The organism is Micromonospora sp. CMU55-4, assembly GCF_011602315.1.
Taxonomy (GTDB): domain Bacteria; phylum Actinomycetota; class Actinomycetes; order Mycobacteriales; family Micromonosporaceae; genus Micromonospora; species Micromonospora chalcea.
In genome coordinates this window covers 1-115343 of the sequence record NZ_JAAOLH010000011.1, presented here as the reverse complement: position 1 = coordinate 115343, position 115343 = coordinate 1, and the positions used below count along the sequence as shown (strand labels likewise).

The 115343-nt window shown below is 72.7% G+C and carries 100 protein-coding genes and 1 pseudogene (1 of these 101 running past the window's edge); 47 read left to right on the top strand and 54 right to left on the bottom strand.

Annotated features, from left to right (window positions below; translation table 11 throughout):
• Nucleotides 1-16 carry the final stretch of a C40 family peptidase gene (locus tag HA073_RS19905; protein ID WP_043328816.1) on the top strand. It extends 950 nt beyond the left edge of the window, so the window shows 16 of its 966 coding nt (coding positions 951-966); the start codon falls outside the window, past its left edge; its stop codon occupies nt 14-16.
• A gap of 72 nt (nt 17-88) precedes the next feature.
• Here the strand turns inward: HA073_RS19905 and HA073_RS19900 are convergent, their stop codons facing one another.
• The 3 genes from HA073_RS19900 to HA073_RS19890 form a co-directional block, all read right to left on the bottom strand.
• Nucleotides 89-1078, bottom strand: a complete 990-nt coding sequence (locus tag HA073_RS19900; protein ID WP_205797988.1) for an RNA polymerase sigma factor RpoD/SigA — start codon at nt 1076-1078, stop codon at nt 89-91.
• 471 nt (nt 1079-1549) lie between these two features.
• Nucleotides 1550-2497: an N-acetylmuramic acid 6-phosphate etherase gene (locus tag HA073_RS19895; RefSeq protein ID WP_051611378.1), complete on the bottom strand. Its 948-nt coding sequence runs from the start codon at nt 2495-2497 to the stop codon at nt 1550-1552.
• Entirely contained in the window at nt 2494-3408 is a 915-nt protein-coding gene (locus HA073_RS19890; RefSeq protein ID WP_051611377.1) for a MurR/RpiR family transcriptional regulator, read from the bottom strand. Before HA073_RS19890 ends, HA073_RS19895 begins: the two co-directional genes overlap by 4 nt.
• A 268-nt stretch (nt 3409-3676) precedes the next feature.
• Here HA073_RS19890 and HA073_RS19885 point away from each other — a divergent pair, with 268 nt between their 5' ends.
• Nucleotides 3677-4354 carry an SDR family NAD(P)-dependent oxidoreductase gene (locus HA073_RS19885; protein ID WP_043328814.1) on the top strand — a complete coding sequence of 226 codons (678 nt, stop codon included), beginning with the start codon at nt 3677-3679 and terminating at the stop codon, nt 4352-4354.
• On the opposite strand, the gene HA073_RS19880 is transcribed toward HA073_RS19885, so the two are convergent.
• On the bottom strand, nt 4339-5070 hold the full coding sequence (locus HA073_RS19880; protein WP_166457033.1) for a dTMP kinase: 732 nt from the start codon (nt 5068-5070) through the stop codon (nt 4339-4341). The two genes, HA073_RS19885 and HA073_RS19880, sit on opposite strands and share 16 nt — an antisense overlap.
• A 148-nt stretch (nt 5071-5218) precedes the next feature.
• On the opposite strand from HA073_RS19880, the gene HA073_RS19875 reads away from it, so the two are divergent.
• The 5 genes and pseudogenes from HA073_RS19875 to HA073_RS19855 all read left to right on the top strand — a co-directional run bounded on the left by HA073_RS19875 (nt 5219) and on the right by HA073_RS19855 (nt 7631).
• Entirely contained in the window at nt 5219-5800 is a 582-nt protein-coding gene (locus HA073_RS19875) for a nucleotidyltransferase (RefSeq protein ID WP_043328811.1), read from the top strand.
• 56 nt (nt 5801-5856) lie between these two features.
• The gene (locus tag HA073_RS19870; RefSeq protein WP_225319459.1) at nt 5857-6066 is read left to right on the top strand and encodes a hypothetical protein; all 210 of its coding nucleotides are present in this window, start codon (nt 5857-5859) and stop codon (nt 6064-6066) included.
• Between the two features lie 10 nt (nt 6067-6076).
• A pseudogene (locus HA073_RS19865) lies at nt 6077-6857 on the top strand (metallophosphoesterase).
• Complete coding sequence (locus HA073_RS19860; RefSeq protein ID WP_013288160.1) at nt 6848-6994, top strand: GPGG-motif small membrane protein; 147 nt, start codon at nt 6848-6850, stop codon at nt 6992-6994. The pseudogene HA073_RS19865 and the gene HA073_RS19860 overlap by 10 nt, the downstream one beginning before the upstream one ends.
• A gap of 139 nt (nt 6995-7133) precedes the next feature.
• Nucleotides 7134-7631 (top strand): TspO/MBR family protein, encoded by a 498-nt coding sequence (locus HA073_RS19855; RefSeq protein ID WP_043328806.1) that lies wholly within the window; start codon nt 7134-7136, stop codon nt 7629-7631.
• Nucleotides 7632-7674: 43 nt separating this feature from the next.
• On the opposite strand, the gene HA073_RS19850 is transcribed toward HA073_RS19855, so the two are convergent.
• Entirely contained in the window at nt 7675-8451 is a 777-nt protein-coding gene (locus tag HA073_RS19850; RefSeq protein WP_043328805.1) for a M23 family metallopeptidase, read from the bottom strand.
• 236 nt (nt 8452-8687) lie between these two features.
• Between HA073_RS19850 and HA073_RS19845 the strand changes: the two genes are divergently transcribed.
• The 5 genes from HA073_RS19845 to HA073_RS19825 all read left to right on the top strand — a co-directional run bounded on the left by HA073_RS19845 (nt 8688) and on the right by HA073_RS19825 (nt 14937).
• On the top strand, nt 8688-10028 hold the full coding sequence (locus HA073_RS19845) for an ABC transporter substrate-binding protein (protein ID WP_064447780.1): 1341 nt from the start codon (nt 8688-8690) through the stop codon (nt 10026-10028).
• A gap of 72 nt (nt 10029-10100) precedes the next feature.
• Nucleotides 10101-11147 (top strand): carbohydrate ABC transporter permease, encoded by a 1047-nt coding sequence (locus tag HA073_RS19840; RefSeq protein WP_030502266.1) that lies wholly within the window; start codon nt 10101-10103, stop codon nt 11145-11147.
• Between the two features lies 1 nt (nt 11148).
• Nucleotides 11149-12108 (top strand): carbohydrate ABC transporter permease, encoded by a 960-nt coding sequence (locus HA073_RS19835; protein ID WP_043328804.1) that lies wholly within the window; start codon nt 11149-11151, stop codon nt 12106-12108.
• 62 nt (nt 12109-12170) lie between these two features.
• Nucleotides 12171-13247, top strand: a complete 1077-nt coding sequence (locus HA073_RS19830; RefSeq protein WP_166457032.1) for a LacI family DNA-binding transcriptional regulator — start codon at nt 12171-12173, stop codon at nt 13245-13247.
• A 43-nt stretch (nt 13248-13290) separates the two neighbouring features.
• Complete coding sequence (locus tag HA073_RS19825) at nt 13291-14937, top strand: alpha-amylase family glycosyl hydrolase (RefSeq protein ID WP_043328802.1); 1647 nt, start codon at nt 13291-13293, stop codon at nt 14935-14937.
• A 58-nt stretch (nt 14938-14995) separates the two neighbouring features.
• Here HA073_RS19825 and HA073_RS19820 read toward each other — a convergent pair whose 3' ends face one another.
• The 3 genes from HA073_RS19820 to xylA all read right to left on the bottom strand — a co-directional run bounded on the left by HA073_RS19820 (nt 14996) and on the right by xylA (nt 19128).
• Nucleotides 14996-16426 (bottom strand): MFS transporter, encoded by a 1431-nt coding sequence (locus HA073_RS19820; RefSeq protein WP_166457031.1) that lies wholly within the window; start codon nt 16424-16426, stop codon nt 14996-14998.
• Between the two features lie 78 nt (nt 16427-16504).
• Entirely contained in the window at nt 16505-17929 is a 1425-nt protein-coding gene (gene xylB, locus HA073_RS19815; protein ID WP_166457030.1) for a xylulokinase, read from the bottom strand.
• 11 nt (nt 17930-17940) lie between these two features.
• Entirely contained in the window at nt 17941-19128 is a 1188-nt protein-coding gene (xylA, locus tag HA073_RS19810; RefSeq protein WP_043328799.1) for a xylose isomerase, read from the bottom strand.
• Nucleotides 19129-19180: 52 nt separating this feature from the next.
• Here xylA and HA073_RS19805 point away from each other — a divergent pair, with 52 nt between their 5' ends.
• The 3 genes from HA073_RS19805 (at nt 19181) to HA073_RS19795 (ending at nt 23217) form a co-directional block, all read left to right on the top strand.
• The gene (locus HA073_RS19805) at nt 19181-20440 is read left to right on the top strand and encodes an ROK family protein (protein WP_140946172.1); all 1260 of its coding nucleotides are present in this window, start codon (nt 19181-19183) and stop codon (nt 20438-20440) included.
• Between the two features lie 210 nt (nt 20441-20650).
• Entirely contained in the window at nt 20651-22240 is a 1590-nt protein-coding gene (locus HA073_RS19800) for a PP2C family protein-serine/threonine phosphatase (RefSeq protein WP_309228044.1), read from the top strand.
• On the top strand, nt 22237-23217 hold the full coding sequence (locus tag HA073_RS19795; protein ID WP_166457029.1) for a B12-binding domain-containing protein: 981 nt from the start codon (nt 22237-22239) through the stop codon (nt 23215-23217). Before HA073_RS19800 ends, HA073_RS19795 begins: the two co-directional genes overlap by 4 nt.
• A 2-nt stretch (nt 23218-23219) precedes the next feature.
• Here HA073_RS19795 and HA073_RS19790 read toward each other — a convergent pair whose 3' ends face one another.
• Nucleotides 23220-23735, bottom strand: a complete 516-nt coding sequence (locus HA073_RS19790; RefSeq protein ID WP_064447786.1) for a MarR family winged helix-turn-helix transcriptional regulator — start codon at nt 23733-23735, stop codon at nt 23220-23222.
• A 95-nt stretch (nt 23736-23830) separates the two neighbouring features.
• Between HA073_RS19790 and HA073_RS19785 the strand changes: the two genes are divergently transcribed.
• On the top strand, nt 23831-24961 hold the full coding sequence (locus HA073_RS19785; protein WP_043328796.1) for a PP2C family protein-serine/threonine phosphatase: 1131 nt from the start codon (nt 23831-23833) through the stop codon (nt 24959-24961).
• A gap of 10 nt (nt 24962-24971) precedes the next feature.
• Here HA073_RS19785 and HA073_RS19780 read toward each other — a convergent pair whose 3' ends face one another.
• The 7 genes from HA073_RS19780 to HA073_RS19750 all read right to left on the bottom strand — a co-directional run bounded on the left by HA073_RS19780 (nt 24972) and on the right by HA073_RS19750 (nt 33479).
• Nucleotides 24972-26453, bottom strand: coding sequence for a sugar transferase (locus tag HA073_RS19780; RefSeq protein ID WP_104112946.1), 1482 nt, complete (start codon nt 26451-26453; stop codon nt 24972-24974).
• Between the two features lie 213 nt (nt 26454-26666).
• On the bottom strand, nt 26667-28421 hold the full coding sequence (locus HA073_RS19775) for a substrate-binding domain-containing protein (protein WP_051611375.1): 1755 nt from the start codon (nt 28419-28421) through the stop codon (nt 26667-26669).
• A 178-nt stretch (nt 28422-28599) separates the two neighbouring features.
• Nucleotides 28600-29634: a lactonase family protein gene (locus HA073_RS19770; protein WP_281605578.1), complete on the bottom strand. Its 1035-nt coding sequence runs from the start codon at nt 29632-29634 to the stop codon at nt 28600-28602.
• Between the two features lie 106 nt (nt 29635-29740).
• Nucleotides 29741-30343, bottom strand: coding sequence for an ATP/GTP-binding protein (locus HA073_RS19765; RefSeq protein ID WP_043328792.1), 603 nt, complete (start codon nt 30341-30343; stop codon nt 29741-29743).
• Entirely contained in the window at nt 30324-30713 is a 390-nt protein-coding gene (locus HA073_RS19760; protein WP_166457027.1) for a DUF742 domain-containing protein, read from the bottom strand. The genes HA073_RS19765 and HA073_RS19760 overlap by 20 nt, the downstream gene beginning before the upstream one ends.
• Nucleotides 30703-31125 (bottom strand): roadblock/LC7 domain-containing protein, encoded by a 423-nt coding sequence (locus tag HA073_RS19755; protein ID WP_043328791.1) that lies wholly within the window; start codon nt 31123-31125, stop codon nt 30703-30705. Before HA073_RS19755 ends, HA073_RS19760 begins: the two co-directional genes overlap by 11 nt.
• The gene (locus HA073_RS19750; RefSeq protein ID WP_064447789.1) at nt 31125-33479 is read right to left on the bottom strand and encodes a nitrate- and nitrite sensing domain-containing protein; all 2355 of its coding nucleotides are present in this window, start codon (nt 33477-33479) and stop codon (nt 31125-31127) included. The genes HA073_RS19755 and HA073_RS19750 overlap by 1 nt, the downstream gene beginning before the upstream one ends.
• 305 nt (nt 33480-33784) lie before the next feature.
• Between HA073_RS19750 and HA073_RS19745 the strand changes: the two genes are divergently transcribed.
• From HA073_RS19745 to HA073_RS19725, 5 genes are all read left to right on the top strand, one after another.
• Nucleotides 33785-34402 (top strand): hypothetical protein, encoded by a 618-nt coding sequence (locus HA073_RS19745; RefSeq protein WP_064447790.1) that lies wholly within the window; start codon nt 33785-33787, stop codon nt 34400-34402.
• Nucleotides 34403-34415: 13 nt separating this feature from the next.
• On the top strand, nt 34416-35444 hold the full coding sequence (locus tag HA073_RS31270; protein WP_166457026.1) for a hypothetical protein: 1029 nt from the start codon (nt 34416-34418) through the stop codon (nt 35442-35444).
• Between the two features lie 135 nt (nt 35445-35579).
• The gene (locus HA073_RS19735; protein WP_064447792.1) at nt 35580-37238 is read left to right on the top strand and encodes a sodium:solute symporter family protein; all 1659 of its coding nucleotides are present in this window, start codon (nt 35580-35582) and stop codon (nt 37236-37238) included.
• A 17-nt stretch (nt 37239-37255) separates the two neighbouring features.
• The gene (locus tag HA073_RS19730) at nt 37256-37579 is read left to right on the top strand and encodes a hypothetical protein (RefSeq protein ID WP_043328786.1); all 324 of its coding nucleotides are present in this window, start codon (nt 37256-37258) and stop codon (nt 37577-37579) included.
• A gap of 69 nt (nt 37580-37648) precedes the next feature.
• Nucleotides 37649-38032: a hypothetical protein gene (locus HA073_RS19725; RefSeq protein ID WP_043328785.1), complete on the top strand. Its 384-nt coding sequence runs from the start codon at nt 37649-37651 to the stop codon at nt 38030-38032.
• 106 nt (nt 38033-38138) lie between these two features.
• On the opposite strand, the gene HA073_RS19720 is transcribed toward HA073_RS19725, so the two are convergent.
• Nucleotides 38139-39947 carry a glycoside hydrolase family 6 protein gene (locus HA073_RS19720; protein ID WP_043330970.1) on the bottom strand — a complete coding sequence of 603 codons (1809 nt, stop codon included), beginning with the start codon at nt 39945-39947 and terminating at the stop codon, nt 38139-38141.
• Nucleotides 39948-40655: 708 nt separating this feature from the next.
• On the opposite strand from HA073_RS19720, the gene HA073_RS19715 reads away from it, so the two are divergent.
• Together HA073_RS19715 and HA073_RS19710 are read left to right on the top strand one after the other, a co-directional pair.
• The gene (locus HA073_RS19715; protein ID WP_166457025.1) at nt 40656-41930 is read left to right on the top strand and encodes a hypothetical protein; all 1275 of its coding nucleotides are present in this window, start codon (nt 40656-40658) and stop codon (nt 41928-41930) included.
• 79 nt (nt 41931-42009) lie between these two features.
• On the top strand, nt 42010-42837 hold the full coding sequence (locus HA073_RS19710) for a class F sortase (RefSeq protein WP_069087314.1): 828 nt from the start codon (nt 42010-42012) through the stop codon (nt 42835-42837).
• Nucleotides 42838-42900: 63 nt separating this feature from the next.
• On the opposite strand, the gene HA073_RS19705 is transcribed toward HA073_RS19710, so the two are convergent.
• Nucleotides 42901-47967, bottom strand: a complete 5067-nt coding sequence (locus HA073_RS19705) for an NAD-glutamate dehydrogenase (protein WP_166457024.1) — start codon at nt 47965-47967, stop codon at nt 42901-42903.
• 288 nt (nt 47968-48255) lie between these two features.
• On the opposite strand from HA073_RS19705, the gene HA073_RS19700 reads away from it, so the two are divergent.
• Nucleotides 48256-50223 (top strand): penicillin-binding transpeptidase domain-containing protein, encoded by a 1968-nt coding sequence (locus HA073_RS19700; protein WP_166457023.1) that lies wholly within the window; start codon nt 48256-48258, stop codon nt 50221-50223.
• 42 nt (nt 50224-50265) lie between these two features.
• On the opposite strand, the gene HA073_RS19695 is transcribed toward HA073_RS19700, so the two are convergent.
• The 3 genes from HA073_RS19695 to HA073_RS19685 form a co-directional block, all read right to left on the bottom strand.
• Nucleotides 50266-51444: an arginase family protein gene (locus HA073_RS19695; protein ID WP_113974636.1), complete on the bottom strand. Its 1179-nt coding sequence runs from the start codon at nt 51442-51444 to the stop codon at nt 50266-50268.
• Between the two features lie 58 nt (nt 51445-51502).
• On the bottom strand, nt 51503-52420 hold the full coding sequence (locus HA073_RS19690; RefSeq protein WP_043328779.1) for a tetratricopeptide repeat protein: 918 nt from the start codon (nt 52418-52420) through the stop codon (nt 51503-51505).
• A gap of 179 nt (nt 52421-52599) precedes the next feature.
• On the bottom strand, nt 52600-54288 hold the full coding sequence (locus tag HA073_RS19685) for a methylmalonyl-CoA mutase (protein ID WP_064447797.1): 1689 nt from the start codon (nt 54286-54288) through the stop codon (nt 52600-52602).
• A gap of 319 nt (nt 54289-54607) precedes the next feature.
• On the opposite strand from HA073_RS19685, the gene HA073_RS19680 reads away from it, so the two are divergent.
• On the top strand, nt 54608-54976 hold the full coding sequence (locus HA073_RS19680; RefSeq protein ID WP_240925855.1) for a hypothetical protein: 369 nt from the start codon (nt 54608-54610) through the stop codon (nt 54974-54976).
• Nucleotides 54977-54979: 3 nt separating this feature from the next.
• Here HA073_RS19680 and HA073_RS19675 read toward each other — a convergent pair whose 3' ends face one another.
• Nucleotides 54980-56623: a PucR family transcriptional regulator gene (locus HA073_RS19675; protein WP_166457022.1), complete on the bottom strand. Its 1644-nt coding sequence runs from the start codon at nt 56621-56623 to the stop codon at nt 54980-54982.
• 106 nt (nt 56624-56729) lie between these two features.
• Between HA073_RS19675 and HA073_RS19670 the strand changes: the two genes are divergently transcribed.
• The 5 genes from HA073_RS19670 to HA073_RS19650 all read left to right on the top strand — a co-directional run bounded on the left by HA073_RS19670 (nt 56730) and on the right by HA073_RS19650 (nt 63134).
• Entirely contained in the window at nt 56730-58262 is a 1533-nt protein-coding gene (locus HA073_RS19670; RefSeq protein WP_166457021.1) for a CoA-acylating methylmalonate-semialdehyde dehydrogenase, read from the top strand.
• A 20-nt stretch (nt 58263-58282) separates the two neighbouring features.
• Nucleotides 58283-59614 carry an aspartate aminotransferase family protein gene (locus tag HA073_RS19665; protein WP_069087255.1) on the top strand — a complete coding sequence of 444 codons (1332 nt, stop codon included), beginning with the start codon at nt 58283-58285 and terminating at the stop codon, nt 59612-59614.
• Between the two features lie 116 nt (nt 59615-59730).
• Nucleotides 59731-60861, top strand: coding sequence for a thiamine pyrophosphate-dependent dehydrogenase E1 component subunit alpha (locus HA073_RS19660; protein WP_166457020.1), 1131 nt, complete (start codon nt 59731-59733; stop codon nt 60859-60861).
• A 27-nt stretch (nt 60862-60888) separates the two neighbouring features.
• Complete coding sequence (locus tag HA073_RS19655) at nt 60889-61863, top strand: alpha-ketoacid dehydrogenase subunit beta (RefSeq protein WP_166457019.1); 975 nt, start codon at nt 60889-60891, stop codon at nt 61861-61863.
• Between the two features lie 14 nt (nt 61864-61877).
• The gene (locus HA073_RS19650; protein WP_166457018.1) at nt 61878-63134 is read left to right on the top strand and encodes a dihydrolipoamide acetyltransferase family protein; all 1257 of its coding nucleotides are present in this window, start codon (nt 61878-61880) and stop codon (nt 63132-63134) included.
• Nucleotides 63135-63209: 75 nt separating this feature from the next.
• On the opposite strand, the gene HA073_RS19645 is transcribed toward HA073_RS19650, so the two are convergent.
• Genes HA073_RS19645 through HA073_RS19605 form a run of 9 tightly spaced genes read right to left on the bottom strand, consistent with a single transcriptional unit; the run spans nt 63210 to nt 74144 of the window.
• On the bottom strand, nt 63210-65510 hold the full coding sequence (locus HA073_RS19645; RefSeq protein WP_166457017.1) for an arylsulfatase: 2301 nt from the start codon (nt 65508-65510) through the stop codon (nt 63210-63212).
• Between the two features lie 8 nt (nt 65511-65518).
• On the bottom strand, nt 65519-66274 hold the full coding sequence (locus tag HA073_RS19640; protein WP_113974631.1) for an SDR family NAD(P)-dependent oxidoreductase: 756 nt from the start codon (nt 66272-66274) through the stop codon (nt 65519-65521).
• A complete protein-coding gene (locus tag HA073_RS19635; protein ID WP_030503861.1) occupies nt 66271-67095 on the bottom strand; it encodes an ATP-binding cassette domain-containing protein in 825 nt (274 codons plus the stop codon). The genes HA073_RS19640 and HA073_RS19635 overlap by 4 nt, the downstream gene beginning before the upstream one ends.
• Complete coding sequence (locus HA073_RS19630; protein ID WP_231915594.1) at nt 67092-68078, bottom strand: ABC transporter ATP-binding protein; 987 nt, start codon at nt 68076-68078, stop codon at nt 67092-67094. The genes HA073_RS19635 and HA073_RS19630 overlap by 4 nt, the downstream gene beginning before the upstream one ends.
• A gap of 5 nt (nt 68079-68083) precedes the next feature.
• Nucleotides 68084-68968 carry an ABC transporter permease gene (locus HA073_RS19625; protein ID WP_043328759.1) on the bottom strand — a complete coding sequence of 295 codons (885 nt, stop codon included), beginning with the start codon at nt 68966-68968 and terminating at the stop codon, nt 68084-68086.
• Complete coding sequence (locus HA073_RS19620) at nt 68965-69909, bottom strand: ABC transporter permease (protein WP_030503863.1); 945 nt, start codon at nt 69907-69909, stop codon at nt 68965-68967. The genes HA073_RS19625 and HA073_RS19620 overlap by 4 nt, the downstream gene beginning before the upstream one ends.
• Before the next feature lie 22 nt (nt 69910-69931).
• Nucleotides 69932-71374, bottom strand: coding sequence for an aldehyde dehydrogenase family protein (locus HA073_RS19615; RefSeq protein ID WP_166457016.1), 1443 nt, complete (start codon nt 71372-71374; stop codon nt 69932-69934).
• Nucleotides 71371-72606, bottom strand: coding sequence for a M20 family metallopeptidase (locus tag HA073_RS19610; protein ID WP_166457015.1), 1236 nt, complete (start codon nt 72604-72606; stop codon nt 71371-71373). Before HA073_RS19610 ends, HA073_RS19615 begins: the two co-directional genes overlap by 4 nt.
• An 11-nt stretch (nt 72607-72617) precedes the next feature.
• Nucleotides 72618-74144, bottom strand: coding sequence for a PLP-dependent aminotransferase family protein (locus tag HA073_RS19605; protein WP_030503866.1), 1527 nt, complete (start codon nt 74142-74144; stop codon nt 72618-72620).
• Between the two features lie 185 nt (nt 74145-74329).
• On the opposite strand from HA073_RS19605, the gene HA073_RS19600 reads away from it, so the two are divergent.
• The 3 genes from HA073_RS19600 (at nt 74330) to HA073_RS19590 (ending at nt 78027) form a co-directional block, all read left to right on the top strand.
• Nucleotides 74330-75418, top strand: a complete 1089-nt coding sequence (locus tag HA073_RS19600) for a 3-isopropylmalate dehydrogenase (protein ID WP_064447810.1) — start codon at nt 74330-74332, stop codon at nt 75416-75418.
• A 7-nt stretch (nt 75419-75425) separates the two neighbouring features.
• Nucleotides 75426-76382, top strand: coding sequence for a formylglycine-generating enzyme family protein (locus HA073_RS19595; RefSeq protein ID WP_166457014.1), 957 nt, complete (start codon nt 75426-75428; stop codon nt 76380-76382).
• Nucleotides 76383-76506: 124 nt separating this feature from the next.
• The gene (locus tag HA073_RS19590) at nt 76507-78027 is read left to right on the top strand and encodes an ABC transporter substrate-binding protein (protein WP_064447812.1); all 1521 of its coding nucleotides are present in this window, start codon (nt 76507-76509) and stop codon (nt 78025-78027) included.
• A 319-nt stretch (nt 78028-78346) separates the two neighbouring features.
• Here HA073_RS19590 and HA073_RS19585 read toward each other — a convergent pair whose 3' ends face one another.
• The 5 genes from HA073_RS19585 to HA073_RS19565 all read right to left on the bottom strand — a co-directional run bounded on the left by HA073_RS19585 (nt 78347) and on the right by HA073_RS19565 (nt 81904).
• Entirely contained in the window at nt 78347-78547 is a 201-nt protein-coding gene (locus tag HA073_RS19585; protein WP_166457013.1) for a hypothetical protein, read from the bottom strand.
• A 264-nt stretch (nt 78548-78811) separates the two neighbouring features.
• The gene (locus HA073_RS19580; protein ID WP_043328746.1) at nt 78812-80263 is read right to left on the bottom strand and encodes a P1 family peptidase; all 1452 of its coding nucleotides are present in this window, start codon (nt 80261-80263) and stop codon (nt 78812-78814) included.
• A 191-nt stretch (nt 80264-80454) separates the two neighbouring features.
• Nucleotides 80455-81171 (bottom strand): FadR/GntR family transcriptional regulator, encoded by a 717-nt coding sequence (locus HA073_RS19575; protein WP_233607819.1) that lies wholly within the window; start codon nt 81169-81171, stop codon nt 80455-80457.
• Nucleotides 81172-81323: 152 nt separating this feature from the next.
• Nucleotides 81324-81581 carry a hypothetical protein gene (locus HA073_RS19570; protein ID WP_043328742.1) on the bottom strand — a complete coding sequence of 86 codons (258 nt, stop codon included), beginning with the start codon at nt 81579-81581 and terminating at the stop codon, nt 81324-81326.
• On the bottom strand, nt 81578-81904 hold the full coding sequence (locus HA073_RS19565) for a DivIVA domain-containing protein (RefSeq protein WP_369799366.1): 327 nt from the start codon (nt 81902-81904) through the stop codon (nt 81578-81580). The genes HA073_RS19570 and HA073_RS19565 overlap by 4 nt, the downstream gene beginning before the upstream one ends.
• Nucleotides 81905-82169: 265 nt before the next feature.
• Between HA073_RS19565 and HA073_RS19560 the strand changes: the two genes are divergently transcribed.
• The gene (locus HA073_RS19560) at nt 82170-82586 is read left to right on the top strand and encodes a winged helix-turn-helix domain-containing protein (RefSeq protein WP_030503874.1); all 417 of its coding nucleotides are present in this window, start codon (nt 82170-82172) and stop codon (nt 82584-82586) included.
• A 15-nt stretch (nt 82587-82601) separates the two neighbouring features.
• On the opposite strand, the gene HA073_RS19555 is transcribed toward HA073_RS19560, so the two are convergent.
• The 3 genes from HA073_RS19555 to HA073_RS19545 form a co-directional block, all read right to left on the bottom strand.
• A complete protein-coding gene (locus HA073_RS19555; RefSeq protein WP_030503875.1) occupies nt 82602-83006 on the bottom strand; it encodes an Asp23/Gls24 family envelope stress response protein in 405 nt (134 codons plus the stop codon).
• 278 nt (nt 83007-83284) lie between these two features.
• On the bottom strand, nt 83285-84220 hold the full coding sequence (meaB, locus tag HA073_RS19550; RefSeq protein WP_240925857.1) for a methylmalonyl Co-A mutase-associated GTPase MeaB: 936 nt from the start codon (nt 84218-84220) through the stop codon (nt 83285-83287).
• A gap of 78 nt (nt 84221-84298) precedes the next feature.
• A complete protein-coding gene (locus tag HA073_RS19545) occupies nt 84299-85492 on the bottom strand; it encodes an acetyl-CoA C-acetyltransferase (protein ID WP_069087246.1) in 1194 nt (397 codons plus the stop codon).
• Nucleotides 85493-85554: 62 nt separating this feature from the next.
• Here HA073_RS19545 and mce point away from each other — a divergent pair, with 62 nt between their 5' ends.
• The 5 genes from mce (at nt 85555) to HA073_RS19520 (ending at nt 92829) form a co-directional block, all read left to right on the top strand.
• On the top strand, nt 85555-86019 hold the full coding sequence (gene mce, locus HA073_RS19540) for a methylmalonyl-CoA epimerase (RefSeq protein ID WP_064447814.1): 465 nt from the start codon (nt 85555-85557) through the stop codon (nt 86017-86019).
• 300 nt (nt 86020-86319) lie between these two features.
• Nucleotides 86320-87675, top strand: coding sequence for a crotonyl-CoA carboxylase/reductase (gene ccrA / locus HA073_RS19535; protein WP_043328733.1), 1356 nt, complete (start codon nt 86320-86322; stop codon nt 87673-87675).
• 263 nt (nt 87676-87938) lie between these two features.
• Nucleotides 87939-89189 carry a DivIVA domain-containing protein gene (locus tag HA073_RS19530; protein WP_043328731.1) on the top strand — a complete coding sequence of 417 codons (1251 nt, stop codon included), beginning with the start codon at nt 87939-87941 and terminating at the stop codon, nt 89187-89189.
• A 172-nt stretch (nt 89190-89361) separates the two neighbouring features.
• Nucleotides 89362-91458 carry a hypothetical protein gene (locus HA073_RS19525; protein WP_043328730.1) on the top strand — a complete coding sequence of 699 codons (2097 nt, stop codon included), beginning with the start codon at nt 89362-89364 and terminating at the stop codon, nt 91456-91458.
• Between the two features lie 153 nt (nt 91459-91611).
• Complete coding sequence (locus HA073_RS19520; protein ID WP_069087244.1) at nt 91612-92829, top strand: AI-2E family transporter; 1218 nt, start codon at nt 91612-91614, stop codon at nt 92827-92829.
• Nucleotides 92830-92833: 4 nt separating this feature from the next.
• Here the strand turns inward: HA073_RS19520 and HA073_RS19515 are convergent, their stop codons facing one another.
• From HA073_RS19515 to HA073_RS19485, 7 genes are all read right to left on the bottom strand, one after another.
• Nucleotides 92834-93643, bottom strand: a complete 810-nt coding sequence (locus HA073_RS19515; protein ID WP_166457012.1) for an alpha/beta hydrolase — start codon at nt 93641-93643, stop codon at nt 92834-92836.
• A gap of 67 nt (nt 93644-93710) precedes the next feature.
• Nucleotides 93711-94043 carry a hypothetical protein gene (locus HA073_RS19510; RefSeq protein ID WP_069087243.1) on the bottom strand — a complete coding sequence of 111 codons (333 nt, stop codon included), beginning with the start codon at nt 94041-94043 and terminating at the stop codon, nt 93711-93713.
• Nucleotides 94044-94140: 97 nt separating this feature from the next.
• Entirely contained in the window at nt 94141-95220 is a 1080-nt protein-coding gene (locus HA073_RS19505) for a hypothetical protein (protein WP_166457011.1), read from the bottom strand.
• Nucleotides 95217-95711 carry a SigE family RNA polymerase sigma factor gene (locus HA073_RS19500; RefSeq protein ID WP_064447820.1) on the bottom strand — a complete coding sequence of 165 codons (495 nt, stop codon included), beginning with the start codon at nt 95709-95711 and terminating at the stop codon, nt 95217-95219. Before HA073_RS19500 ends, HA073_RS19505 begins: the two co-directional genes overlap by 4 nt.
• Before the next feature lie 41 nt (nt 95712-95752).
• Complete coding sequence (locus tag HA073_RS19495; RefSeq protein ID WP_064447821.1) at nt 95753-97543, bottom strand: 3-hydroxyacyl-CoA dehydrogenase family protein; 1791 nt, start codon at nt 97541-97543, stop codon at nt 95753-95755.
• A gap of 123 nt (nt 97544-97666) precedes the next feature.
• Nucleotides 97667-98731 (bottom strand): alpha/beta fold hydrolase, encoded by a 1065-nt coding sequence (locus tag HA073_RS19490; RefSeq protein ID WP_166457010.1) that lies wholly within the window; start codon nt 98729-98731, stop codon nt 97667-97669.
• Nucleotides 98732-99218: 487 nt separating this feature from the next.
• Nucleotides 99219-99665 carry an FHA domain-containing protein gene (locus tag HA073_RS19485; protein WP_043328712.1) on the bottom strand — a complete coding sequence of 149 codons (447 nt, stop codon included), beginning with the start codon at nt 99663-99665 and terminating at the stop codon, nt 99219-99221.
• Between the two features lie 218 nt (nt 99666-99883).
• Between HA073_RS19485 and HA073_RS19480 the strand changes: the two genes are divergently transcribed.
• Entirely contained in the window at nt 99884-101386 is a 1503-nt protein-coding gene (locus tag HA073_RS19480; protein ID WP_166457009.1) for an aldehyde dehydrogenase family protein, read from the top strand.
• A 9-nt stretch (nt 101387-101395) separates the two neighbouring features.
• On the opposite strand, the gene nucS is transcribed toward HA073_RS19480, so the two are convergent.
• On the bottom strand, nt 101396-102055 hold the full coding sequence (gene nucS, locus HA073_RS19475) for an endonuclease NucS (protein ID WP_030503891.1): 660 nt from the start codon (nt 102053-102055) through the stop codon (nt 101396-101398).
• Nucleotides 102056-102126: 71 nt separating this feature from the next.
• On the opposite strand from nucS, the gene HA073_RS19470 reads away from it, so the two are divergent.
• Nucleotides 102127-102744, top strand: coding sequence for a DUF4126 domain-containing protein (locus tag HA073_RS19470; RefSeq protein WP_043328707.1), 618 nt, complete (start codon nt 102127-102129; stop codon nt 102742-102744).
• 59 nt (nt 102745-102803) lie between these two features.
• The gene (locus tag HA073_RS19465) at nt 102804-103100 is read left to right on the top strand and encodes a DUF1540 domain-containing protein (protein ID WP_166457008.1); all 297 of its coding nucleotides are present in this window, start codon (nt 102804-102806) and stop codon (nt 103098-103100) included.
• 105 nt (nt 103101-103205) lie between these two features.
• On the opposite strand, the gene HA073_RS19460 is transcribed toward HA073_RS19465, so the two are convergent.
• The 4 genes from HA073_RS19460 to HA073_RS19445 all read right to left on the bottom strand — a co-directional run bounded on the left by HA073_RS19460 (nt 103206) and on the right by HA073_RS19445 (nt 108664).
• Nucleotides 103206-105209, bottom strand: coding sequence for a protein meaA (locus tag HA073_RS19460; RefSeq protein WP_166457007.1), 2004 nt, complete (start codon nt 105207-105209; stop codon nt 103206-103208).
• A gap of 103 nt (nt 105210-105312) precedes the next feature.
• On the bottom strand, nt 105313-107466 hold the full coding sequence (locus HA073_RS19455; protein ID WP_166457006.1) for an FtsX-like permease family protein: 2154 nt from the start codon (nt 107464-107466) through the stop codon (nt 105313-105315).
• Entirely contained in the window at nt 107463-108143 is a 681-nt protein-coding gene (locus HA073_RS19450) for an ABC transporter ATP-binding protein (protein ID WP_166457005.1), read from the bottom strand. The genes HA073_RS19455 and HA073_RS19450 overlap by 4 nt, the downstream gene beginning before the upstream one ends.
• On the bottom strand, nt 108140-108664 hold the full coding sequence (locus HA073_RS19445; protein WP_069087235.1) for a PadR family transcriptional regulator: 525 nt from the start codon (nt 108662-108664) through the stop codon (nt 108140-108142). Before HA073_RS19445 ends, HA073_RS19450 begins: the two co-directional genes overlap by 4 nt.
• A gap of 86 nt (nt 108665-108750) precedes the next feature.
• Here HA073_RS19445 and HA073_RS19440 point away from each other — a divergent pair, with 86 nt between their 5' ends.
• From HA073_RS19440 to HA073_RS19430, 3 genes are all read left to right on the top strand, one after another.
• Nucleotides 108751-109599, top strand: coding sequence for an ABC transporter ATP-binding protein (locus HA073_RS19440; protein ID WP_043328681.1), 849 nt, complete (start codon nt 108751-108753; stop codon nt 109597-109599).
• Nucleotides 109596-110441 carry an ABC transporter permease gene (locus tag HA073_RS19435; RefSeq protein WP_166457004.1) on the top strand — a complete coding sequence of 282 codons (846 nt, stop codon included), beginning with the start codon at nt 109596-109598 and terminating at the stop codon, nt 110439-110441. Before HA073_RS19440 ends, HA073_RS19435 begins: the two co-directional genes overlap by 4 nt.
• An 86-nt stretch (nt 110442-110527) precedes the next feature.
• Nucleotides 110528-111337 carry an alpha/beta hydrolase family protein gene (locus HA073_RS19430; protein WP_064447827.1) on the top strand — a complete coding sequence of 270 codons (810 nt, stop codon included), beginning with the start codon at nt 110528-110530 and terminating at the stop codon, nt 111335-111337.
• A gap of 40 nt (nt 111338-111377) precedes the next feature.
• Here HA073_RS19430 and HA073_RS19425 read toward each other — a convergent pair whose 3' ends face one another.
• Both HA073_RS19425 and murA read right to left on the bottom strand, forming a co-directional pair.
• A complete protein-coding gene (locus HA073_RS19425) occupies nt 111378-112226 on the bottom strand; it encodes a 3-hydroxyacyl-CoA dehydrogenase family protein (protein WP_069087232.1) in 849 nt (282 codons plus the stop codon).
• A gap of 69 nt (nt 112227-112295) precedes the next feature.
• The gene (murA, locus tag HA073_RS19420; RefSeq protein WP_064447829.1) at nt 112296-113717 is read right to left on the bottom strand and encodes a UDP-N-acetylglucosamine 1-carboxyvinyltransferase; all 1422 of its coding nucleotides are present in this window, start codon (nt 113715-113717) and stop codon (nt 112296-112298) included.
• Between murA and HA073_RS19415 the strand changes: the two genes are divergently transcribed.
• Together HA073_RS19415 and HA073_RS19410 are read left to right on the top strand one after the other, a co-directional pair.
• Nucleotides 113716-114288 (top strand): cob(I)yrinic acid a,c-diamide adenosyltransferase, encoded by a 573-nt coding sequence (locus HA073_RS19415; RefSeq protein ID WP_043328669.1) that lies wholly within the window; start codon nt 113716-113718, stop codon nt 114286-114288. The two genes, murA and HA073_RS19415, sit on opposite strands and share 2 nt — an antisense overlap.
• On the top strand, nt 114264-114680 hold the full coding sequence (locus HA073_RS19410; protein WP_043328666.1) for a VOC family protein: 417 nt from the start codon (nt 114264-114266) through the stop codon (nt 114678-114680). The genes HA073_RS19415 and HA073_RS19410 overlap by 25 nt, the downstream gene beginning before the upstream one ends.
• A 57-nt stretch (nt 114681-114737) precedes the next feature.
• On the opposite strand, the gene HA073_RS19405 is transcribed toward HA073_RS19410, so the two are convergent.
• Nucleotides 114738-115313 (bottom strand): hypothetical protein, encoded by a 576-nt coding sequence (locus HA073_RS19405; RefSeq protein WP_166457003.1) that lies wholly within the window; start codon nt 115311-115313, stop codon nt 114738-114740.
• Between the last annotated feature and the right edge of the window lie 30 nt (nt 115314-115343).

Genomic DNA, 115343 nt, shown 5'->3' with positions numbered 1-115343 from the left:
CTACGGCCGGGTCTGATCGACGCGGACGGCGAACGGCCGGCGTCCCCCTGTCGGACGCCGGCCGTTCGTTGTCTCAATTACTACCAGGTCAGGCCGCCTGCAGCCCCTCCGCGCGAGCCAGCTCACGCAGCCGGCCGAGGGCCTGGATCTCCAGCTGGCGGATCCGCTCCCGGGAGAGCGAGAACCGCGACGCGACCTCGGTCAGCGAGTGCTCGCGACCGTCCTCCAGGCCGTACCGGGCCCGCATGATGCCGGCGGACCGGTCGTCGAGGTGGTTGAGCAGACCCTCGATCCGCTGCCGCTCCAGGCCGGTGAGCACGATCTCCTCGGGCGACGGCGCGTCGCTGTCGGCGACCAGGTCACCGAGGTTGGTGTCGCCGTCGTCGCCCACCGGGGTGTCCAGCGAGACGGTGTCCTGCGACCAGCGGACCAGCTCGTTGACCCGCTCGACGGTCACGCCGAGGGCGGTCGCGATCTGCTCCGGCTCCGGGTCGCTGCCCAGCTCACGGGTGAGCTGCCGGGCCACGTTGCGCATCCGGTTGACGTCCTCCACCAGGTGCACGGGCAGCCGTACGGTCCGCTCCTGCTGGGCGATCGCCCGGCTGATGGCCTGGCGGATCCACCAGGTCGCGTAGGTGGAGAACTTGAAACCCCGCTCGTAGTCGAACTTCTCGACCGCCCGGACCAGGCCGGTGTTGCCCTCCTGGATCAGGTCCAGCATGGGCATCCCGGAGCGCACGTAGCGCCGGGCGATGGACACGACCAGTCGCAGGTTCGCGCGGATGAACAGGTCCTTCGCGCGCTCACCCTCGACGACCACCCGCTCCAGGTCCTCCCGGTCGACGCCCTCGGGGATCCGGTCTTCGTCGAGCAGGTGCTCGGCGTAGAGGCCCGCCTCGATCGCCTTGGAGAGGTCGACCTCCCGGGCGGCGTCGAGCAGCGGCGTCCGGGAGATCTCGTGCAGGTAGACGCCGACCAGGTCCCGCTCCTCGGCGACCTCGTCGGTACGCATGCCGATGTTCTTGTCCACGATTGCCACGGTCCCCTCGCTCGCGCCGGTTGCCCGGTTCCTTGCCATCCCCACGTTCATCAGCCCTCCCCGTAACCTCCGCTGTGCCCGTAGGTGCTGACACCTACACAACAGATGTGACGCTTCGGGGATTCCATGTCGTGAGTCGAAACTGTCACGAATGCCTGAGTACTAGCTGAGAGCCCGGTCCATGTTTCCTGTTACCGGCCCGGTTCGGACGGCTTCCGGACACGGCTTTTGGGGCCCGCCGGAGCTGCTGAATCGCTATTCGCCCATGGAATGGCACCATTGCCTGTTCCATGAACACAGCGAGCCGCGTCACCGGGTCGTTGCGATCCTGGTCACTGCGAGATACGCGCTCGTGGACCGGTCGGTTCAGCCACGCTCAGGATTACCCTCCGCCTCGTTGAACAATCCGTACGGGCGGGAACGTCCCCCTCCCGCACGTGATACGTGTCGCACCCGCCGGACGGATGCGCCGGGCGGGTGGATCGCCGGGAGAAGGGAGAGCGGGGGCGGTCAGGAGGCGAGCAGGGCGAGCGCGCCGCGTACCTGGTGGGCGGAGCGGGCCAGCGCGGCCCGGGCGGCCGGCACCTCCGCGCCGGAGACCAGCGCGACGAGCGCGGTCTTGAGGTCGCCGTCGGCCTCCCGCAGCGCGACCCGGCAGACCTCCTCGGCGCAACCGGTGGCCTCCACGAGGATCGAGATCATGCGACCGCGCAGTTTGGCGTTGGTGGCCACCATGTCGATCATCAGGTTCGAGTAGACACGGCCCAGACGCACCATGACGGCCGTGGAGAACGTGTTGAGCACCAGCTTCTGCGCGGTGCCGGCCTTCATCCGGGTCGACCCGGTGACCACCTCCGGCCCGGTGTCCACGCCGATGAAGACGTCCACCGACGCGGCGGCCGGGGCCTCCGGATTCGCGCAGAGCAGCACCGTAGCGGCCCCCCGCTCCCGGGACGCGGCGAGCGCCCCGAGGACGTACGGGGTGCGTCCGCTGGCCGCCAGGCCGACCACCAGGTCGCCCGGGCGCACGCACTCGGCGGCCTCGGCGGCGCCGCCGCGCTCGTCGTCCTCGGCGTCCTCGACCGCCCGCCACATGGCGTCCGGGCCACCGGCGAGGTGCGAGCAGAACCAGTGCCGGGGCGAGTTGAACGTGGGGGCCAGCTCGGCCGCGTCCAGCACGCCCAGGCGGCCGGAGGTGCCGGCGCCGAAGTAGTGCACGCGGTGTCCGTCGCGCAGCGCGGCCACCGCGAGGTCGACGGTCTCGGCGATCTCGTCCAGCACCGCGGCGACGGCGGCCGGCACCCGCCGGTCCGCCTCGTTGATCACGGTGAGCACGTCCCGGGTGGACATCAGGTCGAGGTCGAAGCTGTGCGGGTTGCGCCGCTCGGTCGGCGCGCCGACACGCACCACCGGCCGGATCGCCGCCACGCCGTCGCGCTCCGCCCGGCCCGCCGTCATCCCCGCCTCCGCCCGGGACCGACCCGGTGCGACTGGACCGCCTCGGCCGTGGCTTCGAGCGCCTTCTTGGTCCGGGCCCGGCTGCGCGCGGCCACCCCGACGAAGAGGCAGTCGACGACGGTGAGCTGGGCCAGCCGGCTGGCCGTCGCGCCGGAGCGGTAGGTCGTCTCCCGGGCGGCTGTGGTGAGCACGTGGTCGGCGACCTCGGTGATCGGCGAGCGCGGGAAGTTGGTGAGCGCCACGGTGGTGGCTCCCCGGGCCCGCGCCTGCTCCAGCACCTCGATGACGTCGGACGTGGTGCCGGTGTGCGAGATGCCGACCGCGACGTCGCCGCGCCCGAGCAGGGCGGCGGAGGTGAGCGCGGTGTGCACGTCCGGGAAGTAGAACGCGATGCGGCCGATGCGGTGCAGCTTCTGCTGGAAGTCGGAGGCGACGAAGCCGCTGGCGCCCGCGCCGTAGACATCGATCCGGCCGGCCGCGCCGATCGCCTCGACCACCTGCTCGCAGACGGCCGGGTCGAGCTGCTCGGCGGTCTCCTCGACGGCTCGGGCGTCGTTGAAGGCGATGGTGGCGATGATCTGGGCCAGGTCCGCGCCCGGCGGGATGTCGCCACCGACCACCCGCGCGTCCGGCGGCTCGACCCGGCGGGCGGCCTCGGCGGCGAGGCGGATGCGCAACTGGGGGTAGCCGTCCATGCCGACCGAGCGGCAGAAGCGGATCACTGTCGCCTCGGACGTCTCGGCGGCGGTGGCGAGGTCGGTGATCGTGCGCCGGGCCGCGTCCGCCGGATCGGCGACGACCAGCCGGGCCACCCGCTGTTCGGCCGGGGACAGCGAGGGCAGCAGGCCGCTGATGTGGACGATCAGTCCACCGGGCTCGTGACTCGCAGAAATCTTCGGACTCTTCGCCACGGATGAAACTTACTTTCAGAGCGCGTGAGCGTCAACCATGACACCGCGTATCGGGAAATTTACCGTCTTCCGTGCCCGCCCCCGGGCCAAGGATCCCATTGTCGCAGCCCCACCGCCTCAACCGGTCCGGTCGAGTCACTCCTGCCGCCCGACGTGCCGGTCCGCCGTCGCGCGGCAGGGCCTGCCTGGTCGGCCTCGGCCGGACGGTCCGGACGGCCCGTGCGGGTCACCGGTCGGTCGGCACGACGGTTGACTAGCGTGTGTGTCCATGACGGAACGCACGGTGCTGGTCACCGGAGGCACGGGTGGGCTGGGCGGCGCGGTCACCGCCGCCTTCCTCGACGCAGGCTGGCGGGTGGTCGTACCCCAGCGGGAGGCCGGGACGGACGACGGCCCGGTCCGGGTCGTGGCCGACCTGCTGACCCCCGAGGGGGCCGCGCGGGCGGTCGAGGTCGCGACCGCCGAGCCGGCCGCGCCACTGCGCGCGGTGGTCAACCTGGTCGGCGGGTACGCCGCGGGCGGCCTGGTGCACGAGACCCCGGTCGAGGAGTTCGAGCGGATGCTGCGGCTCAACCTGCGCCCGACCTACCTGGTGACCCGGGCGGCACTGCCGCACCTCGTGGCAACCGGTGACGGCGCCGTGGTCTGCGTCTCCGCGCGGGCGGCGGTGTCGCCGTTCCCGGGCGCCTCGGGCTACGTCACCGCCAAGGCCGCGGTGCGGGCGTTCGCCGACGCGGTCGCGGTCGAGTACCGCCAGCGCGGGGTGCGGTGCAACACGGTGCTGCCGAGCGTCATCGACACCCCGGCCAACCGGGCCGCCCAGCCCGACGCCGACCACCGGCGCTGGGTGCCTCCGGCGCAGATCGCCGGCGTGATCCGGTTCCTGGCCTCCCCCGAGTCGGCGCCCACGAGCGGCGCCGGCATCCCGGTCTACGGCCGGGCCTGAACCGGCACCGGGCCGTCGCGGCCCGCCCCGCCGGCCGGACGTGGAGGGCCGCCCGGAGCCGGGCCGGGACCGGCGGACGGATCGTCGGGCAGCCACTCGCTCAGGTGCGCCCGGATCCGGCGGGCCACCTCCTCCGGTGGGCCGTTGCCGTCCACCACCACGAAGCCGCCGTACTCCGGCAGCCTCCGGTAGGCGGCGTCCGCGTCGGTCAGCCAGGTCATGCTCTCGTGGTCGGTGCCGCGCCGCTCGATCCGGCGGTACGCCTCGGCCGGGTCGACGGTGAGCAGGAACGTGACAGCGGGCGCCGGGAAGACCCGGTAGCCGGCCCGGACCAGCCGCTCCCACCGCTGCCCGCCGTGCGCCCGGATGCTCGCGTACTGGCAGTACGACCAGCGGTCCATCACCGCGGTGCGGCCAGTGACCAGGCAGCTCAGCAGCGCGAGCGCGATGGCCAGCCAGCGCAGCGCCGACTCGACCACGAGCAGGCCGTCCCGCCCGACGAGCCGCTGCGCGTCCGGACGGCCGATCCGTTGGGCGACGCGGCCGAGCCAGCGGCGGCCACCGGCGTTGCGGTGGTACGTCGCGGGGTGGCCGGCGGCGGTGAGGGCCTGGGCGAGCCGGTGCGCCTGGGTGGTCTTGCCTGAGCCGTCGATGCCGATCAGGGCGACGGCACGCAGTCGGGCCCTGCCCCGCCGCGTCCGCAGTGAGCTGGCCACCCTCCCGAGGTTATCCGACCGACGCCCACACCGGCCTGTATGTCGCTTTCCTGCCCTGGCGGGCCGATCGCGCCGCAACAGGTGTGACCGGAGCGTCCGCCGGGTACGCAACGTGATCCCACCGCCCATGACGACGAGGGAGCCGCAGATGGCCGAGCGCGGGGACGAGACCCTGGTGCACACGCTGAAGAAGGTCGCCGCCGTGCTCAAACAGTCCGAGATCCCGTTCGCGCTGGGTGGCAGCTTCGCGGTGTACGCGCACGGCGGCCACTCCAGCGACCACGACGTGGACTTCCTGCTCCGCGAGGCGGACGTCGACCGGGCGCTGGAGGCGCTCGTCGAGGCCGGCTTCACCGCCGAGCGCCCGCCGGAGGACTGGCTGGTCAAGGTCTACGACGAGGACCGGATGGTGGACCTGATCCACCGGCCGGTGGAGACGCCGGTGACCGAGGAGACGTTCGCCGACACGATCGTGCGCCCGGTCGACGCCATCCACATGCCGGTGCTCTCGGCCAGCCAGCTCATGGTGCACAAGCTGTTGAGCTTCTCGCAGCACTACTGCGACTTCGCCCGCGCCCTGCCGCTGGCCCGCTCGCTGCGGGAACAGATCGACTGGGAACGGGTACGGAAGGAGACGCAGCACTCGCCGTACGCGGAGGCGTTCCTGGTGCTGCTCGACCGGCTGGACGTGCTGCCCGGCGGCGCGCCCGGCGGAAGGGAGACCCTGTGACCGGACTGTCCGGCGACGTTCCCCCCGACGAGTACGTCGAGGCGGAGATCCAGAGCATGCTGGCCGAGGACCCGACGGTGGCCGAGCAGGGCATCACCGTGGTGCGGCGGGAGAACGGGCTGGTGCTCTACGGCGAGGTGGAGAGCCCGCACCGGCGGGAGGAGATCCTGCGCCGGGTGGCCGAGCGCTTCCCGGACACCCACGTGACGAGCGACATCGGGGTGATCCGCACGCAGGCGCCCACCCAGGTCGAGGAGCTGCCGTGAGGGAGGTTCGATGGTGATCCGGATCGCCGCCGTCGGCGACGTGCATCTGGACGAGGACGTGGTGGGCCGGTTCCGTCCGGCGCTGGAGGAGCTGCCCGGCTCCGCCGACGCGCTGCTGCTCGCCGGTGACCTGACCCGGCACGGCACCGAGGCCGAGGCGCGCTGCGTGGCCCGGGAGTTCGGCGATCTCGGCGTACCGGTGATCACCGTGCTCGGCAACCACGACCACCAGTGCGACCAGGTGCCGCAGGTGGTGAAGGTGCTGGAGGACGCCGGGATCACGGTGCTGGAGGGCACCGGCGTCGTGGTGGACACGCCGGGCGGGCGGCTCGGGGTGGCCGGCGTCAAGGGGTTCGGCGGCGGGTTCGCCGGGCGCTGCGCCAGCGACTTCGGCGAGCCGGAGATGAAGGCGTTCGTACGGACCACCCGGGAGAGCGCCGACGCACTCGCCGACGCGCTGCTCTCGCTGGACTGCGACGCGCTCGTCGCGCTCACCCACTACTCCCCCGTGCCGGACACGCTCGCCGGCGAGCCGCTGGAGATCTACCCGTTCCTCGGCTGCTACCAGCTCGGGCAGGCGATCGACGCCGCGCCCACCGCGCTGGCGCTGCACGGGCACGCCCACCACGGCACCGAGCGCGGCACCACGCCGGGCGGGGTGCGGGTCCGCAACGTGGCGCACCCGGTGATCAAGCAGGCGTACAGCGTCTTCCACCTGGGCGGTGACCAGCTCGACTGACCGGGAGGTTTCCGGGATCGGGCGCACGGGTATTCAGCCGACATGGAGCTGATTCTCTGGATTCTCGCAGTCGTACTGGTGGTCGCCGGAATTCTCGCCCTGTTCCGCCGGCAGATCCTCTGGGGCATCGTCCTCATCGTCGTCGGCCTCCTGGTCGGCCCGGGTGGCGTCAGCATCTTCAACACGTAACAGCGGTTCTCGTACCCGCCGGGGTCGCCGGGCCCGGGTGTTCCGTCCTGCCGGACCGGAACACCCGGGCCGGGTGACTCCGGCTTTTCCGCGTCCGGGCCGGCGTTTGCCGGGCCGGTCGAGCGGAAACATCTCGACCATGGAGACGTCGCAGAGTGTCACCCGGCGCACCACCGGCGCCCGGAAGTGGTGGGCGCTGCTCGGTTTCGGCGCCGCCACCTTCGCCGCGGCCGCGATCGGCGGGCTGGGTGTGCAGGGCACCTCCGCCGAGTACCAGAGCCTGGAGCAACCCGCGTGGGCGCCGCCGTCGTGGCTGTTCGGCCCGGTCTGGACGGTCCTCTACGCGCTGATCGCGATCGCCGGCTGGCTGGTCTGGCGCCGGGCCGGGTTCGGCCCCGCGCTCTGGGCCTGGGTGGTGCAGCTCGTGCTGAACGCGATCTGGACCCCGCTGTTCTTCGGCGCCGGGGCGTACGGGCTGGCGTTCGCCGAGATCGTGCTGATGTGGCTGGCGATCGGCGTGACCGTGGTCCTGTTCCGGCGCGTCTCCCGGCCGGCCACGCTGCTGATGCTGCCGTACTGGGCGTGGGTGACGTTCGCGTCCGCGCTGAACTTCGCGGTGTGGCGGCTGAACTCCTGACCGGTGCGGGCGCGAGGGCCGGTCGCCCCCGCGCCCGCCGGGCTCAGCAGCGGGGTACGCCGGGGATGTAGCCGTCGTAGCCGGTGTAGACGTAGGCGTCGGAGATGAACCGGCCGGAGCCGATCCGGTCCCAGATCGAGCTGGTGCCGTAGGTGCCGCTGACGCTGGTGCCGCTGGTCTGGCACTGGATGGTCACCTTCGCCCCGTCGGCGACCGTGCCGACCGAGCTGTAGCCGGTGCCGGGGCCGGAGCGGACCGTCAGCGGGGAGCCGGCCGTGTTCACGGTGCCCTGGCCGGTGTTCGTCCCGCCGCAGCCGTTGTCGCTGGTGTAGGTCTTGGTGCCCCAGTAGAGCGCCTGGACGCCGTTGAACTTGATCTTCACCGAGCTGCCGTCGATGCGCTGCTCGTAGTGCAGGTGCGGGCCGGTGGAGCCGCCGGTCGTGCCGACGTACCCGATCACCCGGCCGTAGCCGACGGTCTGCCCGACGGAGACGTTGAAGGCGCTCAGGTGGGCGTAGTAGGTGGTGTGGCCGCCGCCGTGGTTGATCCGGACGTACTTGCCGTAGCTGGTGTCGCCGAGGTTGGTGACCACGTCGACGGTGCCGGGCGCGCTGGCGACGACCGGGTCGCCGGCGTCGTCGGTGCGGTTGAAGTCGATGGCGTTCGCCGGGCTGTGGTTGGTCCGGGTCTGACCGGACCAGGACTGGTTGCAGGGGAACGGGACCTTGAACGTCGGCGCGGCCATCGCCGGCGCGGCCGGCACGAGGGTCGCCGCCAGGACCGTCGCGCTCGCCCCGAGGGCGAGCCATCGCTTACGCATCCACTGCCTCCAATGTTGAAAGTCTTCAATGTGATGCGGACATCCTGACAGAAAGTTCCGTTCCCGGGAAGATTCGTGGGAGCGCACCCAAGCCCCTGGCCAGGGTTTCGGGATTGTTACCGGGCCGTGTCCGGCCAGGGGTGGACCCGACACGATGCAAGCGCTTACATGTGAGGACGACCATCGGACCGGCGCGGGTTCGATCCCCCCACGCGCCGGCAAGGAAGGAGATCGGCATGGCGTTTGCCAGATCGCGCCAGACGCTCGCGGTCGCCGGCGTCCTGGGGCTGGCGCTCGGTGTCGCCGCCTGCGGCACCGGCGATGACAAGAAGAGCGACAAGGCCGGATCGGCCGAATGCGCCGCATACGAGAAGTACGAAGGTCACGACGGCAAGAAGGTAACCATCTACTCCTCCATCCGGGAGATCGAGGCCGACCGCCTCAACGAGTCCTGGAAGCAGTTCGAGGACTGCACCGGCATCGAGATCGACCACGAGGGCAACGCCGAGTTCGAGGCGCAGCTCCCGGTCCGGGTCGACGGCGGCAACGCCCCCGACCTCGCCTTCATCCCGCAGCCGGGCCTGCTGAAGCGCTTCGTCGACTCGGGCAAGCTCAAGCCGGTCGGCGCCGACACCAAGGCGATGGCCGAGCAGAACTACTCCCCCGACTGGCTGAAGTACAGCACCGTCAACGGCCAGCTCTACGGCGCCCCGCTCGGCTCGAACGTGAAGTCCTTCGTGTGGTACTCGCCGAAGACCTTCAAGGAGAAGGGCTGGACCGTCCCCACCACGTGGGACGACCTGATCAAGCTCTCCGACCAGATCGCGGCCAGCGGCACCAAGCCGTGGTGCGCCGGCATCGAGTCCGGTGACGCCACCGGCTGGCCGGCCACCGACTGGATCGAGGACGTGCTGCTGCGTACCGGTGGCCCGGAGGTCTACGACAAGTGGACCACCCACCAGATCCCGTTCAACGACCCGCAGGTGGCTGACGCGCTCAACCGGGCCGGCACCATCCTGAAGAACGAGAAGTACATGAACGGCGGCTTCGGCGGCGTCAAGAGCATCTCCACCACCGCCTTCCAGGAGGGCGGCACGCCGATCACCACCGGCAAGTGCGCGATGCATCGCCAGGCGTCCTTCTACGCCAACCAGTGGCCCGAGGGCACCAAGGTGGCCGAGGACGGCGACGTCTTCGCGTTCTACTTCCCGGCCATCGACCCGGCCAAGGGCAAGCCGGTGCTGGGTGGCGGCGAGTTCGTCGGCGCGTTCGCCGACCGTCCCGAGGTCCAGGCGGTGCAGACCTACCTGGCCTCCGGCGAGTACGCCAACAGCCGCGCCAAGATCGGTGACTGGGTGTCCGCGAACAAGAAGCTGGACATCAACAACGTGCCGAACCCGGTGGACAAGCTCTCCGTGGGCATCCTCCAGGACGAGAAGACGGTCTTCCGCTTCGACGGCTCGGACCTGATGCCGGCCGCGGTCGGCGCCGGCACCTTCTGGAAGGGCATGGTGGCCTGGATCAACGGCAAGGACACCAACTCCGTCCTGAACGACATCGAGGGCAGCTGGAAGTGATCTAGCAGGTGGCCCGGTCCGGTTCCCCCGGACCGGGCCACCTCTGCTAGCCGAACCCTTGAAGGAGGGTCGATGGAGTTCGACTTCGCGGCGGAGCAGCCGAAGTTCCTCATGCTGATGTACGGGCTGATCGCCTTCGTCGCGGTGGTGGGCGGGCTGCTCCTGCTCCTCGACGTGGTGCCGTCGTACTTCGCCCGGCGCCGGGAGGCGCAACTGGTCGCCGCCTCGGTGAGCGGCACGCCGCTGCCCCGCCGGCCCAAGCAGCGCGAGGGCGCGTTCGCGTTCTTCTTCCTGTTGCCGACGCTGCTGCTGCTCGCCGTCGGACTGGTGGTGCCGGCCATCCGCACCACGCTGCTCTCCTTCATGGACTCCAGCAGCAGCAACTGGGTGGGACTGGACAACTACCGCTGGATGTTCGCCGAGGACTCGATCGTCCGGGTCCTGGTCAACACGCTGATCTGGGTGCTGCTGGTGCCGCTGGTGGCCACCGCGTTCGGCCTGATCTACGCGGTCCTGGTGGACAAGGCACGGTTCGAGGCGGTCGCCAAGTCCCTGATCTTCCTGCCGATGGCGATCTCGTTCGTCGGCGCCTCCATCATCTGGCGCTTCGTCTACGCCTACCGGGGCGAGGGCGACCAGATCGGCCTGCTCAACCAGATCGTGGTGAGCCTCGGCGGAGAACCGAAGCAGTGGCTGCTGGACTCGCCGCTGAACACGTTCCTGCTCATCGTGATCATGGTGTGGATCCAGGCCGGTTTCGCCATGGTGGTGCTCTCCGCCGCGATCAAGGCCATCCCGGCCGACATCGTCGAGGCGGCCCGGCTCGACGGCACCACCGCCTGGCAGATGTTCTGGCGGATCACCATTCCCAGCATCCGGCCGGCGCTGATCGTCGTGGTGGTGACGATCTCCATCGCCACGCTCAAGGTCTTCGACATCGTCCGCACCGCCACCAACGGCAACTACGACACGAACGTGATCGCGACCGAGATGTACAACCAGGCGTTCCGCTACCAGGAGAACGGGCAGGGCTCGGCGCTGGCGGTGTTCCTGTTCGTCCTGGTGATCCCGATCGTGATCTACCAGATCCGCAACCTGCGCAAGCAGCGGGAGGGCTGAGATGACCACCACCACGCCCACCGTCGGAGTCGGCGCCCAGGCCACCGAACCGGCCACCCGGGGCGCCCGGGTGCGCAAGCGTCTGAACAGCCGTACCGCCACGCTCGTGTCGGTCGTCATCGCGATGCTCTGGACGATCCCGACCTTCGGCCTGTTCATCTCCTCGCTCCGGCCGGAGAACGAGATCAAGACCACCGGGTGGTGGACGTTCTTCAGCGACCCGCAGATCACGCTGGAGAACTACCAGGAGGTGCTGTTCAGCTCCGGCTCGTCCGGGCAGCTGGCCAGCTACTTCATCAACTCGCTGGCGATCACCATCCCCTCGGTGCTCTTCCCGCTCGCGTTCGCGTCGCTCGCGGCGTACGCGCTGGCGTGGATGAACTTCAAGGGGCGGGACTGGGTCTACATCGGCATCTTCGCGCTGCAGATCGTGCCGTTGCAGATGGCCCTGGTGCCGCTGCTGCGGTTCTTCTCCACCGGCGTCACGATCGCCGGCGTGCAGATCCTGCCCGCGTGGGACCTGGTCGACGAGCAGAAGTTCGCCCAGGTGTGGTTCGCGCACACCTGTTTCGCGCTTCCGTTCGCCGTGTTCCTGCTGCACAACTTCATCTCGCAGCTTCCCGGCGACCTGATGGAGGCGGCCCGGGTCGACGGGGCCACCCACCCGAAGATCTTCCGCACCATCGTGCTGCCGCTGATCATGCCCGCGCTGGCGGCGTTCGGCATCTTCCAGTTCCTCTGGGTCTGGAACGACCTGCTGGTCGCGCTGATCTTCGCCGGTGGCGGCGACGAGACCGCCCCGCTGACGGTCCGGCTCGCGGAACTGGCCGGCACCCGGGGCAACGAGTGGCAGCGGCTGACGGCCGGCGCGTTCGTGTCGATCGTCGTACCGCTGATCGTGTTCCTGTCCCTCCAGCGCTTCTTCGTGCGAGGCCTGCTCGCCGGCAGCGTCAAGGGTTGATCCGCGCCCCGCCGCCGGCACGGCCGGCGGCGGGGCCCGGGTCACGGCGGGGAGCCCACACGATGACCAGAATTGACGACGTCGCCCGGCTGGCCGGGGTCTCCACGGCCACCGTCTCCCGGGCGCTGCGGGGCCTGCCGACGGTCTCGGCCGCGACCCGGCGGCGGGTGCTCGCCGCCGCCGAGCAGCTCCAGTACGCGGTGTCCCCGAGCGCCAGCCGGCTGGCCGGCGGCCGGACCGGCACGGTCGCGGTGGTGGTGCCCCGGATCACCAGGTGGTTCTTCGGCACGGTGGTCGAGGCGGTCGAGGAGTTCCTCCAGGACAGCGGCTACGACCTGCTGCTCTACAACCTCGGCGGCCGGGAGCAGACCCGCCAGCGGGTGCTGCGCACGGCGAGCCTGCACAAGCGCGTGGACGCGATCATCCTGGTCGCCACCCCGCTGCGCGCGGCGGACGTGCACGCGCTGACGAACCTGGACCTGCCCGGCGTGACGATCAGCTCCGGCAGCGAGGTGCCCGGGTGGCCCTGCGTCCGGATCGACGACGTGGCCGCCGCCCGGACCGCCACCCGCCACCTGCTCGACCTCGGCCACACCCGGATCGCGCACATCTCCGGCGACCCGGACGACGAACTGGCCTTCACCACCCACCTGGACCGGCGGCGCGGCTACCAGGAGGCGTTGCGGGCCGCCGGGCTGCGGCCCGACCCGAGCCTCGACGTCGAGTCGCGGTTCACCATCGACGGGGGTACCCGGGCCACCGCCGAGCTGCTGGCCCGGGGCGAGCCGCCGACGGCCATCTTCGCCGCCTGCGACGAGATGGCGATGGGCGCGGTCACCGCGCTGCGCGACGCCGGGCTACGGGTGCCGCAGGACGTGAGCGTGATCGGCATCGACGACCACGACCTCGCCGGTGTGCTCGGGCTCTCCACGATCGCCCAGCCCGCCGCCGACCAGGGACTGCTCGCCGCCCGCATCCTGCTCGACCCGCTCGGCGTACGGGCCACCGAGCCGTACCCCGGCCTGGTGCCCGCGCCGCGCGGCGCCGGCACCGGCACCGACGACGGGACGCCACCCCCGGTGATCCTCCCCACTCGCCTGGTGGTGCGCGAATCGACAGCGCCGCCGCGGGCACACTGAACCAACTTGCTCGTCCCCGCACCACCCAGACAGGAGTAAGGCGCTGAACACCGACGCGACGCAGCAGGCCCCGGGCACCGGCTGGTGGACCGAGGCGGTGATCTACCAGGTCTACCCGCGCTCGTTCGCCGACTCCGACGGCGACGGCATCGGCGACCTGCCGGGCATCACCTCCCGGCTCGACCACCTCGCCGAGCTGGGAGTCGACGCGCTCTGGCTGTCCCCGTTCTATCCGTCCCCGCAGGCCGACGCCGGGTACGACGTGGCCGACTACCGCGACGTCGACCCGCTGTTCGGCACGCTCGCCGACGCCGACAAGCTGATCGCCGAGGCGAAGGCGCGCGGGCTACGGGTGATCGTCGACCTGGTGCCCAACCACACCTCGTCCGCGCACCGCTGGTTCACCGAGGCGGTGGCGGCCGCCCCGGGCAGCCCGGAGCGGCAGCGTTACGTCTTCCGCGACGGCAAGGGCCCGGACGGCGCCGAGCCGCCGAACGACTGGGTGAGCGTCTTCGGCGGCCCCGCCTGGACGCGGCTGCCGGACGGACAGTGGTACCTGCACCTGTTCGACTCCGGCCAGCCCGACCTCAACTGGGACAACCCGGAGGTGCGCGCGGAGTTCCTCGACGTGCTGCGTTTCTGGCTGGACCGGGGCGTGGACGGCTTCCGGGTGGACGTGGCGCACGGCCTGATCAAGCAGGCCGACCTGGCCGACTGGCAGGAGCCGCAGGAGATCCTCTCCGGCAGCGAGGTGGACAAGCCGCGCCCGCCGATGTGGGACCAGGACGGCGTGCACGAGATCTACCGGGAGTGGCGGCGGGTCCTCGACTCGTACCCCGGTGAGCGGATCCTGGTCGCCGAGGCGTGGGTGGAGCCGGCCGAGCGGCTGGCCCGGTACGTGCGCCCGGACGAGATGCACCAGGCGTTCAACTTCGAGTACCTGCTGGCCGCCTGGACCGCGCCGGCCCAGTACGCGGTGATCACCCGCTCGCTGGAGGCCACCGACTCCGTCGGCGCGCCCACCACCTGGGTCCTGTCCAACCACGACGTGGTCCGGCACGCCTCCCGGCTGGGGCTGGGCACCGCCGGTGGCCGGGCCAACGGCGTCGGCGTGGACGACCCGCAGCCGGACGCCGCGCTGGGTCTGCGCCGGGCCCGGGCAGCCAGCCTGCTGATGCTCGCGCTGCCCGGCTCCGCCTACCTCTACCAGGGCGAGGAACTGGGGCTGCCGGAGCACACCACGCTGCCCGACGAGGCCCGCCAGGACCCGACCTGGGCGCGCAGCGGGCACACCGAGCGCGGCCGGGACGGCTGCCGGGTGCCGATCCCGTGGGAGGCCGACGCCCCGTCGTACGGCTTCGGGCCGACCGACGCGAGCTGGCTGCCCCAGCCGTCGACCTGGGCCGAGTACGCGCTGGACCGGCAGCGCGGCGTGCCCGGGTCGACGTACGAGCTGTACCGGACCGCGCTGCGGCTGCGCCGCGAGCACGCGCTGGCCCGGGGCCCGCTGCGGTTCCTGTCCTCCGGCGACGAGGTGCTCACGTTCACCAACGGCGACCTCACCGTGCTGACGAACTTCGGGGCCGACCCGGCGCCGCTGCCGGCCGGCGCGCAGGTGCTGGTGTCGAGCGCGCCGCTGGACGACGCCACGGTCCCCACGGACGTCACCGTCTGGTTCCGGGTGGTGTAAGGAAGGGCCCCTTATTAACGCCTCCGGTATAGGAAGGGCCCCTTATTAACACTCACCGTTAAGAAGGGGCCCTTCCTTCCAGGCGGTCGGCGCGGGCGTGCAGCAGGTCGTGCACCTGCGCTATGTCCCGCGGCGACGTACGCGCGGCCAGCCAGTACATGATCCCGGTCGGGATGAAGAAGAGCTGGAACGCGGCCAGCCCGACCGCGTAGTTCAACGGCGGCGGGAAGGCCGTACGCAGCGCGGCGAACACCACCCCGACCAGCCCGTTGCCGGCCGCCCGCCCGACGCCGTTGACGAGGTTGCCCAGGCTGTAGACGGTGCCCCGGTGCTCGGGCGGGTTGACGTCGGCGATCAGCGCGAACCAGTTCGGCGAGTTCGCCGACGTCAGCGCCAGCGCCACCACGGCGGTGAGCAGGCTCAGCCCCACCGTCGGCTCGGTCAGCACGCTGGACAGCACCGCCGTCACCACCGCGCCCGCCCCGGCACCGTCGGGCACGTCGATGCGGATCGGCACGAAGAACAGGACCAGGTAGAACGGCAGCGCCGCGAGGATGCCGACGGCCGCGACGGTGGCCCGGCCACTGGGCGTACGCCGTTGCAGCGCGTCGCCGACCAGGCCGCCCACGATCGAGAACACCCCGCCGAGCTGGAACAGGGTGGCGAAGACGCTGCCCACCACCACGGCCGTCGCCGGCGAGTAGCCCTGCGCCTCGGCCCGCTGGCTGAACAGCACCGGCAGCCAGACCAGCGAGCCGAACGCGGCCTGGGCGGTCAGCCCCTGCAGGATCAGCCAGCGGTTGGTCCGGCGGGCCAGGATCCGGGGCAGGTCGGCGCGGCTGATCCGGTAGTCGTACTCGTTCCCGGCGTCGATCGCCCCGGCCAGCTCCGGTTCGCTCTGCCCGCGCCGGATGTCGTAGGTGAACAGGTACGCCACCGTGGCGGCCAGACCCACGCCGGTCAGCAGCAGGAACGGCCGCCGCCAGTCGGTCGCCCCGAGCACGCCGCCGAGCAGCGTCCCGGCCAGCGTGCCGATGCCCTGGGACAGCCCCCAGAAGCTCATCACCAGGCCGCGTCGGCGCGGCGAGATCAGGTCGGTGACCACGGAGAAGCCGACCGAGCCCACCGCGCCCAGCCCGACCGCGCCGACGAACTGCGCGGCCAGGAACGTCGCGTACCCCCCGGCGAGCGCGCTGCCGGCGGTGCCGGCGGCCCAGAGCAGCGTGCCGACCATGAGCAGCGGCTTGCGGTTGGTGCGGTCCCCGACGTACGCCCAGCCCACCGCCGCCACCGCGCTGACCAGGAAGCTGACGGCGGTGACCAGGCCGAGCATCCGCTGGGGTACGTCGAGGGCGGTGGAGATCGGCCCGTACAGCGGGGGCACCAGGCCGATCGCCACGTTGTCCAGCGAGGCGAGCACCACGAAGACGACGACGCTGTAGAACCGGTGTGCCGCGTTCCCGCGCCGGGAGACCTTCGTGCCCGTCATGCAGGGCAGCCAATCAGGTGCGGGCCGGTTCCGGGACACCGCCCCCGGCCGACGCGCATGTTAAGAAGGGGCCCTTCCTTACCCCCGGGCGTGGGCGTAGCGCTCGCGGATGGCGGGGACCGCCTCGCCGGTGTACTCCTCGGTGTCGCCGACCGACCAGGTGGGCGGGGTGTCGCCACCCAGCGCGACCCAGGCGGCCTGCCGGGCCGCGCCGTCGGCCACGTACTCGCCGGGCGGCGGCACCACCACCGGGCGGCCGAAGACCTGCGGCGCGATCCGCCGTACCGCGGCGGACCGGGCGCCGCCGCCGACCAGGATGATCCGGTCGGCGCGGGCGCCCTGGGCGAGCAGCGCGTCGAGACCGTCGGCCAGCCCGCAGAGCATCCCCTCGACCGCGGCCCGGGCCAGGTGCGCCGGGGTCGAGGTGCGCAGTGTCAGGCCCTTCAGCTCGCCGGTGGCGTGCGGTCGGTCCGGCGTCCGCTCCCCCTCCAGGTACGGCACCAGGACCAGCCCGTCGGCGCCGGGCGGCGCGGACAGGGCCAGCTCACCGAGCGTGTCGAGGTCGACGCCGAGCAGGGTCGCGGTGGCGTCGAGCACCCGGGCCGCGTTGAGCGTGCACACCAGCGGCAGGAACCGGCCGGTGGCGTCGGCGAACCCGGCCACCGCGCCGCTCGGGTCGGCGGCCGGGTTGTCCGCGACCGCGAAGACGGTGCCGGAGGTGCCGATCGAGACGACCACGTCGCCCGGACCGGCGCCGACACCGAGCGCCGCGGCGGCGTTGTCCCCGGTGCCCGGCCCGAGCAGGATCCGCCCCGCCGTGCCCGCGTCGCCGTCGAGCACGGCCGGGTCGAGGTGTCCGGCCGCCTCGGCCGGGCCGAGCACGACCGGCACCGTCACGCGCCGCCCGAAGGCCCGCTCCAGCAGGTCCAGCCGGTACTCGCCGGTGCGCGGCGACCAGTAGCCGGTGCCGCTGGCGTCACCCCGGTCGGTGCGCAGCGCGTCCAGGCCGGGCGCGCCGGCGAGCCGCCAGGTGAGCCAGTCGTGCGGCAGGCACACGGCGGCCACCCGGTCGGCGTTGTCCGGCTCGTGCCGGGCCAGCCAGCGCAGCTTCGTCGCGGTGAAGCTGGCCACCGGCACCGCGCCGGTCGCGTCGGCCCAGAACCGGCGGCCGGTCTCCCCGCCGCCGGCCTCCTCGACCAGGTCCCGGGCCGCGTCGGCGGACCGGGTGTCGTTCCACAGCAGCGCCGGCCGGACCACCTCACCGGAGGCGTCCAGGCAGACCATGCCGTGCTGCTGGCCGCCGACCGAGACGGCTGCCACGTCGGCCAGGCCGCCGGCCTCGGCCACCGCCGCCCGCAGGGCCTCCCACCAGGCGTACGGGTCGACCTCGGTGCCGGGCGGGTGCGGCGCGCGGCCCTGCCGGACCAGCGCGCCGGTCTCCGCGTCCCGGACCACCACCTTGCAGGACTGGGTCGACGAGTCGACCCCCGCGACGAGCGGCATGGCGGCCCGCCTCAGCGCGCGCCGAGCACGTGCTCGACGGCGAGCTGGTTGAGCCGGACGAAGCCGAAGCCCTTCGCCCCGGCGGCCTCCGGGTCGAACTCCTCGAACGCGGTCCGGTCGGCGAGCAGCTCGCGGTAGCCCTCACCCGGGTTCAGCGTCGGCGTGGCCAGCTCGGCCACGCGGGCGGCGGCGAGCGCCTCGACCACCTCCGGGTCGGCGCGGAACGCCGCGGCCCGCTCCTTGAGCAGCAGGTACGTGCGCATGTTCGCCTCGGCGGAGGCCCACACGCCGGCGATGTCCTCGGTGCGGGACGGCTTGTAGTCGAAGTGGCGCGGGCCGTCGTAGGCCGGGCCGCCGTTCGGGCCGCCGTGCTCCAGCAGGTCGACCAGGGCGAACGCGTTGAGCAGGTCGCCGTGGCCGAAGACCAGGTCCTGGTCGTACTTGATGCCGCGCTGGCCGTTGAGGTCGATGTGGAACAGCTTGCCCTGCCAGAGTGCCTGGGCGATGCCGTGGGCGAAGTTCAGCCCGGCCATCTGCTCGTGCCCGACCTCCGGGTTCAGCCCGACCATCTCCGGGCGGGCCAGGGTGGAGATGAAGCCGAGCGCGTGGCCGACGGTGGGCAGCAGGATGTCGCCCCGGGGCTCGTTCGGCTTCGGCTCCAGCGCGAAGCGCAGGTCGTAGCCGTTGTCGACGACGTACTCGCAGAGCAGGTCGACCGCTTCGCGGTAGCGGTCCAGCGCGGCCTGGACGTCCTTCGCGACGTCGTACTCGGCGCCCTCCCGGCCGCCCCACATGACGAACGTCTTCGCGCCCATCTCGGCGGCCAGGTCGATGTTGCGCAGCACCTTGCGCAGCGCGTACCGCCGCACGTCGCGGTCGTTGCTGGTGAAGCCGCCGTCCTTGAACACCGGGTGGTTGAACAGGTTGGTGGTGACCATCGGCACGACCAGGCCGGTCTCGTCGAGCGCCTTGCGGAAGCGGCTGAGCCGGGCATCGCGGGTGGCGGCGTCCGCGCCGAACGGGACCAGGTCGTCGTCGTGGAAGGTGATGCCGTACGCGCCCAGCTCGGCGAGCCGGTGCACGGCCTCGACGGCGTCCAGCTCGGGACGGGTCGCGTCGCCGAACGGGTCACGGGCCGGCCAGCCCACCGTCCAGAGGCCGAAGGAGAACTTGTCCGCGGGGGTGGGACGGGGTGCCATGGCAGACCTCCAGTGGTGGTGTCGTCCGCGATTTGTTCAGCGGTTGAATTAAATGGCGGCGATGTGGCAGTGTCAAGAGGTGACAAGCGCCAGCACGGCCGGGGCGGTCCGGCAGGGCAGCCTGCGCGAGTTGAACCTCGCAGTGGTGCTCCGGCGGATCGCCGCCGCCGACCGGCCGCCCTCGCGGGCCGGGATCGCCGCCGACACCGGCCTGACCCGGGCCACCGTCTCCGCCGTGGTCGACGACCTGATCGCCGGCCGGCTGGTCGCCGAGGCGGAGCCGGAGCCGCGTACCGGTGCGGGCCGGCCGGCCCGGGGGCTGGTGCTCGCCTCCGACGGCCCGGCCGGGCTCGGCCTGGAGGTGAACGTCGACTACCTGGCGGCCTGCGTCGTCGACCTGACCGGCACGGTCCGGCACCACCTGGTCCGCCGCGCCGACCTGCGCCCGGTCTCCCCCGCCGACGCGCTCGCCCGGCTCGCCGCGCTGGCCGCCGAGGCGCGCGCCGCCGCCGTACGCGACGGACTGACCCTGGCCGGCGCGGCGCTCGCCGTGCCCGGCCTGGTCGGCGACGGCGGCCTGGTCCGGCTCGCGCCGAACCTCGGCTGGCGGGACGTGGACGTGCCGGCGCTGCTGGCCGGGCATTCGCTGGCCGAGCCGGTCGACGGGGTGCCACCGCTCGTGGTCGACAACGAGGCCAACCTGGCGGCGCTCGGCGAGCTGTACGCGCGACCGGCCGGCCCCCGCAGCTTCCTGCACATCACCGGCGAGATCGGCATCGGCGCCGGAATCGTGCTGGACGGCTCGCTCTACCGGGGCGCGCGCGGCTGGAGCGGAGAGATCGGTCACTTCCCGGTCCAGCCGCAGGGGCGGCCGTGCCGCTGCGGCGGCCAGGGCTGTCTGGAGCGGTACGCGGGCCAGGAGGCGATCCTGGCCGCCGCCGGGCTGCCCGGCGCGGAACTGCCCGCCGACACCGCCGCCACCCGGCTCGCCGACCTGGCCGACGCCGGTGACCCGGCCACGCTGACCGCCCTGGCCGACGCCGGCGCCGCCCTCGGGGTCGCCGTGGCGGGCGTGGTGAACCTGCTGGACCTGGACACGGTGGTGCTCGGCGGCGGATACGCCCCGCTCGCCCCCTGGCTGCGGCCGCCTGTGGTGGCGGAGATCTCCCGGCGGGTGCTGACCGCCGCCTGGGCACCGGTCGAGGTACGCCCGGCCGTGCTCGGGGCGCAGTCCGCGGCGGTCGGCGGAGCCGGCTCGGTGGTCCGCCGGATCGTCGACCGGCCGGTGGGCTGGCTGGCCCGCAGCGCCTGATCCGGCCGTTCCTGGACGGGCATTACGTGCCCGCGCTCGGTACGCTTGCCGCCAGGCAACCTGTCCGCCGAGCGAGGAGTGCACCGACAGCATGCGCAGGGGTCGACTGACCGAAGCGCCCGGCCACCTGAGGTGACAGCCGCGCGCCGGGGCGGTGTCGCGGGGCCGGTCAGCGGCGGGGGGCACGCCTGGAGGAAGCGACCCCGGCGGGTGGCCGGGGCCGCGCTCCCGGCTGACGACCGGCTCGCCCAGGAGCTGCTGGACGGGCTCGCCGAAGCGGTCGTGACAGTCGACCCGGCCGGCGTGGTGGCCCTGGTCAACGCGATGGCCATCGACCTGCTCCCGGAGCTGAGCCCCGGCGTCGACCTGGCCGGGTGCCAGGTGCCGGCGCTGGCCGAGGCGGCGAGCACCGGATCGGACACGTTCGAGACCGAGCACCACGGCCGGCGGTTGCGCGGGCTGCGGCGCCCGCTGGCCGCCGAGCGCGGCGCCTGGTACGTCCGAGACGTCACGGAGGAGCACGCACGCACCGACGCGCTGCTCGCCGAACGCTCCCGGACCGCGTTCCTCGCCCGGGCCGGCAGCCGGCTCGGGCTGTCCCTGCACCGGGACCAGACGCTGCGCGCCGCGGTCACGCTGCCGGTGCCCTACCTGGCCGACGTCGCCGTGGTGGTGCACCGCCCGGCCCCGCCCGCCGAGGACGCGCCGCACTGGATCCGGTACGCCACCGGCGACTCCGGCCCGGTCACCGGCGTGACCGGCTGGCGCACCGTGGAGTCCGTCCCCGGGCTGGTCGAGGCGCTCGACGGCGACCGCACCGAGCCCAGTCCCTGGCTCGACGCCGAACTGGCCGACCTGGCCGAGGTGCTGCCCACCGGCTTCGGCCGGCCGGGCACCGTGCTGATCAGCCCGATGCCCAGCGCCGGCGGCCCGGCCGGCGCGCTGGTGCTGGCCCGCCGCCCCGAACGGCCCGGCTTCGATCAGCGGGAGATCGCACTGGCCCGGGAGTTCGCCGGGCGGGCCGGCGCCGCGCTGGCCGCCGCCGAGCTGTACGGCGAGCAGGCCCACCTGGCGCGCGTGCTGCAGAACAGCCTGCTCCCGCCGGAACTGCCGCGCCTGCCCGGGATGACGCTCGCCGGCGGTTACCGCGCCGCCGGGGACAGCCTGCGCATCGGCGGGGACTTCTACGACGTGTTCCCCACCGCCGAGGGCGGTCTCCTCGCGCTCGGCGACGTCTGCGGCAAGGGCGTCGGCGCGGCAGTGCTGACCGGCCGGGTACGCCAGTCGCTGCAGACGCTGCGCCTCGTCGAGCAGCGTCCCCGGGAACTGCTGGAGCTGCTCAACCGGGCGCTGCTGGACGCGCCGGACGCCGCCCGCCGGGCCCAGTTCACGACGCTCCTGCTCGGCGCGGTCCGCCGCGAGCCCGGCGGCGGGCTGCGGGTCCGGGTGGCCGGCGGCGGGCACCCCGCCCCGCTCGTCGCCCGCGCCGGCGGCGGGATCGAGACCGTCCGGGTGGGCGGCATGCCGGTGGGCGCGCTCACCGACGCGCGGTTCGTCGACGCCGAGGTACGGCTGGCGCCGGGCGACCTGCTGCTGGCGTACACCGACGGGGTGACCGAGGCCCGGGGCGGCCCGACCGAGCTGGCCATGTTCGGCGAGGACCGGTTGCGCCAGGCGGTCGCCTCCGGTGCCGGGCTCCCGCCGGCCGCGCTCGTGGAGCGGGTGCTCCAGCTCGTCGACGAGTGGCTGGACGGGCAGCCGCACGACGACATCGCCATGCTGGCGCTGGCCGCCGGGTGAGCCCGGAGCGCCGGATCGGGCCGGAGACGCTCGCCGCGTATCTCGATCACCTGGACCGGGCCGACCGGGCCGGCGCGATCGCGCTGGCGCAGGAACTGCTCGCCGATGGCGTGCCGGTCGCGGACATCCTGGTGGACCTCGTCGCGGTGGCGCAGCAGGAGATCGGCCGCCGCTGGCTCACCGGTTCCTGGAGCGTGGCCCAGGAGCACGCCGCCACCCATGTCAGCGAACTCGTGGTCGGCGCGGTGGGCGCGACGATCGGCGCACCGCGACGTGGGCACGTGGTGATGGCCTGCGTCGAGGGCGAGTGGCACGCGCTGGCCGCCCGGATCGTCGCCGAGGTGGTCCGGGCGGCCGGCTGGCGGGTGACGTTCCTGGGCGCCAGCGTGCCGGCCCGGCACCTGGTCTCCTACCTGCACCAGACCGGCCCGGACGCGGTACTGCTGAGCTGCGTGCAGCCGAACCGGCTGGTCCGGGCGGCGCGGATGGTGGAGGCGAGCCGCGCGGCCGGGGTGCCGGTACTGGCGGGCGGCCCCGGCTTCGGGCCGGAGGGCCGGTGGGCCGCCACGATCGGCGCGGCGGCCTGGGGCGCCAGCGCCCGGGACGCCGTCGCGCTGCTGGACCGGCCGCTGTCCGCGGGCACGCACATCGGCGCGCCACCACCGCCGCCTGACGACTCGTACGTCGCCCTGCTGCACCGGCGGCGGGAGCTGGTCCGGCTCGCGCTGACCGCGGTGGACCCGCCCGAGGAGACCGCCGAGGACGCCGCCACCGGCATCGCGCACCTGGTGGACGCGCTGATCGCGGCCGTGCGGGTGGACGACGACCGGCTGCTGCGGGACTTCGTCGAGTGGCAGGCGGAGGCGCTGACGTCCCGGGGCGGGCGGGCGCTGCTGGACGAGGTGCTCGGCACGCTGGAGCGGGCGCTGACCGAGCATCCCCGGGTGGTGGCCCGGCTGCGGGCCGTCCGCGGGTGAAGTCAGGCGGTACGGGCCACCGGCGGCTCGCCGGACGGGCGGACCGGGTCACCGATCCGCTCCCCGGAGGGCTGCAGCACCGGCCAGCCCTCGGCCGCTGTCGCCTCCCCGCGCCGGCCGACCACGTCGAACTCGCGCATGCCCTGCAGCAGTGCCACCCGGCCCTCCGAGCTCATTCCGTCCAGGATCCGCTCCAGCCGGCGCCGCCGGTCGGTGCGCAGTTCGGCGAGGAGCCGCAGGGCCTCCGGAGTGAGGTGCAGGGAGATCTCCCGCCGGTCGTAGCGGCCCGGCTCGCGTTCCAGCATGCCGGCCGCGACCAGCCGGTCGCAGAGCCGGCTGGCGGAGGAGAGCAGCATGTCGGTGAGGGTGGCGAGCCGGCGGAGGTTGATGCCGTCATACTGCTCGACGACCATGATCGCGCGTAACTGGGCACTGGACAGCCGGCTGGTGGTGCGCTCCCGGGCCGCCTCCCAGACGGCGAGCAAGGTGCCTGCCGCCTCGTCCAGGGCGGCGGACATACTCGTGTCAGGTCCCTGGGGACCAGGCTCTTCGGTCATGGTGGGCCCGAGACTACCCCCCGGATCTGCCCGGCGACCTGTGCAAAGGAGCAAAGATGAGCGGAGCGGAGGGCCGCGCGCGCCGGGTCCTGACCGAGGCGCCGACGGATCTCATCGTGGACCGGCTCGCCGCCGAGCTGGCGCGCACGTACGGAATCACCCGCACCGAGCTCTACCAGGTCGACTACCGGCTCGCCGAGCTGCTGCCGCTGGGTGACGGCGAGGCGCTCGCCCGCCCCGGTCACCCGGCCTGGCGCGCCTTCGACCACCAGGAGCCGGTGATCGCCGACGAGGTGGGCTGGTTCCCGGTGGGCATGCGCGGCGAACGCCGGGGCGTCCTCCGGGTCTCTCCGGTACCGGCCGACCCGGACGCGCGCCGCGAGCTGGACACCATCGCCACGGTGCTCGGGCACGAGCTGAGCGCGGTCATGGCGACCACCGACATCTACCGGACCGCCCGGCGCAGCCGGCGCCTCACGCTGGCCGCCGAGATGCAGTGGGAGCTGCTGCCCGGGCGCAGCCGGATCCGGCCGTCGTTCAGCCTGGCCGGGCAGCTGGAACCGGCGTACGCGGTGCGCGGGGACAGCTTCGACTGGTCCGACGACGGCCACCGGCTCTGGCTGGCGGTCTCCAACGGCTTCGGTGAGGGGGTGGCCGCGGCGCTGCTCGCCTCGCTGGCCACGTACGCGCTGCGCAACGCGCGCCGGGCCGGGCTCCCCCTGGCCGACCAGGCCGCGCTGGCCGACCAGGCGATCTACGCGCAGCACCGGGGCCAGCAGCATGTCTCGGTGCTGCTCGTCGAACTGGACCTGGCCACCGGCACGCTGGCCGTGGTCGACGCCGGTTCGCCCCGTCTGCTGCGGCTGCGGGCCGGCGAGGTCAGCGAGCAGGCGCTGGACGAGCAGTTCCCGCTCGGCATGTTCGAGGGCACCGACTACCGGGAGCAGACGTTCCAGCTGGAGCGCGGTGACCGGCTCTTCGTGGTCAGCGACGGCGTCATCGACGCCACCACCGAGCAGGGGCGCTACGGCGAGGCGGCGCTGGACCGGTTCCTGCGCCGGACCGGGCCGATGGAGCCGCTGGACGCGGTCCGGTCGCTGATCGGCGACCTGCGGGCCTTCGTCGCCGGCGATCTGGTGGACGACGCGGTGGTGGTGTGCCTGGACTGGCTGGGCCCGCAGCCCTGACCCGGCCCGCTCAGTACGCGCCGCGGCTGTTGATCACGGCGCCGAACGTCTTCCAGAGGATGGTCAGGTCGGCGGCCAGCGACCAGTTCTCCACGTAGTAGAGGTCGAGCCGGATGCCGTCCTCCCAGCTCAGGTCGGACCGGCCGCTGACCTGCCAGAGGCCGGTCATGCCGGGCTTGACCAGGAGGCGTCGCGCCACGTCGCCGTCGTAGCGGGCCACCTCGGACGGCAGCGGCGGGCGCGGGCCGACCAGGCTCATCTGGCCGAGCAGCACGTTGACGAGCTGGGGCAGCTCGTCCAGCGACCACTTGCGCAGCAGCCGGCCCACCCGGGTCACCCGCGGGTCGTCGCGCATCTTGAACATCAGGCCGTCGGTCTCGTTGCGCGCGGCCAGCTCGGCGAGCAGGGCGTCGGCGTTGACCACCATGGTGCGGAACTTGAAGACGCCGAACTCCTCGCCGCCCTGACCGACCCGGGTCTGCCGGAACAGCACCGGACCCCGGCTGTCGATCTTGATGGCGAGCGCGATCACGATCAGCAGCGGCGCCAGCACGAGCAGCGCGATCAGCGAGATCGACCGGTCCACGAAGCCCTTGACCAGCTTGCGGGCGCCACGGAACTCGGGCGCCTCGACGTGGATCAGCGGCAGGCCGGCGACCGGGCGGGTGTGGATGCGAGGGCCGGCGACGTCGGTCAGCGCCGGCGCCACCACCAGGTCGACCCCGGTGCCCTCCAGCTGCCAGCCCAGGCGGCGAAGCCGGGTCGCGGTCAGCTCACCGGAGGCGGTGACCGCCACCGTGTCGGCGCCGATCGCGGTGGCCGCCTCCGGGATGCCCCGGAAGGAGCCGACCACCGGCACGTCACCCAGCCGCTGCGGCACCGGGGCGAGCAGCGCGTCCGGAATGCACGCGCCGACCACCTGGTAGCCCGCGTACGGCTCCCGGCGCAGCGTGTGCACCAGCTCCAGCACGTGTGCCGTGTCGCCCACCACGAGCACCTTGCGCGACCAGCCGGCGCCCCGGTCGCGGGCCCGGTGCAGCCGCTTGCGGGCCGCGAACCGCGCCACCTCCAGGCCGACGGTGCCGACGGCGAAGGAGATGGCCAGGAAGCCCCGGGAGACGCCGACGTCGGCGATGTACCCGGCGATCGCGATACCGCCGGCCAGCCGCATGCTCGCCGCGCTGACCCGGCGGTACTCGTCCGCGCCGTAGCCGAGCACCTGGTCGTCGTAGCACCGCATCGCCTTGAGCGAGACGAGCCAGACCAGCAGCAGCGCCGGGGCTACCACGACGTACGGGATCTCGGACCCGGTCGGCTCCTCGTCGCCGAACCGGGCCAGGTAACCGACCAGGATGGCCACCGCGAGCACCGCGGTGTCCAGCACCACCAGGACCCGGATGTAGGCCCGCTCCGCGGCTCGTGTCGTCTTGCCCGGGCGTTCACCACCGGGTCGCGACGACGTGGCAGGGGTCAACAGCGTCGCCGAGGTCACCGGCCCTCCCCACTTCGCTCAGGACCGCCCCGTCCCCGCCCGGCTCCGGTGTGGAGCCCGCGGTCGAGGCACCCGGTCATCATGCCTGGACAATTATGGTTACCGATTGATTCGGACGCATTACCGTCAGTTCTCATCCCGCGTCTTGACCCGGGAAGCCTTCCGCCGTACCGGATTTGCCGGTACGGCGGAAGACTAGCGCTGAGCTTCAGGTCAGCGCGGGGCGGGCGGCCGGAGCGCGATCGCCCGGAGGAAGATCTCGCCGATCTTGCTGGGGTCGGTGGTGACGAACGCGCCGCCGCCGGTGACCTTGGTGATCGACTCCAGCTCGGCCCGGTTCACCTCGGTGCCGATGCCGATGATGACCACCTGGACCGGCTGCTCGTCGTCCTTCAGTTTCTTCAGCTGGTCCAGCAGCTCCTTCTGCGAGATGCCGTTGTCGTCCTCGTTCTTGCCGTCGGTGAACAGCACGATCGAGTTGACCTTGCCCGGCTCCCAGTCCTGCTGCACCTTCTTGTACGCCGCGAGCATGGTGTCGTACAGGCCGGTGTCGCCGCTGGAGGGCTTGATCGAGGCGAGGCCGCGCTGCAGCGCCCCCCGGTTGCTCGACAACGGCTTTATTCCGACCAGCTCGCTCCAGTCCTGCGAGCCCTGAAGGTTCGTGGAGAACGTCCACAGACCGATCGACCAGGAGTCGTCGAAGAGCCCGAGGCCCTGGCTCGCGGCCGCCACCGTGACCTGCTCCCGGCTGGCGCCGTTCGCCGTCGCGACCGGCTTCTTCATCGAGCCGGAGACGTCGATGACGCAGAGCATCCGGCCCGACTGCGTGGCCACCGACCAGGTGGTGGTCGCCGTCGAGATGGCGCCCGGGTCGAGGTCGGCCGCGCCGCCCTGACCGGACGGCGGCACCTGGCTCGCGCCGCCGTTCGCCGGGCTCGGCGCGCCCGTCGGGGCCTGGAAGCCGCGCCCCCAGTTGCCGTCCGGCGCGCGCAGCGCCTGCGCGGCCAGCCGGTCCTTGAAGTCCGGCGTACGCAGCACCTCGAAGAGCACCCGGGCGGCGGACGCCTTGGCCGGCTCGATGCCGGGCAGCACCGCGAACGGGTAGTCGAGCGGGATCGGCACCGGCTCCAGGTAGAGCGCGGCCAGCCGGATCGGCGGCTTCGTGCTGTTGTAGGCGATCACGTCCTCCTCGGACAGCGCCGCCGCGCCCAGCCCGTTGGCGATCGCCGTCGGGTCCGACGAGCGCGGGAACCGCGCGAGGAGGTCCTGCCGCAGCGAGGAGCGGTTCGTGGCGAGGGCCCGCAGCGCCCCGACCATCGCCTCCTGCGCCTTCGGCGAGCCGGAATCGCCGGTGGAGCTGGCGGCGGCGGTGAGCGACAGCAGCCCGGACAGGCCGGCCGCGTCCTGGGTCGGCTCGACGATCCCGGCCCGCAGCGGCTTACTCGCGGTGACCTGGGTCAGCAGGTCGGACCAGCGGAGCTTCTTGTCCGGCCACCCTATGCGCGAGGCCACCGGCTCGGGCAGCGCCACCACCACCGGGCTGCGCGCGATCGAGGCGCCGTTCGTCGGCGCGAAGGCGCTGGCTCCGCCGCTCTTGAGCCGGACCAGCCAGGTCGAGGAGTCCGGCACCCAGACGTCCGGGGTGACAGCGGTGCCGCTGGCCTGCCCGACTCCGGCGAGCGTGGCGCCGTGCTTGCTGGCCACCGCGGCGGCCACCTCGACCGACTCGGAGGAGGAGACGTTGACGGCGATGCAGGTGCCGCCCACCGCGGCGCCGTCGGCGACCCACTGGTCGGCGGCGCCGCGCACCGCGGGGGCGATCTCCGGGGCGGTCGCCACCGACAGCTCGATCCGGCCCGAACAGTTCGGGCCGGCCAGCTGCTGGTAGCCGAACCAGGAGCCGCCCACGACGGCGACCAGGGCTACCGCCACAGCGGCGGCGCCTGCTCCACGGAGGTTGGAACGCATGCGATGGCGGCCAGACACGGTGACCATCTTGCGTACCTCGTGGGGTTACCACCACAACCGTTCGGACGAAAGTTACGCAGCAGAAACAGTTGATCACCTAACTCATACGCTAAGTTACTGGTCAGTCATTTCAGAGTGATGAAGTCCACTGCGGACGGTCGTTTCGGTGACCGTCCGCTCACGGCAAGAAGCAGGTCGGGCTCGCCACCGGCACCGGCTCCCCCGTCACCTCGGGCACGCCGCTGACCGGATCGACCCGGAAGATCCTGATCATGTCGGCCCGCTCGTCGGCGACGTACAGGTGCTCACCGGCGAACGCGAAGTGCCGGGGCCACTCACCGCCGGTGTCGACCTCGGCCACCAGCTCCGGCGCTTCGCCGTCGAGCGCGAAGACCGCCACCGTGCCGACGCCCCGGTTGCCCACGTAGAGGAAACGCCCACCCGGTCCCACGCTCACCTCGGACGGCTGGACATGCCCGGCCCGCCCGCTGGCGTCGACGCGCGCCCGCTCCCGCGGCCCGTCCGGCGTCAGGTCGTACGCGGTGACAGTGGCATCCAGCTCGCCGACCAGCCACGCGCGCCGCCCGTCCGGGTGCCGGGCCAGATGGCGGGGCCCGGTGCCGGGCGGAGTGCTCACCCGGGGCTCCCGGGGCGTCAGCCGGCCGGAGCCGGCGTCGACGTCGTACCGGTAGACCGAGTCGGTGCCCAGGTCGACGGCGAGCAGCGCGCCGCCGGCCGGATCCGGCGAGACCATGTGACAATGCGCGTGCTCCTGCCGGTCGGTGTCCGGGCCGTGCCCCTCGTGCCGGACCAGGTCGGCGCGCTCCCCCGGCACGCCCTCGGCGTCCAGGCCGAACACCGCCACGCTGCCGCCGCCGTAGTTCGCCACGAACAGGTGCCGACCGTCCGGGGCCACCGCCACGTGACAGGGCTCGGCCCCGCCGGACGGGCGCTCGCCCAGCGGCGTGAGGTCGCCGTCCGGCGCCACCCGGAACGCGCCGACCCGGCCGTCCGGCAGCTCGTTGCACGCGTACAGCACCGGCAGCGCCGGATGCCGGGCCAGGAACGACGGCGACGGGGTGACCGCCACGACACCCAGCGGCGTCAGCCCGCCGGTCGCCCGGTCCCGCCGGGCCGCGACGACGCCCTCACCCCGCCCGCCCGTCTCCGCCGTGTAGCCGCCGATGTGGACGATCTCGTCCTGCCCGGTCACCGCTCCCACCTTCCGTCGGTCCTGTCTCCGCCAGATCCAACCAGAGGCTTCCCGGTCAGGCGTCCGATCAGTCCCGCGACGGCCGACGAGATTCGCCGCGGGCGGCTCAGCCCACCGGCACCGGCTCGCCGCGCTGCCGCGCCACGTGCTCGACCAGCGAGATCAGCACCAGCTTGCCGGACTGCCGGTCCCGGGCGTCGCAGAGCACGAGCGGGACGTCCGGGTCCAGGTCGAGGGCGTCGCGCACCGCCTCCAGGCCGAACCGCCGGGAGCCCTCGAAGCAGTTGACGCCCACCACGAACGGGATGCCCCGCTGCTCGAAGTAGTCGATGGAGGGAAAGCAGTCGGCCAGCCGCCGGGTGTCGGCGAGCACCACCGCGCCGAGCGCGCCGAACGCCAGCTCGTCCCAGAGGAACCAGAACCGGTCCTGACCCGGGGTGCCGAACAGGTAGACCTGCAGGTCGTCGTTGATGGTGATCCGGCCGAAGTCCATCGCCACCGTGGTGGTCGCCTTCTGCTCCACCCCGGAGACGTCGTCGGTGTCGAGCCCGGCGCCGGTGAGGACCTCCTCGGTCTGCAACGGCCGGACCTCGCTCAACGCGCTGACCAGCGTCGTCTTGCCGGCCCCGAAGCCACCGGCGATGAGGATCTTCAGAGCCAGCGGCACCTGGGGCGCCCCCGGCTCCCGGTCATAACGCACGGAGTCCACTGACCACCGCCTTGAGGATGTTGTCGTCGGGCAGGTACGCGGTGGCCGGTGGCCGGTGCACCGCGACGAAGCCATGGGCGAGGAGGTCGCCGAGCAGCACCCGCACCACGCCCACGGCGAGGTCCAGGTCGGCGGCGAGGTCGGCCACGGCCTTCGGCCGGCGGGCCAGTTCGATCAGCCGGCGATGCTCCGGCTGGAGGCCGGGCGTGCCGGTCGGCTCGGCGTCCGGCGTGGCGAGCACGAAAGCCAGCAGGTCGAAGCCGTCCACCGGCGGGCGCACCCGGCCCCCGGTGAGCGTGTACGGGCGCACCACCGGACCGGCGTCGGCGTCCAGCCACTCGTGCTGCGGCCCGGGCGAGTCAGCGCGCATCGGCCGGCCCCCCGCCGCTGCGGGCCGGCGCGGCCAGGTTCTCCCCGACCCGGATCACCAGCATCGCCATCTCGTACGCCACCAGGCCGATGTCGGCGTCGGCGTCGCTCGCCACCGCCAGGCAGGCGCCCTGTCCGGCGGCGGTCACGAAGAGATAGGCCGACTCCATCTCCACCACGGTCTGGCGGACCGCGCCGCCGCCCAGGTGCCGGGTGGCGCCCTTGGCCAGGCCGGAGAAGCCGGACGCCAGCGCGCACAGGTGCTCCGCTTCGCTGCGGTCCTGGTCGCCGGAGGCGCCGAGCAGGAGCCCGTCCGCCGAGAGCACCACCGCCCGGCGTGCGGCGGGCACCCGCTCCACCAGGTCGTCGAGCAGCCAGTCGAGATCGGCGTTCTGCCGCGTCGTGTACACCACTAGGCGTCCCTCTCAGTCGCGGTTCGGTCCTCCGCCACCGGCAGGGCGGGCTCCACGGCCGGCCCCGACGTGGCGGACGGCGTACCGGTGTCAGGCTTTTCGGTGGTGGCCGGATCGGCGTCACCGGCCGGGTCGGTGGCGCGGGCGCCGTCCCGGCGACCCCGCGCGGTGCCCGCCTGCAACGCCGACATGGCCCGGCGCGCCTCCTCCGGCGTGCGGTACGCCGGGGCGTCCACGACCGCCGCGCGCGGACGCGCGGACGCGCCGCGCCGCCGGATCCGGCGTGGCAGGCCGTCGCCGTCGGTGGGAGGCTCCACGGTCGAGGCGCGCGCGGACTGCAACGGGACCACGGTGCTCTCCGACCGGTCCCGTCCCGGCCGGTTCGGGCGCCCCGGACGCGGCACCGTCGTCAACCGGGTCACCTTGGCCAGGCGCCGCCGCTCCGGCCCGGCGGGGCCGTCCGTGCCCACCGGCGGCTCGTCGGTGATCAGATCCGACGGTACGAACACCGCGGCGACGATCCCGGCCGGACGGGCCGGCCGCAGCTCCACCCGCACGCCGTGCCGTGCGGCCAGGCGCGCCACCACGAACAGCCCCAGCCGGGCGCTGCCGGCCGGGTCGAACTCGGGCGGCTCGGCCAGCTTGCGGTTGGCGGCGGCCAGGGCCGGCGCGGACATGCCCAGCCCCCGGTCGGTGATCTCGATGGTGTAGCCGCCCGGCACGGTCCGGCCGGTGACGTCCACCCGGGTGCCCGGCGGGGAGTACGCGGTGGCGTTCTCGATCAGCTCGGCGAGCAGGTGGATCACGTCGCCGACGGCCCGGCCGAGCACCCCGGCCGACGCCACCTCACCCACGTCGACCCGGTCGTACGCCTCGACCTCGGAGATCGCGCCGCGCATCACGTCGACCGCGGCGACCGGCCGGCGCCAGCCCCGCCCGGGCGCGGCGCCGGCGAGGATGACCAGGTCCTCGGCGTGCCGCCGGAGCCGGGTCGCCAGGTGGTCGACCTGGAACAGTCCGGCCAGCTCGTCCGGGTCCTCGGTACGCCGTTCCAGCCGGTCCAGCAGCGCCAACTGCCGGTGCACCAGGCCCTGGCTGCGCCGGGCGAGGTTGAGGATCACCTCGTTGAACCCCCGGCGCAGGGTGACCTCGTCGATCGCGGCGCGCACCGCGGTACGCCGCACCTCGTTGAACGCGCGCGCCACCTGGCCGATCTCGTCGCCGCCGTGGTCCAGTTCGGGCGCCTCCCGGGCGACGTCGACCTCCTCGCCGCGGCGCAGCCGGGCGACCACGTCGGGCAGCCGCTGCTCGGCGACCTCGGTCGCGGCGGTGCGTACGCCGGTCAGCCGCCGGGCCAGCGACCGGCCGACCCGCAGCGCCACCAGCACGCAGACGACGATCGCGACGAGACCCAGCACACCGGCGGCGGCGAGCTGGACGAGGATCCGGGTGGCCATCGGCACCGACCGCTCGGCCAGGGCGTCCGCGCCGCGCAGCTCGAAGTCGCGCAGGCTCTGCCACACCTCGGCGTGGCCGGCCTCCCAGCCGGCCATGTCGAACCGGGCCGGCAACGCGGACGAGCGGATCAGGGTGTCCTGGAGCGCGCGCAGCTTGACGAACCCGGCGCCCTCGGTCAACCGCTGGTACGAGGTCCGTTCCTCGGACGGCAGCTCGGCGACCGCCGTCTCCGCCAGGAAACGCTGGTTCTCCAAGGTCCGGACCAGCTGCTCGTGCTCGCCGTCGGCGTACCGGCCCGCGATGACCGCGCCGGCCAGCAGCGCGTCGGCCTGGCCGAGCAGCTCGCGGGAGCGGCCCAGCGCGGTGAGCGCTGTGGCCTCCCGGTTGAGCTGGGCGTCGGGCAGCGCTGCCATCGCGCCGAACGCCTGGAACGCCGAACCGATCATCCCGCTGTAGAGGCCGACGGCACCGGACCGGTCCACCTTCCGGTCGTCGATGAAGGCGCGTCCGGCGGGCAGCGCGTCCAGTGCCGAGACCAGCTGGTCGAGGCGGCCGTCGAGCTGCTCGTCGGCGACGTCGCGCAGGGCCTTGCCGTCGACCTTGCGGCGCAGCTCGACGATCGCGTCGTCGGTGCGTACGCGCTGTTCCGCCAGGGCCGGCAGGGCGCTGCGGCCGGCGAGCTGGACCACCGACAGCCGTCGCTCCCGTTGCAGCTCCGCCACCACGCGCTCGCCGGGACGGCCGAGGTCGTAGAGAAGGGTACGGGCGGAGAGCAGATCGAGCGCGGGCCCGAAGGTGAGCGTGGTGGCGAAGATCCACAACGCCAGCAGCCCGGTCACCGGGCCGATGACCAGCGCGGTCAGCTTGGCGCGGATCGGCCAGTCACGGGTGTTCAATCAGACCTCGCCCGGGAAGGTGTCGCTCGGTGGCGCCGGCAGCGGCCGTCACGTTCGCCGGCCACGACGCCGGGCCCCGGCCCGGACGCCTTGGGCAGGATACGTAATCCGGGGCGGATGCACTACCGGCCGTCTCGGCTCTCACTACGGTCCGAGACGGGCACGGCGGGCGCAGTCGGACACCGGACCGGCACCGGACGGCGGTCGCGACACCGCTCCTTATTTCCCGACCGGGGCGGAAAGTGCCGCGCAACGGGATTGGCGATCACCCGCATGAGGGAATACCAGCGGGCGAAGGAGGAGCCATGTCGTCCACCCAGGTAATCGTCATAGTCATCGTCGTCCTCGTCATCGCCGCGCTCGCCGCGTTCGCCGTGGTCGCCAGCCGCCGCCGGGCGCTGCGGGAGCGTTTCGGCCCGGAGTACGACCGGGTCGTCGCCGAGCAGGACAGCCGCGGCGCGGCCGAACGCGAGCTGCGTGAGCGCGAGCGCCGGCACGCCGAACTGGAGCTGACCCCGCTGAGCCCGGAGTCCCGGGCCCGCTACGCCGCCGCCTGGGAAGAGCTGCAGGTGCGCTTCGTCGACTCGCCCGCCGAGACCGTCGGCGAGGCGGACGAGCTGGTCAGCCGCCTGATCGCCGAGCGCGGATACCCCACCGGGGACTTCTCGGACCAGATCGCCCACCTCTCCGTCGAGCACGCCCGCACGCTCACCCACTACCGCGACGCCCACGAGATCCGGCAGCGCAACGAGCGCGGTGAGGCCGGCACCGAGGACCTCCGGCAGGCGCTCGTGCACTACCGGGCCCTCTTCGCCGACCTGCTCGGTGAGGACCCGGTGCCCACGTGGACGCCGCAGCCGGAGCAGCGGGAGCAGCCGGAGCAGCGCCACCCCGACCACGACCACGACGTCACGAGCCGCTGAGGAGGCCGCCGCCATGCGCCAGGAAGAGCAGCAGGTCACGCAGGACCACCCCGAGGCCGTCCGGTCCGCGCCGGTACCGGTGCCGCAGCCGGGCGACCACGCCGGCCCCGGCCGGCACGACGCCGACCGGGCCGACGTGCCCGAGGACGCGCTCGACGACCGGGGCACCTTCGACGACCCGGCCGTCGCCGACGACCGGCACGACGACGGGACCGGGGCCCGGCACGACGACGAGGTCGACGAGACCCGCGCGTACGACGCCGGCGAACTGAGCGACGCGGCCGACCGTACCGACGACGGGCGCGACGACGACGGGCGTCCGCCGTTCCACGAGCCGGCGCCGCTGCCGACGGCGTTCGGCGCGGCCACGGTGGGCGACGCGGTCGCCGCGTCGGCGCTGGCGAGCGGCCGTCCGCAGGACGAGCGCGACGCCCGCGACGAGGACACCGCGGTGCCGGGCGACGGCGCGCCGGGCCGGACCGACCCGCTGGACGACGAGCGGGCCGATCCGACGGCCGGGGACCGACTGCACGACCGCGACCGCTGGGACGCCGAGCACGCCGACGGCGACGCGGCGGCCGACGGCGCGGTCGGGTACGGCAGCGCCGAGCCGGGCCTGGTCGACCCCGACGCCGAGCCGGTCCCCGCGGCCGACGAGGACGCCGACCGGCGCCACGACCACGTCGACGCGGGCACCGCGGCGGCGGGCGCGGCAGCGGCCGGCACGGCCCTGGGCGGGGCGGACCGGCCCACGCCGGGCGCGGTACCGGCCGACGCCGCGACGCTGTTCGCGCCGGAGGCGGCGCAGGGCTTCCGGGACCGCTGGCGCGACGTGCAGCTGCGCTTCGTGGACGACCCGCGCGCCGCGGTCGGCGAGGCCGAGTCGCTCGTCGAGGAGGCGATCGAGGCGCTCTCCACCGCCCTGCGCGAGCAGCGCACCCGGCTCGGCGCGTGGCAGGAGTCCGGCTCCACCGACACCGAGCAGCTCCGGGTGGCCGTGCGCGGCTACCGCGACTTCCTGGACCGCGTACTGGGGCGCTGAGGCCCGCCGCAGGGCCCCACCGAGCCCCGGCCGGCGACCCGGCCGGGGCTCCGTCGCGCCCGGACCGGCCAGCAGGCATGAAACTTCGCAAACGGGGTACGTGCGGGCAGCGGTGCACACGAGGGGAGCACGGGCATGGGCGGCGGCGGCCTGCGTCTGGACATGAACGCGGTGGACTACCTGATCCTCGCGCTCTATTTCGTCACTGTGCTCGGCGTCGGTTTCGCCGCCCGGCGCGCGATCCGCACCAGCGTGGACTTCTTCCTCTCCGGCCGATCGCTGCCCGCCTGGGTCACCGGCCTGGCGTTCGTCTCGGCGAACCTGGGCGCGCTGGAGATCATCGGCATGGCCGCCAACGGCGCCCAGTACGGCATCATGACCGTGCACTACTACTGGATCGGCGCCGTACCGGCGATGGTCTTCCTCGGCATCGTGATGATGCCGTTCTACTACGGCTCCAAGGTCCGCAGCGTCCCCGAGTACCTGCGGCTGCGCTTCAACCGCCCCACCCACCTGCTCAACGCGATCAGCTTCGCGGTAGCCCAGGTGCTGATCGCGGGCGTGAACCTCTACGCGCTGGCGCTGATCATGCAGGCGCTCCTCGGCTGGCCGCTCTGGTTCGCGATCATCGTCGGCGCGGTGATCGTGCTGGCGTACATCACCGTCGGCGGGCTCTCCGGCGCGATCTACAACGAGGTGCTCCAGTTCTTCGTGATCATCGCCGGTCTGGTGCCGATCACGGTCATCGGGCTGGTCAAGGTCGGCGGCGTCAGCGGTCTGATGGACGCGGTCCGCGACTCCAGGCTCGGCGAGGCCGGCCTGCACGCCTGGGAGGGCACCGGCAGCACCGGCAACCCGCTCGGCGCGCACTGGCTGGGCATCGTGTTCGGCCTCGGCTTCGTGCTCTCCTTCGGCTACTGGACCACGAACTTCGCCGAGGTGCAGCGCGCGCTGTCCGCGCGGAACATGAGCGCCGCCCGGCGTACGCCGATCATCGCCGCGTACCCGAAGCTGCTCATCCCCGCGGTCACCGTGATCCCCGGCCTGATCGCCCTGGTCACCGTCAAAGGTCTGGGCGCCGACGACGGCGACCTGGTCTACAACAACGCGATCCCGCTGCTCATGCGCGACCTGCTGCCCAACGGCGTGCTGGGGATCGCGGTCACCGGCCTGGTGGCCTCGTTCATGGCCGGCATGGCGGCCAACGTCAGCGGGTTCAACACCGTCTTCACGTACGACATCTGGCAGGCGTACTTCCGGCGCAACGAGTCGGACGAGCACTACGTGAAGGTGGGCCGGCTCGCCACAGTCGGCGCGGTGGTGATCGGCATCGGCACCGCGTTCATCGCGGCCGGGTTCAGCAACATCATGAACTACATCCAGGCGCTCTTCTCGGTGTTCAACGCCCCGCTCTTCGGCACCTTCATCATCGGCATGTTCTGGCGGCGGATGACGCCGCTGGCCGGGTTCTGGTCGCTGCTGTCCGGCACCGTCGTGGCCACCGCCACGTACCTGCTCTACAAGGGCGGCGTGATCAGCTTCAACTCGGACCTGGAGGAGAGCTTCTGGGGCGCGGGCCTGGCCTTCGCCACCGTCGCGGTGGTGGCCGCGATCGTCACGCCGCTGACCCGGCCGAAGACCGACGACCAGCTGACCGGGCTGGTGTACGGCCTCAGCGACACCGCGCTCGCCGACGACTCGCTGGCCGGCGACGCCGCCTGGTACCGCTCCCCGGTGCTGCTCGGCGTCGTCGCCGTGATCCTCGCCGCCCTGTTCTACATCCCGGTCTTCTAGAGGAGGGGACGCACGCCATGACAGACGACGCGGACCGCAACTACCAGGGCGGCGAGGCGCACGACCCGCTCGTCGACGAGACCGAGGACGCCCGCGAGGCCCGCTCGGCGGCGGCCCGGCTGTTCGACATCCGCCGGGTCATCGGCGGCCTGTTCGTCGCGTACGGGCTGATCGTCGGCCTGATGGGGCTCTTCGACACGTCCGCCGAGATCGACAAGGCACAGGGCCTGCGGATCAACCTGTGGGCCGGCGCGGCGATGCTGGTGTTCGGCCTGCTGATGCTGCTCTGGCAACGGCTGAGCCCGACCGAGACGCCGGAGCCCGGCCACGACGACGCCTGACCGTCCGCATGGCGCGGCCCGCACCGGGTACGCCCAGGGGATCACGCGAAGGGACAGGAGGGCAGCAGCATGACCGATCGTGACCGCGGTGGCGAGCGGCCGCTCGAGGAGACCCCCGAGGTGGCCGCGGCGGTGGACGACGACAGCACGGTGCCCCAGTTGCGCGCCGGCGGCGTCGACCCGGACAACCCCACCTTCACCGAGCCCGACGGCGCGGTGGCCGACACCGGCTCGCCGAACATCATCGGTGACCCGTACGCGGCCGGGACCGGCGCGACCGGCACCGGCACGGGCGCGGCGCCGGACGGCATCCGTACCGGCGCCGAGCAGCCCTGGGACCCGGAGGACCTGGTGATGGCCCGGGGCCAGGACATGACGCCGGAGAACCTGGAACGGGCCCGCCACGACCTGCACGAGCTGGGCCGGGCCGCGATCGAGCGTACGGTTCCCTGACCCGGACGCCCGAGGGCCCCTGGTCGACGTGGGCGTCGACCAGGGGCCCGGGGAACCCGCGCGGGCGGTGCCTCACTCCCGCCGCCGCGGGTGGTACGGCCGCGGCTCAGGAGAGCGGCGGGTACGCGTTCTGCATCAGCTGCTGGAACTGGGCGGCGAACCACGCGCCGGAGATCGGCGCGTCCGGCAGGGCACCGGACATGCTGTTGCCGTTGCGGGCGTTACCGGTGTAGGTCGGGTCGCACATCCGGTCGAAGCCCTTGCCCTCGTTGTTCGGGATCTCCTTGCTGGAGCCGTCCGACTCACCCGGGGGCTTCACCCAGACGTAGGCGTCGATCCCGGGCTCCGGGTTGGCCTGCGGCCGCTCGCCGAGACCCGCGCCGGCCTGGTTGCACCAGTTGCCGGTGTGGAAGCGGCGGTCGACCCGGCCACCGTCGACGTAGGCGTCCACGCTGGTCGACGGGCCGGGGCCGGTCGGCCGGGCGGAGCCGCCCCAACCGTTGCGGGAGGTGTCGATCAGCATGCCGATGTTGCTGTCGAAGCCGATCGAGACCAGCTTCTGCCGGAACGCCTGGGCGAACGACAGCTCGTCGAGGTACTGGTTCCAGTCGGCCCACTTGGACTGCCGCACGGTCTGGCCGTTCACCGTGTCGGTGATCTTGACGTACGGCTCCTTCAGCGCGGAGTAGTTCGCCGTGTTGACGATGAAGCCCGCCACGTTGGCGACGGTGCTGCCGGAGGCGACCGCGGCGGCCTTGAGCTGGTCGGCGACCGGGCCGAAGTTGCTGTCCCAGCCGATCCAGCCGTGGTGGGCGGCGTCGATGTAGTTGTAGACGTTGCCGATCGCACCCAGCTTCGCCAGGGCGTAGCCGACACCGTTCACGTACGCGCCGTTGGCCTTCACCGTGTCACACATGACCGTGCCGCCCGCGTTGCCCGAGGTGTTGGTCACCAGGTTGGGCAGCGAGTCGATCTCGATGATGTTGACGATGCGCAGGTTCCGGTACTTCGAGTCGCCCTGGATCGCGGCGATCGGGTCGATGTACTCGGCCTTGTAGCGGGGCAGCTCGTCCGGGCCCAGCTCGCCGTTCGAGGCGAGCGCCGAGCAGTCGCGGCCGGGCAGGTTGTAGATGACGAACTGGATGTAGCCGGCGCCCTGGGCGAGCGCGGCGTCCAGGTGGTCACGGACGCCCATCGCGCCGTTGGAGCTGCTGTCCGGCGTGCCGTTGATGGCGGCGATCCGGTCGATCCAGACCGCGGTCGGGTTGTTCGACACCCGGTTGCCGCCGGACACCGACTCGGCCTTGGCCTTCCACTCGGGGTTCACGTACCCCTTCACCCCGGCGTACGGGTTGTCGACCCGCTGCCCGGGCGGCGGCTGCGACGTCGGCGGGGTCGACGTCGGCGGCGTGCTCGTGGGCGGGGTGCTGGTCGGCGGCGTGCTGGTGGGCGGCGTGCTCGTCGGCGGGGTGCTGGTGGTCGGCGTGCCGCCGTTGCAGACCGTGCCGTTCAGCGTGAACTGGGTCGGCTTGGGGTTGCTGCCGCTCCAGGAGCCGTTGAAGCCGATGGTGGTGCTGGCGCCGCTGGCGAGCGCCCCGTTGTACGACTCGTTCTGCGCGGTGACGTTCTGGCCGCTCTGGGACCACCGCGCGGACCAGCCGTTCACCACCCGCTGCGAGCTGTTCGGGAAGGTGAAGCCGAGGTTCCACGAGGTGAGCGCGTCACCGATGTTCTTGATGGTCACGGTGCCGGTGAATCCACCGGGCCAGTCGCTGGTCGTGTAGGTCACGCTGCACTGGGTGGCGGCCTGCGCCGCGGTGACCGGGAGGGTCACCAGTCCACCGGCTACCAGGACGCCGGCGCTGGTCAGCGCGAGCGCCCGGTTCCGGCCGGACAGCCTTCTCCACAGATTCATGCCACTGATCTCCTTGGGCGAGACCGGATCCGCGTACGGCCCGGCGCAAATGGCGGCGGCGGTCGCCCTGCGGGAACGACCGTGCGCGCCACTGGTTACTTCGGGGGACGCCCGACCCGGACGGGCGTTGGGGGTGGTGGTGCCGACCGGTCCGCAGGACCGGCCGATGGAGCCGGACGTCGGCCGGTCAACCGGCTGCCCTCGACGCCTGAGCTCGCGGTGTGGCTCCCCGAACCGCGTGCAGCGATTCTTGCATGGGAGCGCTTCCATGGCAATGCCTCGATGCGCCTCGCGGCCCACCCTACCGCCCGCCCCGACCCCGCCCCGCTCACCGCGCGCCCGGACCCCGCTACACCAGCCGGGCTCGCCGGCAACCACCCGCGGCCACCACCTCGCCGCGCCCCCTCACGCCGGGCGGCGGACCGTCCCGCCTCCGCCTCGCCGGGTGGAACGCCATGGGTGTCAAAACGGCCAAATGACACCCATGGCGTTCCACCCACCGGCGGAGGCGAGACAGTCGGGAACCGTACGAGCGGGATCCGGGTCGCGGGGTCGCCGAAGTCGGGCCGATCGGCGCGCGGAGGCGGGGACAGCGCGGACACGCCCGATCTCGACAAACTCCTAAAAGCGAATCTTTCCCCGAATAAGTCGCGAAAAGGTCTAGCGTCGGCCTTAGCTCGACTGACGTCGGGCTCAGGACGAACAGGGATGGAGACGCTGGTCATGGCTAAGAAGATGCTCGGGAAGGTGGTCGCGGGCGCTGCCCTCGGCGGCGCCGGCCTTCTCGTGTTCACCCCGGGAATGGCCTACGCGGGCGGGCACGACGAGGGCAAGGTCATCGCCAAGCCGCACGTGGTGAAGGCGGGGGACACCGTCGAACTGCTCGCGATCTGCTCCGAGCCGCAGCAGCACGCCACCGTCTGGTCGAAGGTGACCGGCAAGGTCGACCTGCGCCCGGCCCGCGACGGCGAGCACGGCGACTGGGCCGACCGGGGCGGTGACTGGGGCGGCGACCAGGACTGGGGCTGGGACGACAAGGGCCCGGACGGCAAGGACGAGCACGGCAAGGGCCCGGACGGCAAGGACGACCACGGCAAGGGCCCGGACGGCCGCGGCGAGCCGGGCGGGGACGAACACGGGCCGGGCGGAGATGGGCCCGACGGCAACGGGCCGGGCGGCAACGGCCCGGGCGGCAACGGCCCGGGTGGCAACGGGCCCGGCGGCAACGGCCCGGGTGGCGACGGCATGCCGCAGCCCCCGGCGGACCAGCCCCAGCCGCCGGCCGGCCAGCCGGAAGGGCAGCCGCAGCCGGGCGGCGCGGGGGCCGGCGCGGCCGTCGACCCCGGCGACTGGCAGGGGCACGACGAGTACGGCCAGGACGCCGAGCCGGGCTGGGAGAAGGAGAAGCCGGGCGGGCCGGACTGGACCAAGGACGCGCACGGCCCCGACGGCAAGGAACAGCACGGCAAGGACGCCAAGGACGAGCACGGCAAGGACGACCGTGGCGGCCGGCCGGACGACAAGGGCAAGGACGGCAAGGACGAGCACGGCTCCTGGCAGGGCGGCAAGAACGACTGGCAGGAAGGTAAGAACGACTGGCCGGGCGACAAGAGCGACTGGCCGGGCGACAAGGACGACTGGCAGGCGAGCGGAGGCGCCTGGCAGGACGACAAGGGCGACTACGGCAAGGACGCCGAGCGCGACTACGGCAAGGACGGCTGGGAGCACGGGAAGGACTTCGTCTACTACGGCGAGGCCACCGTCTCGCACGACGCCCGGCCGGGCCGGTACGAGTTGCGGGGCTCCTGCGGTGAGGGCGAGCTGGTGGTCCTGCCGCGCGGTGGGGTCGACGGCGGCGACGGCGGCATGACGACCACCGGCGTGGACCGTACCCTCGCCACCGGTGGCGCGGGCATGATCGGCGCCGCGGCGCTGGGCGGCCTGGTGCTGCTGCGCCGGCGGCGGGCCGGTGACCTGGTCTGACCGGACGACGACCCGGGCCGGCGGCCGTCACGGAAGTCCGTGGCGTGCCGCCGGCACGGCCGTCGTCGTCCTGCTCGCCATGGCCGGGGCCGGTCTGATCGGCGCGTCCGTCCGGACCGTCCCGCCACCGTCCCCGCCGCAGCCGCTCGGGCAGGCGGCCCCGGTCACCACCGGCCCCCAAGCAGACCCGGACGCCGAGGGCCAACCGGGGCCGGACGCCGAGGGTCAGCTGACGCCGGACGGCACCGGCCTGCCGACGGCGGACGCCGCCGGGGGCGCCGTCGGCCCCGCGACGCCCGGCCCGACGACCGGCCCACCCGGCGCCGCCCCGGGCACCGCGGCCGCCCCGGGCACCGCAGCCGCCCCGGGGGCCGCAGCGGTCCCGGGCGCTCCGGCAGCAACGGGCCCAGCGGGCGCGACGAGCCCGAACGGCGCCGCCCCGGCTCCACTGCCCCGGTCCGCGCCGACGACCATCTCGATCCCCCGTATCGGGGTGCGGGCCGAGATCATGTCGCTCGGCACGAACCCGGACGGCACGGTCCAGGTGCCCCCGCTGGACCAGGCCATGAAGGCCGGGTGGTACTCCCCCGGCGCCAGCCCGGGCGAGGCCGGCAACGCGGTGATCGTGGGCCACGTCGACTCCGCCCAGCTCGGCCCGGCGGTGTTCTTCAACCTCGGCGCGCTGGTGGCCGGCGACACGATAGTGGTCACCCGGCAGGACGGCAGGTCCGCCACGTTCACGGTGCGCGAGGTCGGGTCGTACCCGAAGACCGCCTTTCCCGCCGCGCAGGTCTACGGTCCGTCGGCCGTGCCCGCCCTGCGCGTGGTGACCTGCGGCGGGGTGTTCGACCGCACGGCCGGAAGCTACCTGAACAACATCGTCGTCTACGCCCCGATGACGAGCTGAGGCGGAAACGGCGGTGGCCCGGTGGTCGGTTCCCCGACCACCGGGCCACGCTCGGTTGAACGGTCAGGCCGCCGCCGAGGTCCGGACCAGGGTACGGATCTGGCGCAGCAGCACCGACAGCGCGGACAGGTCGGCGCGGGACTCGTCGAACTCCCCCATCGCCCGGTGCGCCCGGTGGATCGAGGTGGCGTTCGCCTGCTCCCATTCCTGCACCCGCTCCACCGGCGGCACGTCGTCCGGGGTGGAGCCGAGCACCTCGGCGGTGAGCGCGGCCAGCGCGGCGTACAGGTCGTAGCGCAGCGCCATCCGGGCCAGCGTCTGCCACCGGTCCTCGCGCGGCAGCAGGGAGATCTTCGACAGCAGCGCGTCCACCCGGAACCGGTCGGAGAGCACGAAGTAGACCGAGGCCACCTCGCCCACGTCCCGCCGGGTCGCCTGCGCCGTCTCGACGATGTCGAGCAGGCCGAAGCTGTACATCAGGCGGGTCGCCTGCTCGGCCAGGTCACGCGGCAGCCCCCGGTCGACGAGCGACTCGATGTGCGCCGCGATGGCCTCCCGCTCGGTGCCCCAGAACCGGTGCTCCAGGTCCGGCAGGAGCTGGGCCACGCCGCCACGCAGCCGGTCGATCTCCGCCGGCACGTCGATCGGCGACCGGCGGTTGGTGACCAGCCAGCGCACCGCGCGGTCGAGCAGCCGCCGGGTGTCCAGGTAGACGGCGGTCTGCAGCTCGGGCGAGACCTTGTTGTCCAGCGCCTCGACCGCGTCCCAGAGGTCACGCAGGCCGAACACCTCGCGGACCACCACGTACGCCCGGAGCACGTCCGCCGCGGAGGCGGCCGTCTCCTCGACCACCCGGAAGACGAACGAGATGCCGCCCCGGTTGATCGCCTCGTTGACCAGGACAGTGGTGACGATGTCCCGGCGCAGCCGGTGCCGGCCCATCCGGTCGGCGAAGCGCTGCCGCAGCGGCGTCGGGAAGTAGTTGACCAGGATGTCGGTCGTCCACTCCTCGTCCGCCAGGCCCTCGCCGACGATCTCGCGCTCCAGCACGATCTTCACGTACGCGAGCAGCACCGCGAACTCCGGCGCGGTCAGCCCGCTCTCGGTGCGGACCGCCAGCTCCTCGTCCGACGGCAGCGCCTCCAGGGCCCGGTCCAGCGCGCCGGACCGCTCCAGGTCGTTGATCATCCGCCGGTGCACCGGGAGCAGCGAGGCGGCCTGGGCCTGGGCGTTGTTCAGCGCCCGCGCCTGGTCGTAGTTGTCCCGCAGCACCAGCTCGGCGACCTCGTCGGTCATCCGGGCCAGCAGCTCGTCACGCTCCGGCCGGTCCAGCTCCCCGTCGGCCACCGCCGTGTTGAGCAGGATCTTGATGTTGACCTCGTGGTCGGAGCAGTCCACACCGGCCGCGTTGTCGATGAAGTCGGTGTAGATGCGGCCGCCGGTCGAGGCGTACTCGATCCGGCCCTGCTGGGTGAAGCCCAGGTTGCCGCCCTCGCCGACCACCCGGCAGCGCAGGCTCTTGCCGTCCACCCGGATGGCGTCGTTGGACTTGTCGCCGACCTCGGCGTTGGTCTGGCTGGACGCCTTGACGTAGGTGCCGATGCCGCCGTTCCAGAACAGGTCCACCGGCGCGGTGAGGATCGCCTTCATCAGCTCCTGCGGGCTGAGCTGCGTGACGTCCTCGTCGAGGCCGAGCACCGCGCGGACCTGCGGCGAGATCGGCACCGACTTCGCCGTACGCGAGTGGACGCCGCCGCCTTCGGAGATCAGCTCGCGGTCGTAGTCCTCCCACGACGAGCGCGGCATGTCGAACAGCCGCTTGCGCTCCTCCCACGACCGGGCCGAGTCCGGATCCGGGTCCAGGAAGATGTGCCGGTGGTCGAACGCGGCCACCAGCCGGATGTGCTTCGACAGCAGCATCCCGTTGCCGAACACGTCGCCGGACATGTCACCGACGCCGACCACAGTGAAGTCCTGCGTCTGGGTGTCGTGCCCCAGCTCCCGGAAGTGCCGCTTGACCGACTCCCAGGCGCCCCGGGCGGTGATGCCCATCTTCTTGTGGTCGTAGCCGGCCGAGCCGCCGGAGGCGAACGCGTCGCCCAGCCAGAAGCTGTGCGCCTCGGAGATCTCGTTGGCGATGTCGGAGAACGTCGCGGTGCCCTTGTCGGCGGCCACCACCATGTACGGATCGTCGCCGTCGTGCCGGACCACGTCCTCGGGCGGCACGATCTCGCCGCTGACGATGTTGTCGGTGACGTCCAGCAGCGCGGAGATGAACTCCTTGTAGCAGATCACCGCCTCGTCCCGGTCGCCCGGCTTCTGCTTGAGCACGAAGCCGCCCTTGGCGCCGACCGGCACGATCACGGCGTTCTTCACCATCTGCGCCTTGACCAGGCCGAGCACCTCGGTCCGGAAGTCCTCGCGCCGGTCGGACCAGCGCAGGCCGCCGCGGGCCACCGGCCCGTAGCGCAGGTGCACGCCCTCGAACCGGGGCGAGTAGACGAAGATCTCGAACTTGGGCCGCGGCGCGGGCAGGTCCGGGATGGCCTGCGGGTCCAGCTTGAACGCCACGTACGGCTTGGGCCGCCCGCCCACCGGCTTCTGGTAGAAGCTGGTGCGCAGCGTGGCCTGGATCAGCGTCAGGTAGGCCCGCAGGATGCGGTCCTGGTCGAGGCTGGCCACCTCGTCCAGCGCCTCGCCGATCGCGTCGACCAGCTCACCGCTGCGCTGCCGCCGCTCGTCGAGCGTGGTGGCGCCCGGGGCGAACCGGGTCTCGAACAGCTTCACCAGCAGTTCGGCGATCTGCGGGTACGCGATGAACGTCTGCTCCATGTACTCCTGGGAGAACACGGTGCCGGCCTGGCGCAGGTACTTCGCGTACGCGCGCAGCACGACGACCTGCCGCCAGGTGAGCCCGGCCCGGAGCACCAGCTCGTTGAAGCCGTCCACCTCGGCCTCGCCCCGCCAGGCGGCGGCGAAGGCGTTCTCCACGTGCGGACGTACCTCGGCCAGGTCCTGGTGCCGCTCGGGCAGCTCCAGACCGAAGTCGTAGAGCCAGATCCGGCCGTCGACGCGCTCCACCTCGTACGGGTGCTCGTCGACCACCTTCACACCGAGCGAGTGCAGCACCGGCAGCACGGCGGAGAGCATCATCGGCTCGCCGTACCGGTAGACCTTGAACCGCACGTCCATCGCCTCGTCGGCGTCGGCGGCGCGGGCGGCGTACGGACGCGGCGGCGCCTGCTTGCGGAACAGGTGCATCTCCAGCTGGCCGGGCTCCTCCAGCAGCTCCAGCTTCGCCAGGTCCTTCATCGCCTCGTACGGCGTGTGCCCGTCCTTGTAGCCCTCCGGGAACGCGTCGGCGTACCGGGCGAACAGGTGCTTGGCCTGCTCGTCGCCGAGCTTGCGTTCCAGCACCAGCCGGTAGTCGTCGTCCCAGAGGCGGGTCGCGTCGGCCAGCTCCTCGGCGAGCAGGTCGGCGTCGATGTCACCGGGCGGGTTGTTCGGGTCGGTCCGCACGATGAAGTGCACGCGGGCCAGCATCGACTCGGTCACCCGGGTGGTGTAGTCGACGCCGACGCCGTTCAGCTCGCGCAGCAGGATGTCCTGCATGCGCAGCCGGTTCTGCGTGGTGAACCGGTCCCGCGGCAGGTAGATCAGGCAGGAGATGAACCGCCCGTACGCGTCGCGGCGCAGGAACACCCGCAGCTGCCGGCGGCCTGCCATCCGCAGCACGCCGATCACCGCGTGGTAGAGGTCGTCGGTCTTGATCTGGAACAGCTCGTCGCGCGGGTACGTCTCCAGGATCTGCAACAGGTCCTTGCCGGAGTGGCTGCGCAGGCTCAGGCCCGAGCGGTCGAGCACCTCGGCGACCTTGCGCCGGACCACCGGCAGCTCCTGCACGCTGGTCCGGTACGCGGCGGTGGAGAACAGGCCCAGGAAGCGCCGCTCCCCGACCACCTCGCCGGCCTCGTTGAAGATCTTGAAGCCGATGTAGTCGAGGTACGCCGAGCGGTGCACGGTGGCACGCGAGTTGGCCTTGGTGATGATGAGCAGGCGCTTCTCCAGCACCTTCTCGTGCGCCTCGGGCGTCATCGAGTTCAGCGACCGGGCCTCCGGCGAGTCGGAGCGCAGGATGCCCAGGCCGGTGCCGAGCACCGCCTCCAGGGCCTGCCCGCTGCCGCGCGCGCCGTCGGCGTCGACCAGGCGGTACTCGCGGTAGCCGAGGAACGTGAAGTGGTCGTGCGCCAGCCAGCGCAGCAGCTCCACCGAGTCGGTGATGTCCTTTTCCGGCACCGGCGGGCGGTTGTCCGACGTCCGGGCGGCGGCCAGCTCGTCGGCGAGCGCGAGGGCCCGCTGCCGCATCTTCGGCCAGTCCTCGACCGCCTCGCGCACGTCGGTGAGCACCCGCTGCAACTCGCGGCGCAGCGCCTCCCGCTCGGCCGGGTCGCGGACCGGGTCGATCTCGATCCGCATCCAGCTCTCGACCAGGTCACCGGCGATGGCGTCGTCCGGCTCCACGTCCGCCGAGACCTCGGTGAGCCGGCCCAGCGGCTCGCGCCGCACCACGACCAGCGGGTGCACCAGCAGGTGCACGTCGAGGTGACGGGAGTTGAGCAGGGCGGTCACCGAGTCGACCAGGAACGGCATGTCGTCGGTGACGATCTCGACGACCGTGTGGTGCTGCTCGGCGTCCGGCTCGTGGATGCGCAGCTTCAGCTCGCCCGGAACCCGCTGCTGGGCCAGGTCCCGGTGGGCCCGGGCCGCCTCCAGCATCTCCTCGGCGGTGAAGCCGATCAGCTCCTCGTCCGGCGCGAACCGCCAGAAGCGGTCCACGAGTGTGGCCGCGTCGTGGTCGTCGCCGGCCAGCGCGACCGCCTGGGCGACCAGCCGCTCCGCGTTGGGAACGGGCTCGTCCAGCTCGGCGTCCTCCGACTCGTCGGCCAGTGCCTGCGTAGGCAGGCCCAGGTCGTAGAGGGTGTCGATGCTGGAACCGGTCATCCCGGTCACTCCTGTGTCGAGACGGCTGAAACCGTCCCCGTCGGTCGCCGAATCGAAGCTGTCGTCGTCCCGGCCGGTGTCAGCCTGCCGGAGGTCGGGTCCCGGTTTGATCGCCGGACGCCGGTCCATCGGTGCCACTCCCCTCGACCCACCGCACTGTGGGTCACTCTGCCGCCCAGCCTAGGCCCTACCGCGTGGTACCTCCCGCGGCGGACCACCGGCCGGACGTCCGGATCGGGACTCTGTCCTTTCACCCGTTGCGGGTTCGTGGTCGGCCGCCCGCGGAGTACCCCGACTGGCGATGTTCATCACACTGCCACACGGGGCTTTCCGCGCTGCCGGAGGCCGTGGCGGGGCGGTGGCGAGCGCCGGGCCGTACTAGCGTGCAGGGCAGTTGAGCACCGGAGGGACCGCTTCATGCCCGTGTCGTACCCCGTCCGCCCCAGCCGTCACACCCGTCGTCGCCTCCTCGCGGGGCTGGCCGCCGCCCTGGTCACAGCGGGCGCGCTGACCGGATGCTCCGGCGACGACGGCCCGGAGGCGGCCGTCGAGGCGTTCCTCGGCGGCTGGCGCTCCGGCGACCTGCAGGCGGTCGGCTTCATCCAGCCGGCCGGCGGGCGGGTGGCGGCCGGCGAGGTGACCAAGCAGCTCCAGGCGCTCGCCGGTGAGCTGGCCGCCAACCCGCCGGAGTTGACGCGCACCGGCGAGATCACCACCAAGGGCGACGTCGCCACCGCCCGGGTCAAGGTGAGCTGGGCGCTGCCCGGCGGCGCCCGTTGGGCCTACGAGAACCCGGTACGCCTCAAGCGCGGCGGCGACGACCAGTGGCAGGTGATCTGGGAACCGGCTGTGGTGCACGAGAAGCTGGAGAGCGGCGACCGGATCGCGCTGCGGCGGGAGCCGGCGCAGCGCGCCGGCGTGCTGGACGCCGCCGGCCAGCCGATCGTCGCGCCGCGCCCGGTGGTCCGGGTGCAGGTCGTTCCCGGCGAGGTCACCGACGTGCCCGGCCTGGTCAAGAAGCTGGACGCCGCGTTCAAGGCGATCCGGCCCGCGCTCAGCCCGCCGGTCGACCTGGGCGACCTGCCCAAGCGGCTCAAGGAGGCGAAGCCGGACGGGCTCGTCGAGGTGGTGACGCTGCGTGAGGACGCATACCGGCAGATCAAGCCACGCATCTACGAGCTGCCCGGCACCCGGTTCGCGACCGACCAGCTCATGCTGGCCCCGACGCGCGAGTTCGCCCGGGCGCTGCTCGGCTCGGTCGACCAGGCCACCGCCGACGACCTGCAGGCCCACCCCGAGCGGTACGCGCGCGGCGACCTGGTCGGCCACGGCGGCCTCCAGGGCCGGTACGACGAGCGGCTGCGTGGCGTCACCGGCGTCACCGTGATCACCGAGCGGACCACCCCGGACGGCAAGGTCGAGCCGACCGGCACGGAGCTGTACCGCGCCGACCCGAAGCCCGGTCAGCCGGTGAAGACCACCATCGACGTGGCGACCCAGAACGCTGCCGACGCCGCGTTGCGCGGGCAGACCCGCCGCTCCGCGCTGGTGGCGCTGCGGATCAGCGACGGCGCGGTGCTGGCCGCCGCGAACGGTCCCGGGGCGGCCGGCGAGAACCTCGCGTTCACCGCCCAGGTGCCGCCCGGCTCGACGTTCAAGATGGTCAGCGCGCTCGGCCTGCTCGACCGGGGCGCGGTGACCCCGCAGACCACTGTGAACTGCCCGAAGACGGCGACGGTCGAGGGCCGCAGCTTCAAGAACTCGGACAATTTCGAGCTGGGCGCGGTGCCGTTCGCCACCGACTTCGCCAAGTCCTGCAACACCGCGTTCGTGGCGCTGGCGCCGAAGCTCGGCCCGGACGGGCTGGCGCAGGCCGGCCGTACGCTCGGCCTGGAGGCCGCGTGGGATCTCGGCGCGGACGCGTTCACCGGCAAGGTCTCCGCCAACGGCCCGGCCACCGAGCAGGCCGCCGCCGCGATCGGCCAGGGCACCACGCTGGTGAGCCCGCTGGCCATGGCGAGCGCCACCGCGGCCGTGGCCCGGGGCAAGTTCGAGCAGCCCAAGCTGCTGCTCGACCCGGCGCCGGCCAAGCCCGCGCCGGCCGGCGAGGCGCTCAAGCCGGAGTCGGTGGCGGCGCTGAAGTCGCTGATGCGCGGGGTGGTCACAGCGGGCAGTGGCAGCGCGCTGGCGGATGTGCCCGGCGAGCCGGTGCACGGCAAGACCGGCACCGCGGAGTACGACAACAACCCGGCGAACACGCACGCCTGGTTCGTCGGGTGGCAGGGTGACGTGGCCTTCGCCGTCTTCGTCGAGCAGGGCGGGGCGGGCTCGAAGGTGGCGGCGCCGATCGCCGAGAAGTTCCTGCGGGGCCTCGCCGCGAGCTGAGCGGGGTCCTGCGCCGCGTGACCCCGAGCTGAGGCGTACCGGTCAGGCGATGTCGATGCCGGAGCGGGCCGGGTCCGGCTCGTCCCCGGCGGACGCCCGGCGCAGCAGGCCGGGCCCGAGCGGGTCGGTGCCGAGGTCGTCGACGGCGCCGTCGGAGGTCGGGTCGGGGCCGATCGGCTCCACCGCCACCGCCGGGGCCGGCACCGCCGCCGGGGCGGGCAGCGGCTCGGGCTCCGGCCGGCTGTCGGCGGCCCGGGGCGCCGGCGCGGCCGGCCCGGGCGGCAGCAGACGGGGCGGCACGGCGCCCGGCGCGACGACCGGGGCGAGCCCGGCCACCACCGTGTTCACGATCTCGGCCGCGTACGCCCCGTCCGGGTCGTAGTCGGGGTCGAAGACGGTCAGCTCGACGCCGAGGCAGTGCGGGGTGTCGACCAGCCCGGCCAGCAGGATCTCCAGCTCGGCGAAGGCGATGCCACCGGGGTCGGGCGCGTCCACGGCGGGCATCACCGCCGGGTCGAGCACGTCGACGTCGATGTGCACCCAGTAGCCGGCGCAGTCGACGAGCTGCTCGTGCGCCCACTGGGCGGTCCGGGCCGCGCCCTCGGCGCGCAGCGCCGGCACCGGCCGGGTGGTGATGCCGGCGGCCTGCAGGTCGAGGCGGTACTCGTCCTGCGCGCGGATGCCGAGCACCACCACGTCGATGTCCCGGAAGTAGGGCCGCCTCCCCTCGATGGCCGCCAGGTCGGGCTGCCCCCGCCCGGTGACCAGCGCCAGGTCCTCCCCGGCGGCCGCGCCGACGTAGGAGGCGTTGCCGGGGTGCCGGAAGTCGGAGTGGCCGTCGACGAAGACCAGGCCGATCCGCCCGCCGACCGCCTCGCCGAGGCGGTGCATGGCCAGCCCGGAGCCGAGCAGCACCGAGCAGTCCCCGCCGAGCACCAGCGGGAACTCGCCCCGGTCGATGATCGCGCCGATCCGGTCGGCGAGCGCCAGCGAGTACGCGGAGATCTCCGGCGCGTGGCAGACGCCGTCGCCGGGTCGCCAGTCCCCCGGGTCGTACCGGGGCGGGGTCAGGCAGCCGGCGTCTCGGGCCCGCAGCCGGGCGAGCAGGCCGTGGTCGCGCAGCGCGCCCGGCGCCTTGGCGCATCCGGGCACGGAGCTGGCGGTGGGTGGGCGCAGCCCGAGGTTCGTCGGCGCGTCGAGGACGGCGATCCGGCGCATCATGGGCTCCCGTCCTCGGTGGTCGGGCGGGCCGGCGGTGCGCCGGCCCGCGCGGGTTGACTCAGAACAGCGCGCTGGCCAGGGCGCGTCGGGCGGAGGCCACGGCGGGGTCGTCCGGGCCGGCGATGGTGAACAGGCCGAGCAGGTGCTGGCGTACCCGGTCCCGGTCGTCCCCGGCGGTGCGCCGGACCAGGCCGACGAGCCGCTGGTACGCCTGGTCGGCGAGGCCGCTGAGCACCTCGATGTCGGCGGCCAGCAGTTGGGCGTCCACGTCGTCGGGGGCGGCGGCCGCGGCGTCCAGCGCGCCCTGCGGGTCGGCGCCGGCGACCCGGCGGGCCAGCCCGACCTGCGCCAGGCCCGCCTCCGCCGCCGCGTCGGCCGGGGACTCGGCGAGGATCTTCCGGTACGCCGCCTCGGCCGCGTCGAGGTCACCGCTCATCAGCGCGTCGTCGGCGGCGTCGAGGCGCGGGTCCTCCGGTTCGGCGACGGTGACGCCACCGGCCTTGAGCACGGCCTGGAGCCACTGTCGCAACTGCGACTCGGGCACCGGGCCCGGGAAGGCGTCGATCGGGCGGCCACCGACGATGGCGTACGTGGTGGGCAGCGCCTGGAGCTGGAACATCTGCGCGAGCCGCGGCTGCTGCTGCACGTCGACCCGGGCCAGCAGCCACGCTCCGCCGCCCTCGGCGGCCAGCTTCTCCAGCACCGGGGCGAACTGGTCGCTCTCCGGGTAACCGGCGGCGCCGAAGAAGACCACTACCGGTGTGGTGAGCGAGCGTTCGAGCACCTCGGACTGGATGTTCGCCTCGGTCACGTCGATCACGGCGGCGGAGCCGGCGGGGCTGCCCGGCAGCCCGGCGGGCGTGCCGCCCGGAGACGGTGTGGCGGTGGAGGTGTCGGCAGGTGCGGGGGTGCGCAGCGCGCTGAGGTCGACCGCGCCGCGGGTGAAGATCGACGAGGTGATCCGTGGGTCGCTCATGGTTGTCTAGTCTCGCACGTACGCGACGGATCTCCGACCAGCCGCGACGGCGACAGTCACCACTCTCCCCCAGCTCAGCCCGCCCGCAAGGAAGGGCCCCTTGTTAACGCCTGCGGTAGAGGAAGGGCCCCTTGTTAACAGCAGCTGTTAACAAGGGGCCCTTCCTTACAAAGCGGCGGTCAGAAGCGGGCGGGCTCGCGGTAGACGCCCCACTCGGTGCGGAGGGCGTCGCAGATCTCGCCGAGGGTGGCCTCGGCGCGGACCGCGTCGAGCATGGCGGGGATCATGTTCTCGCCGCTGCGGGCCACCTCGACCATCCGCGCCACGGCGGCGGTGACGGCGGCGTCGTCGCGGGCCGACTTGCGCTCGGCCAGCACCCGGCGCTGCTCCAGCTCCACCTCGTGCGAGATGCGCAGGATCTCCAGGTCCTTGGCGACGGTGCCGGTGTGGCAGTTGACGCCGACGATCTTCTTGTCGCCCTTCTCCAGCGCCTGCTGGTAGGCGAACGCCGACTCGGCGATGTGCCCGGTGAACCAGCCGTCCTCGATGCCGCGCAGGATGCCGGAGGTCATCGGGCCGATGGCGTGCGGGCCCTCGCCGCCGAGCTGCTTGATCCGGGCGAAGATCTCCTCCGCCTCGGCCTCGATCCGGTCGGTGAGCGCCTCGACGTACCAGGCGCCGCCGAGCGGGTCGGCCACATTGGTCACCCCGGTCTCCTCCATCAGCACCTGCTGGGTACGCAGGGCGATCTCGGCCGACTCGTCGGTGGGCAGGGCGAGCGTCTCGTCGAGCGCGTTGGTGTGCAGCGAGTTGGTGCCGCCGAGCACCGCGGCCAGGGCCTCCACGGCGGTGCGTACCACGTTGTTGACCGGCTGCTGCGCGGTCAGCGACACTCCGGCGGTCTGCGTGTGGAACCGCAGCCACTGCGCCTTCTCGCTGGTGGCGCCGTACACGTCGCGCAGCCAGCGGGCCCAGATCCGGCGGGCGGCGCGGAACTTGGCGATCTCCTCGAAGAAGTCCACGTGGGAGTCGAAGAAGAAGCTCAGGCCGGGGGCGAACGTGTTCACGTCGAGCCCGCGCGACAGACCCAGCTCGACGTACCCGAACCCGTCGGCGAGCGTGTACGCCAGCTCCTGCGCGGCGGTCGAGCCGGCCTCGCGGATGTGGTAGCCGGAGACGGACAGCGGCTTGTACCGGGGGATCTCCCGGGCGCAGTACTCCATCAGGTCGCCGATGAGGCGCAGGTGCGGCTCGGGGTCGAACAGCCACTCCTTCTGCGCGATGTACTCCTTGAAGATGTCCGTCTGGAGCGTTCCGTCCAGTGTGGACAGATCGGCGCCCTGCCGTTCGGCGGCGACCAGGTACATGCAGAAGACCGGCACGGCCGGGCCGGAGATGGTCATCGAGGTGGTCACGCCGGCCAGGTCGATGCCGTCGAACAGCACCTCCATGTCGGCGGCCGAGTCGACGGCGACACCGCAGTGGCCGACCTCGCCGAGCGACTGCGGGTCGTCGGAGTCGCGTCCCATCAGCGTCGGCATGTCGAAGGCGACGGAGAGCCCGCCGCCACCGGCGCCGAGGATCATCTTGTAGCGCTCGTTCGTCTGCCGGGCGTTGCCGAAGCCGGCGAACTGCCGGATGGTCCAGGTCCGCCCGCGGTAGCCGGTCGGGTACAGACCCCTGGTGTACGGGAACTCGCCCGGCCAGCCGATCCGGTCGAAGCCCGGGTACGCCGCGCCCTCCGGCGGGCCGTACACCGGTTCGACGCTCATGCCGGACAGCGTGGTGAAGTCCGCGTCGCGCTTGCGGGCGGCGTCGTAGCGGGCCTGCCAGCGGGCCCGACCGGCGGCGATCTCGTCAGCGTCCATGCGCGGAGCTCCTTCTCAAGTCGTCGTCCCAAGCCCGAGTGTAGAGCGAGATCCTGAACGATCCTTAAGTGCATGCGTACCGGCCGGTAACTCGCAGGCGCCCGGCGCGAAGCCCCACCACGATCGTCGATCCGCAGGTCAGAGCGCTGTCTCACGTGCCGGACGGCTTGCCGCCGGAGCCTCCCCGGCCGCCCGGAGACGTGCCACACTCCCCGCCGTGGGCATGCACATCGCGATCGGGCCGATTACCTAGGCGGCGTACGCCTTCGCGTGCGTCGCCGGCCAAGCCACCCTGTCGGCTCGACACTGTGAGGCTCCCGTGACCACGTTCCCGTTTCCCCCCGACACCGTCGATCGCCAGCTTCCCGGCCCGGCCGTCCGGCCGCACGACGACTCCCCCGCCGGCGCGTGCACGATGGTGGTGCACCTCGGTGCCGGGCACTCCACCACCGGCCTGCTCAAGGTGCTGTCCGTCCTGCACTCACGCCGGGTCGCGGTGACGCACGTCCAGTACGTGCAGTGCCCGGACCGGTCGGCGGTGATGATCGTGGAGTGCTCCCCCGCCACGGCGTCGCTGGAGACGGTACGCAAGAGCGTCGCGAGGGCGATCCCGGTCGTCAGCGTCAGCGTGCACACCTCGCCCACCCGCGACGGTGTGCGGCGCCCCCGGGCCCGTCGCGGCAGGTGACAGTCAGCCCGCGGCACCGGAGATGCCGCCGCCGCGCATGACGTCGCGGGCGGTGAGCGCCACGTGCAGCGACAGGCGCCGCTCGCTCGAATCCAGGTCGACGCCGAGCACCCGCTCGATCAACTGCAACCGCTGGTACAGCGCGGACCGGGACAGCGACATCTCCTCCGCCGCACGCCGCTTGTTGCGCCCCTCGACCAGGTACGCCTCCAGCAGCGCCACGTGGTTCGTGCCGTGCCGCTCGTCGTAGGAGAGCAGCGGGCCCAGTTCGCGCTCGACGAACGTCTGCAGACGCACGTCGTCGCGCAGCAGGTACAGCAGGCCCCGGAGGCGGACGTCGAGGAGCCGGTAGAAGGGCCGGGGCTCGGCGGTGTGCGCCGTGGCGTCGGCCACCTGGGCCGCCTCGATCAGCGAGCGCCGCGCCAGGTCCAGCGACCCGACCACTGATCCGGCGGCGACCACGACGTCCGACCCGGCCCGCAGGCCCGCCCGGGTGAGCGCGGTGGACAGGCCGAGCAACGCGGCCTCGTCGGACTCGGCGTCGGTGAGGGCGACGAGCACGGTGACCTCCGCACCACCGAGCCCGTCGACGTCCCCGGCCAGCGCCGCCAGCCCGCAGTCGCGCACCGCCGTCTCCACCGCGTCCAGCAGTTCCCGGCGGCGCGCGTTCATCTCGGCGCCGGGCCCCGGGCCCGGCCGGCGCCGGCGGACCACCACCCCGAGCAGCCGCCGCTGTTCCAGCGGCACACCGAGTCCGCGCGCCCGCAGCGCCACGTCCCGGGTCGGCGCGGAGTGGTTGACGATGCTCCACAGCAGGCTGCTGCGCGCCTGCCGTTCGACAGACGAGTCGTCCCGGGCGACGAGCTGGTTCAGCGCGATGGTGGACGCGGCGCGCTCCAGCAGGACGCTCGTCCGGGCCGGCGGCTCCTGGTCGCACAGCAGCACCAGCCGCCCCCACCTGTTGCCCCGCGCCTCCACGCCGGTCACCAGCCAGCCCGAACGCGGCTCGTAGCCGGTGCCGGACGGGACCTCGACCGCGCGTGAGCGGGTCTCCCAGCGGTCGAGCAGCTCCTCGGCCGACAGCGGGCCGGTCTCGTACGCCAGCACCTGGTGGGAGAGGTTCTCCAGCACCACGGGACGCCGGGACAGACGGGTGACCTCGCGGAGCACCTGCCGGGGCTCCGCGCCCTCCACCGACAGCTCGGTGAAGATCCGGTGGATCTCGTCCTTCGCGAGCAGCTCGGCGGTCTGCTCCTCCACGATCACCGAGTGGACCACCTCGGTCACCGCCACGAACCGCATCTCCCGCTGGAGCGCGACGAGCGGCAGGTTCCGGCTGCGGGCCTGCTCGACGAGCGCGGCCGGCAGCGTCCCGCCGAACCGGCGGCCCAGCTCGACCACGACCCCGGCCGCGCCGACCGCTGCCAGGCCGTCGATCCACCGGCGCAGCCCGTCGTCGTCCGGCGGCAGGCCGATACCGGTGGTCAGCACCAGCTCCCCGCCGCGGAGCAGGTCGGCGATCTCCGGGATCTCGGCCACGTGCACCCAGCGCACCGGAGCGTCCAGGCGGTCCCGCCCGGCCATGACACGCGGCCCGGCCTGCTGCAACGCCGGCAGTTCGAGCACGTCGCGAACCGTCATCGGCATCAGACCGTCTCCCTCCTCGCTCCGGCGCACAGTATGTGTGCTTCTCCCGGGCGGGAACGACACAGTGCCCATTGCCCGGGCCTGGGGAAGCGCAGATGATCCGGGCATGACCCAGACAGCACCCGGCACCGTGCCCGCTCCCGTCCCGCTGGAGCGGGTGACCCACTGGATCGACGGCAAGGCGTTCGCCGGCGTCACCGAGCGTACGGCCCCAGTCTACGATCCGGCGCTGGGCACGGTCCGGACGGAGGTGCCGCTGGCCTCCGTCGACGAGGTGGACCAGGCGGTCGCCTCCGCCGCCGCCGCGTTCGCCTCCTGGCGGAACTCGTCGCTGACCAAGCGCACCCAGGTGCTGTTCGCGTTCCGGGAGCTGGTGAACCAGCACAAGCAGGAACTGGCCGAGCTGATCACGGCCGAGCACGGCAAGGTCGTCTCGGACGCCCTGGGCGAGGTCACCCGCGGCCTGGAGGTCGTGGAGTTCGCCTGCGGCATCCCGCACCTGCTCAAGGGCGGCTACTCCGAGGGCGTGTCCACGAACGTGGACGTCTACTCCATCCGGCAGCCGGTCGGCGTCTGCGCCGTCATCTCCCCGTTCAACTTCCCGGTGATGGTCCCGATGTGGTTCGTGCCGATCGCCATCGCGGCCGGCAACGCCGTCGTGCTCAAGCCCAGCGAGAAGGACCCGTCCGCGTCGCTGCTCGTCGCCCGGCTCTGGGAGCAGGCCGGCCTGCCCGCCGGCGTGTTCAACGTGGTGCACGGCGACAAGGTCGCTGTCGACCGGCTGCTGGAGCACCCCGAGGTCAAGGCCGTGTCGTTCGTCGGCTCCACCCCGATCGCCCGGTACGTGTACGAGATCGGCACCCGCAACGGCAAGCGCGTACAGGCCCTCGGCGGCGCGAAGAACCACATGGTGGTGCTGCCGGACGCCGACCTCGACCTGGCCGCCGACGCGGCGGTCAACGCCGGGTTCGGCTCGGCCGGCGAGCGGTGCATGGCGATCTCCGCCCTGGTGGTCGTCGAGCCCGTCGCCGACGACCTGGTGGCGCGCATCCGCGAGCGCATCGCCGGCCTGAAGATCGGTGACGGCCGCCGCTCCTGCGACATGGGGCCGCTGGTCACCCGGGAGCACCGCGACCGGGTCGCGTCGTACCTGGACGCGGGCGTCGAGGCCGGCGCCGAACTGGTGGTGGACGGGCGGAAGGTGCAGGTCGACGGCGACGAGTCCGGGTTCTGGCTCGGGCCGAGCCTGCTGGACCGGGTCTCGCCGGAGATGAGCGTCTACACCGACGAGATCTTCGGGCCGGTGCTGTCGGTGGTGCGGGTCGGCAGCTACGACGAGGCGCTCAAGCTGGTGAACTCCAACCCGTACGGCAACGGGACCGCCATCTTCACCAACGACGGCGGCGCGGCCCGCCGGTACCAGAACGAGGTCGAGGTCGGCATGGTCGGCGTCAACGTGCCGATCCCGGTGCCGATGGCCTACTACTCGTTCGGCGGCTGGAAGGACAGCCTCTTCGGCGACTCCCACGCCCACGGCGCCGAGGGCGTGCACTTCTTCACCCGCGGCAAGGTCGTCACCTCCCGCTGGCTCGACCCCAGCCACGGCGGAATCAACCTCGGCTTCCCCGAGAACGTCTGAGCAGCGGGAGAGACGCGACAATGAGCACCAGCGCACGCCGCACCTACGAACTCGACCGCGCCCACGTCTTCCACTCCTGGTCGGCCCAGGCCCTGCTCGACCCGATGGTCGTCGAGCGCGCCGAGGGCTCGTACTTCTGGGACGGCGACGGGAACCGCTACCTGGACTTCTCCTCCCAGCTCGTCAACACCAACATCGGCCACCAGCACCCGGCGGTGGTGGCGGCGATCCAGGAGCAGGCCGCCAAGCTGTGCACCATCGCGCCGTCGTACGCCAACGACGCCCGCAGCGAGGCGGCCCGGCTGATCGCCGAGCGGACCCCGGCGGGCCTGGAGAAGGTGTTCTTCACAAACGGCGGCGCGGACGCGATCGAGCACGCCGTCCGGATGGCCCGCCTGCACACCGGCCGGCCGAAGGTGCTGTCCCAGTACCGCAGCTACCACGGCGGCACCCAGACCGCGGTGAACCTGACCGGCGACCCGCGTCGCTGGCCCAGCGACAACGGCACCGCCGGGGTCGTGCACTTCTTCGGCCCGTTCCTGTACCGGTCGGAGTTCGGCGCCACGACCGAGGAGGAGGAGAGCCGGCTCGCGCTGCGCCACCTCGAACGCGTCGTGGAGATGGAGGGCCCGTCCACCATCGCCGCGATCGTGCTGGAGACCGTGCCGGGCACCGCCGGCATCATGCCGCCGCCGCCGGGCTTCCTGGCCGGCGTACGCGAGCTGTGCAACAGGCACGGCATCCTCTACATTGCCGACGAGGTGATGGCGGGGTTCGGGCGTACCGGCGCCTGGTTCGCCATCGACCACTACGGCGTGACGCCCGACCTGATCACCTTCGCCAAGGGCGTGAACTCCGGTTACGTGCCGCTCGGCGGTGTGGTGATCGCCGACCACGTCGCCGACACGTTCGCCACCCGCCCCTACCCCGGCGGGCTGACCTACTCCGGCCACCCGCTGGCCACCGCCGCCGCCGTCGCGACCATCAACGCGATGCGGGACGAGGGCATCGTCGAGAACGCCGCCCGGATCGGCGCGGACGTGCTCGGCCCGGGGCTGCGCGAGATCGCCGAGCGGCACCCGAGCGTCGGGGACGTACGCGGGCTCGGCGTCTTCTGGGCGCTGGAACTGGTCCGCGACCGCGAGACCCGGGAACCGCTGGCGCCGTACGGGGCCTCGTCGCCGGAGATGAACGACGTGCTGGCCGAGTGCAAGCGGGGCGGCCTGGTCGTGTTCGCCAACTTCAACCGGATCCACGTGGTGCCGCCCTGCACCGTGTCGGAGACGGAGGCCAAGGCGGGACTGGCGGTCCTCGACGAGGCGCTGACACTCGCCGACCGGCACACGGTCTAGACGTACGCCCATCACCGCCCGCCGGGTCCACCCCGGCGGGCGGTCCCATATCCGAGATCCGCGAGACGGCCGGCGACCCCGGTGACGCGGAGACCGACGCACCCAGAAGGTGACGAATGACTACCGTAGATCTCGCCGACCCACCGGTCACCAACCCCTTCACCGGCACCACCGACCTTCCGCGCGCCGCCGAGGGCTGGACCCAGCTCGTCACCCCGGACGGACGCCTGCACCCGGACGTGGACGTCGATCGAGACGCCCTCGGCCGCCTCACCCGCGACCTGTACCGGGGGATGCGGCTGGCCCGCCGCCTCGACGACGAGGCGTTCGCGTTGCAGCGACAGGGCGAGCTGGGCCTGTGGCTGCAGTGCCGTGGCCAGGAGGCCGCACAGGTCGGCTCCGTCGCGGCGGTACGCGCCGACGACTACGTCTTCCCGAGCTACCGCGAGCACGCGGCGGCGCTGTGGCGCGGCATCGGCCCGGCCGACCTGCTCCGGCAGTGGCGCGGCGTCGCGCACAGCGGCTGGGACCCGGAGCCGTACTCGTTCCACATCTACACGCTGGTGCTGGCCGCGCAACTGCTGCACGCCACCGGGTACGCGCTCGGCGTGCAGCGCGACGGCAGCGACACGGTGGTCGTGACGTACTTCGGTGACGGCGCGGCCAGCGAGGGCGACGCGAGCGAGGCCATGAACATCGCCGCCGTCAACGCCGCCCCGATGGTGTTCTTCTGCCAGAACAACCAGTGGGCCATCTCCACGCCGACCGCGTCGCAGACGCGTACCCCGATCCACCGGCGCGGCGCCGGGTTCGGTCTGCGCAGCGAGTGGGTCGACGGCAACGACGTGCTGGCGGTGTACGCGGTGACGTCAGCGGTGACCGAGCACGCCCGCGCAGGCAGCGGCCCCGCGATCGTCGAGGCCACCACGTACCGGATGGGCGGGCACAGCACGTCCGACGACCCGACCCGGTACCGCACCGACGACGAGTTGGAAGCCTGGCGGGCGCGGGACCCGCTGGCCCGGGTCGAGGCGCTGATGCGCGCCGAGGGCTGGAGCGACGAGACGTTCCTCGGCCAGATCCAGGCCGAGGCGGACGAACTCGCCGACCGGACCCGCCGGGAGTGCCTGGCCCTGACGGCGCCGGACCTCGCGGACGCCTTCGCCACGGTGCTGTCCGACGTGCCCCAGCTTCTGCGGGAGGAGCGCGACGCGTTCGTCGCCTACCGCGGCTCCTTCCTCGACTGACGTCCGCCCCGATCGGAGAACTCGTTCATGCTCACTCTCTGTCAGGCACTGAACAGCGGCCTGCGCCGCGCCATGGAGGACGACGACAAGGTCCTCCTGATGGGCGAGGACGTCGGCCGGCTCGGCGGCGTCTTCCGGGTCACCGACGGTCTGCAGAAGGACTTCGGCGAGGCCCGGGTGGTGGACACCACCCTCGCCGAGTCCGGGATCATCGGCACCGCCATCGGGCTGGCGCTGCGCGGGTACCGCCCGGTCTGCGAGATCCAGTTCGACGGTTTCGTCTACCCCGCGTTCAACCAGATCGTCTCCCAGCTCGCCAAGATGCGGGCCCGCACCGGCGGCCGTACCGCCCTGCCGGTGGTGGTGCGCATCCCGGTCGGCGGCGGCATCGGCGCGGTGGAGCACCACAGCGAGTCGAACGAGGCGTACTTCGCGCACACCGCCGGGCTGCGGGTCGTCTACTGCGCCAGCCCGGACGACGCGCACTGGATGATCCGCCAGGCCATCGCCGGTGACGACCCGGTGATCTTCTACGAGCCGAAGCGCCGCTACTGGGTCAAGGGCGAGGTGACACCGGAGGACGCCGGGCCGCCGATGCCGCTTCACCGCGCCCGCGTCGTGCGCCCCGGCGCCGACGTCACGCTGCTGACGTACGGCGGCACCGTCGCCACCTGCGTCGCCGCCGCCGAGGCCGCGGCACAGGAGGGCCGCGACATCGAGGTGATCGACCTGCGGTCCATCTCGCCGCTGGACGTGGCGACGGTCGAGGAGTCGGTCCGCCGCACCGGCCGGGCGGTGGTGGTCCACGAGGCCCCCACGTTCGCCGGGTTCGGCGCCGAGGTCGTCGCGCAGGTGACGAGCCGGTGCTTCTACTCGCTGGAGGCGCCGGTCGAGCGGGTCGGCGGGTTCAACCTGCCGTACCCGCCGGCCAAGGTCGAGGAGGAGTACCTGCCCGACCTGGACCGGATCCTCGACGCCGTCGACCGCGTCCTGGCCGCGTGAAGGGAGAGGTACCAGTGAGCGTTCAGCAGTTCCGCCTGCCCGACGTCGGCGAGGGCCTCACGGAGGCCGAGATCGTCACCTGGCGGGTCGCTCCGGGCGATCCGGTCGGCCTCAACGACATCCTGGTGGACATCGAGACGGCAAAGGCTGTCGTCGAGCTGCCCAGCCCGTACGCCGGGGTGGTGGACCGCCTGCTCGCCGAGGAGGGGCAGACCGTCGAGGTCGGCGCGCCGATCATCGCGATCCGGACCGGCGGTGACGCGGACGCCGCGCCGGATGCCGCATCGCCGCCCGCCGAGGAACGTACCGCGGTGCTCGTGGGCTACGGGGTGTCCGCCCAGGCGCGGACCCGCCGGCCCCGTCGCGCCACGCCGTCGGTCCGCCCGGCCGAGCCCGCCCGCCAGCCGCACACGTCCCGGCCGCCGGTGCTCACCAAGCCGCCGCTGCGCAAGCTCGCGAAGGACCTCGGCGTGGAACTGGCCGACGTGCGCGGCAGCGGCCCCGGCGGCCGCATCACGCGCCAGGACCTGCTCGACCACACCACCGGCCCGGCAGCGGCGACCGACGCCCGGCGGGACGAGCGCCTGCCCGTACGCGGGGTGCGCAAGGCGACGGCCGCCGCCATGGTCGCCAGCGCGTTCACCGCGCCGCACGTCACGGAGTTCCTCACCGTCGACATGACCGGCACCGTCGAGTTCGTGGACCGGCTCAAGCAGGACCCGTCCTTCCAGGGCATCAAGGTCAGCCCGCTGCTCGTGGCGTCGCTGGCGCTGCTGGACGCGATCCGCCGGCACCCGGACGTCAACGCCCGGTGGGACGAGGAGAACCAGGAGATCGTCCGGTTCGCCGACGTCAACCTCGGCATCGCCGCCGCGACGCCGCGCGGCCTGCTGGTGCCGAACGTCAAGGCCGCGCAGACCCTTCCGGTACGGGACCTCGCGGTCGCGCTGAACGAGCTGGCGGCCACCGCGCGGGAGGGCCGCACCCGTCCCGCCGACCTGGCCGGCGGCACCGTCACCATCACCAACATCGGGGTGTTCGGAGTGGACGCGGGCACCCCGATCCTCAACCCCGGTGAGGCGGCGATCCTCTGCCTCGGCGCGCTGCGCCGCATGCCGTGGGTCGTCGACGAGCAGGTCGTTCCCCGGTGGACGGTGCAGTTGTCGCTGTCGTTCGACCACCGGCTCGTGGACGGGGAGCTGGGCAGCCGGGTGCTCGCCCACGTCGGGCGGTTCCTGGAGGACCCGCTGTGGGGCCTGGCCCTGCGCTGAGGCCCCCGCAGACAGACGGCGCGTGGACGGACAACGAGGTCCGTCCACGCGCCGTCGCCGTACGCGCCGCGCGCGTCAGTCCACGACCTCGAACCCCACGCCGGCCGACGGCCGTGGCGCGACGTCGTCCGCCGCCGCGATGGGCTCGCCGACCTCCTCGGACGCGGCCAGCCGGAACCGCACGTACTCCAGCTCGCCGGAGAACTCGTGCCGGGCCGGGTAGCTCGGCGACACCGGCGAGTGGATGCTGCGCCCGATGTCCATGCCCGCGAACCCGTGGAAGAACGGCAGCAACCGCGGGAACAGCGCCGCGCCCGCCGCCTCGCCGTCCACGTACAGCCGGCCGACGCCCTGGCAGTCGGCGGTCTTCGTCAGCTCGAAGGTCAGCTCCACCGGGCCCAGCGGCAGCTCGCCCTCGGACCGCAGCACGTGGTGCTCGCCGAGGTAGTTGTACTCGTACACCAGGCGGTTGTCCTTGATGTGCAGCACGTAGCCGCCGCTGACGTTGCCGAGCGCCACGATCACGCCGCCCTGCGCCGCGTCGGTGCGGCGCACCCGCGCGGTGATGGCGTGCGAGCGGTTCATCGTCGGCGGCACCGCCGCGCCGGACACAGTCGGTACGCCCGCCAGGTAGGTGAAGACAAGCCGGTCCCGCACCGACCCGGGGCGTGGCACCCGGGCCCGGACCGCGAATCCCCTGTCGTCCAGCGGCAGCACGTCGTAGCGGGCCGCCTCGATCCAGAACTCCTCGATGAGACGCCGCAGCACCTCCGGGTACTCGGCGGCGAGGTCGCGGCTCTCGGTCGGGTCCTCGTCGATCCGGTACAGCTCCCAGCGGTCCTCGTCCCACGAGGTGCCGCGCTCGTGGAACGCGACGGCCTTCCAGCCCTGGTGGTAGATGCCACGGTGGCCGAACATCTCGAAGTACTGGCGGTCCCGCGACGGCGGCGCCGCCGGGTCGCGCAGCCCGTCGCGGAAGCTGCGGCCGTGCAGCGGCATCTGCGGTACGCCCCGGCGCACCGCCGGCGGCTGCACGCCGACCAGGTCGAGCACCGTCGCGGTGACGTCGATGCTGTGCTGGAACTGCGTGCGCACCTCCCCGCCGGGCACGTCACCGGCCGGCCAGCTCAGCACGAACGGCACCCGGACCCCGCCCTCGTGGGTGTGCTGCTTGTAGCGGCGGAACGGGGTGTTGCTGACCTGCGCCCAGCCCAGCGGGTAGTTGCTCTGCGCCCGCGGGCCGCCGATCTCGTCGATCCGGTCCAGGCTGTCCTGGAGGTTCTCCGGCACCCGGTTCTGGAACGCGGTGGGGTTGAGCGTGCCGAGCGGCGTGCCCTCGGGGCTCGCCCCGTTGTCCGACATGACCACGAAGATCGTGTTGTCGAGGCGGCCGATCCGCTCCAGGAAGTCGACCAGGCGCCCGAGCTGGGCGTCGGTGTGGTCGACCATCGCCGCGTACGCCTCCTGCATGCGGGCGAACAGGCGGCGCTGCTCCGGCGGCACGTCGTCCCACGGCACGACGCCGGGGTTGTGCGGTGGCAGCGGCGCGTCCGGCGGGACGATGCCCAGCCCGATCTGCCGCCGGTGCCGGTCCGCGCGGATCACGTCCCAGCCCCTGTCGTAGCGGCCCCGGTACTTCGCCAGGTACTCCGGCGGGGCCTGGTGCGGCGCGTGCGCGGCGGCGTACGCCAGGTAGAGGAAGAACGGCTTCTCCGGAGTGAACGAGGTCTGGTCCCGGACGAATCCGATGGCCCGGTCGGTCAGGTCCTCGGTGAGGTGGTAGCCCTCCTCCGGGGTGGCCGGCGGGTCCACCTGGTGGTTGTCGTGGACCAGCTCCGGATAGAAGTTGTCGGTCTCCGCCTCCAGGAAGCCGTAGTACCGCTCGAAGCCACGGCCCAGCGGCCACTGGTCGTACGGCCCGGACGGCGTGGTGTGCTCCAGCGGCGCGACGTGCCACTTGCCGACCGCCATGGTGTTGAACCCGGCGTCGGCGAGCATCTCCGCGACGGTGGCGGCGGCGTGGGTGATCCGGCCCCGGCCGCTGGGGAAGCCGCTGTCGAAGTTGGACAGCATGCGCATGCCGACGCTGTGGTGGTTGCGGCCGGTGAGCACGCTGGCCCGGGTCGGCGAGCACAGCGGCGAGGTGTGGAAGTTGGTGTACCGCAGCCCGGACGCGGCCAGCCGGTCGATCGTCGGGGTGTCGATCTCGGCGCCGAAGCAGCCGAAGTCGGCGAACCCGACGTCGTCCAGCAGCACGTACACCACGTTCGGGGTGCCCGGGGCGGCCGACGGCGGCGCGCTCCAGTGCTCCGTCGAGTCGTGGTAGGTGCGTCCGATCGTGCCCTCGTACGGAGGGTCCGCCAGCGAACTGGTCACGGTACGCCTCAGCCGGCCGTCGTGCCGCCGTCGAGGACGAGCGTGTGGCCCGTGACCATCCGCGCCTCCTCGCTGGCGAGGAACACCACCGCGTCGGCGGAGTCCCGTGGCGTCGCCATGCGGCCCAGCGGGATCGACGCGCGGAAGTTCTCCCGGGCGCTGTCCGGCACGTCGCCCATGCCACCGAGGAACGCCGACAGCATCGGCGTCTCGGTCGCCGCCGGGGCGATCGCGTTGACCCGGATGCCGTGCGGCGCGAGTTCCAGCGCCAGCGCCTTCATCAGGCCGATGACGCCGTGCTTGGCGGCGGTGTACGGCGCGTACCGGGGGCGGGCGATGACGGCCTGCAGGGACGCGGTGAACACGATCGAGCCGCCGCCGGCCTCGATCAGCGCGGGCGTGGCCGCCTGCGCGGTCCAGAACGCGCCCTTGAGGTTGACGTCGATCACGCGGTCCAGCGTCGCCTGGTCCACCTCGTCGACCGGTCCGGTGAACGGCGTACCGGCGTTCGCGTGCATGAGGTCGAGCCGCCCGAACCGCTCGACGGCGGTCTCGACGGCGGCGCGGCAGTCAGCGGCCCGGGTGACGTCGCAGGCCACGCCGACGACGGCGGACCCGAAGCCGGCGGCCGCCTCGGCGGCGCGGTCGCCGTCGAGGTCGGCGATGACGACGCGCGCGCCCTCCTCGACCAGCCGGCCGACGGTGGCCAGTCCGATGCCGCTGGCGCCTCCGGTGACGACGGCGACGCGGTCAACCAACCTCATGTGCTGCTCCTGTTGAATCGGTCCAGGAGGTCGCCGCTCAGGGTGGGCACCGCGGACAGCAGCCTCTGGGTGTAGGGGTGCTGGGGGTCGGAGTAGATCGATTCGGTGTCACCCGTCTCGACGATCCGGCCCTGGTTCATCACCGCGATCCGGTCGCAGAGGTACCGGACCACGGACAGGTCGTGGGAGACCAGGATCAGGGTCAGCTTGAACTGCTCGGCCAGGTCGGTGAGCAGGTTGAGGATCTGCGCGCGCACCGACACGTCGAGCGCGCTGACCGGCTCGTCCCCGACGATGACCTTGGGCCCGGCCGCGAGGGCGCGGGCGATCGCGATGCGCTGCCGCTGACCGCCGGAGAACTGGTGCGGGTAGCGGGTCACCGCCTCCTCGGGCAGGCCGACGGAGTGCATCAGCTCGGCCACCCGGGCCCGGTGGTCGCCGGGCAGGCGCAGCGCGCGCATCGGCTCCGCGATGATGTCCGCGACGCGCATCCGCGGGTTCAGCGACGACATCGGGTCCTGGAGCACCATCTGCACGTCGCGCCGCAGGAACGCGAGCTTCCGCTCCGGTACGCCGCTGATGCGCTGCCCGTTGTAGAACGCGGTGCCCGACGTCGGCTGGTCGAGGGCCATGAGGATGCGCGACAGCGTCGACTTGCCGGAGCCGCTCTCCCCCACGATGCCGAACGCCTCGCCCTCGTGGACCTGCACGCTCACGCCGTCCAGCGCGCGGATCGGCTGGCCCGGCGTACGCAGCGACCGCCGCGGGGCGCGGTACTCGCGCACCACGTCGACGGCTTCCAGCAACGGGGTGGTGGTCATGCGCTGGCCTTCCCGCTTCCTAGGGGCTGGTCGCTCTCGATCGGGTGGTGGCAGGCGGCCCGCTGGGTGCTGCCGGGCGGCGCCGTCAGCAGCGGCACGGTGCCGCAGACGTCGTCGGCGCGCGGGCAGCGGTTGCGGTACACGCAGCCGGTGGGGAACGACCCGAGCGACGGCACGCGGCCCGGGATCGTCGACAGCCGGCCGCTGCCGTCGGTGCTCTCCAGCACCGTCGACGCCCGCAGGCCCGCCGTGTACGGGTGCCGGGGCGAGTCGAAGACGGTCGTCACGTCGCCGTGCTCGACGATCGAGCCGCCGTACATGACGAGCAGTTCCTCGCAGATGCTGGCGACCACCGGCAGGTCGTGCGTGATGAGCAGCAGCGACGCGCCCTCCTCGCGCACCAGCGTGTCCATCAGCCGCAGCATCTCCGCCTGCACCGTGACGTCCAGCGCGGTGGTGGGCTCGTCCGCGACCAGCACGGCCGGGTCGCACGCCAGCGCGATGGCCAGCACGACGCGCTGGCGCTGACCGCCGGAGAGCTGGTGCGGGTACTTGCGCGCGGTCCGGTCGGGCTCGGGCAGCTGGACCCGTTCGAGCAGTTCGACGGCGCGGGCGGAGGCCGCCGCGCGGCTCATCCCCTTGTGCAGCCGCAGCGACTCGGCGACCTGGTTGCCGACCCGCATCAGCGGGTTCAGCGCGGTCATCGGCTCCTGGAACACCATGGCGATGTCGTTGCCGCGGACCGCGCACATCTGCTTGTCGGACAGGTCGAGCAGGTTCCGCCCGTTGAGCAGCACCCGGCCGGACGCCGTCACACCGTGCGGCAGCAGGCCCATCAGCGCGAGCGCGGTCAGGGACTTGCCGCAGCCGGACTCGCCGATGAGCCCCATCCGCCGGCCCCGCCCGATCTCGAACGAGACGCCCTTGACGGCCTGGATGTCGTGGACCTTGACGACGAGGTCCTCCACCACGAGCCCGCTCACGCCGGTCACCGTCCTCTCAGCCGCGGGTCGAGGGCGTCGCGCAGCCCGTCGCCCATGAGGTTGAACCCGAGCACCGACAGGGCGATGGCCAGACCGGGCCAGACGGCCAGCATCGGCTGCACGACGAAGTAGTTCTGGGCCTCCTGGAGCATCCGGCCCCAGGTGGGGGTCGGCGGCGGGGTGCCGTACCCGAGGTAGGACAGCGCCGCCTCGGCGAGCACCGCGTGCGCGAACGACACCGACGCCTGCACGATCAGCAGGGCCGCGATGTTGGGCAGCACGTACCGGACCATGAGCACCACGCCCCGGCGGCCGTAGCTGCGCGCGGCCAGCACGAAGTCGCTCTGCAGCACCTGCATCGCGCCGGCCCGGGTGAGGCGGCCGAACACCGGGACGTTGGCGACGCCGATCGCGATCATGCCGGTGAGCGTGGACGCGCCGAAGCCGGCGGCCAGGATGATCGCCAGCAGGATGGCCGGGAACGCGAACACGATGTCCAGCGCCCGCATCACCGGCTCGCTGAGCCAGCGGTGCCCGGTGGCGGCGAGCAGACCCAGCGGTACGCCGACGACGGCCGCGATCGCCACCGCGACGACGCCGACGAACAGTGTGGTCCGCGCGCCGACGAGGAGCTGGCTGACGATGTCCCGGCCGAAGTGGTCGGTGCCGAGCCAGTGGTCGCCGCCCGGGGAGAGCAGCGTCTGCGACGGGTCGACCCGGGTGGGGTCGTACGGCGTCCAGAGGAACGACACCAGCGCGGTGAGGACGACCAGGCCCACCAGGCCGGCGCCGATCACCAGCGTGAGGTTCCAGCGGCGGCGCGGCTTGACCGGGCCGGCCGCGACGACGTCGGCGGTGGCGTCCGGTGGGGCGTCGGCGACTGATGTCATGCCTTGCTCCTCAGCCTGGGGTCGACCGCGTGGTACACCACGTCGACGACGAAGTTGATCAGAAGCACCGCGGCGGTCAGCACCATCACCGTGCCCTGCACCTTCAGCAGGTCGCGGTTGCCCACGTCCTGCAGCAGCATCCGGCCGAGACCGGGCAGGCCGAAGACGTTCTCGATCACGACGGTGCCGATGAGCAGCGTCGCGAGTTGCAGACCGAGGACGGTGATGACCGGAATGGCCGCGTTGCGCAGCGCGTGCCGGGTCAGCGCCTGCGAGCGGCTGAGTCCCTTGGCCCGCGCGGTCTGGATGAAGTCCTCCTGCATGACCTCGACCACCGCGGACCGGACGTAGCGCATCAGGATCGCGCCCTGGGCCACGCCGAGGACCAGCGCCGGCATCAGCAGGGCCTGGACAGCGCCGCCGAAGTCGTCCCATCCGGTGAACCCGCCGGCGGGCAGCCACTGCAGCTTCACCGCGAACACGGTGATGAGCAGGATGCCGAGCCAGAACGACGGAACGGCGATGCCGACCTGGCTCAGCGCGGACAGCGCCGTGCCGATCGCGGTCCGGCTCTTCACCGCGGCGAGGATGCCCAGCGGTACGGCGATGAGCAGCGCCAGCGTCATCCCGGCCAGGATCAGCGGCACCGTGACGCCGAGCTTGTCGCCGATCTCCGAGCCGACCGACACCCCGCTCAGCGGCGAGATGCCGAAGTCACCGCGGATCAGGCCGCCGGCCCAGTCGAGGTACCGCTCGGTGAACGGGCGGTTCGTCCCGAACTGCTCCCGCAGCGCCTCCAGCGCCTCCGGGGTGGCGTTCACGCCGAGCATCGCCTGCGCCTGGTCGCCCGGCAGCAGCGACAGCATCGTGAAGACGAGGATCGACGCGGCGAACAGGGATACCGCGAGGATGGCCAGCCGCCGGACGAAGTAGATCACCATGCCTGTGTGCTCCCACTCCGAATCATGGCCTGATCATCACCATCTTGGTCACGGTCAGCTCCTCCATGGCGAAGCGCGGTCCCTCCCGGCCGATGCCGGAGTCCTTGACGCCGCCGTACGGCATGTTGTCGGCGCGGAAGCCGGGCACCTCGTTGACGAGCACGCCACCGACGTCGAGGCGGCGCACCACGTCGAGGGCCACCGCCAGGTCGCGGGTGAAGACGGCGGCCTGGAGCCCGTAGCGGGACCGGTTGACCAGCTCGACTGCTGCGTCCATGTCCGGCACCGACCGGACGCAGACCACCGGCCCGAAGATCTCCTCCGCCCAGCACTCGGCGTCCTCGGGGACGTCGACGAGCACCGTCGGCTGCAGCACCCGGCCCTGCGCCGTACCGCCGGCCAGGCAGCGCGCCCCGGCGGCGACCGCGCGGTCCACCCACGAGTGGACCCGCTCGGTGGACGCCTCGTCCACCAGGGCGGACACGCGGGTGTCGGCGGACCGGGGATCACCTGTGGTGACGCCGGCCAGCAGCGGCCGGAGGCGGTCCAGCAGCGCCTCGCGGACCGGCTCCTCGACGATCACCCGCTGCACGCTGATGCACGCCTGGCCGGAGGCGTAGAACCCGCCGCGTACGACCGCTTCCGCAGCCCGGTCGAGGTCGGCGTCGCGGCCGACGACGAGCGCCGCGTTGGACCCGAGTTCCAGCAGCACCTTGCGCGGGGCCGCGGCGCGGGCGATCTGGTGGCCGACCTGCGCGGACCCGGTGAACGACACGGCGGCGACGCGCGGGTGGGTGGTCAGGAGCTTGCCGACCTCGACACCGCCGGTGACGAGCTGGACGCCGGCGGCCGGGCAGCCCGCCCGGCGGAACAGGTCGATCAGCACCAGCGTGGCCAGCGGCGTGTTCGGCGCCGGCTTGACGATCACCGGGCAGCCCGCCGCCACCGACGGCGCGACCTTGTGGGCGGCCAGCAGCAGCGGGTAGTTGAACCCGGTGATGCCGACGACGACGCCGACCGGACGGCGTACCCAGAAGCCGAGCATGCCCTCGCCGGCCGGCTGCATGTCCAGTGCCACCGTCTCGCCGGTGAGGTGTCCGACCTCCTCGGCCGCCGTCTCCAGCGTGACGAGCGTGCGGGCGACCTCGACCCGGCAGTCGACAAGCGGCTTGCCGGTCTCCAGGACCAGCAGCTCGGCGAGGTCGTCGGCGCGGGCGCGGACCTCGGCGGCGACTGTCGTGAGGATGGCGCGCCGCCGGTGACCGGGCAGGCCGGCCATCTCCGCGGCGACCTCGTGCGCGGCGTCGACAGCCGCTTCCGCGTCGGCGGTGTCACCCCAGGGCGCCTGGGTCACGGTGCTGCCGTCGTACGGGAAGCGGACCGGCGCGGTCTGCGCGGTGGCGGCCCAGCCGGCGCCGATCGGCAGTCCGGCGGGCAGCGCGCCCAGCAGCTCCTGCGCGGTCACGACGCCGCACCCGTCGCGGCGCCGGTGAGGAAGGCCAGCGCCGCCTCGGCGTAGACCCTGGTCTTGCGGACGATGTCGTCGACCTCGACGTACTCGTCGGGCTGGTGGGCGATCCACTTCGGGCCGGGGCCGTACACCACGTTCGGGATACCGCTGTCGCGCCACAGGATGGTGCCGTCGGTCGCGCCGGGCACTCCGCCGAAGACCGGCGCCGTACCGGTGACGGCGCTGTGCGCCTGCGCCACCGCCAGCGAGATCGGGTGGTCCTCCGGGGTGACCGCGCACGGCCGGTCGTCGACGACCTCGACGGCGAAGCTGACGCCGTGCCGGGCGCCGATTTCGTCGGCGTCGGAGCGCACGCGCGCGGCGAGCGCGGCGTGGTCGACACCGGGGACGGTCCGGCAGTCCACGCCGAGCACGGCGCGGCCGGGGATGACGTTGAGCTGGTCGGCGGAGCCGGCGCTCAGAACCGTGGGGGTCAGGAACGTCAGGCCGAGGTGCTCGTGCTCCCCCGGGTCGGCCTGCAGCTCCTTCTGGTACCGGCCGAGCGCGGCCACCAGTTCCGCCACCGCCGGTACGGGGTTGCGGCCGTGCTGCGGCATCGCGCCGTGCGCCATCTTGCCGGTGCAGGTGACCAGCAGGCGGACCGCGCCCTTGGCGACCGCGCAGATCTCCTCCGCCTCCGGCTCGCAGATGATCGCGGCGTCCACCTCGCGGGCCAGCGCGGTGGTGGTGAAGTGCTTCGCGCCGAGCATCTGGCCCTCCTCGTCCACCAGGGCCGCCACCACGATCCGGCCCGGGAACGGTCCGGCCAGCTCGACGGCCCGGGCCCCGTGGATCATCGCGGCGACGCCGGCCTTCATGTCGGCGGAGCCGCGACCGTACAGCCGCCCGTCGACGATGTCGCCGCCGAACGGGTCGACCGTCCACTCCTCGGGAGAACCCTCGGTTACGACGTCGGTGTGCCCCTCGAACATCAGCGTCGGACCGGGCAGGCCGCCCTCCACCACCGCCACCACGTTGGGCCGCCCGGGGACGACCTCGGTGACCTCCGGCCGCCAGCCGAAGCCCCGCATGACCTGCGCGACGAGCTCCGCCACTGGCTGCTCGCTCCGCCCCTGCGCGGCGTCCCAGGTCGAGGGGATGCGGACCAGGTCCTGGGTGAGCGACACGACGGCTTGCTCGTCCACGAGATGGCCGGCGCGGAGGGAGGCATGGGTGTCCGACGTCATGGCGTCGGAGGTTACGAACTCCGACCCCGGAGGGGAACGTCCAGTTTCCGGGTCGGTGGGGGTACCAGCCGTGGCCGGACCTGGTCTTCTACGGCCGCGGCGACCCGCCGGACCCCCTCGTCGATCCGGTCCAGCGGCATCACCTGGTACCCCAGCCGCAAGTGGTGACGCGGGGTGGGGCGGGTGGTCCAGTACGGCTCGCCCGGGTCGAGCAGGACACCCTGGCGGCGCAGGTCGACGGCGAGCTGCCCGGCGTCCAGACCGGGCGGGCCGGTGATCCACCGGGCCAGGCCGCCGCGCGGCACCGGCTGCGGCCCCCAGCGCACGTGGCGCTCGATCGCGCGCGTCATCTCCTCGTACAGCCCCTGGTAGTGGGCGCGGATACGCCGCACGTGGCGGGCGAGGTCCCGGCTGGCGATCATCCGGGCCAGGGCGCGCTGCATCGGTCCGGGCGGGTGGCGCAGCACGTAGCGGGAGCGGGCCCGCATCGCCTCCACCAGCGCCGGGGACGCCACCACGTAACCGAGCCGCAGGCCCGGCGCCAGCAGCTTGCTGAAGCTGCCGAGGTAGACCACGCGGTCCTCGTCGTCCAGCGCCCGCACCGCGACCGCCGGGATGCCCCGGAACGTCATCTCCGGGTCGTAGTCGTCCTCGATCACCACCGCGTCCGCCGCGCCGGCCCGGCGCAGCAGCTCCTCACGCCGGGACGCCGACATCGTCGCGCCGGTCGGGTACTGGTGGCTCGGCGTGACGTACACCAGCTCCGCGCCGTGCAGGTCGGCCGGCAGGTCCTCCACGACGAGGCCGTCCTCGTCCACCCGGCCGGGCACCACGTCGGCGCCCGCCATCTGCATGATCGTCCGCGCGTCGGGGTAGCCCGGGTCCTCCACCAGCACGACGCTGCCCGGCCGGACCAGGACGCTCGCCAGCAGGTGCAGCGCGTGCGTCGAGCCCAGCGTGATCATCACCTGGTTCGGCTCGGCCGAGATGCCCCGCGACGGCAGCACGTGCTCACAGAGCTGGCGGACGAGCTGCGGGTCGTCGGCCTGGCCGGCGTCCCCGATCACCCGGGACAGCCCGTCCTGCCGTACCGCCTCGCGCTGCGCCCGCTCCCACGCGCCGGTGGGGAACATGCCGGGATCCGGCTGGCCGACGACGAAGGGGAACGGCGCCCGCGACCACGCCGGGTCCCGGTGTACGGGGGTGGGCGGCGGCTCGGGCAGCCGTGCCTCCCAGTCGATGGGCCGTGTCGCGGAGCGGGAGGTCCGGCGCGCGGCCCGCATCCGGACCACCGCCTCGGAGGAGACGTAGAGGCCGCGCCGGGGAATCGTCGCGATCAGGCCCTGCTCCATGAGCCGGTCGTACGCGGTCAGCACCGTGTTCCGGGAGACGCCCAGCGCCTCGGCCAGACGGCGGGTGCTGGGCAGCGGGCCGTCGTCGTACTGCCCCGCGAGGATGGCGTCCTCGAGCCCCGTGATGATCTGCTCGTAGAGCGGAACCGTGCTCTGCGGGTTGACCGGCAGCAGAAAATCCGCCATCTCGACCTCCCCACCTCTCGCGGGGATCTCGCCTCGTCCCGTCGTCGCACTCCTGCGCACACCATCCGCATCCCGCTGGTACCAGCCTAGCCGGAGACCTGGACCTGTTGCGGAGGGCCCGATCCCGCCACTCTTGGCCGACGATGGCAGGTGAGGGTCTCCTGCACGCGGACAGAGGTGGACTAATGAGCGCCCAGCGAATCGCGCTGGTGCCCGGCGACGGCATCGGACCGGAGGTCACCGCGCAGGCGGTCAAGGCGTGCGACGCCGCCGCCCAGCGGTTCGGGCTGGACCTGGTCTGGGAAGACTACGAACTCGGCGCGGACTACTGGCGGATCACCGGCCAGGTCGTGCCGCCGGACGTGGAGCGGGAACTGGCCAAGGCGGACGCCATTCTCTTCGGCGCCGTCGGCGACCCCTCGGTGCCACCCGGGGTGCTGGAACGCGGCCTGGTCATCCATCTGCGGACCGCTTTCGACCAGTACGTCAACCTGCGGCCGGTCAAGCTGCTACCAGGTGTGCCCTCGCCCATCGGCGGGCTGCGTCCGGAGCAGTGCGACCTGGTGATCCTGCGGGAGAACACCGAGGGCGCCTACGTCGGTGCCGGCGGTTTCATCCACCGGGGCGGGCCGGACGAGATCGCCACCCAGGAGTCGGTCAACACGCGCAAGGGGGTCGAACGCCTCATCCGGCACGGTTTCCGGCTGGCCCTGACCCGCCGCAAGCACGTGACCCTGGTGCACAAGGCGAACATCCTCACGTACGCCGGCGACCTGTGGCAGCGGACCTTCGAGGAGGTCGCGGCGGAGTACCCGGAGATCTCGGTGGAGTACGTGCACGTCGACGCGATGTGCCTCTACCTGGTCACCCAGCCGGAGCGGTTCGACGTCGTGGTCACCGACAACCTGTTCGGCGACATCATCACCGACCTCGGCGCGGCCGTGCAGGGCGGTCTCGGCCTGGCCGCGAGCGGCAACCTCAACCCGACCGGGTCGGCGCCGAGCATGTTCGAGCCGGTGCACGGCTCCGCGCCCGACATCGCGGGCCGGGGCTGGGCCAACCCCGCCGGGTCGATCCTCAGCGCCGCGCTGATGCTGGAGCACCTGGGCCACCCGGAGGCGGCCCGCAGCCTGGAGGACGGGGTGAAGGCGGTGCTGCCGCGCCTGGGCGCGATGCGCGGGCCGGAGATGGGCATGTCGACGGAGGACTTCGGGGACGCCGTCGCCGCCGCCATCAGCGAGGACGCGTACCAGGCGGACGCCCTGCCGGCGTAGCGCGGATGTGAGCACCGAATCGGCTGAACCGGACGACGGCGGAGGAAGCCCTCCGCCGTCGCCGTGTTGCGCGCCGAAACGCCCGCCCGCCGCCGCCGGATCGACGGCCGGCCCCAGTGCCGTCCGCGCCGGCCCCGCCGGTACGGACGACCTGATCGCGCTGCCCGGCGGTACCTTCCTCATGGGCACCGACGATCCGGAGGGCTTCCCGGAGGACCTGGAAGGGCCGGTCCGCGCGGTCACCGTGGCCCCGTTCGAGATCGCCGCGACACCGGTGACGAACCGGCAGTTCGCCCGCTTCGTCGAGGCCACCGGCTACCGCACCGACGCGGAACGGTACGGCTGGTCCTTCGTCTTCCACCTGCTGCTCGCGCCGTCCGCACGCCAGTGGGTGCTCGACGCCACGGTGCCGGGCGCGCCCTGGTGGCTGGCGGTCGAGGGGGCGCGCTGGGCGGCCCCGGACGGGCCCGGCTCGGGCCTGTCCGGACGCGAGCGGCATCCGGTCGTCCACGTCTCCCACCGGGACGCCGAGGCGTACTGCGAGTGGTCGGGGACGCGGCTGGCGGCCGAGGCCGAGTGGGAGTACGCGGCACGCGGCGGGCTGTCCCAGGCCCGCTACGCCTGGGGCGACGAGCTGACCCCGGGCGGGCGGCACCTGTGCAACATCTGGCAGGGCGCCTTTCCCGCTGTCAACACGGCGGACGACGGGTTCGTGGGCATCTCTCCGGTGACCGCGTTTCCGCCGAACGGCTACGGCCTGTACGACGTCGCGGGCAACGTTTGGGAACTCACGGCCGAACCCTGGCGCGACCGCCGAGGACACGTCTCACCAGGTGAGAGCGTCATCAGGGGTGGTTCGTACCTCTGCCACGACTCTTATTGCAACCGTTACCGCGTGGCCGCACGGAGTCGGACCACCGTTGACTCCTCAAGTGGCAACACCGGATTCCGGGTGGCCCGGTAGTCAGACGCCGATTGGTACCTGCCGACCCCGCTGAACTGGCCCTTTTGCATCGGGTACCACACTCCTAGTGTCCCGCCTCACAGGCTACGAGCGCCCTTGGCGTTCTTCGCGATGGGACACACGAATGAATCGGCTGAAGATAACGCTGCCCGCCGTGCTGCTCGCCACGGCGCTGGCTCTGACCGCGTGCAGTAGCGATGGTGACTCCGAGACCACCACCGGCGGTGGCGGTTCCGGCAACGGTACGGTCACCCTCGGTGCCTACCTCGAGCCGGTGAGCCTCGACCTGACCGCCGAGGCCGGCGCCGCGATCCCGCAGGTCCTGCTCTACAACGTGTACGAGGGCCTGGTGCGCCAGAACGCGGACACCGGTGAGGTGGAGCCGCTGCTGGCCAGCGAATGGAAGATGTCCGACGACGGCACCAAGTACACGTTCAAGCTCCGCGACGGCGTGACCTTCCACGACGGCCAGAAGCTCACCGCGCAGGACGTGGTGTGGAGCTTCAAGCGGGTGACCGCGGAGGGCTCGACGAACCCGTTCAAGTCCCAGATGACGGTCGTGAAGACCGTCGAGGCGCCGGATGCGTCCACCGTGGAGGTGACGCTGTCGCGGCCGAGCCAGAGCTGGCTGTTCGACGTCGCCGGCCGCGTCGGCGTGGTGCTCAAGGAGAACGCCACCGACCTGGGGACCAAGCCGAACGGCACCGGCCCGTTCAAGTTCGACAAGTGGAACCGCGGCGACAGCATCACCCTGGTGCGCAACGACGGCTACTGGGGTGAGAAGGCGAAGGTCGCCACCGCCGTCTTCCGCTACATCACCGACGCGAACGCGCTGAACAACGCGATGCTCTCCGGCCAGCTCGACATCGTGGCGAACATCCAGGCGCCGCAGCTGCTCGAGGTGTTCAAGGGCAACAAGCAGTTCCAGGTGATCGAGGGCAAGACGACCGGTGAGGTCGTCCTGTCGATGAACAACAGCAAGGGCCCGCTGGCCGACGTCCGGGTGCGCCAGGCGATCCGCCACGCGATCGACCACGACGCGCTGATCAAGACCGTGTGGTCCGGCTACGGCACGAAGATCGGCAGCATGGTGCCGCCGAGCGACCCGTGGTACGAGGACCGCACCGGTGACTTCCCGCACGACCCCGCCAAGGCCAAGCAGCTGCTCGCCGACGCCGGTCACGCGAACGGGCTCACCCTGACCATGGACGTCCCGCCGCCCGGCTACGCCCGCGCCTCCGCGCAGTTCGTCGCCTCGCAGCTCGCCGAGGTCGGCATCAAGGTGACCCAGAACAACGTCGAGATGCCGCAGTGGCTGGACAAGGTGCTCGGCAAGGCCAACTACGACATGTCGATCATCGCCCACGTCGAGCCCCGTGACCTGGTCCGCTACGGCCAGCCGGAGTACTACTACCGGTACAAGAACCCGGCCGTCACGCAGCTCATGAACGAGGCCGACACGGCCCTGGACGCAGCCACCCGGGACAAGAAGTTCGCCGAGGCCGCGAAGGTCATCTCGCAGGAGGCGGCCAGCGACTGGCTGTTCCTGCTGCCGAACCTGGCGGTGATCCGCGACGGCGTCGAGGGCTACCCGAAGGACGCGGTGACCCAGTCGTTCGACGTCACCAAGGTCTCCAAGAAGTAACCAGCACCACGACGTAGAAGGACCTGGTGGGCTCCGCCCACCAGGTCCTTCTACGTGTGCCTGCACCCGCGATCTTGCAGTTGCGGCCCTCGGCGTGGGGGATTCACCCCTTTCGTCAGGGCACAAGGTGCAAGATCGACGGCCCGGGAGGATCCCGGGAGCCGGGGTCCTCCCGGCGCAGCGGGGCGACGGGCTTCGGGGCGGGCGAGTCGGCGTGGCGGCCCGCAGTGCGCGAGGAGGTCGAGGTGATGGTGCAGGCGTGCCTCGGGTCGCCCCGACACCGACTGGCCCGGCAGCGGCTCGGGCCGGCCGACGGCCTCTAGGGCAACGCCCGGGGCACCAGCACGAGCATCGCCGAGCCGGGTTCGCGTTGCCCGGACGCGGGACGTCGACGATCGTCGCCGAGCCGGGGCTGAACTGCGTACGCCCGGCCCTGGAGTCCGGCGACAGCGCTGCGCAGCAACCCGCCGAGGCGGCACGCTCCCCACGCCTGGCCGGCTGCGTCCGGCGCGCCCAGCATCTGCCCTGCTTCGAGGTGCGCGGGCCGTGACGGCCCACTCCGCCGATCTTGGAGTTGTGGCGCCCAGGATGCCCGAGTGGCGACTTTTGTGAGCCACCACAATTCCAAGATCGGCAAGGCGCACGCCGGGCGCACGCCGGGCGCGCCGCGCGGGGCGGCGGGCTGACGAACGCAGCGAGGCGGGTCCCGTCCGGGGTGGACGGAACCCGCCTCGATCGTTCACACGCGCCTAACTACCGGCGCGAGGGTGAGACGGCGTGCGTGTCAGGCGAGCTGGTCGGAAGCCTGCCCCCGGCGGCGACCCCGCAGGTGCATGCCCAGCAGGCCGACGCCCAGGATGCCGGCGGCCAGCAGGCCCGTGGTCACGCCCGTGGAGAGCGTGGGACCGCCGGTGTTGTCGGAGGCGAGGACCATGCCGTTCTGCGACTCCTGCTGCGTGGTGTTGCCCGCCGGAGCGGCCTTCGGCTTGGGCTTGGGCTTGCCGTTGTCGGCACCGGCCGGCGCGGGGACCGGGGTCTGCGCCAGCGCCTGCGTGGCCTGGGCGAAGGTCTCCGGGGTCACGTCCGGGGCGTTGCCCTGCGTACGCCACTGCTTGAGCTGCTTCATGCCCTTGCAGGCCGAGGGGTAGCGGTCGCAGTAGCTGGTGGTGTTGCCGATGCTCTCGGACGAGAGAACGGCCTTGGCGATGGCACGGGCCAGCGTGCTGGCGCCGGCGTTGAAGATGGCGTTCAGCTGACGGGTGTCGGCCGGGTCGTTGATCTGCAGCGCCTCGCCCTTGCCGGTGGACACGGCGAAGACGGTGTCACCGTCGCCCAGCGTGTGGATCGGGCTGATCGCGCGGGCCATGCCGTCGTGCGCGTTGCCGGACATCCGCTGGGCAGCGGCCTTCTCCAGCGGCGCGTTGGTGGCGACCACGGCGATCGTGGTGTTCGCCGGCTGCTGCGCGGCGGTGCTCGGCGGGTTGCACTCCTGCTTCTTCGGAGCCTTGTAGCCGGCGAACTCGTTGCCGATGCCGAACTTGACGCCGTACAGGGTGCAGTCGGCCGGGTCGACCGGGGAGCCGGCCGGGTTGACGATCACCATCGCGCCGACGTAGATGCCGTCGCCGAGGTGGACGCTGGCGGTGCCGACGCCGCCGCGCAGGCCGCCGCCGCGGGCGCCGGTGCCGCCGCCGACGCCGCCCTGACGGACCGGACCGTCCGAAGTGGCCTGCGCCGCGAGGTAACCCCACTCGGCGGAGGTGCGCGCCTTCGGGTCACCGCCGCGGCCGAGGTCGAAGATGTCCGCGGCCGGGACGATCGGGGCCACACCGCCGGCGCCGACGCGTACGCCCTCGCCACGGTCCTCCAGCCAGCGGATGATGCCGTTGGTGGCGGACAGCCCGTACATGCTGCTGCCACCGAGCTGGATCGCGTTGACGCCCGGGTTCGAGTTGAGCGGGCTGAGCAGGTCGGTCTCCTTGGTGGCGGGGGCGCCGCCACGCTGGTCCACACTGGCCACAGACATCTGCGGCATGTACACGACGGAGGTGCCGGTCAGGTACGGGGCGGTGTCGGACTGGACCTGGCCGACCTGGATGCCGGGAACGTCGGTGATGGCGTTGTGGGCGCCCGGGGCGCCGGCGGCGGGGTTGGCCGACGCGGGCGACCCGACGAGCACGAGTCCCGGACAGACCAGGGCTGCCGCGGCGATCGCGGCGAATCTGGACGACTTCATGCAGCTTCTCCCATGTGAAGCGGTGCGACCTCCGCCCCAATCCGGGGCGGTCGATGCATTGGGCAACTGGTGGTCCCCCGTGGTACACGACGAGATGTGGGGGAGGCTACTGGTCAGACCAGTTGAAGGGAAGAGCCTGCTCAGCTGATGGCCGACTCTCATAATCCGAGGTCAGGCCACATCAGGCGGATTCAGAGCAATACGTCCACCATCGAGCGGCGCGCCTCCGGCACGTACTCGGCGTAGTAGCGGTGCAGTTCCTCGCGGGTCAGCCGGGTGACCTCGTCGGCCTCACCGGCGCGCATCGCGTCGAGAACGCGGCGGTGGTGGGCCAGGGTGCGCTCCATCAGGGCCTCGCGGTCCGGCGACTCGGCGAGCTTGGTGGAGATCAGGTCCAGCACCATGCTCCGGACCGCGTCGAGGCAGAGCACGAGCAACTCGTTCCCGGACAGCCGGGCGACGTGCTCGTGGAAGCGCACGTCGGCCGCGCTGAACGCCTCGTAACCGTCGGCCACCGCGTCCCGCATGCCCGCCAACGCCTGCTCCAGTTCGTCCAGCTCGGACGGTGACGCCATCCGGGCGGCGACGGAACCGGCCGCCGACTCGATGATCATCCGGAACTGGAGCAACTCCGCCACGCCGAGCCGCCGGCTGTCCACGACCCGGGCGAACAGCTTGCGCATCGCCGAGGCGGTCGAGGCGATCACCTGCGGCCCGAGCGGGTCACCGGGACGCGAACGGATCAGGCCGCTGCTCTCCAGCACGCGCAGCGCCTCACGCACAGTGGACCGGCTGACGTCGAACTGCGTCGTCAGTTCGCGCTCGCTCGGCAGCCGGTCCCCCGGCCGCAGATCCCCGGCGGCGATCCGCTCCTCGACCTGCCGGACGATCCCCTCGTACGCCCTCACGGTTCGCACTGGAGCGAACGAGACACCCTTCGGCATGGCGAACCTCCCGACGCACGGCGGCCTCGCGCCGCTGGGAACAACGGTACGGTGCATCGACCCGTGCGGCGGTCAGCCCCCGCCCGTCGCGACGAGTGCGCAGGCCGGGCGGCGGGTCACCGGAGCGGCCGGCGGGCGCACGGGCCGTCGTGGTCGGCCCGCAGCAGGCAGCGCCGGCCGTCGCCCATCCGCAGATCACAGAAGACCCGATGGCGTACGCCCTGCTCGTCCTCGGCCGAGACGGTGGTCTCGCCCGGGTCGGCCTGGGCGAGCACGCCCGACCAGCGGGCCACGACCCGGGCCAGGCGTACGGCGCCGGCCAGGTCACCGGCGACGACCGGCAGGTGGATGACGAACCGCTCGCGGGGACTCATCGACGGTACGCTCCCGCGTTCATCCGCATCTGCGCCTGCTCGGACTGCCAGCGCCGCAGCGCGTCCCGGACCCGCGCGGTCTCCTCCCGGCTGACGCCGAGCGCCCGGTAGACGTCGGCCAGGTCGAGCGCCACCCGGTCGAGGAACTCGTGCACCTCGGCCGGGTCGAGCCCGCGCCGGCCCAGCCGCGTCGTCCGGAACCGCCGTTCCCGCACCTGCCAGGGGCGCAACGGCGTGTAGTTGGCCGCCCGGTAGCAGCCCGGCTGGGTGGTGCCGCGACCGGCTCGCGCGCGCCGACCGGGCCACCGGATGTTCCACCGCACGAACGCCTGCCTCTCGTGGTCGAAGGGACTGGAAGGGCGGGACCACCCGCCCGCCGCGCGCGGGCGGACCCGCCCGCCCCGCCACCGCAGCGTCACTTCGCGGTACGGCACCGGGGCAGACGAGATTGAGCGCACTCGAAGGAGTCATGTCCGCCGGTTACCGCGCGAACACGCTCCGACCATAGCAAGAATCCAACATGGCTACAATCCATCATCGCCATAAAGCCTTGATGGATCAGATCTATCGGGGCACAAGGCTTACGTCATGACCATCGATCCGCGCTCGCACACGCCGGTCTACGTCCAGCTCGCCGACCTGATCCGGGAGCAGATCGAATCGGGCGCGCTGCCGCCCGGGGCGAGCGTCGGCAGCGAGTCGCGGCTCAGCCAGGAACACCAGATCGGCCGCGACGCGGTCCGGATGGCGATTTCGCTGCTGCGATCGGAAGGGCTCGTCACCACCAGCCGTCCGCTCGGCACGCGGGTCCGGGAGACGCCGCAGCGCAGGCAGGTGGAGCTGGCCGCGGGCGCGAGAGTCGTCGCGCGGATGCCTACCGGTGCCGAGCGCCGGAACATGCTGCTGGACGAGGGCGTACCGGTGCTCGAGATCCACGGCCCGGAGGGCGACGTGGAGTTGCTGCCGGGCGACGAGGTGGAGCTGACCCGCCCGGCACACGACTGAGCCGGGCGGCGCTCGTCAGACGGTGGGCGTACCCATCGCCACGTCGTCGACCCGGATGTTGATCTCGGCGGCGCGCAGTCCGTACGCCTCGATCGCGGACGCCACAGCGGCCCGCACCTCGTTCGTCACCTGCGGCACCGGGTGGCCGGCATCGATCACGAGGACGAGGTTGACCACTGCCGACCCGTCGGTGACGTGCGCCGAGCAGCCGCGCCGCGCGTCCCCGACCTGGTCCAGCCCGACCCGGTCCAGCACGGCGTTGAAGAAGCGGGCGATGTCGCCGCCCAGCTCGGCCACCCCGGGCACCGACTTCGCGGCGGCCACCGCGATCTTCTCGACCACCTCGTCCGACACCGAAGTGCTCCCGCCCGCGACCACGCCAGGTGTCACCGGCAGCTCCTGAGTAGCGTCGTGCTCCACGCGCCCCACCCTCCCTCGTCCGGGGGAGCGTACATCGACCGTCGATCATGGAGTTGCGGCCCCGACAGAAGCCGCGAAACAGGCGCTCCCGGGGCCGCAACTGCAAGATCGCGGGGTTGTGGGGGTGGCGTGGGCCCGAGGTTCGGCGAGCGCCTCCCGTCACGCGAGATCGGTGTTCCGCCAGGTGGGAGCGGTGGAGATCTTGGTACGAAAGGGCCCCTATGGGGGCCGATTCGTACCAAGATCTCGGCGGGAGCGGGGGCGGGGGCGGGGGCGGGTCAGGAGCCTAGCTGGGCCAGCAGCTCGTCGGCCGCCGCGTACGGGTCGATGGCGCCCTCGGCCACCTTGGCGGCGAGCGTCGGGAGCTGCGTACCGTCGCGCAGCGAGCCGATCCGCGCGCGCAGGACGCCCAGCGCGATCGCCTCGATCTCGGCGGCGGCCCGCGTCTCCCGGCGGCGGCGCAGCTCGCCGTGGCGCTCCAGCCAGTCGCGGTGCTTGTCGATCGCGGCGGCGATGTCGTCGATGCCCTCGGCGCGGGCGGCGATCGAGCGCACCACCTGCGGCCGCCACTCCCCCGGGCCGCGCTCGCCGAGCGCGATCATGCCCTGGATGTCGCGGACCGTGGCGTCGGCGCCGTCCCGGTCGGCCTTGTTGACCACGAAGACATCGGCGATCTCCAGGATGCCGGCCTTGACCGCCTGGATCGCGTCGCCCATGCCCGGCGCGAGCAGCACCAGCGTGGTGTCGGCGAGCGAGGCCACCTCCACCTCGGCCTGCCCGACGCCGACGGTCTCGACCAGCACCACGTCGCAGCCCGCGCCCTCCAGCACCCGCACCGCCTGCGGCGTGGCCGCGGAGAGCCCGCCCAGGTGGCCCCGGCTGGACATCGAGCGGATGTAGACGCCCGGGTCGGTCGCGTGGTCCTGCATCCGGACCCGGTCGCCGAGGATGGCGCCGCCGGTGAACGGGCTGGACGGGTCGATCGCCAGCACGCCGACCCGGTGACCGCGCGCCCGCAACGCCCGGACCAGCTCGTTCGTGGTGGTCGACTTGCCCACCCCGGGCGAGCCGGTCAGGCCGACGACCTGGGCCTGCCCGGCGTACGGCGCGAGCGCCGCCGCGACCTGCGGCAGCACCTCGTCGCCGGACTCGACCAGGGTGATCAGCCGGGCCACCGCGCGGGGGTCGCCCGCGCGGGCCCGCTCGACAAGCATGGGTACGTCCCGGCTGCGGCGCACCGGGCCGGTGGCCGCCGCCGGGGCGTTCTGTACGTCACTCACAGGTATCAGCTATCAGCTCTCGTCACCGGTCGGCACGTGGATGATCAGCGCGTCGCCCTGCCCGCCACCGCCGCAGAGCGCCGCCGCGCCGGTGCCGCCGCCCCGGCGCTTCAGCTCCATCGCCAGCGTGAGCACGAGCCGGGCGCCGGACATGCCGATCGGGTGGCCGAGCGCGATCGCGCCGCCGTTGACGTTCACCTTGTCGGCATCGACGCCGAGGTCACGGGCGGACTGGATACCGACCGCCGCGAACGCCTCGTTGATCTCGATGAGGTCGAGGTCGTCGATGCTCAGGCCGCCCTTCTTCAGGGCGTGGTTGATCGCGTTGGACGGCTGCGAGTGCAGGGAGTTGTCCGGGCCGGCCACGTTGCCGTGGGCGCCGATCTCGGCCAGCCAGGTGAGCCCCAGCTCCTTGGCCTTGGCCTTGCTCATCACCACGACCGCGGCGGCGCCGTCGGAGATCGGCGAGGAGCTGCCGGCGGTGATGGTCCCGTCCTTGGTGAAGGCGGGGCGCAGCTTCCCGAGCGACTCGGCGGTGGTGTCCGGCCGGATGCCCTCGTCCTCGCTGATCACCAGCGGCTCGCCCTTGCGCTGCGGGATGACCACCGGGGTGATCTCGTCGGCGAAGTGGCCGTTCTTCTGCGCGGCGGCGGCGCGCTGGTGGCTGGCCGCTGCGAACGCGTCCTGCTCCCCGCGGGTGATGCCGTGCTTCGCGCCGTGCCGCTCGGTGGACTCGCCCATCGAGCAGCAGTCCCAGGCGTCGGTGAGGCCGTCCAGCGCCATGTGGTCCTTGACCGCCACGTCGCCGTACTTGTAGCCCGAGCGCTGGCCGAGCAGCAGGTGCGGGGCGTTGGTCATCGACTCCATGCCGCCGGCCACCACGACGTCGAACTCGCCGGCCCGGATGAGCTGGTCGGCCAGCGCGATCGCGTCCAGCCCGGAGAGGCAGACCTTGTTGATGGTCAGCGCCGGGGTGGACATCGGGATGCCGGCCTCGACGGCGGCCTGCCGGGCCGGGATCTGCCCGGCGCCGGCCTGGAGCACCTGCCCCATGATCACGTACTGGACCTGCTCGGGCGCGACGCCGGCGCGCTCCAGCGCCGCCTTGATCGCGATGCCACCGAGCCTGGTCGCGGGGAGGTCCTTGAGGTTGCCCAGCAGGCGCCCCATCGGGGTCCGCGCGCCGCTGACGATCACCGAAGCCATTGCCTGCCTCCGAGGGGGTGCCGACCTGTACGCCTTAACGATTGTTCGGTCAGACTAGCGTCATGGCTGAGAACTCCCCCGTCGAGCCCGCTGCCGAGTTTGTCACAGACATCGGGCTGCGCCGCATCGACCACGTCGGGATCGCCGTCGGCGACCTGGACGCCGCGATCGACTTCTACCAGCGCACCTTCGGCATGCGCTGCGTGCACACCGAGACGAACGAGGAGCAGGGCGTACGCGAAGCGATGCTGGCGGTCGGGCCGGACGCGTCCGGCGGCATGGTGCAGCTGCTCGCGCCGCTGTCCCCGGACACCACGATCGGCAAGTTCCTGGACAAGCGCGGTCCCGGCATCCAGCAGGTGGCGTACACGGTGGCGGACATCGACGTGGCCTGCGCGGCGCTGCGCGAGCGTGGCGTGCGGCTGCTGTACGACGCTCCGCGGCGCGGCACGTCGAACTCCCGGGTCAACTTCGTGCACCCGAAGGACGCCGGGGGCGTGCTGATCGAACTGGTCCAGCCCGCCTGACGCGCAAGGAAGGGCCCCTTCTTAACAGACGTCTGTTAAGAAGGGGCCCTTCCTAACAAGTGGGAACGCGCGCGGCAGTGCGCGCTTGCACGTTCCCACGTACACCTCCACGCATCGGCCGATGCAGTTTTTCACAGAGGGGTTCCTGCTTTAGCTACCGTTAAGTAACGTCCGCCCGAACAGCAGCGGCGACCGGTGCCGAATGTGTCGATTGCCGACATGGCGGTCCCGTCGCATCGGCGCCGACGATGGCAGCACCCCTGCCCGCGGTGTGCGGGTGCGGACAAACGGGAGGTCACCGTGCAGGACATCCTCGAAGCGATCATGGCGGCGGAGGGTTCGTCGCAGCCGGAGCGGGAGCTCGCCGGGCTCGCCGGCCTGCCCGTGCCGGAGAGCTACCGGGGCGTGGTGGTGCGCGCCGAGGACACCCGCATGTTCGAGGGCATGGCCACCCGCGACAAGGACCCGCGCAAGGCGCTGCACGTGCAGGAGGTGCCCACCCCCGAGCTGGGCCCGGGTGAGGCGCTCGTCGCGGTGATGGCCAGCGCGATCAACTACAACACGGTGTGGACGAGCATCTTCGAGCCGCTGCCCACGTTCAAGTTCCTCCAGCGCTACGGCCGGCTCTCCGAGCTGACCCGCCGCCACGACCTGCCGTACCACGTGGTCGGCTCGGACGCCGCCGGCGTCGTGCTGCGCACCGGCCCGGGCGTGACCAAGTGGAAGGCCGGCGACGAGGTGGTCGCGCACTGCCTGTCGGTCGAGCTGGAGGACTCCGCCGGTCACGACGACACGATGCTCGACCCGCAGCAGCGGATCTGGGGCTTCGAGACCAACTTCGGCGGCCTGGCCGAGCTGGCGATCGTCAAGGCCAACCAGCTGATGCCGAAGCCGCGCCACCTGAGCTGGGAGGAGGCGGCCAGCCCGGGGCTGGTCAACTCCACCGCGTACCGGCAGCTCGTCTCGCACCACGGCGCGAACATGAAGCAGGGCGACGTGGTGCTGATCTGGGGCGCGTCCGGCGGCCTCGGCGGGTACGCCACCCAGATGGCGCTCAACGGCGGCGCGATCCCGGTCTGCGTGGTCTCCTCGCCGGAGAAGGCCGAGCTGTGCCGCAAGATGGGCGCCGAGCTGGTCATCGACCGCACCGCCGAGGGGTTCAAGTTCTGGTCCGACGAGCAGACCCAGGACCAGGACGAGTGGCGCCGCTTCGGTGAGCGCATCCGCGAGCTGACCGGCGGCGAGGACCCGGACATCGTCTTCGAGCACCCGGGCCGGGAGACGTTCGGCGCCAGCGTCTACGTCGCCAAGAAGGGCGGCACGATCGTCACCTGCGCCTCCACCAGCGGCTACATGCACCAGTACGACAACCGCTACCTGTGGATGCACCTCAAGCGGATCGTCGGCAGCCACTTCGCCAACTACCACGAGGCGTGGCAGGCCAACCGGCTGGTCGCGCTCGGCAAGGTGCACCCGACCGTGTCGAAGACGTACGCGCTGGAGCAGACCGGTCAGGCCGCGTACGAGGTGCACCGCAACGCGCACCAGGGCAAGGTCGGCGTGCGGTGCCTCGCCCCCGCCGACGGACTGGGCGTCCGGGACACCGAGATGCGCGCGCGGCACGAAAGCGCGATCAACCGCTTCCGCGGTCACTGACCGTACGGTCGTCCCGGATTGCCTTTCGGACGACCCGGGCGCCATTCGACCGGCGTACGCACAAAGGGCCGTGGGTGCCGAACCCGCGGCCCTTTTCGCGCCGCCTTCCCCGCAGAAGCCCGACCCGCCCGACCCGCCCGGGAGCTGCCAAGATCGCCTATTGGTCCGGTCCCGCCGGGCGGCCGAGTTGACCATGTAAACAGGACGCGAAAGGTGCCGACCGCTCTTGCGAACCACCCTGGGGCGTCTGCCAGTATGTCCCAATGCCCCAGCAGCAGTCCTCCCCTCTTGCGTTCTTCGATAACGCGAACTCACAGCCCGATTTCACCGTTGGCCTGCGCGGTTACAACACCAACCAGGTGGACGACTTCATCGGCCGCCTCACCGCCGCCCTGAGCCAGTCCGAGCAGGCCCGCGCCGAGGCCGAGCAGCGGATGAACGACGCTCAGCGCCGGCTGCGGCAGGCCGAGCAGCGCCAGAGCGCGCTCGAGCAGAAGCTCACCGAGACCAACAAGCAGCTCGAGGAGAACAGCCGGCCGACCCTGTCCGGCCTGGGCACTCGCGTCGAGCAGATCCTGCGGCTGGCCGAGGAGCAGGCCAACGACCACCGCAACGAGGCCAAGCGCGAGTCGGAGGGCATCCTCTCCGCCGCCCGCCTCGAGGCGCGTGAGATCACCGACAAGGCCCGCGCCGAGGCCGCCGCCATGAAGGCGACCGCCGAGCGCGAGGCCGGCAGCGTCCGTACCGCCGCCGAGCGCGAGGCCGCCGAGGTCCGGGTGCAGGCCCGCCGCGAGGCCGACACGCTGCGCGCCGACGCCGACCGCGAGACCAAGCAGCTGCGTACGGTCACCGCGCACGAGGTGGCCGAGCTGAAGTCGACTGTCGAGCGCGAGGTCGCCACGCTGCGCGCCACCGCCGAGCGGGAGATCACCCAGCAGCGGGCCAAGGCCGCCCGGGAGGCCGAGGAGAAGCGCGCCGAGGCGACCAAGCTGCTCACCGACGCGCGCGACAAGCGCGACAAGGACCTGCAGGCGCTGGAGCTCCAGCTCGCCGAGCGGCGGGAGAAGGCCGAGCGCGAGGAGTCGGAGCGGCACGCCGCCCAGGTCGCGCAGACCCAGAAGCTGGTGAACGAGGCCGAGCAGCGCGCCCGCGCCGCGCAGGAGCGGGCCAAGGAGATCGAGCAGCGGGCCGAGGCCCGCCGGGTCGAGTCCGAGCGCACCGCCAACGAGACCGTCGACAAGGCCAAGGCGCTGGCCGACAAGACGCTCAACGAGGCGCGCGCCGAGGCGCAGCGGGTGCTCAACGAGGCCCGTACCGAGGCCGAGCTGACCACGCAGGCGGCCCGCCGCGAGGTCGAGGACCTCACCCGCCAGAAGGACGCGGTCACCTCGCAGCTCGGGCAGATGCTGTCCGGCCTGGCCGGCATCGTGCCGGGCGTGCCGGCCGGCGGCAAGGGCGACACCCCGAAGGCCGACGCCTCCGGGCAGAAGGTGACGGCCGAGTCGGCCGGCTGACCGTTACACCCGCTGTCGGGGGCATGAGCCACGGCGCGGGGTGACACCGGGTGACCGGTGTCGCCTCGCGCCGTCATGCTGTGCGGGCCCGTTTCGCCGGGAGGGTGAAGTAGCTCCCAGAAGGGGCGTCCGTATCGCCCCAGCAGAGCCGGATGCGTGTGAGGATGGGGTCATGTCGCACGGCGAGGAACTGTTCGCGCTCGGCGGGGACGTGACGACGGAGCCCAGCTTCGAGTCCGCCCTGCGGGGGTACGAGAAACGGCAGGTCGACCGCTACGTCGCTCGCGCGGAGCACGAGATCGCGGCGCTGACGACCGAGCGGGAACAGGCGTACACGCAGATCCACAAGCTGGCCGGTCAGGTCGAGGTGCTCCAGCGCGACCTGGCCCAGGTGCGCAAGCAGGCGGCGGTGGTGGACCGGGCGTCGTTCCGGCACCTGGGCCCGCGTGTCGAGCAGATCCTCACCATGGCCGAGGAGCAGGCCGACGACATCCTCGCCGCCGCCAACGAGGAGATCGAGGCCCGCCGGGCCGCCGCCGAGCACATCGTCGAGGAGGCCCGGGAGCAGGCCGCCCAGGCGCTGAAGGACTTCGAGATCGCGCTGGCCGCCCGCCGGAGCGAGGAGGAGCGGCACACCGCCGCCCGCAAGGCCGAGGCCGAGGCCACGCTGAAGGCCGCGAAGGACGAGTCGGCGACGCTGCGCAAGAGCGCGCAGGACGAGTCGGAGAAGATGCGCGCCGCCGCCCGGGACGAGGCGGAGAAGCTGCGCCGGACCGCCCAGGACGCGCTGGCGAAGGCCCAGCAGGAGGCCACCCAGCTCCGCGACACCGCCAAGGAGATCCACTCCCGGGCACAGCAGGAGGCCGCCCGGCTGCGCGAGACGGCCAAGGAGGCGCTGGCGAAGGCCCAGCAGGAGGCGAACCAGCTCCGCGAGGCGGCCAAGGAGGTGCACGCCAAGGGCCAGCAGGAGGCCAAGCGGCTCACCGACGCCGCCGCCGAGGCCGGCCGGGCCACGCACGCCAAGGCGCTCGCCGAGGCCAAGAAGATCGTGGACGACGCGGAGGAGGCGGCCAAGGCCACCCGCGGCCGGGCCCGCACCGAGGCCAACCGGCTAACCACCGAGGCCGCCGAGGCCGGCAAGCGCAACCGCGCCGAGGTCGAGGCGTACGTGCAGCGCATGCGCACCGAGACCGAGGCGTACGTGCAGCAGTCCCGCGCCCAGACCCAGCAGGAGCTGGGCGCCTGGCGGGCCGGGGTGGAGAAGGAGGTCGCCGAGCGGCGGGACAGCGCCGAGAAGGAGCTGGCCCAGCGCCGGGCCGCCGCCGAGCAGGAGTTCGCCAAGCGCCGCGACGAGCTGGACAAGCAGCACGCCAAGCGGCAGGAGGAGCTGGAACAGGCGTACACCACGCGCCGCGACGAGATCGAGCGCACCGCCGCCGACGTCCGGCAGGCCGCCGAGGCCGACGCGCTGAGCATGCGGCAGCAGGCCGAGCTGGAGGCCGCCGAGCTGCTGCGCCGGGCCGAGGCGGATGCCGGCGCGCAGCGCCGCAAGGCCGACGAGCACGTCGCGGCCTCGCGCCGCCAGTTCGAGGAGTACGCGGCCACCACCCAGCAGCACCTCGCCACGACGCAGCAGCACCTGGCCGCGACCCAGCAGGAGGTGGCCGCCGGCCGGCAGCAGCTCGCCGGTGTGATGCTGGAGATCGCCAAGGCGCAGCAGGAGCTGGCCGACCTGCGTACCGAGACGTGGAAGTCGCGGCAGGAGTCCGACGACCTGCAGCGGCAGCTCGCGGATCTGCGGCGCGACGCCGACTCGGCCGGCATCACGGCCACCCCGGTCGACCCGGACGACCTCGCCGCCGCCTCCACCGGCCGGTCCACGGACGACGGCACGCCGGCCGCCGAGGGCACGTTGGTCACCAGCGGCGCGGAGAGCGCCGGCGACACCCCGGCCGGCGGAGGTGCGCCGGTGGCCGCGAAGGGCACCGCCACCGCGGTCCCCAACGGCGCCGGGCCGGCCACTGGTGACGGCGAGCCCGCCGAGGCGGGCAAGGCGAAGCCGGTCGGCGAGCCGGTGACCACGATGGACTCCCCCGGCGGGGCGGGCGTCGACGGCGAGCCCACTGTTGCCGCCGTGCCGGGTGAGGGCGGGCGGGGCGCCACCCCCACGAAGATCACCAGCACCGGTGAGAACGGCAAGCGCCCGACCAAGCCGACCACCGACGAGCGCAGCGCCAAGCCCAGCACGGTGACGGTCGACAAGGACTGACCCACCCGCCGCACCCGGCGGGACGGCCCGGCCGGAAGCGGTGGTGGGATGGTCGGGGCGGACGGCGAGGACTACCCTGCGGGCAGAGGGCCGCGCGTCGGCCGTGGACGGCACCGGCGGGCGAGCCGGCAGCGCGGAAGCCGGGAGGCACGGGTGTCGCAGGAGGTCTCCGCCGCCCCTGATGACGAGGCGGCGGCCGTGAACCCCACCGGCGAGGCGGAACCCGCGCGCGACGCCACGACCGCCGTCGGCAACCCGCGAGCCGGCACGGACACGGACAGCGAGCGGCCGACCGACGTCGAGCCGGCCGAGTTCGAGCCGAGCGGCCGGTTCGGCGTGCCGGGGCGCCCGCTACGGCGCAGCGCCTTCCTGATCGGCTTCACCGGCGCGCTCGGCGTGCTGCTGGCGTACGCGCTGTTCCTGGGCGTGCGGAACGCGGCCGGCATCCTGGTGCTCGTGGTGATCGCGCTGTTCCTCGCGGTCGGCCTGCACCCGGCGGTGGTCCGGCTGCGCAACTGGGGCCTGCCGCGCGGGCTGGCGGTGGCGGTCGTGACACTCACCCTGCTGCTGCTGATCGTCGCCGGGCTGCTGGCGCTGGTGCCGCCGGTGGTGACCCAGTCCGGCCAGTTCATCCAGCAGCTACCCGGGTACGTCGAGGAGCTGCGCCGCAACCCCACTGTCAACGACCTGGTGATCCGCTACGACGTGATGGAGCGGGTCCAGGCGGCGGCGAACGCGGACAACGTCGGGCGGGCGCTCGGCGGGGTGCTCGGCGGCGCGCAACTGATCTTCGGGACGCTCTTCCGCCTGCTCACCGTGCTGGTGCTGACGATCTACTTCCTGGCGTACTTCGACCGGCTGCGCGAACTCGGGTACGCGCTGGTGCCGCGCTCGCGCCGGGAGCGGGTCCGGCTGATCGGCGACGAGATCCTGACCCGGGTCGGCGCGTACATGGTGGGCGCGCTCGCCATCGCGGTGCTGGCCGGGGTCAGCACGTTCGTGTTCGCGCTGGCGGTCGGCCTGCCGTACCCGTTCGCCCTGGCCGTGGTGGTCGCGGTGACCGACCTGATCCCGCAGATCGGCGCGACGCTGGGCGCGGTGGTGGTGACGCTCGTCGGGCTCGCCACCGACCTGCCGGTGGGCATCGCCTGCCTGGTGTTCTTCGTGGTCTACCAGCAGGTGGAGAACTACCTGATCTACCCGAAGATCATGCGCCGGGCGGTCTCGGTGAACGAGGTGGCCGCGTTGCTGGCCGCGCTGCTCGGGGTGGCGCTGCTGGGCGTGGTGGGCGCGCTCATCGCGATTCCCACGGTGGCCGCGTTGCAGCTGATCCTGCGCGAGGTGGTGCTACCCCGCCAGGACGCCCGCTGAGCCGTTACTCGGCGCGCCGCTGGGCCGGGCCGGGCACCGGGGTGTCGGCGAACGCGGCGACAGTGCGGTCCGCGTACGCGCTGACGTCGCCGGTCTCCATCGGGCCGTCCCAGCTGGTGGGCAGCGGCAGCGGTACGCCCGGGGCGACCCGCCGGACGATCTCGTCCAGCACCTTCTCCGCGTCGCCGACCCAGAGGTGCTTGGCGCCGTCCACGCCGACCACCTCGGCCTGCGGGACGGCGGCGAACCGCTGCCCGGCCTCCTCCGGCCGCAGGTAGTCGTCGAACTCGGGGACCAGCGCGGTGAGCGGCTTGCCCGTCTCGGCCCAGACCGCCAGGTCCTCCGGGGCGGAGTAGCGCAGCGGCGGGGAGAGCAGGATCGCGCCGGCCACCGCCGGGTCGCAGCCGTACTTCAACGCCAGGTCGGTGCCGAACGACCACCCGACCAGCCAGATGTTCGGCAGTTCGTGGAACTCGGCGTACTCGATCGCGGCGGCCACGTCGAACTTCTCGCCGACGGCGCCGTCGAAGGCGCCCTCGCTGGTGCCGCGGACGCTGCTGGTGCCCCGGGTGTTGAACCGGAGCACGGCCAGGCCGGCCAGCGCGGGCAGCCGCCACGCCGCCTTGCGGAACACGTGGCTGTCCATCATCCCGCCGTGGGTGGGCAGCGGGTGCAGGCAGACCAGGGTGGCGGACGGCTCACCCTCCAGCGGCCGGGCCAGCTCACCGACGAGCGTCAGCCCGTCGGCGGTGTGCAGCTCGATGTCCTCCCGGCGGCCGGGCAGGATCGACGACGCGCGAATCGGAGTGCTCACGCCTGCCAGTCTCCCGTGTCGGCGGCCCCGCCGCCCAGTGGGACGGGAACCGGGTGATCCAGATCGCTCAGCCGTAGCGCGGGGCGCCCCGGCCGCGCTGGAGGTTCGGGCCGCGCCGGTCCCGGGCCCGCCAGCAGCCGGAGTGCCAGTGCCGGCGGTCGGTCAGGTCGCCCCGGTCGTCGGCCGGCCAGGCCACCAGGTGCGCCACGCCCGGCCGGATCTCCTGGTCACAGCCGGGACAACGGTACGTCTTGACCGATGCGCCGCCGCTGATCGCGCGTACCTGCCAGTCGCCGTCGCGCCACTGCTGCACTGTCGGCACGCCGTGGCGGGCACGCTCGGCGTCCAGGCCGGGGTCTTCTTCCCGGCGGGGCCGGTTGCGACGGGGGCTCACGGTCACCAAGCGTACGGGCCGCCGGCCGGACCGGCCCGAGCGATCTTGGTACGGGTACGCCCTTCCAAGGGCCGTTCCGTACCAAGATCGCTCGCGTGGCCGGTCAGGGCCAGGTCTGCGGACGGGTGAGGTCTGCCGCCACCTTCGCTCCGGTCAGCACGGCCGCCGCGTCGGCCTCGGTGAAGTTCACCTGCCCCGGGGGTCCCTCGCCGGGGAAGGGCCAGGCGAAGTCGACTGTCAAGCGCACCTTGGGCAGGCCGAGCAGTTCCAGGCGGTTGCCGTTCGGATAGCGGAAGCCCGGGCGGCCACCCAGGTCACGGTTGCTGGCGCGGCCCTTGTCCTCCCCCATCTCCGCCCCGTAGATCAGCCGCAACCACATGGTCGAGGAGGGCGCCCGGGCGACGGTGAGCTGAACCGTGAGGCCCTTCGGAAAGGCGGCCGCGTCCACCGCGCATGCCGTCACCGCCGCGTTCGCCGGCAACGTGGTCAGCCGCACCGGCCCGGTGCATCGCCGGGCCTCGTCCCAGCGCACCAGGCCGGCGACCCGGTCCAAGGCGGCCACGTCACCGCGAAGCGTGGCGGCCCGGGCGTAGAGACCGGGGAAGGGCTGCCATGACTTGACCAGACCGTCGGTACCGGCGACGCGCAGCACGCCACCGTCGAATTTCAGCCGGCCGCTGACGGCCTGCACCGGGAAACCCTCGATCGAGGTGTCGTCGAGCGCCTTCGCCACCGGACTCACCTCGAGCAGGACCGGCTGTCCGCCGTCGGCGCTGAGTCGGATCGACTCGACCGCGTTCGAGCTGTGGACGGACCAGCCCAGGTAGCGGGCCCGGGTGGTGTCGACGCCCAGGTGCAGCACCTGCGGATCGGTACCGACCAGATCGGGACGCTGAAGCGCCCCGGGCACCCCGTCGGCGAGCGGCGGCACCGGGGGTGGCGCCACCTCCGGCGTCGCGGCCGTCCAGGGCATCCGCCCGGCCAGCCCGCCCACGTCCGCGCGTACCACGCCGGTGAAGCCGAGCACGCCGACCAGGGCGAGCGCGGTGCCGGCGGTGACTCGGCGGCGTACCTGCCGGCGCCGGCCGAGCGCGCGCGAGCGGCGCAGCAGGCGTCCGGTGTCTGTCTCGCCCTCGGCGTGCTCCCGCAACACCGAGACGATTCGCTGGTCGAGGTCGGTCACAGCCGGCTCCCCTTGGTCATCGGGACGCCGCAGCGCTCCCGGAGGTGGGCGAGCGCCCGCATCGCGTGGGTGCGGACGGTGACCGGGGAGCAGTCGAGGATCTGGGCGATCGTGGCGTCGTCCAGGTCCTCGTAGTAGCGCAGCACCAGTACGGCGCGCTGGCGGTCCGGGAGGGCGCGGATCAGCCCCCACATCTCGTCCCGGTCCGCCGCCTCGCCGCCGAGGTCGCCGCGTTCGGGCCGGTCGGCGAACGTGTCGACGGCCAGCTCATGGCTGGACCGCCGCCGCCACCAGGACGTGTTGGCGTTGACGAGCATCCGGCGCACGTACACGTCGGGCCGGTCGGCCCGGGCGATCTTGCGCCAGTGCACGTACGCGCGGGCCAGCACGTCCTGGGTCAGGTCCTCGGCGCGGTGCGCGTCGCCGGTCAGCAGCCGGGCCAGACGCAACAGCGCCGGGCCGCGGCTGCCGACGTACTCCTCGAAGGTCACACCTCGAAGACGCCGTCACCGGGCCCGGCTGTTGACGACGGTCAGCGCCGGGTGTGGTCGCGGAACCCGCGGCCGGACTTGCGGCCCAGGTAGCCGGCCGTCACCAGGTGCTCCAGCAGCGGCGCCGGGGCGAAGCCGGGCTCGCGCAGCTCCAGGTACAGCTCCCGCTGGATGGCCAGCGAGACGTCCAGGCCGACCACGTCGAGCAGCTCGAACGGGCCCATCGGGTAACCGCAGCCGAGCTTCATCGCGTAGTCGATGTCGTCGGCGGTCGAGTAGCTGGCCTCCAGCATCCGCACCGCGTCGTTCAGGTACGGGAAAAGCAGCGCGTTGACGATGAAGCCGGACCGGTCGCCGCAGACCACGCCGGTCTTGCCGAGCGTCGCGCAGACCGCGCGGGCGGTGGCCGACGTCTCGGCGGAGGTGCGGATGGTCCGCACGATCTCCACCAGCGGCATGATCGGCGCCGGGTTGAAGAAGTGCAGGCCGATCACGTCGGCCGGGCGCTGGGTCGCCATCGCCACGTCGATCACCGGCAGCGACGAGGTGGTGGTGGCGAGCACGACGCCCGGCTTGCAGATCTCGTCGAGGCTGGCGAACAGCGCCTTCTTGACGCTCAGCTCCTCGATCACGGCCTCGACCACCAGGTCGACGTCGGCCAGGTGGTCCAGCGTCGCGGACCAGGTGATCCGGCCCAGCGCGGCGTCCCGGTCGGTCTCGCTGAGCTTGCCCCGCACCACGCCCTTGTTGAGCGAGGTCTTCACCGTTTCGCAGACCTTCGCGGACTTCTCCGCGCCCCGGGTCACCGAGATGACCTCGTAGCCGGCCTTCGCGAAGACCTCGATGATGCCGGTGGCCATGGTGCCGGAGCCGACCACGCCGACCTTCGCGATGGCGCGGGCGCCGTCGGCGAGCGCGGCGTCACCGGCCGGCGGCGTGTACTCGTCGGGTACGACCTTCGGCGAGCCCGGCCGCTCGTAGGTGTAGAAGCCGCGACCGGACTTCCGGCCGAGCAGCCCGGCGGTGACCATCTGCTTGAGCAGCGGGGCCGGGGCGTGCCGGCGGTCCCGGCCACCGCGCCGGTACATCGTGTCGAGGATCTCGTACGCGGTGTCCAGACCGATCAGGTCCATCAGCGCCAGCGGGCCCATCGGCAGGCCGCAGCCGAGCTTCATGGCGGCGTCGATGTCCTCGCGGGTGGCGTAGCGGGCCTCGAACATGCCGACCGCGTGGTTCAGGTAGCCGAACAGCAGCGCGTTGGCGATGAAGCCGGCTCGGTCGCTGATCGTCACGTCGACCTTGCCGAGCCGCTCGCAGAGCGCCTCCACGTCGGCGACCACGTCGGCCGAGGTGACCACCGTGCGGACCACCTCGACCAGCTTCATCACCGGGGCCGGGTTGAAGAAGTGGATGCCGATGACCTGGTTGGGCCGGGAGGTGGCGACGGAGATCTCGGTGACGCTCAGCGAGGACGTGTTGGTGGCCAGGATCGCCTCGGGCTTGCAGACCCGGTCCAGCTCGGCGAAGATCCGCTGCTTGAGGTCCAGGTGCTCGGGCACCGCCTCGATCACCAGGTCCACGTCGTGCAGCGCGTCCAGCCCGACCCGGAAGTCGACGCGCGCCAGCAGCGCGTCCCGCTCGGCCTCGGCGAGCTTGCCCTTGGCGACGGCCCGGTCGGTGGAGCCGGTCAGCGTGACCCGCCCCCGCTCCAGGGCGGCCTCGGAGATCTCGACGGCTGTGACATCGAGGCCGTTGCGGGCGAACACTTCCACGATGCCGGCACCCATGGTGCCCAGACCCACCACGCCCACCCTGGTGAACTCCCGCGCCACGACCGGCCTCCCCTGGCTCGACTCCGCCGTCCGCGACATGAACGGCCGCTAAGGTTATGCGCCGGAGTCTGCCACGTGACGCTGTGTTGTCGAGACGCCGTGGGATATTTCACGCACCGCGCCTCAGTCGGTGGCGTTCTCCCCGGCCAGCGCCAGCAGTTCGGCGACGAACTCCGCCGGCCGCTCCAGGTGCGGACTGTGCCCGCACCCGGGCAGCACCACCTCACGGTACGTCCCGCCGGCCGCCGCGTACCGGTCCAGCACCGCGCGGGTCTGCCCCACCATCGGCTGCGGCGGGCACTCCTGCGGGCCCGGCCAGCCGGGCACCACGCCGAGCTGACCGAGGTACGCCAGGTCGAACAGCGAGGTGTCCGAGACGATCACGTCGGCGTCTCCGCGTACCCAGGTCACCGGCGGCTTGACCGGCACGGCGACCAGCTCGTCGGCGAGCCGGAAGTGGGCCGGGGCCAACGCGTTGAGGACGCCGCGCGGCCCGGCGGCGGTCCCCGGCCAATGCGCCGAGGCCACCGCGGTGCCCGGGTAGTTGTCGTCCCCGGTGGCGGTGGTCAGCATGCTGTCCAGCAGCAGGTCCTCGTGCTCGCCCAGCGAGGCCGGGTCGGCCACGTACGCGGAGCGCAGCACCGCCCGCGGGCTGGTCGGGCCGTCGGCGCTCCGGTCACCGGCGGCGAGCCGCGCCACGAAGTCCGGGTTCGCGCCTCCGGCGCCGGTCCCGGCGAAGTCGGGCGTGGTGGGGTTGCCGTCGAGGTCCCGGGTGCCGCCGAAGCCGTACGGGGACACCGGCGCCTCCAGCAGCAGCCCGGATACCCGCTCGGGGTGGCCGACGAGCAGCCGCATCGCCACGCCGCCGCCGAGCGAGTGCCCGGCCACCACCGGCCGGGCGCCGGGCGGGAACAGCCCCGGGACGTCCAGCAACGCGGCCACGTCGTCGGCGAAGTCGTCGAGCCCCCTGGTGGCGTCAACGGGTGCGGTGTCGGTCTCGCCGTAGCCGCGCAGGTCGGGGGCGACCACCCGGAGCGTGTCCGGCAGCCGGGCGAGCAGCGGTTCCCAGAAGGCGGAGGAGGAGACGTTGCCGTGCACCAGCAGGACCGGTACGCCGTCCGGCGGACCGGCCACGCGGACCGCCTGGGTGATGCCGTTGGCCTGGACCGTGAGCCGTGCGCTGCGCATCCGCGCATGCTGGCACGCCCGCCCGCCCCCGGTCCATGTCCCCCACCCCCACACCGCCCCACCCGACCATGGCGCGCACCCCCGCCCTGCCACCGCGTCGATCATGAAGTTGGCGGCGACAAATCGGACGCAGAACACCGCCAACTTCATGATCGACCGGGCCTGGGAGCGCCAACCCGCCCCAGCCCACCCTCCGCCGGTCGCGGCGCGGCGGTCGCGGCGCGGCGGTCGCGGCGCGGCGGTCGCGGCGCGGCGGGGCGCCGCGCGGCGCGGCGGTGATCAAGGAGTTTGCGTCACCACGGGAGCCGTTTCCGTACCCAAACTCCTTGATCACCGCGAATGGGTGGGGCGGGGAGGGTGGGGAGGTGGCGGGTGGTGGGTGGTGGGTGGTGGGTGCGCGGCCGGGGGCGGCGCGGGCGTGAGGGGTCAGCGGGGCCCGGGAATCGGCGGCACTCAGTGGCCCGCGGGTTCAGCGGATGCCCGAGGTCTAGCTCACGTCGGCCGGCTGCGCCTCGCGCGCCTCGATCGGCCGGCGGGGCGCCGGGACCGGCAGCGGCAGGGTGGGACGCTGGTCGCGGCGCAGCGCGCCGAAGCTCATCCCGACCGGGTCGGTGCGGGCCACGCCCGGGTCGTAGAGGCGCAAATCCGTGCGGCCGAGCCGGACCACGTCGCCGTCGGCGATCGCCACGCTGCCGGTGACCCGGGTGTCGTTGAGCCAGGTGCCGTTGGTCGAGCCGAGGTCGGTGAGCAGCACCCCCTCGGGGGTGGCCCGGACGGTGGCGTGCCGCCGGCTCAGGTGCGGATCGGCGAGCACGATGTCGGCGGTCGGCGCCCGGCCGATCACCTGCGCGTCCTGGCCGACCCGGAACGTGAGCCCCCGCATCGCCCCGCCGGACACCGTCAGCAACGGCATCAGCTCAGGATGCTCCTCCATGGACAGTCGACCTCCACCCCACATCGCCCCGCGGCGTCAGCCTGCCACCTCACCGTAGTGGCTTGCACCACCGCGCGGTCACCCCCGCGACCCCGGCCGGTCATCTCCCGTTCGCCGTTTCGGACGGCATCTCCGTCGATGCGAGGGCTGATCGTCCGCGCAGCGTACGGCGCGTGCGACGCCTACCGGCGAGTAATCCTCGGGTCTAGACTTCGGCCATGACCGCTGTGCATGTGCCGGGCGCCCCGCTCATCTCCGAAGGTCGGCTGGTGTCGACCAGCCCGGCCACCGGCGCCGAGGCAGGCAGTTTCCCGCTGGCCTCCGAGGCGGACGTGCGTGCCGCGGTCGACCGCGCCCGCGCGGCCGGCGACTGGTGGGCCGGGCTCGGCTTCGCCGGCCGGCGCTACCGTCTCCAGCGCTGGCGTGGCGTGCTCGCGCGGCGGATCGAGGAACTGGCCGACCTGATGCACACCGAGGGCGGCAAGCCGGTCGGTGACGCCGTCGTGGAGATCCTCACCGCGCTGGAGCACATCGACTGGGCGGCCCGCAACGCGCAGCGGGTGCTCGGGCCGCGCCGGGTCCGTTCCCGGCTGGTCCTCGCCGAGTTCACCGGCCACCTGGAATACCAGCCGTACGGCGTGGTGGGCGTGATCGGCCCGTGGAACTACCCGGTCTTCACCCCGATCGGCTCCGCCGCGTACGCGCTCGCGGCCGGCAACGCGGTGGTCTTCAAGCCGAGCGAGTACACCCCGGCGGTCGGTCAGTGGCTGGTCGACAGGTTCGCCGAGGTGGTGCCGGAGCAGCCGGTGTTCCAGGTGGTGCACGGGTTCGGCGCGGTCGGCGCGGCGCTGTGCCGCTCCGGCGTCGGCAAGGTCGCGTTCACCGGCTCGACCGCCACCGCGAAGCGGGTGATGGCAGCCTGCGCGGAGACGCTCACCCCGGTGCTGCTGGAGGCCGGCGGCAAGGACGCGATGATCGTGGACAGCGACGCCGACCTGGACGCCGCCGCCGACGCGTGCGTGTGGGGCGGAATGACCAACGCCGGCCAGACGTGCATCGGCATCGAGCGGGTCTACGCCGTCGACCAGGTCTACGACGCCTTCGTCGAGAAGGTGGTGGCGAAGGCCGGGCGGCTGACTGTCGGCCCCGACGGGACCGACCTCGGCCCGATCACCATGCCGTCGCAGATCGACATCATCCGCCGGCACATCGACGACGCGCTCAACCGGGGCGGCCGGGCGGTGCTGGGCGGCCCGGAGGCGGTCCAGCCGCCGTACGTGCACCCGACCGTGCTGGTCGACGTGCCGGAGGACTCGGCCGCCGTGCAGGAGGAGACGTTCGGCCCGACGCTCGTCGTCAATCGCGTCCGGGACGTGGACGAGGCGGTCGAGCGGGCCAACGCGCTGCCGTACGGGCTCGGGGGTTCGGTCTTCGGCCGGGCGCGGGCGGTGGCGGTGGCGCGGCGGCTGCGTTCCGGCATGGCCTCGGTCAACTCGGCGCTGACCTTCGCCGGCATGTCGACGCTGCCGTTCGGCGGCGTCGGCGAGTCCGGCATCGGCCGCATCCACGGCGAGGAGGGGCTGCGCGAGTTCGGCCGGCCCAAGTCGGTCACCCGCCGCCGGGCCCGGTCGCTGCTGCCGGCGATGACGTTCGAGCGCACCCCGGCCGACATCGCCCGCATCGTCAAGATCGCCAAGCTGATGTACGGCCGGGGCCGCTGAGGCGGCGCCTCAGAACAGCGTCAGCTCGTCGCGTTCGATGCCGCGCAGCTTGTCGTAGTCGACCACCACGCAGCGGATGCCGCGGTCGGTGGCGAGTACCCGGGCCTGCGGCTTGATCTCCTGCGCGGCGAACACGCCGGCCACCGGCGCGAGCAGCGGGTCCCGGTTCATCAGCTCCAGGTAGCGGGTGAGCTGCTCCACGCCGTCGATCTCGCCGCGCCGCTTCACCTCCACCGCCACCGCGCCGCCGACCGCGTCGCGGCAGAGCAGGTCGACCGGCCCGATCGCGGTCATGTACTCGCGGCGGACCAGCGTGAAGCCCTCCCCCAGCGTCTCCGGGTTCGCGGCGAGCAGCTCCTGCAGGTGCGCCTCGACGCCGTCCTTGCGCAGGCCCGGGTCCACGCCCAGCTCGTAGGACGTGTCCTGGAAGATCTCCTCCAGGGTGATGCGCAGCTCCTCGCCGGCCTTGTTGACCACCCGCCAGACGCCTGGCGCCTCCTCCAGCCGGCAGGGCGGGCTCATCCAGTTCAACGGCTTGTAGGCCCGGTCGTCCGCGTGGATCGACACCGAGCCGTCCGCCTTCACCATCAGCAACCGGGTCGCCGGGGGCAGGTGGGCCGAGAGCCGTCCGACATAGTCCACCGAGCACTTCGCAATCACCAACCGCACCCGCCGAGGGTAGCCGAGGCCCCGGCGGACGCCGACGAGCGCCACTGGCGTACCGGTGCCATATTGAGATCGTGCTCGAAGTCCTCACCGGTTCCGGTCTGGCCGCCTCGGCGGGCCTGAACGCCTACATCCCGCTGCTGCTGATGGGGCTGCTGTCCCGCTACACCGACCTGGTCGAGCTGCCCAGCGGCTGGCAGTGGCTCGGCAACGGCTGGGTGGTGCTGATCCTCGCCGTCCTGCTCGCGGTCGAGGTGGTGGCCGACAAGGTGCCTGTGGTCGACCACGTAAACGACGTGGTGCAGACGGTGGTCCGGCCGACCGCCGGCGGGCTCGCGTTCGGCGCGGGCGCCGGCTCGGAGACCGTCACCGTCAGCGACCCGGACACGTTCTTCTCCTCGCACCAGTGGGTGCCGGTCGTGGTCGGCGTGCTCATCGCGCTCGGCGTGCACCTGCTCAAGGCCGCCGCCCGGCCGGTCATCAACGCGACCACCGCCGGGGTGGGCGCGCCGGTGGCCAGCACCGCCGAGGACGCGACGAGCGTCGTCATGTCGGTGGTGGCGCTGCTGCTGCCGGTGCTGGTCCTGGTGTTCCTGCTCGGCCTGGTGTTCTTCGTACCGTGGCTGTTCCGCCGCCGCCGGGAGCGGCGACGGGAACGCGCCGCGGCCCGCGCGGCCGGCTTCCGCGTCTGACCCGCGCGGGCTCCCGAAACCTCTAAAATCGGGGCAAGAAACCCAAGGAGGTACGGGAGATGACCGCGTCGTTGGAGATGCCCCGGGTCCAGGAGTGCGCCGTCCGGTCCTGCGCCTACAACCACACGAACGACTGCCACGCGTTCGCCATCACGATCGGCAGCAGCGACCACGCCCACTGCCACACGTTCGTGGAGATGCCGGTGCGCGGCGGCCTCGACCAGTTGGTCGCCCAGGTCGGCGCGTGTTCGCGCGCCGACTGCCGGCACAACGCCGCCCTGGAGTGCCACGCCCCGGCCATCACCGTCGGTCCCGACATGGACATGGCCGACTGCATGACCTACCAGAGCCGCTGACCCACCCGTCCGGAGGCGCCGTCCGCATGGAGGCGCCGCTCTCGCGCGCGAGTGTTAAGAAGGGGCCCCTTCCCTACCGGAGGCGTTAATAAGGGGCCCTTCCTTTCACGACAGGGCGTTGGCCTCGCGGATCACCGTCACCAGCTCGTCGATGATGCCGGTGAGCGCGAAGTCCTTCGGCGTGAACACCCGGGCCACCCCGGCGGCCCGCAGCGCCTCGGCGTCGGCGGCCGGGATGATCCCGCCCACCACCACCGGCAGGTCGCCCCGACCGGCCGCGCGCAGCCCGTCCAGCACCGCCGGCACGGCGGCCAGATGCGAGCCGGACAGCACGGAGAGCCCAACCAGGTCGACGTCCTCCTCCACGGCGGCCGCCACGATCTGCCCGGCGGTCAGCCGGATGCCCTGGTAGACCACCTCGAACCCGGCGTCGCGGGCGCGTACCGCGATCTGCTCCGCGCCGTTGGAGTGCCCGTCCAGCCCCGGCTTGCCGACCAGCAGCCGCAGCCGGCCGCTGCCCAGCTCCCGCGCGGTGGCGGCGACCCGCTCCCGCACCCCGGCGAGGGTCGCGTCACCGGCCGTCCCGACCGCCCCGGCCAGGCCGGTCGGCGCGCGGTACTCGCCGTACACCTGGCGCAGCGCGCCCGCCCACTCGCCGGTGGTGACCCCGGCCCGTACACAGGTAAGCGTCGCCGGCATCAGGTTCGCCGTGGTGGCGGCGTCGGCGCGCAGCCGGTCCAGCGCCGCCTCGACAGCCGCCGCGTCCCGGTCGGCCCGCCACCGGCGTACGCCGTCGGTGGCCGCCTCCTCGACGGCCGGGTCCACCTGCTCGATCGCCTCGGCGCCCGCTGCGGTCAGCGGGGACGGCTCGGTCTCGGTGAACCGGTTGACGCCGACCACCACGTCCGAACCGGACTCCATCCGGCGACGGCGCTCGGCGAGCGAGGCCACCAGCGCGCTCTTGAGGTAGCCGGACTCGACGGCGGTGACCACGCCGCCCATCTCCAGCACCTTCTCCAGCTCGACGCGGGCGCCGGAGACGATGTCGTCGACCAGCGCGGTCATCACGTGCGAACCGGCGAACAGGTCCGGGTACTCCAGCAGGTCCGACTCGTACGCCAGCACCTGCTGCATGCGCAGCGACCACTGCTGGTCCCACGGGCGGGGCAGACCGAGCGCCTCGTTCCAGGCGGGCAGCTGCACGGCCCGGGCGCGGGCGTCGCGGGACAGCGTGACGCCCAGCATCTCCAGCACGATGCGCTGGATGTTGTTCTCCGGCTGCGCCTCGGTCAGGCCCAGCGAGTTGACCTGGACGCCGTAGCGGAACCGGCGCTGCTTCGGGTCCGCCACGCCGTAGCGGTCGCGGGTGATCTCGTCCCAGAGCGCGCCGAACGCGCGCATCTTGGCGATCTCCTCGACGAAGCGCACCCCGGCGTTGACGAAGAACGAGATCCGCTGGACCACGTCGCCCATCCGCTCGGGCGGCACCTGGCCGGAGTCGCGCACGGTGTCCAGCACGGCGACGGCGGTGGCCAGCGCGAAGCCGACCTCCTGCACCGGCGTGGCCCCGGCCTCCTGGAGGTGGTACGAGCAGATGTTCACCGGGTTCCACCGGGGCATCTCGCGCAGCGTGTACGCGATGACGTCGGCGGTCAGCCGCAGCGAGGCCGCCGGCGGGAAGATGTACGTCCCCCGGGACAGGTACTCCTTGATGATGTCGTTCTGCGTGGTGCCGGCGCAGCGGCTCAGCTCCGCGCCCTGCTCGGCGGCGACGGTGCCGTAGAGGCCGAGCAGCCACATGGCCGGGGCGTTGATGGTCATCGAGGTGTTCATCTCGGCGAGCGGGATGCCTTCGAACAGCGCCCGCATGTCGCCCAGGTGCGCCACCGGCACGCCGACCCGGCCCACCTCACCGGAGGCCAGCTCGTGGTCCGGGTCGTACCCGGTCTGGGTGGGCAGGTCGAAGGCGACCGACAGGCCGGTCTGCCCCTTCGCCAGGTTGCGGCGGAAGAGCGCGTTGGTGGCCGCGGCGGAGGAGTGCCCGGCGTACGTGCGCATCACCCACGGGCGGTCCCGCTCGGGCAGCCGTCCCGGCATCGCGTCGTCCATGGCCGGAGTTTAAGTTACCGTTTAGTAAAAGAGAGTGTGGAAAACCACACAACCCCAGGCCCGCGACGGTGGGCCGGCCGCACACACCGGCCCACCGTAAGGGTCATTCGCTGCGGGCGGTCTCCGGGCCGGTGATCCGTTCCAGCAGCGGCAGCGTGGCCGCGATGACCGCGAGGCAGCCCAGCACGCCGAGGGCCACCACAGCGGCGAACCCGATCCCCGGTACGCGCAGGTCGTACTGCATCTGGGCGCGCAGGAACAGGTGTGCGGCGACCAGTCCCATCCCGACCGCCACCACGGCGACGGTCAGCAGCGGCACCACGCTCTCCAGGGCCACCACCCGGCGCAGCAGCCGAACCGGGGCGCCGCTGAGCCGCAGCAGGCTGAACGGCCGCTTCCGTTCGCTGAGGCCGGCCGCCACGGCCACGGCCAGGCTGCACCCGGCGAGCACGAGACCGGCCACCACGACGATGTCGGCCAGCCGCTGCCAGCCCCGCATGGTGTCGGCGAAGTCGGCCTCGAAGTCGCCGGGCACGTTCGGCGCCACGTAGAACGTCGGGAACGCGGCTTCGAGGACCGTCCGGGCCCGCTCCACCGCGACCGGATCCTCCGCCTCGACCGCCACCGAACCCGCCGGGAGTCCCGCGAGGGCAGCCGGGTCCACCGGGGACGACGGCCAGATCCGGTCGGCCGAGGCGGACTCCCGCCAGGGGATCAGGTCCGGCGGCACCTCGGCGACGTTCGCCCCGGCGGCACACCGCCCGTAGGCGGGCGGGATGTCCGCGCAGGCGATCACCCCGGAGTCGCGGCCGTCACCGCGTACCGGGTTCTCCCGGACGAGCACCGGGTTGCGGACGCCGGGCACCGCCGCCAGGTCGGCCAGCAGCGTGCCCGGCACCGGCGGGTCGTCAGTGAGCACCATCGACAGCCGGCCGGCCTCCAGCGACCCCCGGGGCGCCGGACCGCGCTCGTACGTGATCGTCCCCATCACACCGACGGCCACCGTGGTGACGAACAGCGCGAGCATCACCCCGCTGACCGCCCGGAAACCGGCTGCCGGGTTGTCGGCGAGCCGGCGCGCGGCGATCAGCGCGGCCGGGCGGCCGGCCCGGGCGGCCAGCACCTTGGCGCCGACCATGGTCAGCCAGGGGCCACCGGTGATCAGCCCGACCATGACCAGCAGCAGCGCGGGCAGGAACAACGCGGTCTGACCGTCCGACGTGGGCGGCCGGTACACCAGGGCGAAGCCGAGCCCGGCCAGGCCGAGCGCGAGCGGGATCAGCCGGTACACCCGGGGCGGCCGGGGCGTGACGCGGCGGGTGACGCCGAGCGGGGAGATCCGTACCCGGCGCAGCGCGACCCAGGCCGCGGCCGCCGCGCCCGCCGGCACGCCGAGGGCCACCAGGAGGGCCTCCGGCGCACCGATGGCCATGTCCCCGGGGAAGAACGGCATGCCGGTGAACGGGATGCCGGCGAGCTGGCTGCGGAACGCGAAGAACACCGCGAAGCCGACCGACGCGCCGGCCGCCGCCGCGAGCGCGGCCTCGACGGCCGCGACCGCCGAGATCTGCCGGGGCGTGGCCCCGACCAGCCGCATCGCGGCGAACCGCTGCTCCCGGCGGGCGGCGCCGAGCCGGGTCGCCGTGCCGATGAAGACGAGTACGGGGAACAGCAGTCCGCCCGCCACCACGCCGAGGATGAGGTCGACCGCGGCCCCGGGCAGCGGAGCGCTGTTGCCGTCGAGCCGGGTGACCTTGCGGACCTGGTCCAGCCCGCCCACCTGCTCCGGGGTGCCGCCGACCAGGACGAGCAGGGTGTCCGGTGAGGTGAGCGCCGCCGGCCCGATCTCGCCGAGGTCCCGGCCCGGGTAGCGGTCGGCGAGCTGGTCGGCGGGGGTGGTGGCCAGCAGCTTCCGCAGCGCCGGGGAGGCGTAGAACTCGCCGGGCCCCGGCGCGCGGGGAACGCCGACCGGCGTGGGCGCGTCCGGACCGGTCGCGGCGACGTCGACGCGGACGATCTGGTCGCCCCGGAAGTAGTCAAACCGGGTCGACCACAGCAGCGGGTCGGCGGACCCGCCCGCCGTCTCCTGCGGGTACATCGACGCGTAGCGGGTGAGCTGGGCGTCGGTGGCGTTCACACCGGCAAGCGTGGTGAGCAGCAGCCCGGTGCCGACCGCGACGGCGGCGGCGATGGCGACCAGCCGGAGCAGCGCCTCCCGGCCACCGGCGACGGCGAGCCGGAGCGCCAGCCCGATCACGAGACGACCCCGGCGGGCGCGTTGACCCGGCCGTCGCGCACCATGACCTCGCGGTCGGCGTACGCCGCGATGCGCGCCTCGTGCGTCACCAGCACGACTGTGGTGCCCTTCTCACGGGCGGCGTCCACCAGCAGCGTCATCACCTCCTCGCCGGTGAGCGAGTCGAGCGCGCCGGTGGGCTCGTCGGCGAACAGCACCCGGGGCTCCACGACCAGGCCGCGTGCCAGCGCGACCCGCTGGGCCTGCCCGCCGGACAGTTCGCCCGAGCGGCGGTGCTCCATGCCGGCCAGGCCGAGCCGCTCGAACCAGCCCCGCGCGGCGCGCAGCGCCGGAGTGCGGCGGACACCGCGCAGCAGCAGCGGCAGCGCCACGTTCTCGGCCGCGGTGAGTTCCGGTACGAGCTGCCCGAACTGGAAGACGAAGCCGAAGCTGTCGCGGCGCAGCGTGCTCCGGTCGGCCTCGCCGAGCGTGTCGATCCGGGCGCCGTCGAACCGGACCTCGCCGGAGTCGGGGCGCAGGATGCCGGCCAGGCAGTGCAGCAGCGTCGACTTGCCGGAGCCGCTCGGTCCCATCACGGCGACCACCTCGCCGGCGGCCACGGCGAGGTTCGCGCCGCGCAGGGCGGGTGTCTCGCCGAACGCGTACGTGACGTCACGTGCCTCGATCATCGGGCTCATGGCCGTACCGCCTTTCTCAGGGCGTCCAGCCGGGCGCCCGTCGTCTCGATCCACCGCAGGTCCGCCTCGAGGTGGTAGAGGCCGTGGTCGGCCAGCATCACGTCGACGAGTTCGCCGCTGCGCTTGATCTCGGTGAGTTCGCGCATCCGGCGCAGGTGCGCGGCGCGCTGGGTGTCCAGGTACTCCTCGGCCGGGCGGTCGAGCATCAGCGCGAGCACGACCTTGGTGAACAGCAGGGTCTGCAGGTGCGGTTCCGGCTCGACCGGCTCGGTCAGCCAGTGCTCCACCTCGGTGGCGCCCAGGTCGGTGATCACGTAGCGCTTGCGGTCGGGCCCCGCGCCGGGAGCCACGTCGCCGACCACCACCTTGCCGTCGCGGGCCAGCCGGCTCAGCGTCGAGTAGACCTGCCCGTACGGCAGCGGCTTGCCGCGTCCGAAGAAGGTGTCGTAGTCGCGCTTGAGGTCGTAGCCGTGGCTCGGTTCGCGTTCGAGCAGCCCGAGCAGGGTCAGGGGAACCGTCATGAGCAGAGACTACACCGGGTGTATACCTCGCGTATATAGCTGACCCGGCAGCGGAACGGGCCACCGCACGACGCACACTTGACGGCATGGAGAACGAGCTCGCGATTTCCGTGCGAGGGCTGCGCAAGGCGTACGGCGACAACGTCGCCGTGGCCGGGGTGGACCTGGACGTCCACCGGGGCGAGGTGTTCGCCCTGCTCGGCCCGAACGGCGCCGGCAAGACCACAACGGTCGAGATCCTGGAGGGCTACCGCCAGCGCGACGCCGGTGAGGTGCGCGTCCTCGGCGCCGACCCCGCCCACCCCGACGCCGCCTGGCGCTCCCGGGTCGGCATCGTGCTCCAGGGCACCGGCGAGTTCGACGAGCTCAGCGTCATCGAGGTGGTCCGGCACTTCTCCGGCTTCTACCCGGGCGCCGACGACCCGGACAAGGTGGTCGAGCGGGTCGGGCTGGGCGCCAAGGCCAAGGCGCGTACGCACACGCTCTCCGGCGGGCAGAAGCGCCGCCTGGACGTGGCGCTGGGCATCATCGGCCGCCCCGAGCTGCTCTTCCTCGACGAGCCGACCACCGGATTCGACCCGGAGGCCCGGCGCGAGTTCTGGGAGCTGATCCGGGACCTGTCCGCCGCCGGCACCACGATCGTGCTCACCACCCACTACCTGGACGAGGCCGAGGCGCTCGCCGACCGGGTCGGCGTGATCGCCGCCGGGCGGGTGATCGAGGTCGCGCCGCCCAACCGGCTGGGCAACCGGCAGGAGTCGCTGGCGACCGTCTCCTGGCGTACCCCCGACGGGACATTGGCCTCGGCGGAGACCGCGACGCCGACGGCGCTGGTGTACGACCTGGCCGCGCGCTTCGGCGGCGAGGTGCCCGGCCTCACCGTGACCCGGCCGACCCTGGAAGACGTCTACCTGCGGATGATCGGACACTCATGACCACCACGACGAACCCCGCGGCCCCGGTCACCGCCGCCGTGGCCCGGCGGCCCGGCGCGGGCGCGCTGGCGCTGCGCCAGGGGCGGCTGGAGATCACCCAGTTCCTGCGCAGCCGGGAGTCCGTCGTGTTCACGATGGGCTTCCCGATCATCATGATTCTGATCTTCGCGGCGATCTTCAGCGACGAGATCGCGCCCGGGGTCAGCTACACCCAGTACTTCATCACCGGCATGATCGCGACCGGCCTGATGACAGTCAGCTTCCAGAACCTCGGCATCTGGATCCCGATCGAGCGGGACCGGGGCGTGCTCAAGCGCTACCGCGGTACGCCGATGCCGAAGTGGGTCTGGTTCGCCGGCAAGGTGATCATGGTGGTGGTCATCGGCATCGCCGAGACCGTGCTGCTGCTCGCCGTCTCGGTGGCGATGTTCGACCTGGACCTGCCGCAGACCACCGCCAAGTGGCTGACGTTCGCCTGGGTCTCCGTCCTCGGCGTCACCGCCTGCACGCTCTGCGGCATCGCCATCTCGTCGCTGGCCCGTACCGCCCGCAGCGGCTCGGCGGTGGTCACCCCGGTCGCGCTGGTGCTCCAGTTCATCTCCGGCGTGTTCTTCGTCTTCACCAGCCTGCCCACCTGGATGCAGCAGGTCGCGGCGATCTTCCCGCTCAAGTGGATGTGCCAGGGGCTGCGCTCGGTGTTCCTGCCGGACAGCTTCGGCGCGCGGGAGCCGGGCGGCTCGTTCGAGCTGGGCACCGTCGCGCTGGTGCTGGGCGCCTGGTGCGTCATCGGCCTGGTGCTCTGCCTGACCACGTTCCGCTGGACCACCAAACGCGACGGCTGAGGTGTAAGGAAGGGCCCCCTTTTAACGCCTCCGGTAGAGAAAGGGCCCCTTCTTAACACGCGCCCGGCGGTGGCACACTCGCCGGCATGGCACCCACGCTGACCCGGCGTACCCTGCTCGGCGCCGCCGCCGGCGTGGCCGGCGCCGCGGTGGTCGGCGGTCTGGCCGCCCGGCAACTGGCCGGCCCCCGCCCGGGACCGGCCCCGGCCCTGCCGGACGCCCCGGCCGGCGACGAACGTCTGATCCGCATCGCCTCCGGCGCGCGCGGCCGCGAGGTCGACTTCTGGACGGCGGTGCCCGACGGGTACGGCGACGGCCGCGGCCTGCCCGTATGCCTGGTGCTGCACGGCGCGTCGGCCACCCCGCGCGACTACGGCCGGTTCGGCCTGGCCCGCTTCCTCACCGACGCGGTACGCCGGGGCGCCCCGCCGTTCGCGCTCGCGGGCGCCACCGGCGGGCGGCTGTCCTGGCGCGCCTCCGGTGACGACGACCCGCAGCGGATGGTGCGCGAGGAGGTGCCCACCTGGTGCGCCCGGCGCGGGTTCGACAGCAGCCGGCTGGCCGTGTGGGGCTGGTCGATGGGCGGCTTCGGCGCGTTGCTGCTCGCCGAGACGTACCCGAAATGGCTGCGGATGGCGGCGGCCTTCTCCCCCGCGGTGAGCCCCGGCGACGCGGTCTTCACCGGTGTGGACAAACTGCGCGGCACGCCGGTCGGGCTCTGGTGCGGGCGGCAGGACAACTTCCTCAAGGATGTCCGTGCGCTGGCCCGGGCGCTGCCGGAGGAGCCGGTACGCGCCGCCTGGGCCGACGGGCGGCACAACTTCGGCTACTGGGGCACTGTCATCCCGGACGCGTTCGCGCTGGTCGGCGCCGCGCTCAGCCCGCCCCGGACGTGAACCGCCCCCGGCCGCTCGGGCCGGGGGCGGGACGGGCCGGTCAGTACGAGTAGAAGCCCTGGCCGGTCTTGCGGCCCAGGTCGCCGGCGGTGGCCATGCGCTGGAGCAGCTCCGGCGGGAAGAACTTCTCGTCCGCGGTGTCGGTGTAGATGTTGCGGGTGGCGTTGAGCAGCACGTCCACGCCGGTCAGGTCGACGGTGGCGAGCGGGCCCATGGCGTGGCCGAAGCCCAGCTTGCAGGCGGTGTCCAGGTCCTCGGCGGAGATCACGCCGGCCTCGACGAGCTTGACCGCCTCCATCGCCAGCGCGCAGATCAGCCGGGTGGTGACGAAACCGGCGATGTCCCGGTTGACCACCACCACCGTCTTGCCGATCCCCTCGGCGAACGACTTGACGGTGTCCATGGTCGCGTCGCTGGTCTTGTAGCCGCGTACCAGCTCGCAGAGCTTCATCATCGGCACCGGCGAGAAGAAGTGCGTGCCGACGACCGACTCCGGGCGCTCGGTGGCGGTGGCGATCTGGGTCACCGGGATGGCCGACGTGTTCGTGGCGAGCACCGCGTCCGCCTTGCAGATCTTGTCGAGCGCGCGGAACACCTCGTGCTTGATCTCGATCTTCTCGAAGACCGCCTCGACCACGATGTCCGCGTCGGCGGCGGCCTCCAGGTCGGTGGTCGGCGTGATCCGGGCCAGCGTCGCCTCGACGTCGGACGCCTCGATCTTGCCCTTCTCGGCGAACTTCGTCAGCGACTTCCGGATGCCGTCCACACCGCGCTTCGTGGCCGCGTCGTCGATGTCGCGCAGCGTCACCTGCCAGCCCGCCTGCGCCGCCACCTGGGCGATGCCCGAGCCCATCAGCCCGGCACCGACGACCGCGAGTCGACCCGCCATCTGCTTCTCCCTCGCCGTGTTCTGCAACGTCTGCCAGAACCCTACTTAACGACGGATAAGCACCGGCTGTCAGATGGCCAGGTCCGGTTCCTCCGGCGCGGTCCCGCGCTCCACCTCGACGCCGAGCGCCCGCAGATCCGCCACGAAGTCCGGGTAGCCCCGGTCGACGTGGTGCACGTGCGACACCTCGGTCAACCCGTCGGCGCAGAGCCCGGCGATGATCAGGCCGGCGCCGGCCCGGATGTCCGTCGCGCGTACCGGGGCGCCGGACAGCCGCTCCCGGCCGCACACCAGCGCGTGGTGGCCATCGGTACGGATCTCCGCGCCCAGCCGCATCATCTCGTTGGCGAACATGAACCGGCCGTCGAAGATGTTCTCGGTGATCAGCGAGCCGCCCTCGCTGACCGCCGCCAGCCCGATCGCCATCGGCAGCAGGTCGGTGGCGAAACCCGGGTACGGCAGCGTCACCACGTCCACCGCCTTCGGGCGGTCGTCCATCCGTACCCGGAAGGCGTCACCCCGGGTCTCGACCAGGCCGCCGGCCGCGACCAGCTTGTCCAGCGCGACCTCCAGGTACGCCGGGTCCAGGCCGGTCACCGTCACGTCGCCGCGGGTCATCGCGGCGGCGAACGCCCAGGTGCCGGCCACGATCCGGTCCCCCACCGTGGCGTGCCGGACCGGCTGCAACCCGGGTACGCCGACGATGTGCAGCGTCGACGTGCCGGCCCCCTCGATCCGGGCGCCCATCCGGTTCAGCATGGTGCAGATGTCGACGATCTCCGGCTCCCGGGCCGCGTTGTCGATAGTCGTGGCGCCACGGGCCAGCACCGCCGCCATCACCAGGTTCTCGGTCGCGCCCACGCTCGGGAAGTCCAGCACGATGTCCGCGCCGTGCAGCCCGTCCGGGGCCTCGGCGATGACGAAGCCGTGCTCACCGGAGATCTCCGCGCCCATCCGGGCCAGCCCGGCGATGTGCATGTCCAGGCCGCGTGAGCCGATCGCGTCGCCGCCCGGGTGCGCCACCCGCACGTACCCCCGGCGGGCCAGCAGCGGACCGAGCACGCAGATCGACGCGCGCAGCCGCCGCACCAGGTCGTAGTCGGCCTCCGCGCCCGGCCGTTCCGGCACGTCGATGAGCACCGAGCGGGACCGCTCCACACCGCCGTGGGCCACCATCGGGTCGACCGGGTCGTCCGGCCCGAAACGTACGCCGCAGCCGAGCCGCCGCAGCACCTCGCCCATGATCGCGATGTCGGTGATCCGGGGCACATTGGTGATCAGGCTGCGGCCGGGCGCGAGCAGCGCCGCCGCCATCAGCTTCAGCGCGGAGTTCTTCGCACCCACCACGTGCACGGTGCCGTCGAGCCGGGCGTCACCGCGTACCCGGATGACGTCGACGTCGCTGACCGCCGGATCGCTCGCGTCCCCCGGCCCAACCGGACTCGGCCGGGCCGGGATGGTCAGGTCCGGTATCCGTAGGCTGTGCGTCATGGCCGTCCACCTCACGCGCATCTACACCAAGGCCGGCGACGCCGGCATGACCAGGCTGAGCAACAACGAGCAGGTGCCGAAGACCGATCCGCGCATCGCCGCGTACGCGGACGTGGACGAGTGCAACGCCTCGATCGGCGTGGCGCTCGCCCTGGGGCAGCTCTCGGACGAGCTGCGGGCCGTGCTGGAGTCCGTGCAGAACGACATGTTCGACGTCGGCGCGGACCTGGCGACGCCGGTCGAGCCGGACCCGAAGTACCCGCCGCTGCGGGTGACCGAGGAGTACGTCGAGCGCCTCGAGGGCTGGTGCGACGAGTACAACGCGCGCCTGAGCAAGCTCGACTCCTTCATCCTCCCCGGCGGCACCGCTGGTGCGGCACTGCTGCACGTGGCACGGACGACCGCCCGGCGCGCCGAGCGTGCGGCATGGGCGCTGGTCGCACACGACCCCGATCGGACCAGTCCCCTCCCGGCAAAGTATCTCAACCGGCTCTCCGATTTGCTCTTTATCCTGTCAAGAACGGCAAATCCGAACGGCGACGTGCTATGGGTTCCGGGCGGGAAACGCTGACCATCGGCGGCCTCCATCACGTGGAGGTGTGGGTACCCGACCTGGCGGCGGCCAGTCGTTCGTGGGGCTGGCTTCTCGGCGAGCTGGGCTGGACGCTCTACCAGGACTGGCCCGCCGGCCGCTCCTGGCGGCTCGGCGCGACGTACATCGTGCTGGAGCAGTCACCGGCGCTCACCGGCCGCACCCACGACAGGCGCGCGCCCGGCCTGAACCACCTGGCCTTCCACGCCGGCCCGCCGGCCGCCGTCGAACGCCTGGTCACTGCCGCCGGAGAGTACGGCTGGACGCTGCTGTTCCCGGACCGGCACCCGCACGCGGGCGGCCCGGACAGCTACGCCGCCTACCTCACCGACGGGCAGGGGTACGAGGTCGAGCTGGTAGCGGAGACGTGAAAAGGCCGGCACCCCGTTGGTTCGGGGTGCCGGCCTTTCGCTGTGTCTTACCTCGTCTTAGCTGTTCCAGTGCTTGGCGACGAGGTCGGCGGCCTGCTGTTCCCACTGGGCGTAGTGGTCCGGGTAGGCGGAGACCTGGACGGTCTGGGCGGCCTTGGTCAGGGGCATGTCCTGCCAGCCGTCGACCTGCTTGAGGCCCTTCAGGAACGCGGTGGTGGAGTATTCGGGGTCGGTGATCTGCTCGACCGTGCCCCAACCGGAGGAGGGGCGCTGCTGGAACAGGCCCTGCGAGTCGTGGTCGTTGCGGTCACCGAGGTGGCCGAGGTTCTCCAGCTTCGACTCCTGCAACGCGGTCGCGATCGACACGACCGCGGCGCGCTCGTCCATGCCGGCCTTCTTCGTCGCGGCAATGATCGCCTTCACGTTCTTGGTCTGCTCGTCATTGAGGTCGATGCGGGACTGGGCGCCCTGCACGCCGTGCGGGATCAGCTTGTCACCCTGCACGGTGGCGGTGACCGGCTTTGCCGCGTGGGTGGTGTCGGCCGCGTGGGCGGCGACCGGGCCGGCGAACACGCCACCGGTGAAAGCCAGACCAGCAATACCCAGGATGCTCTTACGCAGAATCGTGTTCATGATGGGGGCTCCATTCGGGGGTCGACACAC

Coding starts and splice junctions, on each gene's coding strand:
- HA073_RS19435 (WP_166457004.1), top strand. CDS start 109,596: ATGACCACCACGACGAACCCCGCGGCCCCGGTCACCGCCGCCGTGGCC.
- HA073_RS19655 (WP_166457019.1), top strand. CDS start 60,889: ATGCTCACTCTCTGTCAGGCACTGAACAGCGGCCTGCGCCGCGCCATG.
- HA073_RS19525 (WP_043328730.1), top strand. CDS start 89,362: ATGTCGCACGGCGAGGAACTGTTCGCGCTCGGCGGGGACGTGACGACG.
- HA073_RS19640 (WP_113974631.1), bottom strand. CDS start 66,274: ATGAGGTTGGTTGACCGCGTCGCCGTCGTCACCGGAGGCGCCAGCGGC.
- HA073_RS19490 (WP_166457010.1), bottom strand. CDS start 98,731: ATGCGCAGCGCACGGCTCACGGTCCAGGCCAACGGCATCACCCAGGCG.
- HA073_RS19620 (WP_030503863.1), bottom strand. CDS start 69,909: ATGGTGATCTACTTCGTCCGGCGGCTGGCCATCCTCGCGGTATCCCTG.
- HA073_RS19440 (WP_043328681.1), top strand. CDS start 108,751: ATGGAGAACGAGCTCGCGATTTCCGTGCGAGGGCTGCGCAAGGCGTAC.
- meaB (WP_240925857.1), bottom strand. CDS start 84,220: ATGCTTGTCGAGCGGGCCCGCGCGGGCGACCCCCGCGCGGTGGCCCGG.
- HA073_RS19710 (WP_069087314.1), top strand. CDS start 42,010: ATGGCCGGGGCCGGTCTGATCGGCGCGTCCGTCCGGACCGTCCCGCCA.
- HA073_RS19855 (WP_043328806.1), top strand. CDS start 7,134: ATGGAGACGTCGCAGAGTGTCACCCGGCGCACCACCGGCGCCCGGAAG.
- HA073_RS19745 (WP_064447790.1), top strand. CDS start 33,785: ATGTCGTCCACCCAGGTAATCGTCATAGTCATCGTCGTCCTCGTCATC.
- HA073_RS19705 (WP_166457024.1), bottom strand. CDS start 47,967: ATGGACCGGCGTCCGGCGATCAAACCGGGACCCGACCTCCGGCAGGCT.
- HA073_RS19720 (WP_043330970.1), bottom strand. CDS start 39,947: ATGAATCTGTGGAGAAGGCTGTCCGGCCGGAACCGGGCGCTCGCGCTG.
- HA073_RS19835 (WP_043328804.1), top strand. CDS start 11,149: ATGACCACCACCACGCCCACCGTCGGAGTCGGCGCCCAGGCCACCGAA.
- HA073_RS19830 (WP_166457032.1), top strand. CDS start 12,171: ATGACCAGAATTGACGACGTCGCCCGGCTGGCCGGGGTCTCCACGGCC.
- HA073_RS19530 (WP_043328731.1), top strand. CDS start 87,939: ATGCCCCAGCAGCAGTCCTCCCCTCTTGCGTTCTTCGATAACGCGAAC.
- HA073_RS19545 (WP_069087246.1), bottom strand. CDS start 85,492: ATGGCTTCGGTGATCGTCAGCGGCGCGCGGACCCCGATGGGGCGCCTG.
- HA073_RS19860 (WP_013288160.1), top strand. CDS start 6,848: ATGGAGCTGATTCTCTGGATTCTCGCAGTCGTACTGGTGGTCGCCGGA.
- HA073_RS19605 (WP_030503866.1), bottom strand. CDS start 74,144: ATGGCGGATTTTCTGCTGCCGGTCAACCCGCAGAGCACGGTTCCGCTC.
- HA073_RS19600 (WP_064447810.1), top strand. CDS start 74,330: ATGAGCGCCCAGCGAATCGCGCTGGTGCCCGGCGACGGCATCGGACCG.
- HA073_RS19625 (WP_043328759.1), bottom strand. CDS start 68,968: ATGACATCAGTCGCCGACGCCCCACCGGACGCCACCGCCGACGTCGTC.
- HA073_RS19895 (WP_051611378.1), bottom strand. CDS start 2,497: ATGACGGCGGGCCGGGCGGAGCGCGACGGCGTGGCGGCGATCCGGCCG.
- HA073_RS19580 (WP_043328746.1), bottom strand. CDS start 80,263: ATGAAGTCGTCCAGATTCGCCGCGATCGCCGCGGCAGCCCTGGTCTGT.
- HA073_RS19665 (WP_069087255.1), top strand. CDS start 58,283: ATGAGCACCAGCGCACGCCGCACCTACGAACTCGACCGCGCCCACGTC.
- HA073_RS19775 (WP_051611375.1), bottom strand. CDS start 28,421: ATGCGTTCCAACCTCCGTGGAGCAGGCGCCGCCGCTGTGGCGGTAGCC.
- HA073_RS19590 (WP_064447812.1), top strand. CDS start 76,507: ATGAATCGGCTGAAGATAACGCTGCCCGCCGTGCTGCTCGCCACGGCG.
- HA073_RS19760 (WP_166457027.1), bottom strand. CDS start 30,713: ATGCGCGCTGACTCGCCCGGGCCGCAGCACGAGTGGCTGGACGCCGAC.
- HA073_RS19850 (WP_043328805.1), bottom strand. CDS start 8,451: ATGCGTAAGCGATGGCTCGCCCTCGGGGCGAGCGCGACGGTCCTGGCG.
- HA073_RS19660 (WP_166457020.1), top strand. CDS start 59,731: ATGACTACCGTAGATCTCGCCGACCCACCGGTCACCAACCCCTTCACC.
- HA073_RS19405 (WP_166457003.1), bottom strand. CDS start 115,313: ATGAACACGATTCTGCGTAAGAGCATCCTGGGTATTGCTGGTCTGGCT.
- HA073_RS19425 (WP_069087232.1), bottom strand. CDS start 112,226: ATGGCGGGTCGACTCGCGGTCGTCGGTGCCGGGCTGATGGGCTCGGGC.
- mce (WP_064447814.1), top strand. CDS start 85,555: ATGGCTGAGAACTCCCCCGTCGAGCCCGCTGCCGAGTTTGTCACAGAC.
- HA073_RS19885 (WP_043328814.1), top strand. CDS start 3,677: ATGACGGAACGCACGGTGCTGGTCACCGGAGGCACGGGTGGGCTGGGC.
- HA073_RS19585 (WP_166457013.1), bottom strand. CDS start 78,547: ATGCTGGGCGCGCCGGACGCAGCCGGCCAGGCGTGGGGAGCGTGCCGC.
- HA073_RS19700 (WP_166457023.1), top strand. CDS start 48,256: ATGCCCGTGTCGTACCCCGTCCGCCCCAGCCGTCACACCCGTCGTCGC.
- xylA (WP_043328799.1), bottom strand. CDS start 19,128: ATGGCACCCCGTCCCACCCCCGCGGACAAGTTCTCCTTCGGCCTCTGG.
- HA073_RS19480 (WP_166457009.1), top strand. CDS start 99,884: ATGACCGCTGTGCATGTGCCGGGCGCCCCGCTCATCTCCGAAGGTCGG.
- HA073_RS19410 (WP_043328666.1), top strand. CDS start 114,264: ATGGGTTCCGGGCGGGAAACGCTGACCATCGGCGGCCTCCATCACGTG.
- HA073_RS19840 (WP_030502266.1), top strand. CDS start 10,101: ATGGAGTTCGACTTCGCGGCGGAGCAGCCGAAGTTCCTCATGCTGATG.
- HA073_RS19785 (WP_043328796.1), top strand. CDS start 23,831: ATGAGCGGAGCGGAGGGCCGCGCGCGCCGGGTCCTGACCGAGGCGCCG.
- HA073_RS19900 (WP_205797988.1), bottom strand. CDS start 1,078: ATGGCAAGGAACCGGGCAACCGGCGCGAGCGAGGGGACCGTGGCAATC.
- HA073_RS19695 (WP_113974636.1), bottom strand. CDS start 51,444: ATGATGCGCCGGATCGCCGTCCTCGACGCGCCGACGAACCTCGGGCTG.
- HA073_RS19415 (WP_043328669.1), top strand. CDS start 113,716: ATGGCCGTCCACCTCACGCGCATCTACACCAAGGCCGGCGACGCCGGC.
- HA073_RS19465 (WP_166457008.1), top strand. CDS start 102,804: ATGACCGCGTCGTTGGAGATGCCCCGGGTCCAGGAGTGCGCCGTCCGG.
- HA073_RS19820 (WP_166457031.1), bottom strand. CDS start 16,426: ATGACGGGCACGAAGGTCTCCCGGCGCGGGAACGCGGCACACCGGTTC.
- HA073_RS19445 (WP_069087235.1), bottom strand. CDS start 108,664: ATGACGGTTCCCCTGACCCTGCTCGGGCTGCTCGAACGCGAACCGAGC.
- xylB (WP_166457030.1), bottom strand. CDS start 17,929: ATGCCGCTCGTCGCGGGGGTCGACTCGTCGACCCAGTCCTGCAAGGTG.
- HA073_RS19430 (WP_064447827.1), top strand. CDS start 110,528: ATGGCACCCACGCTGACCCGGCGTACCCTGCTCGGCGCCGCCGCCGGC.
- HA073_RS19870 (WP_225319459.1), top strand. CDS start 5,857: ATGCTGGCCGAGGACCCGACGGTGGCCGAGCAGGGCATCACCGTGGTG.
- HA073_RS19715 (WP_166457025.1), top strand. CDS start 40,656: ATGGAGACGCTGGTCATGGCTAAGAAGATGCTCGGGAAGGTGGTCGCG.
- HA073_RS19875 (WP_043328811.1), top strand. CDS start 5,219: ATGGCCGAGCGCGGGGACGAGACCCTGGTGCACACGCTGAAGAAGGTC.
- HA073_RS19845 (WP_064447780.1), top strand. CDS start 8,688: ATGGCGTTTGCCAGATCGCGCCAGACGCTCGCGGTCGCCGGCGTCCTG.
- HA073_RS19690 (WP_043328779.1), bottom strand. CDS start 52,420: ATGAGCGACCCACGGATCACCTCGTCGATCTTCACCCGCGGCGCGGTC.
- HA073_RS19725 (WP_043328785.1), top strand. CDS start 37,649: ATGACCGATCGTGACCGCGGTGGCGAGCGGCCGCTCGAGGAGACCCCC.
- HA073_RS19485 (WP_043328712.1), bottom strand. CDS start 99,665: ATGGAGGAGCATCCTGAGCTGATGCCGTTGCTGACGGTGTCCGGCGGG.
- HA073_RS19735 (WP_064447792.1), top strand. CDS start 35,580: ATGGGCGGCGGCGGCCTGCGTCTGGACATGAACGCGGTGGACTACCTG.
- HA073_RS19635 (WP_030503861.1), bottom strand. CDS start 67,095: ATGACCACCACCCCGTTGCTGGAAGCCGTCGACGTGGTGCGCGAGTAC.
- HA073_RS19685 (WP_064447797.1), bottom strand. CDS start 54,288: ATGGACGCTGACGAGATCGCCGCCGGTCGGGCCCGCTGGCAGGCCCGC.
- HA073_RS19805 (WP_140946172.1), top strand. CDS start 19,181: ATGGCGGCGATGTGGCAGTGTCAAGAGGTGACAAGCGCCAGCACGGCC.
- HA073_RS19610 (WP_166457015.1), bottom strand. CDS start 72,606: ATGACGTCGGACACCCATGCCTCCCTCCGCGCCGGCCATCTCGTGGAC.
- HA073_RS31270 (WP_166457026.1), top strand. CDS start 34,416: ATGCGCCAGGAAGAGCAGCAGGTCACGCAGGACCACCCCGAGGCCGTC.
- murA (WP_064447829.1), bottom strand. CDS start 113,717: ATGACGCACAGCCTACGGATACCGGACCTGACCATCCCGGCCCGGCCG.
- HA073_RS19730 (WP_043328786.1), top strand. CDS start 37,256: ATGACAGACGACGCGGACCGCAACTACCAGGGCGGCGAGGCGCACGAC.
- HA073_RS19790 (WP_064447786.1), bottom strand. CDS start 23,735: ATGTCCGCCGCCCTGGACGAGGCGGCAGGCACCTTGCTCGCCGTCTGG.
- HA073_RS19675 (WP_166457022.1), bottom strand. CDS start 56,623: ATGCCGATGACGGTTCGCGACGTGCTCGAACTGCCGGCGTTGCAGCAG.
- HA073_RS19450 (WP_166457005.1), bottom strand. CDS start 108,143: ATGAGCCCGATGATCGAGGCACGTGACGTCACGTACGCGTTCGGCGAG.
- HA073_RS19460 (WP_166457007.1), bottom strand. CDS start 105,209: ATGGACGACGCGATGCCGGGACGGCTGCCCGAGCGGGACCGCCCGTGG.
- HA073_RS19570 (WP_043328742.1), bottom strand. CDS start 81,581: ATGAGTCCCCGCGAGCGGTTCGTCATCCACCTGCCGGTCGTCGCCGGT.
- HA073_RS19560 (WP_030503874.1), top strand. CDS start 82,170: ATGACCATCGATCCGCGCTCGCACACGCCGGTCTACGTCCAGCTCGCC.
- HA073_RS19670 (WP_166457021.1), top strand. CDS start 56,730: ATGACCCAGACAGCACCCGGCACCGTGCCCGCTCCCGTCCCGCTGGAG.